The 90252-nt window shown below is 46.6% G+C and carries 96 protein-coding genes, 1 pseudogene, 2 riboswitches and 2 other annotated features (1 of these 101 only partly in view); of the genes and pseudogenes, 29 read left to right on the forward strand and 68 right to left on the reverse strand.

Going from position 1 to position 90252, the window contains the following annotated elements; all coding sequences use genetic code 11:
• From rpoB to L7D49_RS08070, 24 genes are all read right to left on the reverse strand, one after another.
• Positions 1-17 carry the start of a DNA-directed RNA polymerase subunit beta gene (gene rpoB / locus L7D49_RS07955; RefSeq protein WP_238080297.1) on the reverse strand. The gene continues 3526 nt to the left of window position 1, outside the view, so 17 of the gene's 3543 nt are visible here — the first part of the coding sequence; it begins with the start codon at positions 15-17; the stop codon falls past the left edge of the window.
• Between the two features lie 217 nt (positions 18-234).
• On the reverse strand, positions 235-837 hold the full coding sequence (locus tag L7D49_RS07960) for a class I SAM-dependent methyltransferase (RefSeq protein ID WP_238080298.1): 603 nt from the start codon (positions 835-837) through the stop codon (positions 235-237).
• A gap of 108 nt (positions 838-945) precedes the next feature.
• The gene (gene rplL, locus L7D49_RS07965; RefSeq protein WP_207959170.1) at positions 946-1311 is read right to left on the reverse strand and encodes a 50S ribosomal protein L7/L12; all 366 of its coding nucleotides are present in this window, start codon (positions 1309-1311) and stop codon (positions 946-948) included.
• A 77-nt stretch (positions 1312-1388) separates the two neighbouring features.
• Positions 1389-1889, reverse strand: coding sequence for a 50S ribosomal protein L10 (rplJ, locus tag L7D49_RS07970; RefSeq protein WP_238080299.1), 501 nt, complete (start codon positions 1887-1889; stop codon positions 1389-1391).
• Between the two features lie 32 nt (positions 1890-1921).
• Positions 1922-2066 (reverse strand) — a sequence feature (ribosomal protein L10 leader region).
• A 42-nt stretch (positions 2067-2108) separates the two neighbouring features.
• The gene (gene rplA, locus L7D49_RS07975) at positions 2109-2807 is read right to left on the reverse strand and encodes a 50S ribosomal protein L1 (protein ID WP_238080300.1); all 699 of its coding nucleotides are present in this window, start codon (positions 2805-2807) and stop codon (positions 2109-2111) included.
• A 114-nt stretch (positions 2808-2921) separates the two neighbouring features.
• On the reverse strand, positions 2922-3347 hold the full coding sequence (gene rplK, locus L7D49_RS07980) for a 50S ribosomal protein L11 (RefSeq protein ID WP_184209374.1): 426 nt from the start codon (positions 3345-3347) through the stop codon (positions 2922-2924).
• A gap of 169 nt (positions 3348-3516) precedes the next feature.
• Positions 3517-4050, reverse strand: a complete 534-nt coding sequence (gene nusG / locus L7D49_RS07985) for a transcription termination/antitermination protein NusG (RefSeq protein ID WP_238080301.1) — start codon at positions 4048-4050, stop codon at positions 3517-3519.
• A 110-nt stretch (positions 4051-4160) separates the two neighbouring features.
• Positions 4161-4346 carry a preprotein translocase subunit SecE gene (secE, locus tag L7D49_RS07990; RefSeq protein WP_207959178.1) on the reverse strand — a complete coding sequence of 62 codons (186 nt, stop codon included), beginning with the start codon at positions 4344-4346 and terminating at the stop codon, positions 4161-4163.
• Positions 4347-4393: 47 nt separating this feature from the next.
• Positions 4394-4543, reverse strand: coding sequence for a 50S ribosomal protein L33 (gene rpmG, locus L7D49_RS07995; RefSeq protein WP_238080302.1), 150 nt, complete (start codon positions 4541-4543; stop codon positions 4394-4396).
• 106 nt (positions 4544-4649) lie between these two features.
• Positions 4650-5297, reverse strand: coding sequence for an RNA polymerase sporulation sigma factor SigH (gene sigH, locus L7D49_RS08000; protein ID WP_238080303.1), 648 nt, complete (start codon positions 5295-5297; stop codon positions 4650-4652).
• Between the two features lie 73 nt (positions 5298-5370).
• Positions 5371-5886 carry an NYN domain-containing protein gene (locus L7D49_RS08005; protein WP_238080304.1) on the reverse strand — a complete coding sequence of 172 codons (516 nt, stop codon included), beginning with the start codon at positions 5884-5886 and terminating at the stop codon, positions 5371-5373.
• A gap of 11 nt (positions 5887-5897) precedes the next feature.
• Positions 5898-6641: a 23S rRNA (guanosine(2251)-2'-O)-methyltransferase RlmB gene (gene rlmB / locus L7D49_RS08010; protein WP_238080305.1), complete on the reverse strand. Its 744-nt coding sequence runs from the start codon at positions 6639-6641 to the stop codon at positions 5898-5900.
• On the reverse strand, positions 6638-7060 hold the full coding sequence (locus tag L7D49_RS08015) for a Mini-ribonuclease 3 (protein ID WP_238080306.1): 423 nt from the start codon (positions 7058-7060) through the stop codon (positions 6638-6640). Before L7D49_RS08015 ends, rlmB begins: the two co-directional genes overlap by 4 nt.
• A 5-nt stretch (positions 7061-7065) precedes the next feature.
• Positions 7066-8466, reverse strand: coding sequence for a cysteine--tRNA ligase (gene cysS, locus L7D49_RS08020; protein WP_238080307.1), 1401 nt, complete (start codon positions 8464-8466; stop codon positions 7066-7068).
• A complete protein-coding gene (gene cysE, locus L7D49_RS08025; protein ID WP_238080308.1) occupies positions 8447-9115 on the reverse strand; it encodes a serine O-acetyltransferase in 669 nt (222 codons plus the stop codon). The genes cysS and cysE overlap by 20 nt, the downstream gene beginning before the upstream one ends.
• Positions 9116-9310: 195 nt before the next feature.
• Positions 9311-9524 (reverse strand) — a binding site (T-box leader).
• Positions 9525-9597: 73 nt separating this feature from the next.
• Positions 9598-11055 carry a glutamate--tRNA ligase gene (gltX, locus tag L7D49_RS08030; protein ID WP_238080309.1) on the reverse strand — a complete coding sequence of 486 codons (1458 nt, stop codon included), beginning with the start codon at positions 11053-11055 and terminating at the stop codon, positions 9598-9600.
• 74 nt (positions 11056-11129) lie between these two features.
• Positions 11130-11606, reverse strand: a complete 477-nt coding sequence (ispF, locus tag L7D49_RS08035) for a 2-C-methyl-D-erythritol 2,4-cyclodiphosphate synthase (protein WP_238080310.1) — start codon at positions 11604-11606, stop codon at positions 11130-11132.
• A 10-nt stretch (positions 11607-11616) separates the two neighbouring features.
• Entirely contained in the window at positions 11617-12297 is a 681-nt protein-coding gene (ispD, locus tag L7D49_RS08040) for a 2-C-methyl-D-erythritol 4-phosphate cytidylyltransferase (RefSeq protein ID WP_238080311.1), read from the reverse strand.
• Positions 12297-13421, reverse strand: a complete 1125-nt coding sequence (locus tag L7D49_RS08045; protein WP_238080312.1) for a PIN/TRAM domain-containing protein — start codon at positions 13419-13421, stop codon at positions 12297-12299. Before L7D49_RS08045 ends, ispD begins: the two co-directional genes overlap by 1 nt.
• A gap of 186 nt (positions 13422-13607) precedes the next feature.
• Entirely contained in the window at positions 13608-14984 is a 1377-nt protein-coding gene (radA, locus tag L7D49_RS08050; protein WP_238080313.1) for a DNA repair protein RadA, read from the reverse strand.
• Positions 14985-15061: 77 nt separating this feature from the next.
• Entirely contained in the window at positions 15062-17509 is a 2448-nt protein-coding gene (clpC, locus tag L7D49_RS08055; protein ID WP_238080314.1) for an ATP-dependent protease ATP-binding subunit ClpC, read from the reverse strand.
• Between the two features lie 152 nt (positions 17510-17661).
• Positions 17662-18747 (reverse strand): protein arginine kinase, encoded by a 1086-nt coding sequence (locus L7D49_RS08060; RefSeq protein WP_238080315.1) that lies wholly within the window; start codon positions 18745-18747, stop codon positions 17662-17664.
• Positions 18737-19291 carry a UvrB/UvrC motif-containing protein gene (locus L7D49_RS08065; RefSeq protein ID WP_238080316.1) on the reverse strand — a complete coding sequence of 185 codons (555 nt, stop codon included), beginning with the start codon at positions 19289-19291 and terminating at the stop codon, positions 18737-18739. Before L7D49_RS08065 ends, L7D49_RS08060 begins: the two co-directional genes overlap by 11 nt.
• 25 nt (positions 19292-19316) lie before the next feature.
• Positions 19317-19793: a CtsR family transcriptional regulator gene (locus tag L7D49_RS08070; RefSeq protein ID WP_238080317.1), complete on the reverse strand. Its 477-nt coding sequence runs from the start codon at positions 19791-19793 to the stop codon at positions 19317-19319.
• Positions 19794-20072: 279 nt separating this feature from the next.
• Here L7D49_RS08070 and L7D49_RS08075 point away from each other — a divergent pair, with 279 nt between their 5' ends.
• Positions 20073-20651, forward strand: a complete 579-nt coding sequence (locus L7D49_RS08075; RefSeq protein WP_238080318.1) for an N-acetyltransferase — start codon at positions 20073-20075, stop codon at positions 20649-20651.
• A gap of 214 nt (positions 20652-20865) precedes the next feature.
• Positions 20866-21558 (forward strand): hypothetical protein, encoded by a 693-nt coding sequence (locus tag L7D49_RS08080; protein ID WP_238080319.1) that lies wholly within the window; start codon positions 20866-20868, stop codon positions 21556-21558.
• Between the two features lie 65 nt (positions 21559-21623).
• Here L7D49_RS08080 and bioB read toward each other — a convergent pair whose 3' ends face one another.
• The 3 genes from bioB to L7D49_RS08095 form a co-directional block, all read right to left on the reverse strand.
• A complete protein-coding gene (bioB, locus tag L7D49_RS08085) occupies positions 21624-22628 on the reverse strand; it encodes a biotin synthase BioB (RefSeq protein WP_238080320.1) in 1005 nt (334 codons plus the stop codon).
• On the reverse strand, positions 22625-23221 hold the full coding sequence (locus L7D49_RS08090; RefSeq protein WP_238080321.1) for a biotin transporter BioY: 597 nt from the start codon (positions 23219-23221) through the stop codon (positions 22625-22627). The genes bioB and L7D49_RS08090 overlap by 4 nt, the downstream gene beginning before the upstream one ends.
• 611 nt (positions 23222-23832) lie before the next feature.
• Positions 23833-24018 carry a histidine kinase gene (locus tag L7D49_RS08095; protein ID WP_238080322.1) on the reverse strand — a complete coding sequence of 62 codons (186 nt, stop codon included), beginning with the start codon at positions 24016-24018 and terminating at the stop codon, positions 23833-23835.
• Positions 24019-24160: 142 nt separating this feature from the next.
• Positions 24161-24264, forward strand: a riboswitch (SAM riboswitch).
• 101 nt (positions 24265-24365) lie between these two features.
• On the opposite strand from L7D49_RS08095, the gene L7D49_RS08100 reads away from it, so the two are divergent.
• Together L7D49_RS08100 and metH are read left to right on the forward strand one after the other, a co-directional pair.
• Entirely contained in the window at positions 24366-26225 is a 1860-nt protein-coding gene (locus tag L7D49_RS08100) for a bifunctional homocysteine S-methyltransferase/methylenetetrahydrofolate reductase (protein WP_238080323.1), read from the forward strand.
• Positions 26206-29643 (forward strand): methionine synthase, encoded by a 3438-nt coding sequence (metH, locus tag L7D49_RS08105; protein WP_238080324.1) that lies wholly within the window; start codon positions 26206-26208, stop codon positions 29641-29643. The genes L7D49_RS08100 and metH overlap by 20 nt, the downstream gene beginning before the upstream one ends.
• A gap of 48 nt (positions 29644-29691) precedes the next feature.
• Here metH and L7D49_RS08110 read toward each other — a convergent pair whose 3' ends face one another.
• The 6 genes from L7D49_RS08110 to L7D49_RS08135 all read right to left on the reverse strand — a co-directional run bounded on the left by L7D49_RS08110 (position 29692) and on the right by L7D49_RS08135 (position 35186).
• Positions 29692-29973 (reverse strand): hypothetical protein, encoded by a 282-nt coding sequence (locus tag L7D49_RS08110; protein WP_238080325.1) that lies wholly within the window; start codon positions 29971-29973, stop codon positions 29692-29694.
• A 97-nt stretch (positions 29974-30070) separates the two neighbouring features.
• Positions 30071-31513, reverse strand: a complete 1443-nt coding sequence (locus tag L7D49_RS08115) for a cryptochrome/photolyase family protein (protein WP_238080326.1) — start codon at positions 31511-31513, stop codon at positions 30071-30073.
• Between the two features lie 51 nt (positions 31514-31564).
• A complete protein-coding gene (locus L7D49_RS08120) occupies positions 31565-32248 on the reverse strand; it encodes an ABC transporter ATP-binding protein (RefSeq protein WP_238080387.1) in 684 nt (227 codons plus the stop codon).
• A gap of 5 nt (positions 32249-32253) precedes the next feature.
• Positions 32254-33315, reverse strand: a complete 1062-nt coding sequence (locus L7D49_RS08125; RefSeq protein ID WP_238080327.1) for an ABC transporter permease — start codon at positions 33313-33315, stop codon at positions 32254-32256.
• A gap of 13 nt (positions 33316-33328) precedes the next feature.
• On the reverse strand, positions 33329-34639 hold the full coding sequence (locus L7D49_RS08130; protein WP_238080328.1) for a globin-coupled sensor protein: 1311 nt from the start codon (positions 34637-34639) through the stop codon (positions 33329-33331).
• A gap of 91 nt (positions 34640-34730) precedes the next feature.
• Positions 34731-35186 (reverse strand): hypothetical protein, encoded by a 456-nt coding sequence (locus L7D49_RS08135; RefSeq protein ID WP_238080329.1) that lies wholly within the window; start codon positions 35184-35186, stop codon positions 34731-34733.
• Between the two features lie 122 nt (positions 35187-35308).
• On the opposite strand from L7D49_RS08135, the gene L7D49_RS08140 reads away from it, so the two are divergent.
• Positions 35309-36226 (forward strand): MerR family transcriptional regulator, encoded by a 918-nt coding sequence (locus L7D49_RS08140; RefSeq protein WP_238080330.1) that lies wholly within the window; start codon positions 35309-35311, stop codon positions 36224-36226.
• Positions 36227-36253: 27 nt separating this feature from the next.
• Here L7D49_RS08140 and L7D49_RS08145 read toward each other — a convergent pair whose 3' ends face one another.
• Positions 36254-36436, reverse strand: a complete 183-nt coding sequence (locus L7D49_RS08145) for a hypothetical protein (protein ID WP_238080331.1) — start codon at positions 36434-36436, stop codon at positions 36254-36256.
• 239 nt (positions 36437-36675) lie between these two features.
• Here L7D49_RS08145 and L7D49_RS08150 point away from each other — a divergent pair, with 239 nt between their 5' ends.
• Positions 36676-37068, forward strand: a complete 393-nt coding sequence (locus L7D49_RS08150) for a thiol-disulfide oxidoreductase DCC family protein (protein ID WP_238080332.1) — start codon at positions 36676-36678, stop codon at positions 37066-37068.
• A gap of 595 nt (positions 37069-37663) precedes the next feature.
• On the opposite strand, the gene L7D49_RS08155 is transcribed toward L7D49_RS08150, so the two are convergent.
• Positions 37664-38035 carry a DUF779 domain-containing protein gene (locus L7D49_RS08155; RefSeq protein ID WP_238080333.1) on the reverse strand — a complete coding sequence of 124 codons (372 nt, stop codon included), beginning with the start codon at positions 38033-38035 and terminating at the stop codon, positions 37664-37666.
• 18 nt (positions 38036-38053) lie between these two features.
• The gene (gene adh / locus L7D49_RS08160; RefSeq protein ID WP_238080334.1) at positions 38054-39595 is read right to left on the reverse strand and encodes an aldehyde dehydrogenase; all 1542 of its coding nucleotides are present in this window, start codon (positions 39593-39595) and stop codon (positions 38054-38056) included.
• A 363-nt stretch (positions 39596-39958) separates the two neighbouring features.
• Between adh and L7D49_RS08165 the strand changes: the two genes are divergently transcribed.
• The 3 genes from L7D49_RS08165 (at position 39959) to L7D49_RS08175 (ending at position 43340) form a co-directional block, all read left to right on the forward strand.
• Positions 39959-41125 (forward strand): S1C family serine protease, encoded by a 1167-nt coding sequence (locus tag L7D49_RS08165; RefSeq protein WP_238080335.1) that lies wholly within the window; start codon positions 39959-39961, stop codon positions 41123-41125.
• A 107-nt stretch (positions 41126-41232) separates the two neighbouring features.
• Positions 41233-41937, forward strand: a complete 705-nt coding sequence (locus L7D49_RS08170) for a response regulator transcription factor (protein WP_238080336.1) — start codon at positions 41233-41235, stop codon at positions 41935-41937.
• The gene (locus L7D49_RS08175; RefSeq protein ID WP_238080337.1) at positions 41934-43340 is read left to right on the forward strand and encodes a sensor histidine kinase; all 1407 of its coding nucleotides are present in this window, start codon (positions 41934-41936) and stop codon (positions 43338-43340) included. The genes L7D49_RS08170 and L7D49_RS08175 overlap by 4 nt, the downstream gene beginning before the upstream one ends.
• A 31-nt stretch (positions 43341-43371) precedes the next feature.
• Here L7D49_RS08175 and L7D49_RS08180 read toward each other — a convergent pair whose 3' ends face one another.
• From L7D49_RS08180 to L7D49_RS08190, 3 genes are all read right to left on the reverse strand, one after another.
• A complete protein-coding gene (locus L7D49_RS08180; RefSeq protein WP_238080338.1) occupies positions 43372-43842 on the reverse strand; it encodes a hypothetical protein in 471 nt (156 codons plus the stop codon).
• 126 nt (positions 43843-43968) lie between these two features.
• A complete protein-coding gene (locus tag L7D49_RS08185; RefSeq protein ID WP_238080388.1) occupies positions 43969-45411 on the reverse strand; it encodes a vWA domain-containing protein in 1443 nt (480 codons plus the stop codon).
• Between the two features lie 116 nt (positions 45412-45527).
• Complete coding sequence (locus tag L7D49_RS08190) at positions 45528-46118, reverse strand: TetR/AcrR family transcriptional regulator (RefSeq protein WP_238080339.1); 591 nt, start codon at positions 46116-46118, stop codon at positions 45528-45530.
• Positions 46119-46230: 112 nt separating this feature from the next.
• On the opposite strand from L7D49_RS08190, the gene L7D49_RS08195 reads away from it, so the two are divergent.
• Together L7D49_RS08195 and L7D49_RS08200 are read left to right on the forward strand one after the other, a co-directional pair.
• Positions 46231-46773: a hypothetical protein gene (locus L7D49_RS08195; protein WP_238080340.1), complete on the forward strand. Its 543-nt coding sequence runs from the start codon at positions 46231-46233 to the stop codon at positions 46771-46773.
• A gap of 2 nt (positions 46774-46775) precedes the next feature.
• Positions 46776-47069 (forward strand): hypothetical protein, encoded by a 294-nt coding sequence (locus tag L7D49_RS08200; protein ID WP_238080341.1) that lies wholly within the window; start codon positions 46776-46778, stop codon positions 47067-47069.
• 217 nt (positions 47070-47286) lie between these two features.
• Here the strand turns inward: L7D49_RS08200 and wrbA are convergent, their stop codons facing one another.
• From wrbA to L7D49_RS08230, 6 genes are all read right to left on the reverse strand, one after another.
• On the reverse strand, positions 47287-47892 hold the full coding sequence (gene wrbA / locus L7D49_RS08205; protein WP_238080342.1) for an NAD(P)H:quinone oxidoreductase: 606 nt from the start codon (positions 47890-47892) through the stop codon (positions 47287-47289).
• A 12-nt stretch (positions 47893-47904) separates the two neighbouring features.
• Positions 47905-48510 (reverse strand): alpha/beta hydrolase, encoded by a 606-nt coding sequence (locus L7D49_RS08210; protein ID WP_238080343.1) that lies wholly within the window; start codon positions 48508-48510, stop codon positions 47905-47907.
• Entirely contained in the window at positions 48507-49448 is a 942-nt protein-coding gene (locus L7D49_RS08215; RefSeq protein ID WP_238080344.1) for a ring-cleaving dioxygenase, read from the reverse strand. Before L7D49_RS08215 ends, L7D49_RS08210 begins: the two co-directional genes overlap by 4 nt.
• Positions 49449-49550: 102 nt before the next feature.
• The gene (locus tag L7D49_RS08220) at positions 49551-50747 is read right to left on the reverse strand and encodes a DUF3238 domain-containing protein (protein ID WP_238080345.1); all 1197 of its coding nucleotides are present in this window, start codon (positions 50745-50747) and stop codon (positions 49551-49553) included.
• A gap of 195 nt (positions 50748-50942) precedes the next feature.
• Positions 50943-52601 carry a ribosomal protection-like ABC-F family protein gene (gene abc-f, locus L7D49_RS08225; RefSeq protein ID WP_238080346.1) on the reverse strand — a complete coding sequence of 553 codons (1659 nt, stop codon included), beginning with the start codon at positions 52599-52601 and terminating at the stop codon, positions 50943-50945.
• A gap of 683 nt (positions 52602-53284) precedes the next feature.
• Entirely contained in the window at positions 53285-53833 is a 549-nt protein-coding gene (locus L7D49_RS08230; RefSeq protein WP_238080347.1) for a histidine phosphatase family protein, read from the reverse strand.
• A 149-nt stretch (positions 53834-53982) separates the two neighbouring features.
• Here L7D49_RS08230 and L7D49_RS08235 point away from each other — a divergent pair, with 149 nt between their 5' ends.
• Positions 53983-54174, forward strand: a complete 192-nt coding sequence (locus tag L7D49_RS08235) for a gamma-type small acid-soluble spore protein (protein WP_238080348.1) — start codon at positions 53983-53985, stop codon at positions 54172-54174.
• Positions 54175-54211: 37 nt separating this feature from the next.
• Here the strand turns inward: L7D49_RS08235 and L7D49_RS08240 are convergent, their stop codons facing one another.
• Positions 54212-55198, reverse strand: coding sequence for an alpha/beta hydrolase (locus tag L7D49_RS08240; RefSeq protein ID WP_238080349.1), 987 nt, complete (start codon positions 55196-55198; stop codon positions 54212-54214).
• 169 nt (positions 55199-55367) lie between these two features.
• On the opposite strand from L7D49_RS08240, the gene L7D49_RS08245 reads away from it, so the two are divergent.
• The gene (locus L7D49_RS08245; RefSeq protein ID WP_238080350.1) at positions 55368-55952 is read left to right on the forward strand and encodes a DUF421 domain-containing protein; all 585 of its coding nucleotides are present in this window, start codon (positions 55368-55370) and stop codon (positions 55950-55952) included.
• Positions 55953-56040: 88 nt separating this feature from the next.
• Here L7D49_RS08245 and L7D49_RS08250 read toward each other — a convergent pair whose 3' ends face one another.
• Both L7D49_RS08250 and L7D49_RS08255 read right to left on the reverse strand, forming a co-directional pair.
• The gene (locus L7D49_RS08250) at positions 56041-56199 is read right to left on the reverse strand and encodes a hypothetical protein (protein WP_238080351.1); all 159 of its coding nucleotides are present in this window, start codon (positions 56197-56199) and stop codon (positions 56041-56043) included.
• Positions 56200-56522: 323 nt separating this feature from the next.
• A complete protein-coding gene (locus L7D49_RS08255) occupies positions 56523-57926 on the reverse strand; it encodes a vWA domain-containing protein (protein WP_238080352.1) in 1404 nt (467 codons plus the stop codon).
• Between the two features lie 194 nt (positions 57927-58120).
• Here L7D49_RS08255 and L7D49_RS08260 point away from each other — a divergent pair, with 194 nt between their 5' ends.
• Both L7D49_RS08260 and L7D49_RS08265 read left to right on the forward strand, forming a co-directional pair.
• The gene (locus L7D49_RS08260) at positions 58121-58963 is read left to right on the forward strand and encodes an aldo/keto reductase (protein ID WP_238080353.1); all 843 of its coding nucleotides are present in this window, start codon (positions 58121-58123) and stop codon (positions 58961-58963) included.
• Between the two features lie 105 nt (positions 58964-59068).
• Positions 59069-60022, forward strand: coding sequence for an alpha/beta hydrolase (locus L7D49_RS08265; RefSeq protein WP_238080354.1), 954 nt, complete (start codon positions 59069-59071; stop codon positions 60020-60022).
• Positions 60023-60298: 276 nt separating this feature from the next.
• On the opposite strand, the gene L7D49_RS08270 is transcribed toward L7D49_RS08265, so the two are convergent.
• Positions 60299-62485, reverse strand: a complete 2187-nt coding sequence (locus L7D49_RS08270; protein ID WP_238080355.1) for a YhgE/Pip family protein — start codon at positions 62483-62485, stop codon at positions 60299-60301.
• A 109-nt stretch (positions 62486-62594) separates the two neighbouring features.
• A riboswitch (cobalamin riboswitch) is annotated at positions 62595-62778 on the forward strand.
• Between the two features lie 154 nt (positions 62779-62932).
• Between L7D49_RS08270 and L7D49_RS08275 the strand changes: the two genes are divergently transcribed.
• Positions 62933-63478 (forward strand): hypothetical protein, encoded by a 546-nt coding sequence (locus tag L7D49_RS08275; RefSeq protein WP_238080356.1) that lies wholly within the window; start codon positions 62933-62935, stop codon positions 63476-63478.
• 1 nt (position 63479) lies between these two features.
• On the forward strand, positions 63480-64436 hold the full coding sequence (locus L7D49_RS08280; protein WP_238080357.1) for an ABC transporter substrate-binding protein: 957 nt from the start codon (positions 63480-63482) through the stop codon (positions 64434-64436).
• Between the two features lie 49 nt (positions 64437-64485).
• Here L7D49_RS08280 and L7D49_RS08285 read toward each other — a convergent pair whose 3' ends face one another.
• Positions 64486-65271 carry a phosphotransferase family protein gene (locus L7D49_RS08285; RefSeq protein ID WP_238080358.1) on the reverse strand — a complete coding sequence of 262 codons (786 nt, stop codon included), beginning with the start codon at positions 65269-65271 and terminating at the stop codon, positions 64486-64488.
• Between L7D49_RS08285 and L7D49_RS08290 the strand changes: the two genes are divergently transcribed.
• The gene (locus L7D49_RS08290) at positions 65252-65593 is read left to right on the forward strand and encodes a hypothetical protein (protein WP_238080359.1); all 342 of its coding nucleotides are present in this window, start codon (positions 65252-65254) and stop codon (positions 65591-65593) included. The genes L7D49_RS08285 and L7D49_RS08290 overlap by 20 nt on opposite strands.
• A gap of 251 nt (positions 65594-65844) precedes the next feature.
• Positions 65845-66573 carry a ZIP family metal transporter gene (locus L7D49_RS08295; protein WP_238080360.1) on the forward strand — a complete coding sequence of 243 codons (729 nt, stop codon included), beginning with the start codon at positions 65845-65847 and terminating at the stop codon, positions 66571-66573.
• 42 nt (positions 66574-66615) lie between these two features.
• Here the strand turns inward: L7D49_RS08295 and L7D49_RS08300 are convergent, their stop codons facing one another.
• A complete protein-coding gene (locus tag L7D49_RS08300) occupies positions 66616-66786 on the reverse strand; it encodes a hypothetical protein (protein WP_238080361.1) in 171 nt (56 codons plus the stop codon).
• 160 nt (positions 66787-66946) lie between these two features.
• Between L7D49_RS08300 and L7D49_RS08305 the strand changes: the two genes are divergently transcribed.
• Together L7D49_RS08305 and L7D49_RS08310 are read left to right on the forward strand one after the other, a co-directional pair.
• Positions 66947-69295: a bifunctional diguanylate cyclase/phosphodiesterase gene (locus L7D49_RS08305; RefSeq protein WP_238080362.1), complete on the forward strand. Its 2349-nt coding sequence runs from the start codon at positions 66947-66949 to the stop codon at positions 69293-69295.
• Between the two features lie 102 nt (positions 69296-69397).
• Entirely contained in the window at positions 69398-70660 is a 1263-nt protein-coding gene (locus tag L7D49_RS08310; protein ID WP_238080363.1) for a hypothetical protein, read from the forward strand.
• A gap of 124 nt (positions 70661-70784) precedes the next feature.
• Here L7D49_RS08310 and L7D49_RS08315 read toward each other — a convergent pair whose 3' ends face one another.
• The 3 genes from L7D49_RS08315 to L7D49_RS08325 all read right to left on the reverse strand — a co-directional run bounded on the left by L7D49_RS08315 (position 70785) and on the right by L7D49_RS08325 (position 72700).
• Positions 70785-71588, reverse strand: a complete 804-nt coding sequence (locus L7D49_RS08315; protein WP_238080364.1) for an N-acetylmuramoyl-L-alanine amidase — start codon at positions 71586-71588, stop codon at positions 70785-70787.
• Between the two features lie 116 nt (positions 71589-71704).
• Positions 71705-71905: a BhlA/UviB family holin-like peptide gene (locus tag L7D49_RS08320; RefSeq protein WP_238080365.1), complete on the reverse strand. Its 201-nt coding sequence runs from the start codon at positions 71903-71905 to the stop codon at positions 71705-71707.
• 378 nt (positions 71906-72283) lie between these two features.
• A complete protein-coding gene (locus L7D49_RS08325) occupies positions 72284-72700 on the reverse strand; it encodes a helix-turn-helix domain-containing protein (protein ID WP_238080366.1) in 417 nt (138 codons plus the stop codon).
• A gap of 177 nt (positions 72701-72877) precedes the next feature.
• Here L7D49_RS08325 and L7D49_RS08330 point away from each other — a divergent pair, with 177 nt between their 5' ends.
• Both L7D49_RS08330 and L7D49_RS08335 read left to right on the forward strand, forming a co-directional pair.
• Complete coding sequence (locus L7D49_RS08330; RefSeq protein WP_238080367.1) at positions 72878-73210, forward strand: helix-turn-helix domain-containing protein; 333 nt, start codon at positions 72878-72880, stop codon at positions 73208-73210.
• A gap of 9 nt (positions 73211-73219) precedes the next feature.
• Positions 73220-73669: an ImmA/IrrE family metallo-endopeptidase gene (locus L7D49_RS08335; RefSeq protein WP_238080368.1), complete on the forward strand. Its 450-nt coding sequence runs from the start codon at positions 73220-73222 to the stop codon at positions 73667-73669.
• A 142-nt stretch (positions 73670-73811) separates the two neighbouring features.
• On the opposite strand, the gene L7D49_RS08340 is transcribed toward L7D49_RS08335, so the two are convergent.
• Positions 73812-75275 carry a protein adenylyltransferase SelO gene (locus tag L7D49_RS08340; RefSeq protein ID WP_238080369.1) on the reverse strand — a complete coding sequence of 488 codons (1464 nt, stop codon included), beginning with the start codon at positions 75273-75275 and terminating at the stop codon, positions 73812-73814.
• Between the two features lie 134 nt (positions 75276-75409).
• On the opposite strand from L7D49_RS08340, the gene L7D49_RS08345 reads away from it, so the two are divergent.
• Complete coding sequence (locus L7D49_RS08345; RefSeq protein WP_238080370.1) at positions 75410-75646, forward strand: YkuS family protein; 237 nt, start codon at positions 75410-75412, stop codon at positions 75644-75646.
• A 56-nt stretch (positions 75647-75702) separates the two neighbouring features.
• On the opposite strand, the pseudogene L7D49_RS20270 reads toward L7D49_RS08345, so the two are convergent.
• A pseudogene (locus L7D49_RS20270) lies at positions 75703-75882 on the reverse strand (GNAT family N-acetyltransferase); the annotation flags it as partial.
• Positions 75883-75894: 12 nt separating this feature from the next.
• Positions 75895-76164 (reverse strand): hypothetical protein, encoded by a 270-nt coding sequence (locus L7D49_RS20275; protein ID WP_272493173.1) that lies wholly within the window; start codon positions 76162-76164, stop codon positions 75895-75897.
• 282 nt (positions 76165-76446) lie between these two features.
• Between L7D49_RS20275 and L7D49_RS08355 the strand changes: the two genes are divergently transcribed.
• From L7D49_RS08355 to L7D49_RS08370, 4 genes are all read left to right on the forward strand, one after another.
• Positions 76447-77331 carry a hypothetical protein gene (locus tag L7D49_RS08355; protein ID WP_238080371.1) on the forward strand — a complete coding sequence of 295 codons (885 nt, stop codon included), beginning with the start codon at positions 76447-76449 and terminating at the stop codon, positions 77329-77331.
• Between the two features lie 132 nt (positions 77332-77463).
• Complete coding sequence (locus tag L7D49_RS08360; protein WP_238080372.1) at positions 77464-78186, forward strand: toast rack family protein; 723 nt, start codon at positions 77464-77466, stop codon at positions 78184-78186.
• Positions 78187-78329: 143 nt separating this feature from the next.
• Positions 78330-78728, forward strand: a complete 399-nt coding sequence (locus tag L7D49_RS08365; protein ID WP_238080373.1) for a GNAT family N-acetyltransferase — start codon at positions 78330-78332, stop codon at positions 78726-78728.
• Positions 78729-78786: 58 nt separating this feature from the next.
• Complete coding sequence (locus L7D49_RS08370; protein WP_238080374.1) at positions 78787-79695, forward strand: NAD(P)/FAD-dependent oxidoreductase; 909 nt, start codon at positions 78787-78789, stop codon at positions 79693-79695.
• A 51-nt stretch (positions 79696-79746) separates the two neighbouring features.
• On the opposite strand, the gene L7D49_RS08375 is transcribed toward L7D49_RS08370, so the two are convergent.
• The 9 genes from L7D49_RS08375 to L7D49_RS08415 all read right to left on the reverse strand — a co-directional run bounded on the left by L7D49_RS08375 (position 79747) and on the right by L7D49_RS08415 (position 87060).
• Positions 79747-79968, reverse strand: coding sequence for a hypothetical protein (locus L7D49_RS08375; RefSeq protein ID WP_238080375.1), 222 nt, complete (start codon positions 79966-79968; stop codon positions 79747-79749).
• Positions 79969-80457: 489 nt separating this feature from the next.
• The gene (locus L7D49_RS08380; protein ID WP_238080376.1) at positions 80458-80547 is read right to left on the reverse strand and encodes a putative holin-like toxin; all 90 of its coding nucleotides are present in this window, start codon (positions 80545-80547) and stop codon (positions 80458-80460) included.
• Between the two features lie 231 nt (positions 80548-80778).
• The gene (locus L7D49_RS08385) at positions 80779-81693 is read right to left on the reverse strand and encodes a helix-turn-helix domain-containing protein (protein WP_238080377.1); all 915 of its coding nucleotides are present in this window, start codon (positions 81691-81693) and stop codon (positions 80779-80781) included.
• Positions 81694-81834: 141 nt separating this feature from the next.
• On the reverse strand, positions 81835-82605 hold the full coding sequence (locus tag L7D49_RS08390) for a tyrosine-protein phosphatase (RefSeq protein WP_238080378.1): 771 nt from the start codon (positions 82603-82605) through the stop codon (positions 81835-81837).
• Between the two features lie 31 nt (positions 82606-82636).
• Positions 82637-83812, reverse strand: a complete 1176-nt coding sequence (locus tag L7D49_RS08395; RefSeq protein ID WP_238080379.1) for a hypothetical protein — start codon at positions 83810-83812, stop codon at positions 82637-82639.
• A gap of 151 nt (positions 83813-83963) precedes the next feature.
• On the reverse strand, positions 83964-84830 hold the full coding sequence (gene sigJ, locus L7D49_RS08400; protein WP_269135902.1) for an RNA polymerase sigma factor SigJ: 867 nt from the start codon (positions 84828-84830) through the stop codon (positions 83964-83966).
• 17 nt (positions 84831-84847) lie between these two features.
• The gene (locus L7D49_RS08405) at positions 84848-86044 is read right to left on the reverse strand and encodes an NAD(P)/FAD-dependent oxidoreductase (protein ID WP_238080380.1); all 1197 of its coding nucleotides are present in this window, start codon (positions 86042-86044) and stop codon (positions 84848-84850) included.
• A gap of 114 nt (positions 86045-86158) precedes the next feature.
• Positions 86159-86518: a hypothetical protein gene (locus L7D49_RS08410; protein WP_238080381.1), complete on the reverse strand. Its 360-nt coding sequence runs from the start codon at positions 86516-86518 to the stop codon at positions 86159-86161.
• 95 nt (positions 86519-86613) lie between these two features.
• The gene (locus L7D49_RS08415) at positions 86614-87060 is read right to left on the reverse strand and encodes a hypothetical protein (RefSeq protein ID WP_238080382.1); all 447 of its coding nucleotides are present in this window, start codon (positions 87058-87060) and stop codon (positions 86614-86616) included.
• Positions 87061-87184: 124 nt separating this feature from the next.
• Here L7D49_RS08415 and L7D49_RS08420 point away from each other — a divergent pair, with 124 nt between their 5' ends.
• Complete coding sequence (locus tag L7D49_RS08420; protein ID WP_238080383.1) at positions 87185-87337, forward strand: hypothetical protein; 153 nt, start codon at positions 87185-87187, stop codon at positions 87335-87337.
• Positions 87338-87430: 93 nt separating this feature from the next.
• Here L7D49_RS08420 and L7D49_RS08425 read toward each other — a convergent pair whose 3' ends face one another.
• Both L7D49_RS08425 and L7D49_RS08430 read right to left on the reverse strand, forming a co-directional pair.
• Complete coding sequence (locus L7D49_RS08425; RefSeq protein WP_238080384.1) at positions 87431-88285, reverse strand: phosphate/phosphite/phosphonate ABC transporter substrate-binding protein; 855 nt, start codon at positions 88283-88285, stop codon at positions 87431-87433.
• Positions 88286-88842: 557 nt separating this feature from the next.
• Positions 88843-90197 (reverse strand): IS3 family transposase gene (locus L7D49_RS08430; RefSeq protein ID WP_238080140.1). Its coding sequence is split into 2 segments (ribosomal slippage): positions 88843-89744 and positions 89744-90197, totalling 1356 coding nucleotides; the frame shifts between segments, so codons are not numbered across the junction.
• Positions 90198-90252 lie beyond the last annotated feature (55 nt).

A 90252-nucleotide genomic window follows, 5' to 3' on the forward strand; every position in this document is an offset into this window, starting at 1 on the left:
CCTGTCAACTCTTTCACCCCTCAAACAATATTAGTTCTTTGCGAAATCATAAAAATGGTGTATGATATCGAAAAAACAAAAAGAAAACGAGTTCCGTCTAGAGCTCATTTTCGGTTTAACAATCTTTTATCCATTGCCAGTATGCCTAACTTTTCCACTTCTTATGCAAAAGGGCACACGACCGCATTATAATATTTATGCATTTTATAATGCTACCACAACAAGCTTAGTGAGTCAATGTTTTTTTGACTTGAAAATAAAGTACCCCTTGCTCTTTGCCACCGTTTCCACATCGCCGAAAAGCTCTTCCATTTTAGAAGATGTAGAGGGAGCTCCCTGCTTCTTCTGAATAACCACCCATAACTCTCCTCCAGGGATTAACTTAGAATAGGCTCCCTGATAAATGGTGAACACCGTCTCTTTTCCTGCCCGGATAGGAGGATTCGTTATCACAGCGGCAAACCGATCTCCAGATACAGCTGATAGAGCATCGCTCGGATAGATATTTACATTAGCGATTTCGTTCAGCTCCGCGTTACCTTTTGCAAGCGCAAGCGCCCTTTCGTTCACATCGACCATATGAACATTCCGATCCGGAAAAGATGCGGCGATCGACAGTCCGATGGGTCCATATCCACACCCGACATCAAGTAGATCACCTTCCACTTGGGGCAGTTGGAACGATTCGGCCAAAAGGCGTGAACCAAAGTCCAATTCTCCTTTGCTGAATACACCTGCATCCGTTTTAAACCGAAAACCTTTGTCCCGGATGACAGTCTTCCACTCTTTCGGATCACTTTTCACTGACGGCTTTTTCGAGTAATAATGCTCTGACATACAATTCCTCCTGACGTACGCGAATTGCGTTACATGTCAATTGCTCTACAGATAAAAAAACGAAGAAAAGCCCGTCCATTTTCGACGAGCTTTCCTTCCTTATGAAAATTACTTAAGTTCTACGCCAGCGCCAACTTCTTCAAGTTTAGCTTTCATTTCTTCAGCTTCTTCTTTAGAAACGCCTTCTTTAAGTGGTTTTGGAGCGTTGTCAACTAGTTCTTTAGCTTCTTTCAAGCCAAGACCTGTGATTTCACGAACCGCTTTGATAACTTTGATTTTTTCTGCACCAGCAGAAGCAAGGATTACGTCGAATTCAGTTTGCTCAGCAGCAGCTTCACCAGCACCTGCACCGCCAACCATTGCTACAGGAGCAGCAGCAGTTACGCCGAATTCTTCTTCGATTGCTTTTACTAGATCGTTAAGCTCAAGGACTGTCATTTCTTTAATCGCGTCAAGGATTTGTTCTTTAGTCATTTTATGTTCCTCCTAAATTAGGTATTGTTTGGACGGGATTCAACCCGCGATTTTGTTGTCAGGCGACAATAATAAGATTACGCGCCTTGTTCTTCTTTTTGCTCTGCAACAGCTTTTGTTGCAAGCGCAAAGTTGCGCATTGGAGCTTGAAGTACGCTGAGGAGCATGGAAAGTAGACCTTCGCGAGATGGAAGTTCTGCCAATGCTTTCACGTCTTCAACCGTAGCGATAGCGCCTTCGATGACACCCGCTTTGATTTCAAGCTTTTCGTTCTTCTTTGCAAAATCGTTAAGGATTTTAGCAGGAGCTACAACGTCTTCAGTTGAAAACGCGATTGCGTTAGGTCCTGTCAAGTGCTCGTTCAATCCTTCAAGACCTGCAATTTCAGCCGCACGGCGGGACATCGAGTTTTTGTAAACTTTGAAGTCAATGCCTGCTTCACGAAGCTGTTTACGAAGTTCAGTCACTTGGCTGACGTTAAGACCTCGATAGTCTACAACGACAACAGAAACTGCTGATTTCAGTTTACCTGAGATCTCTTCAACTACTGCTTGTTTAGCCTCTAATACTTTGCTCATCTTGACACCTCCTAATGAAATTGGGGGTCATTTATACCATACGAAAAGCCCTCGGTCCATGCGAACATAGACACGAGGGCAGAAAAGTCGTCATCTTTGCAATAAAGAGCGTCTTGTCCTCGGCAGGATAATTAAGCACTGGGCCCCTGCTGTCTACGGTACAAATGATTTATAATCACAAACGACATCTTACAGGAAAATGCGCTTGTTGTCAACAAATTATTTGATTGTTACTGAAGATGGGTCGATTTTAACTGCAGGGCCCATTGTAGTCGTCACGTTTACGGACTTCATGTATGTTCCTTTTGCTGCAGCCGGCTTCGCTTTAAGGATTGTTTCAAAAACAGTCGTGAAGTTCTCTTGAAGTTTTTGATCATCAAAAGAAGCTTTTCCGATTGGCGCGTGAATGATACCTGCTTTGTCAGCACGGTATTCAACTTTACCAGCTTTGATTTCCTCTACAGCTTTCGCCACATCAAATGTTACAGTGCCTGTTTTAGGGTTTGGCATAAGGCCTTTTGGTCCCAATACGCGACCGATCTTACCAACTTCACCCATCATGTCAGGAGTTGCAACGATTACATCAAAATCAAACCAACCTTGTTGGATTTTGTTGATGTATTCTGCATCGCCGACAAAGTCTGCGCCTGCAGCTTCCGCTTCTTTCAATTTTTCGCCTTTCGCGAAAACTAGAACGCGTTGAGTTTTACCAGTACCGTTTGGAAGCACGACAGCCCCACGGATTTGCTGGTCATTTTTACGAGTGTCGATTCCTAGGCGGAAAGCGACTTCAACTGTAGCATCAAAATTGACTGTGCTTGTTTTCTTAGCAAGCTCAATCGCTTCCTTGTAATCGTACGCTTTTGTACGTTCTACAAGTTTCGCAGCTTCAGTGAACTTTTTACCTCTTTTAGCCATTTAGATTTCCTCCTCATTGTGGTTTTAACGGATTGAACCTCCCACGAATAAGGGTTGCGTGTTCATGTGAACAAGCGCAACCCCCACTTACAAAACCTTTGCATCCGGTTGGGATCAGTCTTCGATCGTGATTCCCATACTGCGAGCAGTACCTTCAACCATTGCCATCGCCGCTTCTACAGATGCTGCGTTTAGATCTTGCATCTTCTGTTCTGCGATTTCGCGAACTTGGTCGCGCTTTACAGTTGCAACTTTTTTCTTATTAGGTTCGCCTGAACCCTTTTGAACTTTCGCTGCAACCTTCAGCAAGACTGCTGCTGGCGGAGTTTTTGTAATAAACGTAAATGAACGGTCTTCAAATACAGTTATTTCAACAGGGATGATTAATCCTGCTTGATCTGCTGTACGTGCGTTGAAATCTTTACAGAATCCCATGATGTTGACACCTGCTTGACCTAGTGCTGGTCCAACTGGTGGAGCCGGATTGGCTTTACCTGCAGGGATTTGCAATTTAACAACTTTCGTCACTTTTTTAGCCACGAGACACACCTCCTTAAGTCCGTGATGTGGTAATTGGGTTGCCCCTCCCACTCAATATGTGCCTGCCGGTTTGCACCGGTAGAATTGGTTAATCCGTCCAGACTATCAGATTATAGTCTGACCTTTGAAATGATACCACTTTCACTTGCTTTTTGCAAGTAGCAATGGATCATAATTTTTCAACTTGGTTAAATTCGAGTTCCATAATCGTTTCGCGGCCAAACATATCGACAGAAACTCGCACTTTTCCTTTGTCTGTGTCGATTTCCTCCACTTTCCCTTGGAAATGCGCAAACGGTCCTTCTAAGACTTGGATCATTTCGCCGATCTCGAAGTCGACTTCCATGTTCCGTTCCTTCATGCCCATCTGTTTCAAAATGAAATCCACTTCTTCTGGAAGGAGCGGTGTCGGCTTAGCGCCGCCGCCTGAGGAACCAATAAAGCCGGTAACGCCCGGCGTATTGCGGACGACATACCAAGAATCGTCAGTCATGACAAGTTCGACGAGCACATAGCCCGGGAACGTCTTTTTCATGACTGTCCGTTTCTTGCCATCCTTAAAATCTGTTTCCTGCTCTTCCGGGATGACGACACGAAATATTTTGTCTTGCATACCCATTGTCTCCACACGCTTTTCCAAGTTAGCTTTTACTTTGTTCTCATAACCGGAATACGTATGGACGACATACCATTTTTTCTCCATCTCCATATCGACGAGGACTGTGTCCGTCCCTCCTTTTTCAATTCAAAATGAAAAAACCCGTTCATTTGTTCAGACGGGATATTTTCAAAAAAGATATTCATACTGCCTTATTATAACGCAAGATACCATTCCATTACTTGTGATATGCCCAAATCGACTAAGCCGAAATAGATCGCCATGAAGACGACTGTGGAAATAACGACAATCGTGTAGCGAGTCAATTGCTTACGTTTCGGCCAGCTGACTTTCCGCATTTCCCCGACAACATCTCTTAAAAAACCGGTTATCTTCCCCATTACTCTGTAAACCTCCGAATTTATAGTGCCTTACGCAAAAGAGTGTTTCACGCGGTCTGCTTGTGTATTGTATGTGCATTGCAGTGGCTGCAAAATTTCTTAACTATCAATCGCTCAGCAGTTTTACTGCTAGTTGCAGGAACCGAATAGTTCCTTGAACCGCACTTCTCGCAGCTTACTATTATTTTTTTTGACATTTTATCACCTGTCAATGTTTGTCCATACCTTGGTAAAGAGTATCATTTAAACTTTTCCATGTCAACACACTGGTAAATGTCTTACAGCAACATAAACTTCATTCCATCAGCGGATCGGCTCCAGTTGCATATGGCGCTCCAGCTTACGTTTAATGCGCTGAAGGGCATTGTCAACCGACTTCACTTGCCGATTGAGCTCATCCGAAATTTCCTGATAAGTCTGGCCTTCCAAGTAGAGCGTCAGCACTTGCTTTTCTAAACCGCTTAGGACTTTATTGATCTCATCTTCCATATTCGAAAAATCCTCTTTGTGGATCATCAAATCTTCCGGATCGTCCAGTTCGGATCCGGCAATGACATCAAGCAATGTGCGGTCGGATTCCTCATCAAAAACAGGCTTGTCCAGCGAAACAGACGTATTGAGCGGAATATGCTTCTGCCTTGTCGCAGTCTTAATCGCCGTAATGATCTGCCTCGTTATGCAAAGTTCCGCAAATGCTTTGAACGAGCTAAGCCGATCTCCCTTAAAATCACGGATGGCTTTATACAGTCCGATCATGCCTTCCTGGATGATATCCTCACGGTCTCCGCCCATCATGAAATATGAGCGCGCTTTCATTCTTACAAAAGGTTGGTATTTTGTAATTAAATAATCCAACCCATCTGTTCCCCCATCGTGAATGATCCCCACTAGCTCTTCATCGGTAAGTTCGGTGAAATCCGAGTTCCCCTCTTGCACAAATGTCTTTGCCACCAATACCCCCACCCCCGAATCTTCGTTGCCATTTCACCAAGTATACCGTATGGAAAATTTTTGCGTCAACCGTTCATTTCAAACCGCGTCTCCACTTTTCAAATATTTCAGCAACTTCATCGGACAATTGGATCTTTGAAAACGGCCGTTGGTCCTGGATATCCTTCACTTGTTTTGCAATCCGGTGATCAATATCATCCATCTCAATTTCTAGTTCTCTCGCGGATTTCCGTAGCGCCCCTTGAGCAAAAATAACCCACTGCTCCGTACGGTCTGAGGTGGCGACATGTATTTGCACACGCCGCCCGCTCAATTCCGCCACCAGTTTTTCGATGCGTTCATCCGCTGTTTCATTTTCCCGGGTGAAGATCACTTCGACATGATGTTTCAAATTTTTCTTTTCGATGCCAGGCACAAGATGGGCATCAAACAGGACAATGACCCGCCATCCTGTATGGGCTTTATATTCTGCCATCCGTTCGATAAGACGGTCCCGCGCATCCGCGAGCCTCTCTTGTTTCAACGAACGGAGTTCCTGCCAAGCGCCGATTATATTGTAGCCGTCGACGAGCAATATATCTTTCTTCATAACATTTGCCGTTACGGCCGTCGTTTCCGCAGAACTTCATACATCAAGAGCGAAGCGGCGACCGATGCGTTGAGCGATGTAACATGTCCGACCATCGGCAAGGAATAAAGGAAATCGCATTTCTCCCTTAAAATCCGGGACATGCCTTTACCTTCACTGCCGATAATGATGGCAAGCGGCAGTGTGGCATCCATCGAACGATAATCTTGCGAACCGGAAGCATCAGTGCCTGCAATCCAAACACCGGATTTCTTTAAGTCTTCTACTGTCTGGGATAAATTGTTCACCCGTACGACCGGAATATGTTCAATGGCTCCAGTTGAAGCTTTCGCCACAATTCCCGTTAATCCGACAGATCTTCTTTTAGGAATGATCACTCCATGGACGCCAGTCGCATCGGCAGTCCGGAGGATCGACCCTAAATTATGCGGGTCTTCCAATTCATCCAGAATAAGAAAAAACGGATCTTCCTGACGCGCCTTCGCCCTCTCGAATAGCTCTGGGAGTTCAGCGTACCGGTAAGCGGCGACCGATGCGATGATTCCTTGGTGATTCATTTCCAGCATCGTATCCAGCTTCCGTTTCGGAACCTCCTGAATGACGATACCTGAACGTTTTGCCAGTGAAATGATTTCCCCAATGCTCTTTTTGTTCAAGCCTTCCGCAATCCAAATTTTGTTCAATTCTCTGCCGGATCGCAAAGCTTCCGCCACGGGATTTTTGCCTCCGATCAGTTCAGCTTCATGCGTTGTCAAAATGTGCCCTCCTCCTTTGGCTGCTCCACGAACTCAATCGATTCCCGAATGAATTCCGTGAGTCGCTCTGCTCTTCCAAGCAAGTATAGATATCCGACCACCGCTTCAAACCCCGAACTATAGTTGTACGTAATAACATCTGTATGTTTAGGCACAGAGCCTGATTTTGCATTGCGTCCGCGGCGGAGGACTCCTTCTTCCTCCTCTGTCAGAAAACCGGATTGCTGCAGCATTTTGATTGCCGCAGCCTGCGCCTTTGCAGAAACATACTTGGTCGCCTCTTTATGGAGGGTGTTCGGCTTCACCTTTCCTGAGCGCAGCAGATGCTCTCGGACTGCCTGCTCGTAAACCGCATCCCCCATATAGGCGAGCGCCAGCGCATTCATCTGTTTGACATCGATATCACGCAGACTATACATGGCGGTCACCCTCTTTTCCAACGGGTGCCTTGCGCCGTATCTTCCAACAAAATGCCCTGCCCCTTCAGCTCTTCCCGGATTTCATCAGCTCTGGCAAAATTACGTTCCCGTCTCGCTGTCAGCCGCTCCTCGATCAAGGCTTCAATCTCATCATCGAGCAACTCTCCTTCGCTTTGGAACGGAAGTCCAAGAACGCCCATCAGTCGGTCGAAGGTTTCGATAAAATATGACAAGACTTGCACTTGCGTATTCTCTTCTAGCAAATATACATTGGCCAACTTGACGAGATCAAAGATGGCTGCCATTGCATTTGCCGTATTAAAATCGTCATCCATCGCTGTTTCAAAGGCACGCACGAGTTCATCCACTTTGTGAATCCAAATATCATGTTGATCACCGAGATCCGCAGACGTTTCCAGGCGGTAATTCAAGTTGCTGTAAGCAGTCCGTATACGCTCCAATGCGTTTTTCGCACTCTCCACAAGATCCTGCGAGAAGTTGACAGGATGTCTGTAATGGACAGACAGCATGAAGAAGCGGAGCACCTGAGGATCGATCTGCTTCCGGATATCATTCACAAGAATGAAGTTTCCGAGCGACTTCGACATTTTTTCATTGTCGATATTAATATAGCCATTGTGCATCCAATACCGCGCAAATTCTTTTCCTGTCATCGCTTCCGACTGGGCAATTTCATTCTCATGATGAGGGAATGCCAAGTCCTGTCCTCCAGCATGGATATCAATCGTGTCTCCGAGATGCTCCCTTGCCATGACGGAGCATTCGATATGCCAGCCTGGACGCCCTGGACCCCAAGGGCTATCCCATGCAATTTCTCCTTCTTTTGCCGATTTCCACAGAGCAAAATCAAGAGCATTTTCTTTTATGGCACTTTCTTCAATTCGGGCACCGACTTTCAATTCATCGATTGATTGATGGGACAGTTTGCCGTAATTATCGAATTTCCGTGTTCGGTAATATACATCACCATGAGATTCATAAGCAAATCCTTTGTCGATCAACACTTCGATAAATGCAATGATATCCTCAATATGCTCCGTCACTCGCGGATGAATATCTGCCTTTTCACATCCAAGCGCTCCTACATCCTCGAAATAGGCATTAATAAAGCGGGCGGTCAGTTCCCCTACTTCTTCGCCAAGCTCATTTGCAGTCCGGATGATTTTATCATCGACATCCGTAAAATTTGAGACGTAAGTGACATCATAGCCCCGATATTCAAGATAGCGGCGGACCGTATCAAAGACGATAACCGGCCGGGCATTTCCAATATGGATATAGTTGTATACGGTCGGTCCGCACACATACATCTTGACCTTTCCTTCTTCCATTGGAATGAAAGGTTCCTTTTTCCGCGTCAGCGTATTATAAATTTGTATGCTCATGTCGTTCTCCTCCCATTTTTTCCAGCTCCGCAAGACGGCTTTTTAATTGTGCGATTTCTCGTTTCATTTGATCACACGTCTCTTCGACAGGATCAGGCATTTTATGATGATCTAATTTTTCTTTTACACGCACACCGTTGGTGATGACCACTTTCCCTGGTATCCCGACAACCGTTGAATCAGGCGGTACGTCCTTCAAAACGACAGATCCGGCTCCGACCTTACTGTTCTCACCGATTGTAATGGAACCAAGCACTTTCGCTCCTGAAGCGACAAGCACATTGTTATGCAGTGTCGGATGGCGCTTTCCTTTTTCCTTGCCGGTACCGCCAAGCGTCACCCCTTGATAGAGCGTAACATCGTCGCCAATTTCACAAGTTTCGCCGATCACGATGCCCATCCCATGGTCAATGAACAAGCGTCTGCCAATTACGGCACCCGGGTGAATTTCAATTCCCGTGAAAAATCGGCTGACCTGAGATACGACACGCGCCAAAAACAAAAATTTTCTTTTATACAAGGCATGCGCAAATCGATGCGCCCAAATGGCATGGAGGCCAGAATACGTCAACACGACTTCGATTGTACTGCGCGCTGCCGGGTCCTGTTCAAAGATACACCGGATATCCTCTCTCATCCTCTTGAACAATGTAGATCCCTCCATACTTTCTAACTATTTTTCATACACAATGGCAATCGAACCGAGGCATTGGCAGGGAACAACAGCAAAGAGCCGGCACTTAAAATAGAGCTTTTCCATCCGAAACACTGGAAATGCATCATGTTTAATCCTGCCTCCACCCAGAATCCGCCAAATAAAAAAATGCGCCCCTGTCCGTAATTAGACAGAGACGCATGATCTGCGCGGTTCCACTCTTCTTGGAAGTTCAACCTTCCCGCTTAAAGCCTTTAACGCAGGCATACGTCCGGCCTACTGTAAGTTCGGCGCGGCACTCAAGGGGGCATTTCTACAATACAGCGGCCTGGATCACTTTCAGCCGGTGATGATCCTCTCTGTAAAGCATGTATCGTGTACTTCTCCCTATCAACGCTTTTATCGTTCGGAATACATTGTATGTCAATTGTACACAGACTATCAGGAAAGTCAATTCATTAATCTGCCTGTGAAGTTTAAATAAATTTTGCAACCCGGCTAAGCGTTTTCTCTTTGCCGATCAGCGCAATGGACTCTGGAAGTTCCGGGCCGTGCATTTGGCCTGTCGCCACAACACGAATCGGCATGAAAAGGTTCTTGCCTTTATGTCCTGTTTCTTTTTGCACCGCTTTAATAGCTGCCTTAATCGAATCTGCATCAAATGATTCCAGTTCTGACAGTTGTTTATGGAAAGACGCCATCACTTCCGGCACTTGCTCCCCAGCTAATACTTCTTTGGATTGTTCATCATATTCCACTTCATCCGTGAAGAACTGGGCGGTCAATTCTACAATCTCCGCTCCATAGCTCAGCTGTGTATGGTAAAGCGCGATCAGGTCATGGACCCACGCACGCTGGTCGTCCGTCATGTTTTCAGAAATACGCCCAGCTGCTTGCAAATGCGGCAAGGTTAGCTCAATCACTTCTTCCAAGCTGCGTTTTTTCACATATTGATTGTTCATCCAAGTCAACTTTTGCTTATCGAACATGGATGGAGATTTAGATAAGCGGCTTTCGTCAAACAGCTTCACCAGCTCATCATGAGTAAAGATTTCCTCTTCCCCGCCCGGAGACCAGCCGAGCAGCGCAAAGAAGTTGAACATCGCATCAGGCAAATAGCCAAGGTCTTTATATTGAGAAATGAATTGGATGATCGACTCGTCACGTTTCGACAGCTTTTTCCGATCTTCATTCACAATCAATGTCATATGGCCGAAGCGAGGATATTCCCAGCCGAACACATCATAGATCATCAATTGCTTTGGTGTATTAGTCAAATGCTCTTCTCCGCGGAATACATGGGAGATTTTCATCAGATGATCATCGATGACCACCGCAAAATTGTACGTTGGAATCCCGTTCGCTTTGACGAGCACCCAATCGCCCACATCTTTGGACTCAAATGCCACCTTGCCGCGAACCATATCATCCACTTCGTACGTTACATTTTCAGGAACCCTCATGCGAATTGTATATGGCATGCCGGACGCTTCCTTTTCAGCTACTTCCTCAGCAGTCAAATGGCGGCAAGTGCCCGCATACATAGGAGCTGCAATTCCGGACGCTTTCTGTCTTTCCCGCTCCGCCTCCAGCTCTTCCGTTGTGCAGAAACATTTATAGGCATGACCCTTTTCAAGCATTTCCTTCGCATATTCTGTATAGATATCCAAGCGTTCCATCTGGCGGTACGGACCATATGGCCCACCCACATCAACGGATTCATCATGATGGATGCCCAGCCACTTCAAGTTATCAAGCTGTGACAATTCACCCGCTTCAATATTCCGTCCTGTATCCGTATCCTCGATTCGGATTATGAACTTCCCTCCGTGGTGTCGGGCGAATAAATAGTTGAATAACGCTGTCCGGGCACCGCCGATATGCAAATGGCCTGTCGGGCTCGGCGCGTAACGTACGCGTACTTCTGTTGACATAATGAGTCCATCTCCGTTCATTTATAAGTATTTCCTGTGTCATTTTACCATTGTGGCAATCAATTTGAAAGGTGTCATTCCTTGACAAGAAGAATGGTCGCCATGGAGGCAATCCCTTCTTCCCTTCCAGTGAAGCCCAACTTTTCTGTAGTCGTCGCTTTGACATTCACTTGCGATACATCCGCTTTCAGCAACTCCGCCACACGCTGCTGGATTTCACCGATATACGGTGCCATCTTCGGACGCTGCGCAATAATTGTGCAGTCGATATTTCCAAGCTTATATCCGCGTCCTTCGACGAGCTCCCAGATCTTTTCAAGCAAAACAGCGGAATCCGCATCTTTAAACTCCGCATCCGTATCAGGGAAATGCCGTCCGATATCCCCTTCGCCAATCGCTCCGAGTGCTGCATCAGTAATCGTATGTAATAGTACATCCGCGTCCGAATGCCCTGTTAGCCCTTTTTCATGTGGAATCGTCACGCCTCCAATAATTAGCGGCCGTCCTTCCGCGAACTCATGCACGTCAAAACCTTGTCCAACTCGAATCATCATAATCCTCCTACTGTCTGCGTGATAAAAAGATCTCGCCGAAGACAAGATCCTCTTTCGTCGTCATTTTCACATTATCGTAAGTACTCTCCACTACTCTGATCGGATGTCCGAGCCTTTCCACAAGCATGGATTCATCGGTTCCAAGGAACCCTTCTGCTTCCGCTTTTTCGGATGCCTCCGACAGCACCTCATATCGGAAAGCCTGCGGAGTCTGGATGATCCAAAGACGGTCCCGATCCACCGTTTCCTCTACTATACCATCTGATGCCATTTTCATCGTATCCTTCGCTTGGACGCCGGCAATGGCAGCTCCATGAGTCTCCGCATTTTCAACGAGGCGGTGTATCACATCTCGGTGTATGAATGGCCTAGCAGCATCATGGACCAGAACAATGCCCCCGGTCTGATGCGCTTGGATGCAGGCGGCGACACTCTGCTGCCGCTCGCCGCCTCCATCAACCAGCTGATTTGCTTTGGTAATCCCGAACTGGCTAAGCAATCCTTTAATTTCATTTCTTTCGTCAGGACGGATAGCCAAAATAATCTGCTCACAAGCGGGATCCTGTTCAAACACATCCAAAGTATGAATTAATATTGGCTTATCGCCCAGCTCAAGAAAAAGCTTATTTCGACCTGCACCCATCCGCTTGCCGCTTCCGGCTGCAGGGATCATCACTGTATATTTCACTAACTACCCCATCTTTCCAATTTCCGGCCGTTTGTATCTGATTTTCCGTTTTTCGGCTTGGCAAAAATCATCCGGCCTGCCGATGTTTGCAGCACGCTTGTCACTACAACATCGATTGTATTGCCGATATGCGTTTTTCCCTCTTCGATGACAATCATTGTACCATCATCCAAATAAGCGACCCCTTGATTATGCTCCTTGCCATCTTTAATGACAGCGACATGCATTTCTTCTCCAGGAATGACAACGGGCTTCACCGCATTAGCCAGATCATTAATATTCAATACGGATACACCGTGAAGATCCGCTACTTTATTCAAATTAAAATCATTTGTAACAACAAGTCCATTCATGCTTTTCGCCAGGCGGACAAGCTTGAGATCCACTTCCGCTACGTCCGCGAAGTCTTCATCGGTAATTAGAATTTGAGGCCCTTCTTCCGTCTGCAGACGCTTCAAAACGTCTAGACCCCGTCTTCCTTTCGTACGCTTTAACGTATCGGAGGAATCTGCGATATGCTGTAATTCCGTAAGGACAAACTGAGGTACGACCAAGATCCCCTCCAGGAATCCAGTCGATGCAATATCTGCTACTCGGCCATCAATGATGACACTCGTATCTAAAATTTTATTCAGGCTATCCTTAGGACGGGCAGCTTCACCCCCGTCTTTTTTCTTTGGACCGCTGTTGCGGATGGATACCATGGCATTAATAAACTCTTCCCGCTTTTTAAAACCCACTTGGAAGCCGAGATATCCGAGCAATATAGAAAGCAGGACAGGAAGAATGGATGTAATGACCGGTATTTCAACACTGCTGAGGCCGAAGCTCACGAGGAAAGCGACACTCAACCCAACCATTAGCCCGACGGTTCCAAATAACAGATCAAAAATCGGTGCCTTCAATAGTAGATCTTCCATCCACTTGATGAAATTCACAATGGGTTCAGTTAGAAAGATGCTTAGTAAATATAAAACAATAGCGCCAAGTACAGCTGCCACATAAGGGTTATCGATCATCGGTCTAGACGTGAAGGAAAAAAGGGAAAATAAATGCGGTAAAAACAAGACGCCGAGCGTGCCGCCGATCAGTAAAAAACCGACTTGGACAACTCTTTTTAACATAGGAACACCTCCTTTTATTAGTAAATACTATACACGTATTCAGTTAATTACGCTTTGATGAACACCCCATCTCCTCAAAAATAAACCTTTCCTATTAGACTTCATGACGCTTCAACAGGTTTCGACCTGAAACAGAATCAGTACATCTGTATCATTTCGGGCGTATGCCCCGGGCAGCCCTGCAAATCAGGACTGTCCGAATGCGAGCTTCATCGCGTCACCTATCGTTTCGACACCGACGACTTGAATCCCTGCCGGATAATCCCAGCCGCCCAAATTGGAGCTAGGAACGAAGGCACGCTCAAAGCCTAATTTCGCCGCCTCTGTCACTCGCTGTTCAATGCGGGAAACCCTGCGGACTTCTCCGGTCAATCCCACTTCGCCGATAAAGCAATCCGTAACGCCGACCGAAAGATCCCGATAGCTGGATACAATGCTCATCAGTACCGCCAGGTCGATCGCTGGCTCATCCAGCTTGACGCCTCCTGCGACTTTAATATACGCATCTTGCGCTTGTAATAGCATTCCCATTCTCTTTTCCAAAACAGCCATGAGAAGGGAGACCCGATTTTGATCGAGTCCTGTCGCCATCCGTTTCGGATAATTAAAACTCGACGGCGTAACAAGTGCTTGAATTTCCACCAGGATGGGCCTTGTCCCTTCCATGGAAGCGACAACAGTGGAACCAGCTCCACCTTGAGAACGTTCCCGCAAAAATAGTTCAGATGGATTCAGCACTTCTTTCAAACCGGATTGAAGCATTTCAAAAATGGCAATTTCGTTCGTTGAACCGAAACGGTTTTTTACACTGCGCAAAATCCGGTACGTATGATGACGCTCACCTTCAAAATAGAGAACGGTGTCCACCATATGCTCCAGCAGTCGCGGCCCTGCAATCTGCCCATCCTTCGTCACGTGCCCGACGATGAAAATGGCGATATTCTGCGTCTTGGCAATCCGCATCAATTCCGCGGTACATTCTCTCACCTGGGAGACACTTCCCGGCGCAGACGTCACTTCCGGATGGTGGATCGTCTGAATGGAATCCGCAATGACGAGCTGAGGCTTCACTTCAGCAATCGTCTCATGTATTTTACCCAAATCCGTCTCTGCGTAAATATAAAGTTCGTCTGATATGACACCTAATCGTTCAGCACGGAGCTTCGTCTGCCGGATCGATTCCTCACCCGAAATATAGAGGACTCGCTGGCCTTTATTCGCCAAGAGCGAGGAGACTTGTAGGAGCAATGTCGATTTACCGATCCCCGGGTCCCCGCCGATCAAAATGAGGGAGCCTGGCACAATGCCTCCTCCAAGCACACGATTCAACTCATCAAGGTCCGTATCGACCCTCGGCTCCTGAATCGTTTCAATTGAATTGATCGGCACCGCTTTACTAAGAATGCTAGTTGAATGCTGAAATGCGCCACGTGGCCCTTTTTGAACAATCTCAACTTCCTCATCCATCGTATTCCATTCCCCGCAGCCCGGGCATCGTCCCATCCATTTAGGGGACTCATAGCCACAAGACCTGCACATGAACTTCGTTTTCTTTTTAGCCATTCGTTCCTCCATATATACGAAAAAGACAGCCCTTTCCGCCGATTTATAGCTAGACGGAAGGGCTATCCTTTCTACTGTTATTTTTCTGCAACAGCTTCTTTTTCAGTTTTCACAACAAAATTGCCATCTTCCACATCGACGAGCACTTTTCCGCCTGTAAGCACCGTACCTTTAAGAAGTTCTTCAGACAACTTATCTTCTACATGTTTTTGAAGCGCACGGCGCAATGGACGAGCCCCGTAATCAGGGTCATATCCTTCTTCCGCGATTTTCAGTTTCGCTTCGTCCGACAAGACAAGTTCAATGTCCTGCTCAGCAAGGCGTTTTGTCAATTCATTCGACATCAGTGTAATAATCTCTTTTAGATGCTCTTTTTCAAGTGAATGGAAGACAATCATCTCATCCACACGGTTCAAGAATTCAGGACGGAATGCTTTTTTCAACTCTTCTAGCATTTTCCCTTTCATATCTTCGTAATCCCGTTCGCCGTCTTGAAGATTGAATCCGACATAACGGTTCTTCTTCAATGCTTCCGCTCCGACGTTCGATGTCATAATGACAACCGTATTGCGGAAGTCGACTGTACGGCCCTTTGAATCCGTAAGCCTTCCATCCTCCAAAACTTGCAGGAGAATATTAAAGACATCAGGATGCGCCTTCTCGATTTCATCAAGCAGGACAACGGAGTATGGTTTGCGGCGCACTTTCTCTGTCAATTGTCCGCCTTCATCATAGCCGACATAGCCAGGAGGTGAACCGACGAGTCGGGATGTCGCATGCTTTTCCATGTACTCGGACATGTCAATCCGGATCATCGCATCTTCGTCACCAAACATCGCTTCCGCCAGCGCACGGGCCAGTTCTGTCTTCCCGACCCCTGTAGGGCCAAGGAAAATGAATGAACCGATCGGGCGCTTCGGATCTTTCAATCCGGCACGCGCACGTCGAATTGCCCGGGAAATGGCGGTTACCGCTTCTTTCTGGCCAATGACGCGCTCATGAAGCAATTCTTCCATGTTCAATAATTTCGCTGTCTCTGTTTCTGCGATTTTAGCTACCGGCACGCCAGTCCACATCGCAACGACTTCCGCTATATCATTAACCGTTACTTCTGATTCTTTTTGGCCTTGTTTTTCTTTCCAAGCCGCCTTCGTTTTTTCGAGCTCTTCCTTCATCTTCTGTTCCTTGTCTCGGAAGGATGCGGCCTTTTCGAATTCCTGGCTTTGAACTGCCGCGTTCTTCTCATGGCGGATTGCTTCCAGCTTCGCTTCCAACTCTTTTAAGTTAGGAGGCGTTGTATAAGAACGAAGGCGAACCTTTGAACCCGCTTCGTCGATTAAATCAATCGCTTTGTCAGGAAGGAAACGGTCCGAAATATAGCGATCTGACATTTTCGCTGCCGCTTCGATCGCCTCATCCGTAATCTTTACCCGGTGATGCGCTTCATACCGGTCTCTAAGCCCACGAATAATCTGAATGGACTCTTCGACTGTCGGCTCATCGACTTGAATCGGTTGGAAACGGCGCTCAAGCGCAGCATCTTTCTCAATATATTTACGGTATTCATCAAGTGTCGTTGCACCGATGCATTGAAGCTCCCCGCGGGCCAAAGATGGCTTCAGAATGTTAGAGGCATCGATCGCCCCTTCTGCTCCACCGGCTCCGATCAACGTATGCAATTCATCGATGAATAAAATGATATTTCCGGCTTGACGGATTTCCTCCATCACTTTTTTCATGCGGTCTTCAAATTCACCACGGTATTTTGTACCCGCGACGACTGTTCCCATATCGAGTGTCATAACCCGTTTATCACGAAGGATTTCAGGTACTTCATTGTTGACGATCTGCTGGGCAAGACCTTCAGCAATCGCCGTCTTCCCGACACCCGGCTCCCCAATCAGTACCGGATTGTTTTTCGTACGGCGTGCAAGCACTTCAATGACACGTGTAATTTCCTTGCTCCGTCCGATGACAGGGTCCAAAGATCCTTCACGGGCGATTTCAGTCAAATCACGGGCCAGACTATCCAATGTCGGCGTAGAGGCCGAAGAGGACGGCCCTTGAGTTCCTACTGAGCTGTCATTGTTTCCTAGCAATTGAAGCACCTGCTGCCGTGCACGGTTCAGGCTGACGCCTGCGTTGTTCAGCACGCGGGCTGCGACGCCTTCACCTTCCCGAATAAGCGCAAGCAGAATATGCTCAGTTCCAATGTAAGAATGGCCGAGTTTCCGAGATTCATCTACAGAAAGCTCGATCACTTTTTTCGCTCTTGGTGTGTAATGCACGATCGGGCCGACATCCTTATTGCCTGTTCCAACGAGGCTTTCAACGCCTTTTTCGATCGTTTCGAAGCTGACATCGATGGCTTCAAGCGCTTTAGCCGCAATGCCTCCGCCTTCACGGATCAAACCTAATAAGATGTGTTCTGTGCCGATGGATTCATGTTTCATCCGAATTGCTTCTTCTTGAGCCAGTTGCAATACTTTTTGGGCCCTCTGCGTAAGACGATTATTAAACATCATATCCATTCCACTCCTTCTATACGAATATCAACTTTTCCCCGCTTTACTAGCGCAGAAGAGGGATTTCAATTCATCAAAAATCTAGCCTGTTTGACTTTGACTATCTTTGACTTAATTATACAAGATGGAAAGCATGTGTGCAAAACAGATGCTCATTCTCCAGATTCTTCTTCCGTTAACCTTTTATTGCCCACTTCAAGCCTTTCCCGGAACAATTTCGCCCGAAAAATATCCCGTTCTTCAGCCGTTAATTCTGTTCCCGCATATTGCTGGAGGAACCCCGGCTGCATAAAAATCATCAGCTCATTCAAGATTGTCATATCGATATCCTGAATGATGTCCATATCAATCCCCAGACGGACATCCGACAAGCAGCGTGCTGCTTCTTCTGACGGCAGAAGGCGGGCAAAGGTGATGGTGCCAAGAGAGCGGAACAATCTGTTTTCAAGAGCAATTCGGGATTTGGACATGAGAAGCTCACGAGACCTGCGTTCATGTGCAATTAGACGTAATGTAATATTCTTCAACTCGGATAAAATCTCCTTCTCGGTTTTGCCGAGGGTCGTCTGGTTGGAGACTTGATAAATATTTCCGAGCGCCTCACTGCCTTCTCCATAACTTCCACGGACTACAAATCCAAGTCGCGAGATTGCCGGGATGATGCGATTAATTTGCTTAGTCATCGTCAATGTCGGCAAGTGCATCATGACAGACGCACGCATTCCCGTCCCCGTATTGGATGGGCAGCTAGTCAAATAGCCAAATTGTTCATCAAAAGCATAAGGAAGTTTCTTCTCTAAAAAATCATCCACCAGATCCGCCTTTTCATAAGCGTTTTCCAGTTGGAATCCGGGATAAATGCATTGGATCCTAATATGATCTTCTTCGTTCACCATAATGCTGAGCGTCTCGTCCTTAGATAGAACGACCGCCCCATGTCTTTCCGGATCGGTCAATTGTGGACTGATTAAATGCTTTTCCACTAACACTTGCCTTTCAAGAAGTGGCAATTCAGAGACCTTCATATAGGAATACCCATTTTCTTCTGAGTTAAGCAGCGACTCTGTAATTAGATGATCCACATCTTTCGCTTCCTCGGCTGAAAATGCGATCGGGAACCTTCTGCCTCTTAAATTTCGTGCGAGGCGTATTCGGGTCGACATGACAATATCGGAATGTTCACCATGGGAAGACATCCAGCCCGTCACTGAATTTTTCATGAAGTTATCAATTGACATGGGCGTCACCTCCTCCGTCCGTCATCAGCCGTTTCAATTCGTTCGCTTCATCACGCAAAGAAGCAGCCTCTTCAAACCGTTCTTCTTCGATGGCCTCTTGCATTTTCAGCCGGATTTCCTCAATCCGTTTTTTCACAGCGAATAATTCATTAAAAGAGACAGGGATTTTACCAGTGTGACTGGAGTGCCCATTATGCAGCTTGCCAAATAAGCGAGGCAGGCGTTCTCTGAACGTGTCGTAGCAAGTGGAGCAGCCGAATTTCCCAATGTCCAGAAACTTTCTGAACGTCAAGCCGCAATCCGGACACTCGGGACCTTCCGCCAACGGCTCTTTCGCCTGCTGTTGAGACTGGAATGGCTCTGAACTGCCAAGCCAATTGGAAAGGAATTGCTGGATGGAAAGGGGCTCTTGGTTTGGATCGAAATGAAACATTTTGGATTGGAAAGCACATCTTTCACACATATGACGCTCAGAAGATCCTTGCATCGTTTCCTGTGTGAAGATGACAGAAGCCGGCCTTTCGTTGCAAATTTCACATAACATCGTTTGCCACCTCTTCTTCTATAGTTCACTGGTTTTTATTATGTTCGTAAATTAGTGTCACAAGCATCGCCTGCAATATCCTCCCTCGGATAATATCTCGTTCCGGAAGCGGATAATGGAGTGTCGTCCGGTCTACTGCAGCCAAAATGATTCTCGCTTCGCGCTCAGAAATAACTTTTTCTTGCAACAGACGATAGATGACATCTTCAGCCATTGTGTAGGTAGCCCCATCTTGAAGTCCTCTTAAAATATGCTCAATCAATTCTTTATGCGAATTGGTTTTCACACGGTAGATGCGTATATAGCCGCCTCCGCCCCTCTTTGATTCGACTGCATATCCCCGTTCCACTGTAAATCGTGTATTGATCACATAATTGATTTGGGAAGGAACGCATTGAAATTTTTCTGCAATTTCACTCCGTTTAATTTCAATGACACCGTTCTCTCCCTTTTCAATAATCTTTTTTAAATATCCTTCAATTACATCTGAAATATTCCGCATGTGTTTTCACTCCTTCCGTTGCGAAGTGATAAGCCATTGACTTTGACTATCTTTGACTTAATTATACACGATGAGACGTTGATTTCACAATTGATTTGCAGTCAAAAAAGAAGGTTTAGATTTGGTTGAAACGGGTAATTAAGAGGTTGAGGATTTTTTTCTGACCTCTTTTTTCCTCTACCTTATGGGCTTCAGCTGTTATATATGCTATACACAACCTGAACCCATCCCCAAACAAAAAGCTCCTGGTACGACAACTACTATGGAGGAGATCTACAAGTGAATTGGTACGAAAAGCTAAGTGAATATTTCCCGATTGAAGAGATGAAGTCAAAGGAACATATGGAGGCACTGTTAAACGATAAGAAGAATATCTATCGTAAAGAAGAAGGGCCGCATCATGTATTGATGTTCGTGGAGACAGAATCATTCATCTTCATCGATTACCTATTCGTCTCGGCGCAGTCAAGAGGCGCGGGAATCGGCCGGAAACTGCTGGATTCTTTGAAACAGAAAGGAAAACCGATCATTCTGGAAGTGGAGCCCGTGGATTACGAAGATACCGATACGGAAAAACGGCTAAAGTTTTACGCCCGGGAAAACTTTCATCACGCACGCCGGATCGGCTACAGCAGACGTTCGTTAGCTACAGGGGAGCAAAATGATATGGAAATCTTATTTTGGTCTCCAGACGACGCAGATGAGGAAAGTGTCTACGAAGCGATGAAAATGACTTACGAAGATATCCATACGTACAAGGATGAAACATTTTATGGAGAACCATACGACCCGGCTGAAAAAGTGCTTGTTTTTTCAACAGAAAAGAAGAAGTGCATTTTAGAACCGTATTTAGCTTGATTGCAGGATGCATGATTTCTAACAGGTTCATCATGCACAGTACATTTGCAATAAAAACTCAAGTTTTATAAAACATGAGGCCTTGCCGCCTCTTTCCAATAAGGAGAACAGCCCGCAAGAATAGGGTTGTTCTCCTATTTTAGTACGATTGCTCACCTATCTTGCATGAAACTATAATGGGGATATGACGTACATAGGGAAAGGAGATGATAATTTGGAGAACAAGGGGGTTCCTAAGCGCGGCCAGCAACATGCATTGCCTGCTTGGAAAATACTGTATTACTACGCAGTCATCGCCGGAATGTCCATCTTTGCCATTTTTATCTTCACTGTCTTTTGGGATGTCTTTCTCACGCAGGATTGGTTTCTAGCAATACTTTTCGGGGGCCTCTTCCTTTTCCTTTGCTGGATCATTATTATAATTCTCCGGGCTCCACGAACTGGCGGCGTAACAAAACTTGAACAAATCGACACGCCTACCGGCTATATAATTCATGCGGAAAATGAGTGGACAGGGGAAAAGGAAACCATTACATTCTACTGGCACCAAATTGAAGCGTCGCTAATCGGCATTTGGACCAACCCCGGCTTCAAGGGACGGAAATATGATTATGTCGGGGCACGGCTCGTCTATCGTTACGACGAAGAGGGCGTAAAAAAATACGCGGACCACATCATTGTGTGTGAGAAGAAATTGGACGAATGGGTTAATAGGATTAGAAGACATGCCATCCCCTCCCGCGTGACCAACGCTAATATTTCAGCGGTCAAAAAAGAAGAGTTTGATGAAATGCTCAAGGAAGTCACTGCAGTTCCGATCAGCGAAATTCCATCCATTATCGATTGGTTTATGGAGCAGGAGGATTTTACACTTTGGTATCCATCTACAAGATTGCAGAAAAAGTAACCTCGCATCCACTAAAACAAAAAGGCAATCCACTTACCAGCTTTGCAGTAAGGATTGCCTTTTTTTCATACGGTTGCAGGTGTTTTTTTCAATGGTTCCAAATCGACCTCAAACCCTAAATCTTCTAGCATTTGCCTGTCGCGGTCACTCTCCTGGCCCGCTGTAGTCAAGTAGTCGCCGATAAAGATCGAATTGGCCGGATACAGGCCAAAAGGCTGCAGTGAACGTAAATTAACTTCCCGGCCGCCTGAAATTCGGATTTCCTTTGTCGGGTTGATAAAACGGAACAGACTGAGCACTTTCAAGCAGTACCGCGGCGTCAATTCATTCGTTCCTTCAAGCGGAGTACCATCGACTGCATGCAGGAAATTGACAGGAATCGAATCAGCGTCCAATGCATGCAAACTGCGCGCCATGTCGATAATATCCTCTTTCATCTCACGCATTCCGACGATGACTCCGGAGCATGGCGAAATGCCGGCTTCCTTTGCAGATTCAACAGTATTCACCCGATCGTCGTATGTATGAGAGGTCGTGATGCTGCTGTGATGAGCCGCCGACGTATTAATGTTGTGATTGTACCGATCCACGCCCGCCTCTTTCAGGCGCTTCGCTTGCTCCGGCTTCAAAATACCGAGACAAGCGCAAACCGTCATGTCCGCATGCTTGCTTTTAATCTCCTTGACGGAATCAATTACGATTTCGAGTTCCCGATTCACAGGTCCCCGGCCGCTCGCCACGATGCAATAGGTCCCAGCATTGACGGAAGCTGCCCGCTCCGCCCCTGCCACTATCTCCTCTTGTTTCATCATCGCATACTTTTCAATTGGCGCCTTCGAGACGATCGACTGGGCACAATAACCGCAATTCTCTGGACACAAACCTGATTTGGTATTAATAATCATGTTCAGCTTTACTTTATTTCCATAGTAATGTTTACGGACTTTATAAGCCGCATGGAGCAACGGCAGTAAATCATCGTCTGGACTTTCCAGGATGGCCATCGCTTCAGCATCCGTCAAGGTCTCCCCTTGCAACACCCGATCAGCCAATGCTTCGTAATTCATCATCGCCCTCTCCTCACTTTCAATACTTTATACATCCTGTGGCCAAAGATCCCTGCTAGCACAGACAGAATAATATCTTTTGGCAGCGGCGGAATCATCCAGATCCATGCCACTTTGTAAGTAAAAGCATCAGGCGCTGACGCCCAAAGTTTGTAAGCGAAATACATCCAATTGGTCCCAAGCAGATAATTAACGGTCATCGCGACTAGGCCGGCTATAATATAGCTGCGCAGGCTGCCGTTCTTTTCAACAATCTTCCCTGCGATATAGGCCACTAATATAAATGAAATAACAAAACCAAACAACGGGCTTAGAATTTGCCCAAAGCCTCCCGAGAATTTTGAGAATACAGGGGCTCCTGCCAATCCGACAGCCATATATACAGCCATAGCCGTAGCGCCAAGCCGGCTTCCAAGAATCAATCCTGCCAAAATAGAAAAGAACGTCTGCAAGGTAATCGGTACCCCGCCGATCATAAGAAACGGAACAAATGTAGTGATATTAGCCCCGATCATCATCAGAGCCGCAAACATGGCGCAATACACCAGACTCAAGGCACTCATTCCACTATTCTGTTTTGCTGATACCGTCGCCATCCAACACACCTCATTTAACTAATTATCTGTAGTAATAGAATATAAGTTCATAAAATATGTGTCAACTACATTTTCATTTATGGTTAACTCATTATATATTATTTACACATTGCCATGGTTCTAGAAGCAGACGATAGATAGCTATGCCCTTTTCTTTCTGTCCTGAGGGGACGGGGTTTGTTATATGATTGAATTTACTATTTTGGATGGGCAGATGGGATGGAATGGAATGGGTTTACCTGTGTAGGTGGGTATGCGCGGGTATGCGCGGGTAGCACCGGTATGCGCGGATGCGGCATCGGTATGCGCGGGTACGGCAGCGGTATGCGCGGGTACGACATCGGTATGCGTGGGTATGGCATCGGTATGCGCGGGTGCGGCACCGGTATGCGCGGGTACGGCATCGGTATGCGCGGGTACGACATCGGTATGCGTGGGTATGGCATCGGTATGCGCGGGTGCGGCACCGGTATGCGCGGGTACGGCATCGGTATGCGCGGGTACGGCACGGGTATGCGCGCGTGCAGCATCTCGAGGCGAGATCAACAGATCTAGTGGAAATCCTTCTGCAAAATAAAAAAACCGACAGCCCTCTGCTGCCGATTTTCCATTTATCTATGTTTGTCTTCACTCTTCGGGAATAGGAAATATGCAATGATCCCACTGAAGACAGCGGCTCCGATTGTAATCCACACACGGGATGTTTCGGGCACTTCTTGAAAGTTCTTCGTTAACATATACCAAGCGATCCAGCCGACAATGAGCCCGATCGGAACGGAATATTTAAAAATTCTCAAGTGATTCACCTTCTGCCATTTATGTACTATGAATAGTGTAGCACAGTCGCCTGTTCATGCCCAACCCATGAAGAGGGCTTGACGGTTTCGAGAATAAGCGTTATGATGTTTGAAATTATTCAAAAAACTATATATGAATCTATTCTTATCAAGAGAAGCTGAGGGACTGGCCCGTCGAAGCTTCAGCAACCAGCCATTTTTGGTCAGGTGCTAATTCCAGCAGGCAACTAGCCTGAAAGATGAGAAGGAGTGAATTGCGATATATTCAAAGCCTTCTTTTCGAGAAGGCTTTTTTATTTTTCTGATTACATCAAACGTACATACACGACGAGAAGGGACGAGATGAGATGACATTTTTAAATGATTTAAAACACAAGGTACTGCTAGCCGATGGGGCGATGGGTACTTTGCTTTATTCTTACGGCATCGACTTTTGTTATGAAGAGTTGAATGTGGAGAAACCAGAAGTCATTGAAAAGATTCACTTAGATTATATTGCAGCAGGTTCCGATATCATTCAAACAAACACATATAGTGCCAATGCGCATAAACTTGCACGCTACGGCATGGAAGGCCGAGTGAAGGAGTTCAATGAGGCCGCAATCAAAATCGCGAAACAAGCCGCGTCATCTGGAGGCCAATATGTACTGGGAACAATCGGCGGACTGCGGGGCATCCGGAAGAGCGAACTGTCGATCCAGGAAGTGCTCACGATCGTGCGGGAACAGGCAGACGCCTTGCTGACCGGAGATCCTGATGGACTGCTACTGGAGACGTATTATGATTTCGACGAACTCTCTGCCGTTGTAAAGGAACTGCGTCTTATAACAGATCTTCCGATTGTCGCCCAAGTATCGATGGATGAACCAGGGGTATTGCAAAACGGCCTTGTGCTGAATGATGCGCTCCATCAGTTGGAGGCTATCGGGGCGGACGTCGTCGGCGTAAACTGCCGTCTCGGCCCCTACCATACCATTCAAGCCTTTGAAAAAGTAACGTTGCCGGAGAAAGCCTTCCTGTCCGCCTCCCCTAATGCCAGCCTTCTCGATGTCGAAGATGGCCGGATCGTTTATGTGTCGGAAGCGGATTATTTCGGGAAAGCCGCTGTCCTTCTTCGCGACGAAGGCGTGCGGCTCATCGGAGGCTGCTGCGGAACAACGCCGAAACATATCGAAGCGGCTAAAAAACATTTGACTGGTCTAGCTCCGGTGACAACGAAAATCGTTACACCGCAAAAACCGATTTTGATCCGCGAGGCGGAACCGGCTGTTCATGAGCCGCTTCACGAGAAAGCCAAAAAAGAGCGGACGATCATCGTTGAACTAGATACGCCGCGACATTTAGAGACGGAACAGTATATTGAAGGAGCAAAACTTCTATATGATGCAGGCGTGGCAGCCGTTACCATGGCCGACAATTCCCTCGCATCCCCGCGCATTAGCAATATGGCGATGGGCTCGATTTTGAAGTTGCAGAACAATATCCGCCCGCTCGTCCATATCACATGCCGCGACCGAAATCTGATCGGTCTGCAATCACATTTAATGGGGCTGGATGCATTAGGAATCCATGATATTCTAGCTGTTACCGGCGATCCTACAAAAGTCGGCGATTTCCCGGGCGCGACAAGCGTCTACGATGTATCGAGCATGGAATTGCTCCAGTTGATCAAACAATTAAACGAAGGAATTTCATTCACAGGAAAGCCGCTGCGGAAGAAAGCGAAATTCTCGGTAGCCGGCGCCTTTAATCCGAACGTCCGCGTCCTGGACCGGGCTGTAAAGAGACTTGAAAAGAAGATTGAATGCGGAGCTGATTACTTCATTACGCAGCCTGTTTATACAAAAGAAAAGATTATTGAAATCCATGAAGCGACGAAACATTTGGAAACCCCCATTTTCCTTGGGATCATGCCATTAACAAACAGCCGCAATGCCGAATTCCTTCACCATGAAGTACCTGGCATCAAATTGTCCGAGGAGGTCCTTGAAAGGATGCACGCCTGCGGGGAGGACCGGGAGAAATCTACAGCAGAAGGCATCGCCATCGCAAAGGAACTGATTGATACGGCTGCGGAGCTGTTCAACGGAATCTATGTCATTACCCCGTTCCTCCGGTACGACATGTCGCTTGAGTTAGTCCATTACATCCATGAGCTGGATGCACAGAAGGAGAGAGAATTCGCCCATGCCGAAACATCTTATTGAGCAACAACTTCAAAACAGAATATTGATCCTTGACGGGGCCATGGGTACGATGCTGCAAGCTGAAGACCTATCCGCGGACGACTTTGGCGGAGAAGAATACGAGGGCTGTAATGAGTACTTGAACATCCTTCGACCTGATATTCTTCAAAAAATCCATCGCGCTTATTTAGAAGCAGGTGCGGATATTATCAGTACGAATACTTTCGGCGGCACTCCCCTTGTGCTGAATGAATTTGATCTTGGCCACCGTGCAGAGGAAATCAACCGGCGAGCAGTCGAAATTGCCAAGCAATGCGCTGCTGAGTTCTCAACACCTGAGTGGCCGCGTTTTGTGGCCGGCGCCATTGGACCGACGACAAAAACTTTGTCTGTGACAGGCGGAATCACATTCGACGCCCTTTCAGAGGACTTCTATGTGCAAGCGAAAGCATTGATTGAAGGCGGAGCCGATCTTTTATTAATGGAAACGAGCCAGGATATGCTAAACGTCAAAGCCGGAACGATCGGCATCAAACGGGCATTTGAGGAAACTGGTATAGAGCTTCCTGTCATGATTTCCGGAACAATCGAGCCGATGGGCACGACACTCGCCGGCCAGAGCATCGAAGCCTTTTATATTTCCATAGAGCATATCAGGCCGCTTTCCGTTGGGCTGAACTGCGCGACAGGCCCTGAATTTATGACGGATCATTTACGGTCGTTATCAGACCTTGCGACCAGCTACGTCACATGCTATCCAAACGCAGGCTTGCCTGACGAGGAAGGGCATTATCATGAATCACCGGAATCCTTGTCGTTGAAGTTGCAAGGTTTCGCGGAAAAAGGCTGGCTGAACATGGTGGGCGGATGCTGCGGCACGACACCTGCTCATATTAAGGCGATCCGGGAAGCTGTTGACGGGTTGCCGCCCCGTTCAAAACCGGACTCCGACCACGCGCATACCGTGTCAGGCATCGAACCGCTCGTCTATGACCCGTCCATGCGTCCTTTATTAATTGGAGAACGGACGAACGTTATCGGATCCCGGAAATTCAAGCGTCTGATCGTGGATGAGAAATTCGAAGAGGCTTCCGAGATTGCACGGGCCCAAGTGCGCGGCGGAGCGCATGTTCTTGATATTTGCCTCGCCAATCCTGATCGCGATGAACTGGAAGATATGAAGAGATTTATGGAAGAAGTCGTTAAAAAGGTTAAGGTTCCTCTCGTCATTGATTCAACAGATGAAAAAGTGATCGAGGAAGCTTTGAAATATTCCCAGGGGAAAGCCATTATCAACTCCATTAACCTGGAGGATGGCGAAGAGCGTTTCGACGCCGTTTTGCCGCTTGTAAAGAAGTTTGGAGCAGCTGTTGTTGTCGGCACAATTGACGAAATAGGAATGGCAGTGACACGCGAGCGAAAGCTGGAAATCGCGGAGCGTTCCTATGACTTGCTTGTAAACAAATGGGGCCTGGCTCCGGAGGATATCATTTTCGACCCGCTCGTCTTCCCTGTCGGCACGGGCGATGAACAATATATTGGATCAGCCGTTGAAACAATCGAAGGTATTCGGTTAATCAAAGAAAAGATGCCTCGCACGTTGACGACGCTTGGCGTAAGTAACGTTTCCTTCGGATTGCCGCCTGTCGGACGGGAAGTGTTGAACGCGGTCTATCTCTACCACTGTACGCAAGCAGGGCTCGACTATGCGATTGTCAACACAGAAAAATTAGAGCGTTACGCATCCATTCCGGAAAAAGAAGTGAAGCTCGCTAATGATCTGTTATTTAACACGACAGATGCAACACTGGCCGAATTCACCGATTTTTACAGAGATAAAAAGAAGGAAAAGACAGAAGACGATATACCGAAGACTGTTCCTGAGCGGCTCGCTTATTACGTCGTGGAAGGTACGAAAGAGGGACTTATACCGGATCTGGAAGCCGCACTCGAAATGTACGACACGCCGCTCGATATAATAAATGGCCCGTTAATGGAGGGCATGGCGGAAGTCGGAAGATTATTCAATGACAACCAGCTGATTGTAGCGGAGGTGCTCCAAAGCGCAGAAGTCATGAAGGCTTCCGTTTCGTTCCTGGAAACGTTCATGGAGAAGAAAGAGGATGATTCAGGGAAAGGGAAAATCATTCTGGCTACCGTAAAAGGAGACGTCCACGATATTGGGAAAAACCTGGTGGATATCATTTTGAGCAATAATGGCTTTAAAGTGATCGACATTGGCATTAAGGTCACCCCGGCGACGCTGATTGACGTCATCCGTAAGGAAAAGCCCGACATAATCGGCCTCTCCGGCCTGCTTGTTAAATCCGCCCAACAGATGGTGCTGACAGCCCAAGACTTTAAAGCGGCCGGCATTGATACACCAGTCATGGTAGGTGGCGCTGCGCTGACCCGCCGGTTTACTGAAACGAAAATCGCACCGGAATATGACGGGCCGGTTCTGTATGCAAAGGATGCCATGCAAGGCTTAGATCTCGCAAACCGGCTGCAAAGTGGAGAGAAGGAAGCCTTGTTAGTGGAACTTGCAGAGAAACAGGAAAAGCGCGCGGAGACAGAAGCCTATCGAGCAACGAGAGATACCGCGGTCGCTGTTCTGCCGCGTCCCGTCAAAACAGTGAGCGAGGATGTGCCGGTGTTCGTCCCGAAAGACTTGCGTCGTCGCGTCATGAGAGACTATTCAGTAGCCCATCTATATCCTTATGTAAATATGCGGACATTGATCGGCCACCACCTTGGCATGCGAGGCAACGTCGATAAAATGCTTCAAAACAGAGAAGAACGCGCCGTCCAATTACATGAGCTTGTCACCGGTTTCTTGGAATCAGGCAACTTGTCCGCTTCCGGCATGTATCAGTTCTTCCCTGCCCAAGCGGACGGCGATGATGTGGTCATCTATGATCCTGAGGATGCGACAAGGGAAATCGAACGCTTTACATTCCCTCGTCAAAGCCGTGAACCATTCCTTTGTCTCGCTGATTATTTGAAACCGGTGAGCAGCGGTATTATGGACTATGTCTGTTTTATGCAGGTGACTGCCGGGCATGGAGTTCGTAGCTACGCCAACGAATTGAAGGCGAAAGGAAAATTTTTAGAAAGCCACGCCTTCCAAGCAACCGCTTTGGAACTGGCAGAGGGATTTGCTGAACGTGTTCATCAGGAAATACGGGATCAATGGGGCTTCCCGGATCCGACTGACTTCACGATGCGCGAACGATTTGCAGCCAAGTACCAAGGCCAGCGTTTCTCGTTCGGGTATCCAGCCTGTCCACGCCTGGAAGATCAAGCCAAATTGTTCGGCCTTCTCAAACCGGAGGACATTGGCGTCCATTTAACCGAAGAGTTCATGATGGAACCTGAAGCATCCGTTTCAGCCATTGTGTTTGCTCACCCAGACGCACGATATTTCAGTATTGATTAACAAAAAAGCTGTTCCCGTTAAGGGAGCAGCTTTTTGTTGTTCATCATATTAAAAGAAACGTCGTCTCCGTCCAAAACCAGGTCCAGGGCCAGGGCCAAATCCAGGTCCGTATCCTCCAACCGGAAAAGCAGTTGTCGGCGCTCCCATTACCGTCTCATTCGTTACTGCCACGTAGTGACGAGGTATTTCTACCATGTGTTGACGATTGACGTTAACAATCGGGTGAATGTAAGGCACTTCTTGTGGAATGAACGTATCGTGATAACGGTATTGTGTTGGGCAAACGACTGGCTGGACTTGGGAATTCGGGCAACATCCATGTTGCATCATGCTTCTCACCTCCTCCCTCTATTACATGCCACAATGGAGGAGAGAAACGGGCGAGCGACTATGGGTTCCATGATTAAAAGTTCTACTCCCTGATCGATTACCCTTGTTTTCGCAATTCATTATACGCTTGCAAAGCACGCTTTCTCGCCAATGAATGGTCGACAATAGGTCTCGGATACGTCAAATCGAGCTGAACATTCGCTTCTCTCAGGAGAGCCGGAGGGGCATCCCATGGTTTATGGATATGCGGCGCCGGCAAATCGGCCAATTCAGGAACCCACTTGCGGATATAGTCACCATTCGCATCGAATTTTTCACTTTGGGCAACCGGATTAAAAATCCTAAAATACGGAGCCGCATCGATTCCCGTCCCCGCTACCCATTGCCAGCCCATCGCATTGTTCGCCACATCATAATCAACCAACGATTTCCGGAACCAGTCAGCCCCTTCTGTCCACGGGATAAGCAAGTGTTTTACTAGAAACGACGCAGCTACCATGCGAACCCGATTATGAATGACACCCGTTTTCTGTAATTCACGCATGCCCGCATCAACGAGAGGATATCCTGTTTGCCCCTGCTTCCACTGATCCAGCTGCTCCTTTGTACCGCTCCAAGGGAATTGCGAGAAATAAGCAATTAGCGGCTCATTCACCATTTGCGGAAACCAGATGAGCTGATAATAGGCAAAATCTCTCCAAGCCAACTGGCGCAGAAACGACATGACCGATTGATGGACAGCCGGCAGCACCGAGGCGTCGCTAATTCGTTTGGCTGAATGCCAGATGGACCTTACACTGATATCCCCTGCGGCTATAGCGGGAGAAAGCATGGAGACAGCAGCTATTTCCCCGGCAAATAAATCACGTTCCGTTCCGTAATAAAGCAAAGGCTCATCCATAAATTCTTCCCATTTTTCAATTGCACCTTGTTCACCAGGCTCCCACATACTTTCAAAGCATTCAGCCCAATCTCGATGAACCAGGAAGCCTAACTCTTCGATCGTCAAGGAGGGCCATTTCTCCTCCATCCTTTGTAAAACCGGAACTTGTAAAGGCCGCGGAACGAGTTCCTCTAAATTTTTCTTCCAAAATGCTGTGAAAACCTTAAAAGGCTCTCCCTTTGAATTTTTAATCGCATACGGATCAAATAACAGATTTCCTCTGAATATCTGCACGTCGAGATCGAGCAGACGAAGCAGGTCCACAGCCTCTTCGTCTTTTGCCCGGTGCGCCGGTTCAAATCGTTCATTGAAAAAGATGCCGTCCGCGTGCGTTTCTTTTGCCAATTCGGCTAAAACGTTTGCGCTTTCTCCCTTACGGATTACTAATTGAACCCCTAAACCGTTCAATCGATTTTCAAATGCCTGCAATGAACGATGCAGCCACCATAACGACGGGCCGCTTTCGCTAAATGCCTTTTCATCTTCAGGTGTCCAAATAAAGACAGGAATCACCTTTCCGAGGGATGCCGCTTCAAACAAAGCTGGGTGATCATGCAGCCTCAGATCTTTGCGGAACCATACAATTGTTGTTTTCATCTCGTTCATCCTCTTAGTATGAATTTCCCCGCAGCAACGGGCTTTTTTACACTATCGCTTTCCGTTTTCCTCCAATGTCAATACACCATCCGTCATCTTATAGACTTTGTCGCAGTACTCGGTTAATCGAATATCATGTGTCACGACAATGGTCGTCGTTCCTTTGCTTTTCGTTTCATGTTTTAGCAGCTCCATGACCTCGTACGCTCTGTCAGAATCCAGGGATGCAGTCGGTTCATCTGCCAATATAATGGATGGATTCGTGTATAACGCTTTGGCAATGGCAACCCGCTGGCGTTCCCCGCCGGACAAATCGGCAGGATACTTTTTCCGAAGCTCCCCAATTCCTAAATCCTCATATAGCTGCTCCAGCTCTGCTTTATCCATATTTCCTTTTTTTACCTGATCGAGCAGTTTCATCTGCTTATCCACTGTCAGGAAGGGAACGAGGTTGGAAGCCTGCAAGACAAATCCAATTTCTTTTAAGCGGATTTGGGAACGCTCTCGTTCATTCACATTGGAAATCGGCTGCCCATTTAAGATGACCTCTCCGGACGAGGGTGACAATAACCCGCCGACAATTGTTAAAAACGTACTTTTCCCAGAACCAGAAGGACCAATAATGGCAATCAATTCTTTTTCATTCGCCTGAAAATCAGTCTCCTTCAAAGCATCTACTTGCGTCCTTCCGCTTCCGAACGTCTTCTTCACTCGCTGTAATTCAAGAACTGTCATCATCCTCACCCTCCTATCGCTTTCAATGGATCAATCCGTACAATCGTCATCACAGAGAACACCGCTCCCGCAATCGCAACGACTACTAATACAGCGCCGTACACGAGCATTGTAGGGATATCAAAAGAAACTGGCACGGCAGCCGGCAAAAAGGCTCCGGTTACCAAAGTGAGCACCAAGCCGATGGCAACCCCAACAAACGCGAGTAAAAATGTTTGGGCGATGACCGATCTAGATAGATAAAAGCTGGAAATCCCTTGCGCTTTCATGACACCAAACATGCTAATTTTCTGCACCGTCAAGACGTATAAGAAGATGGCAACGATCACAGAAGAGATGATAAATAGAAAGTAGATCATAAAAGTCAGTGTCAAATTCTGCTCGGTATAGCCAGGCAGATTTTTAATAAACGTTTCGGTTTCAATCACTTCGAGAGAATCGTCTGCAATCTCCTGCATTTCACCTCGGATTACGACCGCATTAATCCGATCCTTGTTCGCTTCCACCGCTTCTCCATACTTCACACGATTCAATGTGTCCAAGTCCATGTAAAGCACAGGGGAGGCATTGAACCGGGATGCTTCCATAAATCCAGTTATTTTAAGCTTAATATCTGTCGATGAGATGCTTAATTCATCTCCTACTGTAAAACCCTCTTCTTTCAAGGAGGCATCTGCAACGACTTCATTTTCCGCACTGAAAGGATTTCCTTCTGAGATAGCCGGCATTAAAAACTCCTCCGGCCGAATGCCGAACAATGAGACATTCGTCTTCTTTTTCCCATTGTTCGCAATGGCACTCATTTGACCAAGGACAGCCGTTTCATTCGCTTTGACATCCTTGGCCTGATCGAGCGTCAAAGAAGACTGATACAGGCTCTTGTCTGATTCATCCGTCAATACGACCGCATCGGCTTTCCAATTATCGACCGCTTCCCGGTTTAAATTCTTCAACCCAGTCGCCAATCCAGATAAAAAGAAAACCAAGTAGGCAACAAGCAGCAATACGCTGGTAATGAGCGTAAACCTCAGTTTATTCTTGACGATTTCATTCCACGCTAAAAACATTCTTTTCACTCCTTTATATGTGAATTGCCGTCTGATGAAGGCTGTCCGCAGTGGCGGACACTTTCTTCGTCTCTTTCCCGATCTCATGGAACACTTCTAATAGAGCGGCAATATCCGATTCCATTTGGTGAATGTCCTGCGCGTTGGAAACGATAGCATTGTGGATCTTTTCAAATTTCAATCTGGATTCACCCGATTTTTCCAGTCCAGCGTGAACTCCCTGCCGTACCGTTCCAATTACTTCAACTGTTTGTCTCGTCAGCTCGGTCGATTGTCGAATATGTTCTGTAATCTGCTCCACCGAGTGCTTGGACTGCTCTGCAAGCGCGCGCACTTCTTTCGCCACAACCGCAAAGCCCCTTCCCGCTTCGCCAGCCCTTGCGGCTTCAATGGAAGCATTCAGCGACAGCAAATTCGTCTGTTCAGCTATCCCTTTTACGAGACCTGCGATAGAAATGATTTCTTTGGAAGAGCGTGTCAGCTCACCAACAAGTTCCCCCATATGTTCCGTCTCTTCCATCACGGCTGTCATATGTACATCCAATTCCCTAATCTTTTCGTGACCTTTCTCCGCGTAGGTTCGAATGGCTCCGACATCCTCCACTCTTTTATGAATAAGCGCCCTCATCCCCGACACATTTCGATTTGCCTCTTCCACTGAAGCATGCGTTTCATCTGTCAAACCTGCCAAATCTTCACTGATCGAAGATATTTTCCCTTTTAACTCATTCTTCACACGTTCATTTTGCTCTTTTCTTATCATTTCATTATTTCTTTCGTATGCTTCAAGGACAATCTGCATTTCCAGATTCAAAAGCTTCCCAACAGTTTTGATTGCCCGCTCCTTTTCAGCACTTGATTCCATCGGCTCTGTAATTAACCGTACCAGCACTTGCTCAATCTGATAAAACATCCCGACATACCATTTCGGCTCTACTCCCATACGGAAATGGATAGCCGCCAATTTTTCTTTCCTCCGGATCGAATCATCATCAAAGATGCCGTCAAACATGCTCGTAATGTAATCAGCCAGCACTTTTTTCAAATGGTCCATATTCGAACGTTCCTCAATTAATTCACGTAGCGTCGGCACCTCTAACACTTTTTCATAGAAGATAGAAACGATTTCGCCGGCACCTTTTCGGACAAACGGTTCATAACTTTGGAGAAGGGCTAGATCATCCAGTGTAAAATGAATCAGTTCCATCTGTTTCTGCAATGTGGGGTAAGTGTTGAGCTGGATAACAGGTTTCGGAACTTCTCTCTCATGCGGTTGGTGAACAACCACAGGACGGTTGCTTCTTGTAAAGAATTTGATGACCATTTGTAACTTCCCCTTCCACTAGCTGATTCCTATATTATGAATGCTAGTTCCTCACTATGTCAAACGTTTGTACATAGTTTGCTAACATCTCTTACACTTCTCTCTGTACAGCCGTCTTCCTCCACCGGGTACGGGTAAGGAGAATCCCTAGAACCAATCCGTATACAATATGCCCAATCAGCCAATAAACGATAGCAGCCACACTATCAATAGGTGGTGTACGCATCGATAGACCCGTTGTCGGATAAATAAGAGCCCCGATTAAAAAATTGACTAATGTACAGAAGCCAATGATCTGTTTGATGTTTCTCTTTTCTATTACGAATTGGAGGACAAATACGAGAACAATGGAGACAATTAGATGAAACAACACTTCTACAGGTTCGGAATACGTATAATTACGGAAAACGGGTATATAATCCACATTCAATAACAAGGTATAGACCTTATGGCCAGTTGCCTGTTCAATCCATTTAAAAAATAGGGACAGCACTAAGCCCGCAACAATGCCGATACCAAGCAGTTGATACGCCTTCTTCATATCCATTCACGCCCTTTTCATTTCAATTCATAATAAACCCTGTACAATCATTGTACATCAAACGTTGTACGAGTGTAAAAAATCAGATATACTAATTACAGCGTCTTGTGAAGGAAGTGAGCACTCGAATGTCTGTCTCAGAAAATGGAGTATATACAATCAAACAAGTAGCAGAGGCCACGGGGCTTTCGACACAAGTCATCCGTAAATGGGAAGAGAGGTATTCCCTGATCGTCCCAGATCGTCTGCCAAACGGATACCGAGTATATAGCGAGCAGGACATCCAGCTGTTAGCAAAAGTTAAAACACTGGCCGACCAAGGCTTCCCGATTCGCCAAGCAGCTGATATGGCGAAAGAAGAAATGGAGGCAGGGACTTTTATTTCTGAAGCCCCTACCCTCGAAATGCCTTCGGCTAATGACAATGAAACTGTCCGAAAGCTGTTAGATAGCGGTGCCGTTTGTGACGAAATCGAATTGAATGTTTTATTGCAAAACGCTTATCTCGAGCTCGGCTTAGCACCATTTCTCGATACCATCGTCATCCCCTTCCTGAAAGAAGTCGGATTGCGTTGGGAACTTGGTGAATGGGATGAGTATCAAGAGTCCGTCTCCAGTCTCGTTGTACGTGATTTCCTTGTGCAGATCCGCAGAACCCATCAATATCGGAATGATGCACCCATTCTCGTAACGGCATGCCTGCCAGACGAACGGCATGAAATTCCGATCCATATTTTAGCGCTGAAGAGCATGATGAAGGGGTACAAAACGATTGTTGTGGCCTCCTCACCTGCCCCAGGCGCCATTCAATCTCTTGTCAAAAGGTTGAAGCCGGCAAAAGTGTTGTTATCTGCCTCAACCTCAGTGCCTTTCAAGAAAAATCCTGGCTTATTGGATGAATTGGATGAATTTGCGGCAGCACAAAAAAACACCGATTTTTATATCGGTGGCCATGGAGCTATCCATTACGCTGCCCATAGACCAATCAATACATTGAAGGTCACGAACAGTTTGGATGACGTATTTGAAGATTCTTCAGGAAAATAAATATACCCCACATAGTGGGGCACGTTATTATTGATAGGCGGGCGGCAGTTCAGATTCATCGTAACCTGCCGCCTCTGTTCTTCTTTTATTACCTGTCTCATCATTTGCGTAGTGAACTGGAGCTCCTTCTCCGATCATATCCAAAGAGGCTATATAGTCCAGATCTCGTCTGCGTTCCATCTCAGTTGGATCAACCGGTTTTTGTCCCATCCACATCATCCTCCTTCAAAGTAATCCGTGACCACTTGCACCATCACCAATGACCGACAGGACTCCGCTACTATTAGTTACCCCCTATTCTATTAGAACGAGTAAACTATTATATTATGATTCAGGCTTTGGTATACTAAATATTCAGTCACCGATAAAACAATTCTTCCGTTTCACCATAACGCAGAAAGGATATAGTAGTAATAGTAATAAAAGCCCCCAGAAGGAGGTAAAGAAACATGAAACGAATTGTCCTCTTCGATGGTGAATGCAACTTCTGCAACTCCAGTGTCCAATTCATCATTAAACGAGATCCAGCTAATCATTTTCTTTTTTCCTCACTGCAAAGTGAAACCGGAAAAAAATATGTGAAGCAATTTCACATTCCAGATGATGTAGACAGTCTAGTCTTGATTGATAATGGGAGAGCTTACACGAAGTCTGCTGCCGCGCTTCATATTGCAAAGAAACTGGATGGTCTCTGGCATCTGCTCTTTCTATTTATACTGGTTCCACGAAAAATCCGTGACAAAGTCTATGATTATGTGGCCAAGAATCGTTATAAATGGTTTGGCAAACAGGAAGAAGCTTGCATGTTGCCGACACCCGAAGAACGTAAACGATTCATCTGAAGAAACGCGCTTCCTTACAGGAAGCGTCAGACTGTAGACAAAGTCACTTTTAGATGAATGGAAATGCATAAACCAACCGGCAGGGAGCGCAACTTCGCTTTCCATGGGCTTGGCTTCAGCCTCCTCGTCACTCCGTTCCTGCGGGGTCTTCAGCTCAAGCTATTCCCATAGGAGTCTTCGTTGCGTTCCCTGCCTTTAATACAATTTCTTAATTGTTGAGTAAATACATGAAGACTCTCTAAACTTCTTGTATACGAGGTCTATCATATTAATTATTAATAACAACATACCTTGTTAGCAGAACATCCGTTGATTGGAGCGGAAGGCGGCGACTCCTGGGGGATGAGCGGGACAGGTGAGACCCCACAGGAAGCGAAGCGGACGAGGAGGCTCACCGCCCGCCCCCCGGAAAGCGACCGCCAGAAGCGTAAATCAACTTTACTAGGAATCTAAATGTAAGTAGCGGTTGTATATTATTTCTATACGCCACAACAAATTAATATGCTTTTGTCTACGCTCTGACGCTTCCTTACAGGAAGCGTTTTTTTGCGCGTGCAAAAAGGAGATAAACAGAATGTCTATCTCCTCCATGAATTTATGATGTTTCTGCAGCTTGCCGTATCTTTTCATTTTCTTCCGCCGTGAAAGCGCGAGACCTGGTGAGGAACCGCTTGCCCTCAACGCCTTCCAGCGAAAACATGCCACCCCTCCCGTCTACAACATCAATGATCAGCTGCGTATGTCTCCAATACTCATACTGATTTTTATGCATATAAAACGGCACACCGCCGATATGGCCGAGAAGCACGTCCTGGTCGCCGATGATCAAATCGCCTTCCGGATAACACATCGGGGAGGATCCGTCACAGCAGCCGCCCGATTGATGGAACATGAGCGGGCCGTGCTTCGCCTTCAGCTTTTCGATCAATCCCAAAGCAGCGTCTGTCGCTAAAACGCGTTCAGGCATGGACCCGTCTCCTTTCCATTAAAAGAATCCTAGCTTGTCTTCGCTATAGCTGATGAGCATGTTTTTCGTCTGTTGGTAATGCGCCAGCATTTGAAGGTGGTTTTCCCGCCCGATGCCGGATGCCTTATAGCCGCCGAATGCCGCGTGGGCCGGATAGGCGTGATAGCAGTTCGTCCATACTCGCCCTGCTTCGATGCCGCGTCCGAAGCGATAAGCTGTATTCATATCACGCGTCCAGACACCTGCACCTAATCCGTATAACGTATCATTGGCGATTTCAAGTGCCTCTTCCTTTGTTTTAAAAGTCGTTACGGATACGACAGGTCCGAAAATCTCCTCCTGGAAAATCCGCATCTTGTTATTTCCTTTAAATACAGTCGGCTGGATATAATAACCGTCCGCCAAGTCCCCTTCCATCTTGTTGCGGTCGCCTCCAGTCAGGCATTCTGCCCCTTCCTGCTTACCGATATCGAGATAAGAAAGGATTTTTTCCATTTGTTCTGTCGATGCCTGCGCACCCATCATAACGGTTGGGTCAAGCGGATTTCCAGTTTTGATCGCCTTTACCCGCTCAATCGCACGTTCCATGAACTTGTCATAGATGGACTCCTGGATGAGCGCACGCGATGGACATGTACACACTTCGCCTTGATTCAACGCGAATAGGACAAATCCTTCGACTGCTTTATCCAAGAACGAATCATCTTCAGCCATTACATCTTCAAAGAAAATGTTCGGTGATTTACCGCCAAGCTCCAGTGTGACAGGAATCAAATTTTGAGATGCATACTGCATAATCAGTCGGCCTGTTGTCGTTTCACCTGTAAACGCAATCTTGCCGATACGCGGATTGGACGCAAGTGGTTTTCCTGCTTCGAGGCCAAACCCGTTTACGATATTCACAACACCAGCCGGAAGCAGATCTTCAATTAATTCCATTAGTACCATAATGGACGAAGGCGTCTGTTCCGCCGGCTTCAAGACAACGCAGTTTCCTGCGGCAAGCGCCGGAGCCAGCTTCCATACTGCCATAAGCAGCGGGAAGTTCCATGGAATGATCTGCCCAACAACCCCGATCGGTTCGTGGAAATGATAAGCCACTGTATGATTGTCGATTTGGCTGACGCCGCCTTCCTGCGAACGAATCGCAGAGGCAAAGTAGCGGAAGTGGTCGATCGCTAACGGCAGGTCGGCATTCAGTGTCTCCCTCACGGCTTTCCCATTCTCCCATGTTTCTGCAACTGCAAGCATTTCCAAATTCTCTTCCATTCGATCAGCAATCTTCAAAAGGATATTCGCGCGTTCCGTAACGGATGTCTTCCCCCAAGCATCCTTTGCGGCATGCGCTGCGTCGAGAGCAAGCTCAATGTCCTCGGCCGTGGAACGGGCCACTTGTGTAAACACTTTGCCGGTTACAGGCGTGACATTGTCAAAGTACTCCCCTTTCACAGGGGCTGTCCATTTACCGCCGATATAATTATCGTACCGCTCCTTGAAGTTCACCTTTGCCCCTTCTGTGTTCGGAAACGCATAAACGTGTTTTTCTACAGCTTGTACCATGTTCCATTCCTCCCTATTCTCTTAAAAATTGCTATTGTAAAGTGCTCGATTGCACACAAAGCCAGCTTATGAAGGGATAAGACAGGTTATTCATTTTGAATGCGCTTACATTTCATTCAACGATGTCCCCCACTTATCTTCCATTTCTCTCTTATTCTATCTGACTATATTTACTATTTCAAGTTATAAGACTATAGTTGGCAGGGTATTCCTTGCCAGTATTTAATACTTCTATAAATTACACCAACAAATTATCAAGCTAATAAAACCTTTTATTTAACATCTCCTCATACTTCCGTAATAATTTGTTAACATCTTCCCTTTACAATCAACTTAACTACTCATAGTAAAGGGGTTTTATTCATGGAAAACTCATTCGGAAAACGGTTGCTGTCTACTATTGGTGCAGGTGTCATCGGCTCTGCCTTGACTCTCGGTGTTGTGGCGAATACGGATCTGCTGAATGCCCAGTCCAAAACGGAAACACCTTCGTCAGTTCTTTCATCACAGGACAAAACGAGCAACACGAATGTGGTTAATACGGCAGTGACGAAAAACACTTCCTTGTCGGACATGGTGGAAAACACATCGAAGGCGATTGTCGGGATTACTAATTATCAGGAGCAAGGAAACCGGTTTGCGGGGGGCTCCTCTATTTCTGAATATGGGACTGGCTCTGGGGTCGTCTTTAAAATCGACGATAAGACGGCTTACATCGTGACAAACAATCATGTCATCGAGGGTGCTGCCAAAATAGAAGTTACGACTTCGAAAGGGGAAAAAGCCGAGGGAGAATTAGTCGGCAGCGATGCATTGACAGACTTGGCAGTCGTTAAAATCGATAAGAAATACGTGGATACGTATTTGGAATTCGGAAATTCCGATCAAGTTCGTGCAGGCGATTCCGTCATCGCGATCGGAAACCCGCTCAGCCTTGATTTCTCAGGAACGGTGACACGTGGCATCATCAGCGCACCCGCCCGCTCCATCGACGTCAACACTTCAGCTGGTGCTTGGAAAATGGATGTCATCCAGACAGACGCAGCCATTAACCCCGGTAACAGCGGCGGCGCGCTAATCAATGAAGACGGAAAAGTCATTGGCATTAACAGCTTGAAAATTGCTGAAAGCGGCGTAGAAGGCATCGGCTTTGCCATACCGAGCAATGATGTCGTTCCGCTCGTCGAGCAAATCATGAAATCAGGTAAAATTGAACGTCCATACATGGGTGTCGGCCTTGCTGACCTTGCCAACGTCCCTTATATGTATGTCCAACACTTGCCTAAGGAAATAGAAGGCGGCGTCATGGTCACTTCGGTCGATCCGAATTCCTCCGCTGCAAAGGCCGGCTTGAAGGAGCAGGATGTTATTACATCTATTAACGGCACAAACATCAAAAACGCGATGGATCTTCGAAAAGTCCTTTATTCCGATCTCAAAATCGGAGACAAAGCGAAATTGACCATTTATCGGGACAACCAAAAGCAGACTGTGGAATTGACGTTGACTAGCAATGCGGATTTGAAATAAATGCGAAATGCACAGCCAACACCTTTGCCGAACAAGCGGCAGAGGTGTTTTGCCATGCCATCTTCCGATATAATTTCAGTAACGCATTTTAAAGGGAGGACAAGCCATTGAAAATCCTAGTAATTGAAGACAATGAAAGTGTCGCTTCCATGATCGGGCTCTTTTTTGAGAAAGAAAAAATACAAGGTGAATTTGTAGCGGATGGCTTGGTCGGCTATGAACGGGCACAGGCGGAAAAGTGGGATTGCTTAATTATCGATTGGATGTTACCCAGCATGGATGGCGTTACGATTTGCCGGAAGTTGCGCCAGCAGGAAGTGGAAGTTCCCATTATTATGCTGACAGCGAAAAACACCGAATCCGAGCAAGTACTGGGGCTTGAAATGGGGGCGGATGACTACGTGACGAAGCCCTTCAGCCCGCTCGCTTTACTCGCCCGCATTAAGGCGGTCACCCGCCGATACGCCGGCCGCAAGGATTCTCAAGTGGAAGATCCCGATTGGCTTGTGACTGCTCATTTCCGGTTAAATTCGAGCACGCGGGAAGTGCTCCTGGACGGGAAGCCCGTTCCAAATCTGACGCCTAAGGAATTTGACCTGCTTCATTTTTTCATCCAGCATCCTAAACAAGTTTTCTCACGCGAACAATTGCTGGACCGAGTGTGGGGCTATGATTTCTACGGGGACGATCGGACGGTCGATGTCCATATTAAAAGACTGCGGACGAAGGTTTCCACAGGAGAAAGACCTTTTTTCCATACGGTATGGGGCGTTGGGTACCGATTTGATGAGTCGGAAGGAAGCGGCCGATGAAAATTAAATATTTCTATCAGCAGCTGGCGAGCCATCTAGGTGTTATCATTATCGCTTTTGTGATTCTGAGCTTGCTGTTTTCAAGTTTTGCCCGCAATTTCGTTTACGAAAATAAAACCGAGGAACTGTTGTCATACGGCTCCTCCATTTTGAATGAACTTGAGACCAATGGAAATTCACGGATGGTGTTGCAATCGTACGGGCATGTGCTCGGCGGACGTGATATCCAGTACAGCCTGTTTGATGAAAATTCCCGGATCATTTATTCCACTGGATTGAAGACGGCGTTGATCGAGCTAAACGAAGAAGAGTGGAATGAATTACAAAACGGCAAAGCCATTACAGTAAAGCAGGAATATAAGCGGTTTAACCAAGCGGTGACCTTCGCTTTGCTGCCGTATTTCCATAATGGGCATTTCGGGGGCGGCATCCTGCTCACGTCGCCCATAAAAGGGTCGCGCGAACTCATCTCCGAGTTGAACAGCTATGTCCTCTATGCAATGGGTCTTGCCCTCCTGGCAGCCCTTTTGCTGAGCAGTCTGCTGTCCCGATTCCACGGCAGACGCATCAAACGGCTGCGCGCTGCGACGGCAAACGTTTCACAAGGCGATTACTCCGTCCGGATTCCCTCTTCTGAAGTCGATGAAATCGGGGAATTGGCAGGAGACTTCAATGGCATGGTGGAAAAGCTCGGTGCATCCATGGAAGAGATTGAAAGCCTAGAGAACCGGCGCCGGCAATTCATGGCGGACGTGTCACATGAACTCCGCACCCCGCTTACGACCATCCGGGGCATCATCGAAGGGCTGCGAAACGATATGATATCGGAGTCAGAAAAGGAGCGTGGGCTCGAACTGGCAAGCCGGGAAACGATGCGGCTCATCCGGCTTGTGAATGAAAACCTGGATTACGAAAAAATCCGCTCCAATCAAGTCACACTGATGAAACAAGAAATCGATCTGACCGAGCTGCTTGAAATCATTGGCGAACAACTGGAAGATGCTGCAGAAGAAAAGGGCGACCGGATCATTGTTTCTGTGGATGGCCAGATATCTGTGTGGGCCGACTATGACCGGCTGACCCAGGTATTAATTAACATCACGAAAAATAGTATTCAGTTCACCGAAAAAGGGACGATCTGGCTTCGGGGCCGCTCGGCAGATGAAGGAACGGTTATTGAGATTGAGGATACTGGGATCGGCATGCAGGCCGAGGAAGTCGAAAAGATATGGAACCGTTTTTACAAAGCGATTGATTCACGCACGACGAATCCATATGGCGAGTTCGGGCTTGGCCTGTCCATCGTCAAACAGCTCGTCCAATTGCATGGCGGCACCATTACAGTGGAAAGCGAACAAGACAAAGGGACGCTCTTCCGAATTGTGCTGCCACACGAAAAATAGGAAGCTGTCATGCTGATCGCATGGCGGCTTCCTATTTTTCTGTTTGATACAGTAAGATTGCGTCTTTCATTTGTTTGGGCGTCAATATAATATGATCACTAGAATTGATGCTTACAAACGGCTCTCCCTCATTCTGGCCTTTCACATACAAACCAAAACCATTATTGGCAGGATATCCATATATATGGCATACGACTTTCCCATCGTGCATGAAAACAATCTGATTCATGCCTTCACTCACCGTTTCTTGGATGTTGTCCCACCGGTATCCAACCGTCTCATACACTGCTTCCTTTGAAGCATATGGCACAAATGAATATAGGACGTCCCATTCAAACGGAGTGATGTCCGATAATGCAACTTGTTGTTGAGGATCCATCTTACGAATCTGCCCCTTCATTAATTCAAGATTATAATCCCAAACGTCCGGCTTAAAAGCTGGAATGAGCAGGCATATGGCACACACAAGCGACCCGATCGTTAGAACTTTCCACTTCTTCATCGTAGCGCCTCCTTTCTTATAGAGACGCACCCTTTCGCTAAATGTTCAAATTCGTCTGCATCTCCCTATATGACTAGCGATGAAACAGAATGGGCCAGTCTCCCGTTATCGACTGGCCCTCTCCCTTTATTTCCCCTGCGTTTTCCGCAATTCGAACATTCGGTCCGTCCAGTCGTTAACTCGGTTAATGATTTCTTGCCGTTCATTTTCGACCCGGATCCGTGCCCGTTCGTTCAGTTCCTTTTTCACTTCAATCGCAGCGGCTTCTTTCGCGTTGATCATTTCTTTGATCTGATCATACACTTCGGCCGTAATCATCTTTTCACTTCTCATCACCTGCAGCGCCTCGAACATGCGGCTCGATTCATTCAGCGAGGCATACCAGAATTGAGATGCAATAGCAGAGCGATTGACCATCTCATCATATCCTTGGCCCCAATGCTTCAATAGCGAGTTGGATTTGCCCATAATATCTTGCAATGAAGGAAGCCACTGCTTTGTAATCGACTGATCGAGTTCATCGATTGTTTTAGCCGAAATATATTCCCCTTTTCCGGCTTCTGCTACCGCTTTTAATTGCTGCTCGCCTTGCTGGTCCACATCAAAACCAATTATATTCACTTTACGCCCATCATTAGCCTCAGCAAACGCCTTCGCCTCCGCCACTGGATCCCCGCCGCATGTTTCAGCGCCATCACTCACGATATAGACGGTCAGATTTTCAGTTGATCCCTCTGACTGTTCCCGAGCGAATTTTATCGCTTCGGCAATCGGCGTCCAACCTTTCGCTTCCACACCGTCCACAGCGTCCTTGAATTTTGCCGCATCAAACGCGCTCATCGGATATACTTCTTCGATCGTCGTACAGGATAATTCTTTATCGGACTGATTTTGCGTCCCGGCATGACCATACACGACAAGCGACACATCATCCCTCATTCCGATCGTACTTGCAAAACGCGATGTTGCCCGCTTGGCGATCGCCATTTTCTGTTTTCCCTCAACGGACAGCAGCATACTGGAACTGGCGTCCAGCAAAATGATTGCTTTTCCAGGCTGTTGCTCGGCTTCCTGCGCACCTTCCACTTCGCCTGGTTCCGGCAAGTAAGGCTCAAACCAATCTACATTAAATTCTTCCAGATCGGTTGCTACCTTATCATAGGCATTGCTGCCGACATAATAATGAAGCGCCTTGAATAACAATTCCGGATCCTGAGTTTCCGCTGTCACCTCACTGAGCTTCTCCGTCAACTCCTCTTTATAGTCGCCGAGCCCGAAGCGTCCCCATTTCTGCTTCGTTTCCTCTTCATGCGGAATATCCGCGGTAAAAATCCCAGGCTTCTGGGCACGGAAGGTTTCCTCTGAAACCGGTATTTGGATTTCTTTTATTTCATCTAATACACTAGGAGCCGGTGTTTCCTCTTCAGCCTCTTTCGACTGTTCGGTGTCAAGTTTCACCTCATCTGAAGCCTCAGTCACATCAGGCTCTGGTTTCCCTTTCTCTGAACAACCACTCAACAAAATGGCAATTGCAGAAAAAGCCAATAATCGGATGATCCACTCTCGCATCAACCTTATACCTCCCCTTCGTAGTACCGACATTTTAGCAAGTTTCAGATTAATTGGCGATACTTGGAGAAGAAGAGGAATAGTTAGTCCCGGTTCTGGTTATGGAACCAAAGACCTTATGCTTCCATGCAAATCGAGTCAATATGATAGCGTATCGTTTTTTTGACCCGTTCCGCATCCAACCGGTCCGGATCCAGCAATGCATGAATCGCAATGCCGTCAATCAAAGAATAGAGCCGCTCAGACTCCAAATCCAAATCGAGCCCCTCCTTCAATAACGATGTTGCTTGTAAGTAATGCATTACCTTTTGTACGCCTGTCCAAATGCCATCATCCGGGATCGGCAGCTCCTCTTTCCGGTGATTGACATACGCAACGAAAGCGAACCAGACTTCCATTTCCGCTCGAGTTTCTTCGCTGATCGGCACAATTTCATAAAGTACGGCCAGCACCATTTCCTTTGGAGGCAGCTCATTTTTTACGACTGCCTCAATCCGGGCCGTTGCCCTTTCTTGCACGAGCGTCATCGCATAGACTAGCAAGTCATCTTGTGTTGAAAAATAATGACGGAGCGCTCCAAGTGAGAGCCCCGCCTCTGCCGCAATATTCCGCACTGTCGCCCCTTCCATTCCTTTATCCAAAATGACACGCCACATCGCCTGTGCAATCTGTTGTTTCCGCTCTTCATGATTAATTATTTTTGGCATACTATCAGTGTAGAATAAAAAAGAATTTTTAACAATACACTTGTATTAATTAAACATAATATGGTACGATGCACATAACCAATACAACTGTATTAAATAAAGAGGTGAATCCATGAATTTTATTGCTTGGACGATCATTGCCTGTGAAATCGGCTTTTGGGTCGTTATCTTAGCCGGCCTCATCACACGATATGTTTTCAACAAGAAACGCCTTGGCCTGTTTTTCCTCGCCCTCACACCAGTCATCGATTTACTGTTGCTCTTCGTCACCGCCTCCGATTTGTATAACGGAGCAGTCGCCACACAAATACACGCCTTAGCTGCCATCTATCTGGGCGTTTCCATCGCTTTCGGAAAAAGCATGATACGCTGGGCGGATGAACGGTTTTTATACTATGTAAAAAAACAAGGCACAAAGCCGGTGAAGAAAACGGGATACGCCCATGCACGCCATTCCATGAAAGGCTCCTTGCAACATGTGCTCGCCTTCATCATTGGAGGCACCTTCCTCATCGCTATGATCTACCTCATCGGGGATGCCGAAAAAACCGAAGCGCTGTTTGACATGCTACGGTTATGGGCAATCATTTTAGCAGTCGATGTAGTCATCTCCCTTTCCTACTTCATCTGGCCTCGGCCGGAAAAAGCGAAGTAGTCATGGTAAGCAGCCGGTCCAGCAGTGGGCCGGTTTTTTGTGGTGATGAATGGGCAGTCGAGAATGCCAATCGAGGATTCTTCCAACGGATACGAGCAGCCTCTAAAATAAGCGAGCACCCCCTTGAACAATCGAGCGGTTCATCGGAAGATACGAGAGGTCTCGCGGGAGATACGAGCGGTTATCGAGATATTCGAGAGGTTACTGAAATATACGAGCGGTTTGGAAACACAATTGAGCTGTTACTGCGATATACGAGTGGTTCGTACGAATATACGAGCGGTCACGGATCCTAAATTTGTAGTGAAAATAAAACAAGCGATTCATGTAAATAAAAACACCATTCTAGTAACCGCTCGGTTCCAGACTGCTATGCCATCTTGCCAGTTCACATGCATGATTCCGCGTTATCCCTGGTTCCTATGAAGTGCCTGTCATTCCAAAGGCTTTATTCACAAGCAGGTAGCCTCTAACGGCAAAAATAAAAAACCGGCACATCGCCGGTTTTCGATTTTATGCTTCTAAGTGTGCCAAGGCTTTCGCTACTTGTACCGTTCGTTTGGCTTGATGTTTGACTGCCGCCTGAACATCTTCGATCATTTTGCCGTCTTGGCCGACAGTGACGCTTGTTCCGTAAGGATTGCCGCCCGCGCCGAAAGTGACTGGATCCGTATAACCCGGTGCTACTACAATGGCACCCCAGTGATACATAGTAGTATAAAGAGAAAGGATGGTCGCTTCCTGGCCGCCATGTGGATTTTGAGCAGATGACATGGCACTGACCGCTTTGTTGGCCAGTTTTCCTTTTGCCCAGAGGCCGCCTGTCGTATCCAAGAAATTCTTCATCTGGCCCGGCATATTGCCGAAACGTGTGGGAACGCTGAAAATGATGGCATCTGCCCATTCGAGATCCTCTGGCTTTACTTCCGGTACATCCTTCGTCGCTTCCACATTCGCTTTCCACGCCGGATTTGATTCAATGGCTGCTTGTGGAGCTGTTTCGGCCGCCTTTAGAATTCGAACTTCGGAACCGGCTTCCTTCGCTGCTTCTGCCGCCCATTTTGCCAGTTGATAATTCGTACCGCCTGAACTGTAATATACGATTGCTGTTTTCACCATACTTCAACACCTCTATTTTATATTTTCTTTATACCATTTTGCCGCTGCCGCTACTTCCGTCTGCGTCAGCGAATGTCCGTTCATTTCCCAGTGAACCGCTGTTTGAGCACCTGCCTCAAGGAGCAAGCTGTCCAAGTCCATCGTTTCTTGCGCAGGACAGATGGGGTCATTTTTTCCAGCTGTAATGAATACCGGAACACCCGTTAAATCAGGCAATCCGATACCACGCCGGGGGACCATAGGATGATGCAGAATCGCACCTTTCAATGATTTGGCATAATGAAACAACAAGCTTGCCGCGATGTTCGCACCATTCGAATAGCCGACCGCCACGATGTTCGATCTGTCGAAGCCATACTCCATCGCCGCGTCATCTAAAAAAGCATCAAGTTCCTTTGTCCGGAAAATCAAATCTTCTTCATCAAACACACCTTCCGCAAGCCGTTTGAAAAAGCGTGGCATGCCGTTTTCCAACACGTTTCCTCTGACACTTAAAACTGAGGCTTCCTCGTCAATCATTCGCCCAAGCGGCAACAAGTCCTGTTCCGTTCCGCCAGTACCATGCAGCAGCAAGAGCGTCGGACGCTGCGGATTCCCTGCTTGAAAAATATGCTTCATTCATTTCCCCGCCTTTCGCGTACTGTAAAGGGGATTAAAGCTGAATTCAGCCGATCCCGAAATTGCTCATATTGTGGAGGCAGCATTAATGAAGATCCCATAGTTTTAAGTGACTCATCGACAGCAAAGCCAGGGGGATCGGTTGCAATTTCAAATAAAATCTCACCCGGCTCCTGAAAGTAGATGGAATTAAAATAGTTCCGATCTTGAACAGGTGTCACATGAAAGCCTTTCTGCCGCAATAGCTTGCTCCATTCTTGCTGATCATAGTCATCGATGGCACGAAAAGCGATATGATGAACAACACCCACGCCCATACTGCCGCGTCCTGTCGGGGTGAATTTCAAATCGATTTGATTACCGATAGACGCTTCGGATTGGAAACGGATCATGTCATCTTCCTTGCCAATTTGCTTAAATCCCATTTCCATAAGAAGCCCGGCTGTCTCCTCCGGGTTGGATGAAAGAAGAGTTGCGACCGCAAATCCATTGATCGCCTCTTTTGGGGTTATGCCAGAGAACGACCATGAATTCGCCGGGACATTTTCCCTTTCCACGAGCTCCAGCTGCAAGCCGTGGGGATCGGAAAATGATAAGTATCGTTCGTTAAAGCGCTTCTTGATGGTAAACGGGATATGAAAACTTTGTAATCTATCTTCCCAAAATGAAAAGGAGCCCTTTGGTATGGCAAATGCGGTTACTCCGACCTGGCCGTCTCCGATTTTCCCTGGATATGCGCCCGCCCAATTGAAGAACGTCATTATCGTACCGGGATCACCGGCTTCATTGCCAAAATATAAATGATACGTACCCGGATCATCAAAGTTCACCGTCTTTTTCACAAGTCGCAGGCCTAACACGCCTGCATAAAAATCAGCGTTTTCCTGAGGATGGCCGACGATTGCCGTTATATGATGAATCCCTGCTGTTTTCTTCATGCTTCACACCTCGGATTTATCTCGAAATAAAATATCTCGAATTCGAGATAATAGTACCAAATTGAAAACTTCCTGTCAAAAAAGAAGTTTTCAATCATCCGCTCACTCAAAGTTCGAACAGCGCCAATAATGATAGGCGATAATATCGGACATGAAGGCAAGCCCTTTGCTTTCCACTTGCAAGACCGGTTCCCATTCTCCATCGTGTCCACGGGATAAGTAAATCTCATGATCTGGCGCAGGATCAAAATAGCCGGATATGTCAAACGTGCCATGACGCCGCAGGACAGCCTTCACTTCATAATCAATGTTCGGAGCAGTCGTTAAAGGATTGCCGACCGAGTGTTCCAAAAGGAAACCCGACTCCTCCTTCCGATGATCTAACCGTTTTAATGTAATGCCATCTGGTGAGGCGGTCTTCTTTTCTTTGAATTGTTTCAAGTAATCGTACGCAATAGAAGGGCCGACTTCCTTTGTAAACGTCATTGGATGTTTTTCCAAATCATAAGCCAGCTCGATATCAACCCGTGTACGGAACGATTCTCCATTTGGATCAAATCCACGTCCGTCTCCATGGAAATAATGATTGGGCGACAGCACATTCGGATTTTTTATCCATGCCTCCCGCAAGAAAGTAGTATAACGGAATTTCCAATGGTTAACCGGCCTTAGCTCCCGTTCTCTTTGATTGATGGGAAGAAGCAACTCGTTCGGCTTTCCGATCCATTTGATCATCGTAAACGTTTCGGATGCTGTCTCCTTCTCGCTTGTCGACGGATTCAATGCCCCATAAATCGTGGAAAACACGGACTTCAGTGTAGTCAGTTTTTCTTCAGACTCTACCAAAGGCCGTTTTGCCCGAATAGCATAGGCATAAGGCTGATCGAGCGAAATATCCCGGTCGATATATCGGTTGGACTTGACCGTATCCACCAGCTCACCGTTTCGGAATACCTCATATTCTTCTATATCCTTGATTCGTTCCCAAGCAAGAGCGATTTGCGTTTTCGCGACGATGGTTGTCATGACTAGCGATTGCAACGGATTTTCAATATTTTTTTCCTCCGCAAACGCAGACGTTTGCATCGCAATGACATCGACAACCCCATTATGATCGACCCGCTCGATCGTATAGTGATACAGCTTGCCGTGTTTGAAGTCGCCGTCCTGAAATTCCGGCACGTTTCCTTCATATAAATGTTCGCCATCTTTGTATACATTGTAGAAACCCCCGACATCATTCCATGTGAAGGAAATCAAATCATGTTCATGTTTTACATGCTTAATCTCAAAATTCATGGCTCATCCCTCCTTCTTACCATTGTGTTGTACTTTTCATGCCATTAAACATGAGAGCCGATCTAGTACGTCAATCCCCTTCTTCCCACCCTGCCAAACGTCATAATAGAGCCGCGCAATGGGTATACGGGCCAGTTTTTCATATCCGAATGGACAAAATACAGGCGCATGACAAAATAATCACGCGCCGCAAAATCATCTATCCAATTCTCTTAATTTCCTGCTCACTTCATGAAAAGCCGCATCCAATTCCTTATAGCGATCACTTCCCGGCATCTCCATGCTTAATTGGCCTAAAACGGCTTGCAGCTCGGTTTCCAGACGCAGACGATCCTCAGGAGTCTTCCTTTCCAGGGGCGCAGCTTTTCTCTCCGTCCATTCTTGGAAGGTGACGGGCCGTTTCTGAATCGTACCCTTTTCAAATAGTAGCAGGCCCTTCGCCAATTTTTCGACGAAATACCGGTCATGGGAGGCAATGAGCAACGTGCCGGGAAAGGCTTCCAATGTCTTCTCCAGCTGCTCTCGTGACGGCAAATCGAGATGGTTCGTCGGCTCATCTAGCAGCAGTACATCGATCCCTTCCAAGATGAACTGCATCAGTTTCACTTTGACCCGTTCGCCTTGGCTTAATTCACCTAACTTCAATCCCCAATGGGCCTCCGTCAAACCAAGATTCGCCAGCTGTGTCCGCAGCTTCCCCTGTTCAGCAAATGAATTACGATGAAAATGCTCCGCCATTGTAATGTCCTGCGGCAAATCAAGAACGGCCTGACTCATATAGCCAATTGATAATCCGTTAGACAGCCAGACCTCTCCCTCACATGTTGTATTTCCGGTCAAGATGGAAAAAAGCGTGGATTTCCCGCTTCCATTTGGGCCAATCAGTGCCAGTCTCTCGCCTGCTTGCACGGTGAAGGAGACATTCGAAAAGAGCTGTTGACTGCCGTATGATTTTTGTACATTCTGCAGCTCCATGACGCGGTGCCCTTTTTTACGCTCCCCTTTGACATCAAACCATACGGTCGTCTCTTCAGCCGGTTTCTCTACCCGCTCCTTGGCCAGTTTTGCTTCAAGCCGTTTTTGCATCGAACGAATTTGGACATCTTTCTTTTTCGCTTTCACACGATAATATTCTTTCGCTCCACCCTTTTTGGTCGATTCGGCATGCGCCTTGGCTGACCATTCTTTCAACTGGGCGATTTGTTCCTGTACTTGTTTGATTTCCCGTTGCTGTTTTTCATAGTGATGTGCCTGAATGGCACGCGCCTGCTCTTTTTTTTCGCGGTAACTCGTATAGTTTCCTGTATACACGGTCATCTTCCCGTCTTCCAGCTCCAGCACATATTCCGCTGTCTGGTCAATGAAGTGGCGGTCATGGGACACGATGAGATAGGTCGCCTGCTTTTGATTAATCACACGAACTAACTCCTCCAAACTTTCTGCATCCATATGATTTGTCGGTTCATCGAGCAATACGAGCTGGCTGTTTCGCGATAGAGCGGCTGACAGGCGAAGTTTCATCCGTTCGCCTCCACTCGCCGTCGCATAGCGGACATGGTCTGGAAGATGCCACTTGGAACGGTAAGCATACATGTCTCCTGTATCCTCCCGGTCCCCCTCCTCCCGCTGTTCCTGTTTAAAATAGGTCAGGCTTGGGTGCGGGCCAGCCCAATAGATGGATCCGGAAGTGGGAGCCAGTTCCCCGGCCAAAATAGACAGCAGGGTAGATTTCCCCGCTCCATTCGCTCCGACAATCGCAATGCATGCGTCTTGCGGAAGCTCGGCTGAAACGGCATCCAATATAGTTGTTTCGCCAATCTTATAGCTTATTTCATTAATTTTACCCAGTAGCATAAAAATTCCTCCTATGTGGAGGGACAAAAAAATCCCTCCGTTTTGGAACGGAAGGATTAGTCAGAAAAAAACACAAAGAAACCCCGTACAATAGGGCTGCTTTACGTATGATGAGTAAAAATGGACAGACTAATCCCGTTTTCCGTTCGGATCAAAATGAAATTTCGTCGGAAATTGAGATTAGTTAATCACTGTCCACCCTCAGCCCTTTCAATAAATAGTCTTCATAGTTTACCACACTCGACCTACAAAGTCATTATAATTTTCAGATATTGAAATCAAATTAGCCTACTTGTACGCTGTACGGAAAAGTACCAGAGGACATCCAATTTTCTGGAATAGCATCCGTTCGATAGGCTTATATTGCATCTACCTGCCAGCTTCTCCTTGTATTAGCCACAAAAAGTTGATAGGATAGCTTGCATCGGTGACCATACGAATAGGTAACCTATATCAGCCCATAGAAGCTCGCGTGTCGGAATGCCATCGATGCATTCCTCTCAGCAAAGGGTTCTTCCGGCTGAATCAAGTTAAGCCTTCGGTCGGTGTTGCAACTCGAATACACCGACGCGATACACTAAAAAACCACGTTATTTCTAATGACGCCTCCCCTGTGACATAGAAATGGAACGGACTTTTCGTATTCTCACCGATGCAGAGCCTCTTTTTCAAAGGAGGCTCTTTTAATTGGAATCCTCTGTCCAAATTCGCTTCATCTCTACTTGGCCATCTTTTTGCGTGACCTGGTAGACATCCGGATTCGTTAACGCCTGCCATTCTTTAAATCCGATCCGCTCATCAAAGCAGCGAAGCAATAATGTCATCAAGTTTCCATGTGTCACGATTACGCTATGGGAACCTTCCGGTAGTTCGTCGACAACATCACATACCCGGCTCATCGCTTCGTTGGAAGATTCCCCTCCTTCATACGTGAGATTCAAATCAAGGAACGTGTCCTCCAATTTAATAAGCCAGTCTTCAAAATCATGTTCACTCAAGGTTCTTTCCGCCAAACGGCTATCTTCTTCGTAATAAATCCCTTTTTGATCAGACAATGGCTGGGCAGTCATTCTGGCACGAAGAAAGGGACTCGTAATAATCCGATCCACTAGCTTATCCTCAAAAAAATCAGCCAGTTTGCTAGCTTGCATTACGCCATTTGCTGTCAGGTCAGCATGCGCAGACTGACCTTCCGCCTCACAATGCCGTACAATATATATCGTTTTCTCCATGAGAAACGCCTCCTTTTTCATTATTTTCCCTTCTCTATTTCAGTAGAAACCTGTCAGGCTAATCTCGCGTTAATCAAACAGAGACAAAATTCATTGCATAGACCTTTCTGTTCCAACCATCCTACGGGAAAAGGAGGTTGACTGAATCCATGAACAACGAACCGAATCAAACGGTTGCCGGCACAGATATTAACGAGGTCAAACGGCAAAACGCCAATTCCGGACTAACCTATAACGAAGTGAAAGCTTTGATTGCCAAAACCGGAGGAAAAGGGACGGGCGTCTACAGTGACACCAGCCCGGAAATGGTCAAAAAGCAAATCGAGCGGGACCAGTCATGAAAAAAGGGTTTCCAATATGACTTGGAAACCCTACATATTATTTAGAAACCCTATCCTGATCCGTCACATACCGGTTGAGGAACTGGTTCATCTTTTGCTTGTAAGCATCCCCCGCAAGAGCAAACGACTCGCCATGATTCGCTTTCGCCACTAGGAAAATATCCTTTTCACTTGCCGTATTGCGATAAAGATCCTCTGCCATTTCAGTTGGCACGAACGTATCGCTTTTACCGTGGATATATAGGATCGGAATGCGCGTCCGTTTCACTTCCTTCAAGGCACTCGCCTCTCGGAATGAATAGCCGGCTCTGAATTTCGTTACCATGCTCGTTCCATCCAGCAACGGAAATGCAGGAAGATGGAACATCCTGTTCATTTGGTAAGTAAATAACGAATAGACCGACTCATACGGGCTATCCGCGATGATTGCCTTTACTTGGCGGGGAAGCTCTTCCTCTCCACTAGCCATCAATACCGTCGCGGCTCCCATCGAAAGCCCATGATAGGCAACTTCCGTGTCGGGCCCTAATTTCTTGACCAACTGATCCGTCCAATCTATTAAATCCAACCGGTCCGGCCAGCCAAATCCATAGTAATCCCCTTCACTCTTGCCATGCCCTCTCGCATCCGGCATGAAGATGTTATAGCCTAATTCATTATGATAATACTGTCCGAACAGCCCCATCTGTTTTGCATTGCCAAGATACCCATGTGTCAAAATGACCAACTTTTTGGTAGGCTTGGCAGCCGGCAAATAGTATCCGGACAGTTGTAATCCATCACGCGACGTCAGGCTCATGCGTTCAAATTTTTGATCGGCGACCCACTGTCTCCAGTCACCTTTCAAATAAAGCTCAAGTGTTTGATCCGCTACTTCCAAGTCCGCATTTTTCTCTAAATACTCTTTCGGACCTCGCTTGATTGCCAGATCATAGAAGAAAAAACTACCAGCCACTTGAACTGCAAGAAACCCGATTGCCAATAGAATCAATATCTTTCTCCAATTGATTCGGATCGTACTCATTCCCCTTCACTCTGTCTTGTGACATTCTCGATGTCTAGCATTAATATACAATAAAAGTCAGCAGGAATAAATAAGATATTTGAAAATACACAAATTTGCCATGTCCATAGAACAGGTATAGGATTCGCAACCGCACGAACACTAAGGTAAGTAAAGGAGGTACATGAGGATGGAGTATATATGGAAAACACTGCTCATCTTTATTGTGGCCACAGTATTGCTGCGGATTAGCGGCAGAAAATCCATTTCAGAAATGACAGTACCCCAAGTCGTCGTCTTGTTTTCATTAGGCACCTTAATCATCCAACCTGTCACAGGCCACGGCCTCTGGACAACATTCGGCCTAGCTGCCATCCTGATCATCTGCCTGATTGTGACAGAATGGCTGGAATTAGTGATCGATACATCCGAAACCATCATCACCAACAGAGGCAAACCCATCATCATTGATGGCCAATTACACATAAAAAACATGAGAAAAATGAGATTGACGGTCGATCAGCTAGAAGCCAGGCTCCGTCAAGTCGGCATCTCCTCCATTCAAGATGTCAAACATGCAACGCTGGAATCAAACGGACAACTGGGATATGAATTGCAGGACGCCAAGCAACCCGCCACAAAAGAAGATATTCAAACGCTCATTCATTTAATACAGACCGGCGAACTCAAGTTACCGAGCGAAACACCATCAAACAATATCTTTGTTGAAACGATAACTAAACAATCGAACAGCAAGAATAATTCCCTAAAATGAACGTGGAGCTTGTGGTATATAACCCGCCCCAGCTCGGACGCCAGGCAACGGCGTTCGGACTTGGATGTTGGGTGACTGAATATCAGGTTCAATGCCAAATTATCACGGCGAACGCCAATAAATCAGGATGAACGCCATTAACTTCAGTCGAACGCCAATAAATCAGGATATTCGCCATTAACTCGGGATCAACACCATTAACTTCAGCTGAACGCCAATAAATCGGGATGAACGCCATTAACTTCAACTGAACGCCAATAAATTAGGATGAACGCCATTAACTTCAGCTGAACGCCAATATATTGATCCGAACAGAGATACCTAGGAGAAACGCCGTTGTTAGTTCCCTTGAAGCTACAGTATGGTTTGAGACGCCATATGATTACTGTCTCAAACCAATTAATAGCTACGAGAGCGACATTGGCAGAGGCTTAACCAACTGTTTCGCCGGCGCAGGATCCACCGTCTCTTGCGCCAACTATTTCCCCTCACTACCAGATCCGCTGCTGCCCGCGGCAACCGCCACACTGCCAATGCGGCGTGCAAAATGCACGCCATTCCAACCACTCATCACTCATTCTCCAGTTCTTTCTTCCATTTTTCTTGCCATGCTTCCACGGCATCGTCGATTTCTTTCATTGCTTTTTCGGCTTCTTCGCCTTTTTGGTCTTTCAAGCTTACAAAATGTTCATCGCGCATTTCACCCATCTGTTTTGCCAGCTCAATCACTTTGCTTCCTTCTTCTTCATCTATTAACTTTTGATTCTTCAAGTAGTAAGCAGCATCGACAATTCGAATTCTTTCGCGGGTTGATAAATTAGAGAGTGGATCGTAGATGGCGTATAGATCTTCCCATTGGTGAACCATTTCATGCAGTTTCACGCCTTGTTGGCTCAGAACTTGCATCATGCTTGGTTTCCATTTTTTGATTAACACGCCTTCGAATTCTGATTGGTTCCGGACAGTTGCATATTGCCCGCCGCCTGCTTCCGCGACTTGCTTCAATTGGGCTTGCCCTTCGTCGTCTACATCGAATCCGATAATATTCACTTTTGCTTCAATATCACTTGCGTTCAATTGCGTTGCGGCTTCGACGGGATCACCGCCGCACGTTTCTATTCCATCGCTAACGATGTAAACAATATTTCGGTATTCCTCCCTGTCGTAGGATGCCAGGTAGGCTGCCGCTTTTTCAATTGCACCGGCCAGCGGCGTCCAGCCGCTCGCGCCGAACGATTCCATTGCATCATGAAACGAGTTCTTGTTATACGAGGAAAGTGGGTACACTTCATCGATAGCTCCGCACGATAACGCCTTGTCTGCTTGCGTGCCCGCTCCTTTATGTCCATACGCAAAGAGCGCCACATTCACTTCATTATCGAGTTGGCTCGTGAAGTTCTCGATAGCCTCTTTAGCGAGATCCATTTTTATCCGGCCATCGACCTCTCCCTTCATGCTGCCGCTCGCATCCATAAGGATAACAATATTCGTCTTTTGCCTCTTGGCAATTTCGATTTCATCTTCGCCATCCGGCAGCTCCGGCATGACGTATCCGTGCTCATAAGAAGCCAGCTGTTCATAAAGTCCTTTATATTGCCCTGATCCGAGTTGAAAAACGAGGTAGTCATAGATTTCATCCGCCTTTGCGTCTGGATGCTCTTTGAAGTAAGACGACAATTGCTCTTTCATCATGTCGCTGAACTCGTCCTCGTAAAACCGGAAGTATCTCACATAATCTACCGTCCGGGCCGCCTCGATTTTCGGATCCATATATTCCTCAATCAGCTTCCCAGCAGGTTGCTCGATCATCTCTTCCACTGTTCGAGCTGCTGTCGGAATCACTTCCTTCGCCTCTTCCACCGCAGTGGATTCTGGCGCCGCTTCCGCCTTTTCCGTTTCCTTTTGGTCCGAACAAGCAATCAATCCTAAACAGCAAATAACAAGCCATCTTACATGCCATTTCTTTGATTTCATGTAAACTCCTCCCCTATGAACATCTACACTTCACTACGGTTCATTGAAGAGATAAGTTCCTATGAGCAAGGACCTGAATTTAATAGTGGGCATTTCAGCCTTCTCACGAAACCAAGTCTTCCATCTAACATTTCTACGAAGAGATGTGAGAAAATAAGCCTGTTACCACATCACCAAACTGGGAGGGTATGTATATGATCAATCATTTGCAAGATACTACGAAATTGCATAATGGAGTGGAAATGCCTTGGCTGGGGCTTGGCGTGTTCAAAGTGCAAGAAGGACCAGAAGTAATTGAAGCAGTAAAAACGGCTATTCGCCATGGATACCGGAGCATCGATACGGCAGCCGTTTATAAGAATGAAGAAGGGGTGGGCCAGGCAATCCGCGAGGCCATTGAAGAAAACGGCTTGAAACGCGAGGATTTGTTCATCACCTCTAAGGTCTGGAATTCTGATCAAGGGTACGACTCGACCATTGAGGCTTATGAGATCAGTTTACGGAAACTCGGTTTGGATTATTTGGATTTGTATCTTGTTCATTGGCCTGTTAAAGGAAAATATAAAGAAACGTGGCGCGCGTTAGAAACACTCTACAAAGAAGAGAAAGTTCGCGCGATTGGCGTCAGCAATTTCAAAGTTCATCACCTCGAAGATTTGCTTGAAGATGCGACAGTCACCCCGATGGTCAATCAAGTGGAATATCATCCACAATTGACGCAAACGGAAGTGAAAGCATTCTGTGAACAGCACAACATTCGACTGGAGGCGTGGTCACCTCTAGCCCAAGGTCAATTGCTCGATAATCCGGTTCTATCAGAAATTGCCGGCACCCACGGCAAATCGGTTGCACAAGTCATTATCCGCTGGGATTTGCAGAACGGCGTGGTCACCATCCCTAAATCGATCAACGAAAACCGTATTGCTGAAAATGCTGATGTCTTTGACTTTCAATTGACTGATGAAGAAATGGAACGGATTAACCAGTTGAACGAGGACAAGCGCGTTGGTCCCGATCCAGATCATATCGACTTTTAAGTATGGAAGACACCTTTGACGAGGTGTCTTTTTTCTTTTCACATTGAAATCCTTGTCATATGGCACGTCCTAAAATGATACGATGATAGGCAAGGGGGAATGGCAATGAAACGCAAAATTGGCGTCGCGATCGGGAGCCTGGCCACTATCCTAGTGGTTGTCCTGGTCATTGCGGGCAATTATTTTTACAATCAAGGCGTGAAGCGCGGTACGGAAGTGGAGCTGCATACTGAGTCGGAGGCTGTGAATGCAGTGGCAAGCGATGCCGATCAACAGCTGCTGCGTGAAGCAAAAGAATGGTTTGATTCGCAGGAACGCCTGTCGATCGAGATGAAATCATTCGATGAGCTGCGGTTGCATGCGCAGTACATTAAACATGCGGAACACTCGGATAAAACGGTCATCCTGGCCCATGGTTTTCGTAACTCAGGGGATAATATGGGGAAATTGGCGAAGATGTATTACGACCTCGGTTTTGACGTGTTACTGCCCGATGCACGGGGTCACGGGAAAAGTGAAGGCGAATATATCGGCTATGGCTGGCATGACCGGCTTGATTATAAAGACTGGATCGATTACCTGATTAAAGAGCATGGAGCGAAACAGATCCTTTTGCATGGCAATTCCATGGGAGCCGCCACAGTTCTAATGACGAGCGGAGAAAAGCTCCCTCCAGAAGTGAAGGGGATTATCGCGGACAGTGCGTATAGCACAGTGAAAGGGGAACTGGCCCATCAGCTAAAATCCATTTACAATCTACCATCGTTTCCGTTGCTACAAGTGACAAGCGTTGTTACGAAAATACGCGCCGGCTACACGTTTGAAGAGGCGTCTGCCCTTTACCAGGTGAAGAAGAATCAAGTTCCACTCCTGCTCATTCATGGCGACTCAGACGATTTGGTGCCGACGGAAATGGCTTATGAGCTGTACGATGCAGCCGGTGGTGAGAAGGAATTATGGATTGTGCCGAACGCCGGCCATACGAAGGCATTCGATAATGGCACAGCGGAATATTCTGAACGGATCCAAAGGTTTGCCGAGCATGTGTTAGCCCAATAAAAGCATAGACCTCTTCTGTACATTACATAAAAAGGAAAGCCACAATTCGACCGATCCTGGTCCATTTGTGGCTTTTCCAACTCACTTCTTCTCGTTTTTCTTCAGCGCATTATCCGCGCGTTTAAAATTCTTGGCATACAACACTTCCTATGTGTCATTCAATCCATTGTTCTTTTCGGTCAATCGATCGTGGAGCTGCTTTTTTTTATTCATGGCAAATTACTGCCACCTTCTTTATCGTTTTTTCCGTATGGATATACACGCACAGCTGGCCTTTTAGTGGAACAGCCCGGATTCTCTCGATTTCCGCAGCAATTGATGCGTCTTCCGATTCACCATCTCCTTCAAGAAGTAGCCGACGATAAAGATAGCCACGCCTGTTATAAGCAAGAAGGTAAAATCGGTCATCACCCGTCTCCATACAATCCCGCCGACCGCTTCCCGCATTAGGTCGATGGCATATGTGAAGGGCAGTCCCGGATTGATCCATTGAAAGAATTCCGGCAGCAGCATGACGGGATACGTGCCGCCCGAGCCGGCAATTTGAAGGACGAGCAAAATGATGGCAAGCGCCTTCCCGACATCGCCGAATAACGTGACGAGCGTGTATACGAGCGTCATGAAAATGACACTGATAAAGAGGCCGAAGACAATGAACCATGCCGGGTTATTCGCTTTTACACCTAACAGCGTCAGGTCCCCAACGGTGACAATTATCGTTTGAAGAAACCCGATCGTCAGGAAGGTCATCAACTTGCCGACATAGACTTGGCGTGCACTCATTTCCTCATGATTTTCCGCATCCGTCGATAAGAGGGAAATCAATAATAGGCAGCCGACCCAGATGGACAGCACCGTATAAAACGGCGTCATCCCGGTGCCGTAGTTTTTGATTGGGAACAATTTATTCTCATTCAACACGATGGGCTCTTCGAAAAAGCTCCGTTCTGCCTGTGGGTCATTTTGCAGCAGCTGAATGATTTCATTAATATCCGTTTCGCCTTTTACTTCCCTGATCCTGTTCGCTAAGCTTTTCACCTTTTCCGAGACATAAGGATATTCCGCCATCACTTGATCGAGCATGCCCTGTCCGTCCTCCAGATGAGTAGATGTGCTGGCTAGGACGCGTTCCACTTCCGGAATCGTTGTTTGGATTTCAATGAGCATGGACCGTCCTTGCTGCAATGTGGCTTTCGCCCGTTTCACTTCGCTTCGAACGGTCGGTTCGATCGTCTGCTCATATTCGGCAATGAACTGATCGAGACGAACGGAAACACGGCCTGAGATGTCTTGCAGGTCAGCAAGCGTTTGTTTCAACTGCTGCTCCTTGCCTTCCACGAGCCCATTCAATGCGCGTGCATTCGTTTGCGCTTCTGTCATGAGGGCTATGATTTCCCCCGTCCGGTCAATGGCATCCTGCAATCGTTTATCGCGTTCGGGATTTGCCGGGACGGCATCCCCTTCCTCTGCAGCCGCCCTATCACGGAGCCATACAAGATCCGCCTGAATGGCTTCCACTTTCCCAATGGCATTTGTCATCCGGGTGTCCACTCGTTCTTTTACTTGGTCCAATTCCGTAAAATCGATTTGGACATCCCCTACTTTCGTCAAAAAATCATTTGTTTCTTTCGATATTCGAGATGCTGTATTTAAATCTCGTTGAATAGTCGGGGCCATTTCGTTAAGTCTGGCTTCTGCTTGATTTAAAAAGCCGAGCGTCCGGTCGATGGTGCCTAGCCCTTCTGAAACTGTCTGCTTCGCGGCCGGCATTTTGTTTTGCGCCTGGCGAATCAACTGCCGAGCCGACTTGGCATCATTCCGCGTGCCGACCAGCGTTTCATGAATTTCCGGCAGCTTTTGCTCGACATCAAAAATATATTGTTCAAATCGCTCAATGTCCGGCAAGTCTTTCTGAATTTCGACTCCCAGTTGATTGAACAAGTCGAAGATGACTTCGTCTACAGTGGCAATAAACTGGCTGCTCACCTTCTCCACAATAACGCTGGCCCCTTTTTCTGTAATCTTCGGGGCAATGGAGTTCAATTTCTCGTTCACGTAATAATCAATTTGGGATTTCTCCGGCTCACCGGAAATAACCGTTCCGAGACGCTCCGAAAAATTTTCTGGTATGATCAAAACTGCAAAATAATCGCCGTATTCAATACCGTCCATTGCCTGCTCACGGGTTGTGAAGTTCCAGTCCATATCCCGATTATGCTTCAAATTGTCGACAAGCTGTCCGCCCACATCAATCGGTTCATCCCGTATGGTCGCCCCTTTGTCTTCATTGACAACCGCTACCGGCAACTGGTCCGTATTCGCATACGGATCCCACGAAGCATAAATATTCAGCCAGGCATATAAAGAAGGGAGAATGATCAATCCCCCAATAATGACTGCAGCCACCCAGTTGCGGCTCAAATTTTTCAAATCAGCCATATAAATGGACCAGCTTTTCCGCACATTGCCGCCCTCCCCGTTTCCACATTTCGCCCAAAGTATACCCTTCCCCTCGGCTGCCGAATCATGGCACAGTTCCATGACTTCAATTTGTATGGTACAATCGTCTAGTTGAATAAATAATTGAAAGAGTCATAGAAACCTATGTGAATGGGGAATCCGGTTAAAATCCGGAACTGTTTCCGCAACTGTAAGTGTGGACGAAGTGAGAATATGCCACTGTTCGTAAAGAATGGGAAGGCTCTCACCGAGAATGAAGCACAAGTCAGGATACCCGCTTTTTCAATGTGTATTTTGCTCCTTCGGAAAAAAGGGAAGATACGACATATTGGATTAGTAGGCATTTGTTGCTATAGATCTGTTTGTCGCCACCCATCTCCTTGGGTGGTTTTTTTCATTGGCGCCAGAAGCGGAATACATCATTTATTCGAAAGAAAAGGAGGAGATATTTTGAAACAGGACAAACGGTACATCTGTTACCCGTTCATGCGGGAATCGGCTTCGACTGTCGATTTTGAAATCCGCACCGATTCATTGACGACGAGGATCGGCGAAGCGCTGGCACTGACGGAAGATGTGGAGAAAGTCCATGCAGATCTTCGGTATCTACAGCCGCTCGCCTACCATTTGAATGGATCCGTGCGCGGAAAACTGGCGGTTACGGATGAGGATGTAAAGCGTCTGAGCGATCTGTATGATTCCTATGTGGAAGAAGTCGGGGAGTTGATCGAGCAGTTCGTTTTGCCGCAAGGGTCGCATGCCGCTTGTGTGCTGCATGTCTGCCGAAGTGAAGCGAAGAAATCGGTCCGTGCATTACACAAGGTTTCATTGGAACGCGAAGTGCCGGACATTTTATTCGACTATGCGAATTTGCTGGCAAACGTCTTATTTGTAATGGCCGTCTATACGAACAAAGTGAGCGGCGTGGAAGAAATTCCTTTCATCAGCAAGTCGTATCCCGTTCGGAAGATGAAAAAACAAGTGGAGGTCAATTGAGATGAATAAACGGATTTGGTTGAATGGGCTTCTTGCCCTTCTTATTGTTTTCATGCTTGGTGCATGTGGAAGCGACAAGAAGAAAGAGGGAGCAGAAGCTGCAAAGACGGAAACACCGCAAGAGGAAGTCACTTCCTACACAGTAACAGATGATCGAGGAAAAGAAATCACGTTTGAAAAAACACCGGAGAGCATCGTTTCCCTGCAGCCAAGCAACACAGAAATTCTTTTCGCATTAGGCGTTGGCGACCAAATTATTGGGGCTACGGATTATGATACATATCCGAAGGAAGCTTTGGACATCGAACGGGTTTCCGATTCAGTCAAATTTAATGGCGAACGGATCATTGAAATGAATCCCGATGTTGTCATCGCTTATTCGACAGGCGGAGAAGTAGAAGGACTCGGCACATTGGAAGAAGCCGGCATTCCGGTATTTGTCATTCAATCTGCAAGCTCTTTTGATGACGTGTACGGCGATATATCACAAATTGCGGATGTGTTGAACCTTCAAGAAAAGGGAGATTCCGTTATCGCGGACATCAAATCTAAGATCAACTCGGTTACAGAGCAGCTGGGCGATTTAGACGATCCGAAACAGATGTATTTTGAAATCAGCCCCGCTCCGGATATTTACACAACCGGCAAAGGCACATTCCAGCAAGAAATCTTTAATCATGCAAACGTGACAAATGTTTTCGGCGAACAAGAAGGATGGATCAAAGTATCCGAAGAAGATATCCTTACCAAACAGCCCGATGTCATTGTCACGACCGTGTCGTATATTCCGGACCCTGTCAACGAAATCAAAAGCCGTGAAGGATGGGATACATTACAAGCGGTAAAAGAAGACCGCGTCATCCAATTGGACAGCGATATGATGTCAAGACCAGGACCACGCATCGGAGAAGCAGTTGAGCTGCTAGCAAAAGCAATCTATCCTGAGAAATTCAAATAAAACGGACAAGCCAGGCGCGAGTGAGGGCCTGGCTTTCTTATGGGCTTAATTAGAAAAAATCGTACAACCCATCCGCGAAGTAAACATACTCTTCCTTGCTGATGCGAGACCCATACCCCTCAAAGAAAAACTCCCGATCCTCTGCTTTTTCAAACATCCCTGGTTTCGGCCGGATCGCAAGCGCCACATCATACCGGGGATCGCCAAATCCTCCTCCACTCCAATCGATCAATCCGGTCACTTTACCGTTTGCAACAAGTACATTGTCGACGGTGCAGTCGCCATGAATTAATGTCTGTTCCACCTCTTGTGGCCTGGATGTCATTAACCGTTCCAGCAACTCAGCCGTGCCATCGACTTGATAATGCTGCACGTTAAACTGAGCTGTTTCAAGCTGCCGGTCCAACCAGTCCCCTTCTTCTTTAAGCCCCCGCGGACATGGAGCTGAATGCAAACGCGCGAGCAGCTGGCCGAACTGAAACAACAAGGAACGGCGCTGCATGTCATCCGTTTCCCGCGAGAGCGCTGAGCGGATCGGTTCTCCCTCCAACACTTCTAGTACGAGCCATTGCCCGCCGGGTGTCGTCGTGCTTCCAAAGACTATAGGCACAGGCAGCCCCGAACCCATTAAGTTTCGCAGCACATACTCCTCCCGCACGAGCCACGACTGAAACAGCTCCTCTTTTGCCCGCTTTATAATATATGGACCTTTCTCTCCATCGACAATCCCTACATCGGAAGTATGTCCTTGTTTCGGAAACCGAATGTCGTGAATGGCACCTGTTATGTAAATCAATTCTTGTGGTATCTCCTCTATGGTTAACGGCGTTGTCATGCAAGTCCTCCCACTGGCTGTTTTGACATTGTTTTTTGGGTATTTGTTTTGGTTTACTGGCGTTCGGAGCCGAGGGTTCTGGCGTTCATTTCATTTTTCTGGCGTTCGGACCACGATTCTGGCGTTCATTTTGTTTTTCTTGCGTTCGAACCACGATTCTGGCGTTCATTTCGTTTTTCTGGCGTTCAAACCACGATTCTGGCGTTCATTTCGTTTTTCTGGCGTTCAAACCACGATTCTGGCGTTCATTTCGTTTTTCTGGCGTTCAAACCACGATTCTGGCGTTCATTTCATTTTTCTGGCGTTCGGACCGGGATTCTGACGTTCATTTTGTTTTTCTGGCGTTCGAACCGGGGTTTCGAGCGTTCAACCCGACATACCGATTCCTTTCAAGCCGCCCGCTATCCCTTGGTTTATGTGAAGCAAGTCCTTTTATGGGCCTCTCTCTTCTTCTCTATGCACCTTTCTTTTTCCTTCTAGGTGCTACAACCAGCTGACAAGGGACCGTTAAATTCAGTACTGCCGAAATTCACTTGGACATACACTTGCCATAGGAATAGGAGGAGGTGCTGTATGGCATCATTGCCGATCGTCAGTATTTTCATCTCGTCATTTTGTACATTGCTCGGAGCCCTGCCGACCTTATTTATTGCCAACCTATCGCACGGAAAAAAAGACAACCTGCTTGCGTTTACGGCTGGTGTCATGGTCGCCGCCTCTACTTATAGCCTCATTCCTTCTGCTCTCAAGCTTTCCAATATGACGGTGCTTTGTGTAGGCATTCTATTAGGGGCACTCGTTTTGACTTTGCTTGAACAAACCCTTCCGCACAGCGACTTGGAGCATTCCGACACGATGCCGGCGGGGGCGTTTCTGCTGTTCATCACGATGGCGCTGCATAATGTACCGGAAGGGCTGTCTGTCGGTGTCAGCTTTGCCAGTCAGGTGGACGACTTGGGACCATTGGTGGCTTTGGCGATTGGCTTGCAGAATATTCCTGAGGGCTTCTTGCTCGCGCTCTTTCTCATTACACAAGGGACTGGCCGGTGGAAGGCTTTCGGCTATACGTTTTTAGCAGGGTTTACCGAATTCGCTTCCGCATGGGCCGGCCTGCTTTTCGGGGGACAGCTTTTTGTGATTGTGCCGTATGGACTGGCTTTTGCTGCTGGTGCCATGCTGTTCATTGTCTATAAAGAATTGATTCCCGAGAGCCACGGGCATGGCCATGAACGTTCTGCGACCTTCTCCTTCATTCTCGGTTTGCTGATGATGGTTATTTTGACGGGTTATCTTGGTGAATAAAAGAAAAAGGACCTTCTCCTATCCACGGGAAGGTCCTTGCATTTACTGGTCATTTGAATATTGTTGATGGCGTTTTACTTCGTCCTGTGCTTCTTTACGGATCTCGTCAACGCGCTGCTCCGCCTTTCTAGCCGCATTATTCGCAACGGAGGAAGAATCTCCTTGATTGACAGTCGGATTGTGATCTTTATCTCCTGCATAGCTTTTTGACAATCCAATCACTCCTTGTCTCGTTTCCCACTAGCATTCCCGATTGGGCTGATTTGAAACATAAGACCGGGAATTTTAAAATTAAAATATAGGTGCTTCTCCTCTTATAAAAGTCTGCAGTTTACCGATATATTCGGTATCATCCTAATCTAGAGGTGTTATTGTGGATCATTCAATCACTTCCATGTCGGACCATCATCATATTCCTTACCTTGTTGCGCTGTCTTATTTAATAGCGACGATGTCCGCATACGCCTCAATTGTCTTGGCCCGGCGTGTAACGTTCACCCGCCAATCAGCTAAGCGCATTTGGCTTATACTCGGAGCAGGAACGCTCGGAATTGGCATCTGGTCGATGCATTTCATCGCCATGCTCTCCTATCAATTCCCGGTCCCCGTCTATTACAACACTCTGCTTGTCGCTATCTCAGTGGTGATTGCGATTGTCGGGTGTTATTTCGGCTATTTCATTATATCCGTAAATCATAAAAGCAAAATCCGTTTTTTTCTATCCGGGATTATTATGGGGTCTGGCATTGCATCCATGCATTACGTCGGCATGGCGGCACTTGAAGCAGTCGCCATCGTCTACAATCCGGTTCTATTTGCGATTTCCATATTGATCGCCATTGCGGCTTCTTGGGTCGCCATCTGGATCGGCTTCCTCTCTCCTTATGCCCGCCGAGACATGTCATGGAAATTAAAGATCGTCTTTTCCCTCATTATGGCTGTCGCGATTACCGGCATGCATTATACCGGCATGGTAGCGGCGACATTTTCCAGCATGACAAATTCCGGTCCGTTTCCAGATGGTTTGGATACGACACGTCTTGCCTGGTTCGTGGCTGGCGTGACCCTGTTCATCTTTGCCCTATTTTTCGGTTCCATCATTTTGGATCGTCTCTGGCAGAAACGGGAACTCGTCCAAAATACGTTATTGGATTCCATCGCGGACGGCATTGTTATTACGGATCAAACAGGGACTATTTTGCACGCCAACCCTTCATTCCGTCAATTAATGGGAGAGGTGGATTCTGGACAACGGTTCGAAAAACTGCAGCATTACCATCCCGAATTAACAGAACAGATTATGAGTAATCAAAACTTTCACGTGGCGATCCATTCATTGATTCTAGAAGTGAAGCGACGACCGATTCAGGAAGAAGCCCTTCACCATTCCCTCTGGTTCCTGCGGGATATTACTGAACAGATCGAAAATGAAAAACAAATTAGTTATATGGCGTATCATGATTCGCTCACTAGGCTTCCTAACCGCTATAAGCTGGATGCAACGCTTGCCAGTTGGTTCGACACTAAGAAAACCATCGGCTGTATTTTTTTAAATGTCGACCGGATGAAATTCGCTAACGACACACTTGGCCACCAAGCGGGAGATCAGCTTCTCCGCCAGATTGCCGGCCGGCTGGAAACGATCATTGCTGACAAAGGCTTTCTCGCCCGGGTCGGCGGAGATGAATTTGTCGTCCTGTTAGCGGATGGCCATGCGGCAGATTGTTACCACCTGGCAGAGGCTTGTGTATCTGCGATGAATGAACCCCTTTCCATTCATGGTTCCCAGCTGGCCGTCTCCATCAGTGCTGGCACCTGCGTCTTTCCGGAAGACGCCGCCAATCCGAATGAATTGCTTCAATTTGCAGATTTGGCTATGTCCGAGTCTAAACGGAATGGGAAAAACCAAGTGACTGCCTTCACTTTGGAGCTAAACGACCAATATCGTAGAACGCTTCAGATCGAAGAGGCCTTATCCATAGCGATCGACCAAGATGAACTTCATCTCGTATACCAGCCAAAAGTGGCAGTGGGGACAGGTAAAGTGAAAGGTGTCGAAGCGTTGTTACGATGGATTCATCCGCAGCATGGCTTTATCTCGCCTGCCGAGTTCATTCCCATCGCGGAGGAGAAAGGGTTAATTCATAAAATCGGAGACTGGGTCTTGCGGGAAGCCTGCCTGCAATGGGGCAAGTGGCAGCGAGAATTGGAGGAGCCGCCGATGATGGCGGTAAACATTTCACCTCTCCAACTCGCAAGGGAGGACTTTCTGCCAGGTTTGCTAAGTATTTTAGAGGAAACGAAGATGGATCCGAGCTTTTTAGAATTGGAGTTGACGGAATCCGCCTCGCTTGGCCTGGCTGAAAAGACGAATGGCCGCCTTAGTCACTTGCATGATTTGGGCATCCAAATCTCACTTGACGACTTCGGCACCGGCTATTCCTCTTTTAGCAATTTAAAAGAACTGCCGATTGATGTGCTGAAAATCGACCGCTCCTTTTTGCATAATCTAATCGGCAATCCAGGACAGGAAGCCATCGTCCGTTCCATCATCCAGCTCGGCCATAACTTGAACTTGCAAGTGCTTATGGAAGGCGTGGAGGAGAAGGAACAAGCGGAATGGCTTGAAAAAGAGGGATGCAATCTTATTCAAGGCTATTATTTCGCCAAGCCGCAATCGGCTGCGGACCTCGGGAAGATGCTGCAAGGAAACGCCATATAAACCCGGAATGCGTCATGCGCATTCGGGTTTTTTCTATTATTTTTTGAATCTGCGGTGAGCAGCATGCTACAGTGTGAATAGTAAAAGAACATGGGAGGATTTATGGATAACAGAATACAAGCAATCGCAGATCAAGCTCAAGCTGAATTTGGCCTTGAAACCTATCGGCTGGGTCGCCATGCGATTTTTCAAAAACAAGACGTCTTAGGAGAACCGTATTATCAGCTTTCTATGGAGTGGTTTCCGCTTTCCGCAGGCGAAGTAGAAGAAGACGAGAATCCTGAAGGTGCCGCTATCCTTGATTATCATCTTCAGGAGAAACGTTTTGAAAGTGTTATTTTTGTGATGGAGCAAACTGATTCGACACATCATCCATTCGAGAAAAGAACGGTGGAGGAAATGGCCTCCTTCGTGGAACGAATGACAGGATTCCAATTCGGCCGTGACTTCTTTGTACAGGATTTCTATGGAACAGGAGCGTTATTTCATTCAGAAGCAAATGGCGTCCGTCTATCACCTTCCTTTCAGGCCGAGGTGAACTGCGATGGCCAAGGGAGACTGCTGTCCTTTACGACATATGGAAAAGCGCCGGATCAGAATGCAATCGCTCAACAAGAGTTCGAGACGACGCTCGAGGAAATAGAACCGCTTGTTCAACAGCACGTCAAACTGTTTGAATTCCCTTCCGAAATGAAAGGGAAATTCGTTTCGGCGTATACGGTGGACGAAGTGTATATTACAGCTGATGGCTCGACCTGTCTTCCCTTTTTCACGGATGAGCGAATGGCGGTGCAGGTGGGAGACTTATTGGAGTGGACGGAACCTTTGAATGGATCCATTAACAGAAGCCCCTTGCGGTCATCAGAGGCGGTGGATGTGAATAAAGCCTTCCAAGAAAGTTCGGGAATAACCTTCTGCCTCTCTGACGAACAGGTAGAACAGTGCAAATCAGCGGTGCTGAATGCGTTACGAATGGAATATCCCGAAGAGAGCGGGAAATGGCGCTTGAAGATGCTGCAGCCCGAGCAGCGATACATCCATGCATTCTGTTATGCTGCCGAAAGCACAGCAAGCGATGTTTTACGTCCGAAGCTGGTTCTCTTTATCGATAAGGAAACGATGAATGTCGTCAATCTAATGGACAACCGGCCGATGCTGCAGGACATGTTTAACACGTTTAAGCCAGCAGAGCCAGCTAAAATTGATCACGAGACAGCCTACGAGTCGCTCGTGCCTTATATCACCATGGAACCTGTCTATGTATATGATTTTCGTTCCAAAACATATATATTATGCGGATTGATTGATTCAGACGTAGCTGTAGATGCTGTCAGCGGGGAAATTGTTGCGCTAGAGGATTTATAAGAATGAGGCCGCTTCTTAATTGAAGCGGCCTCTTTAGACTAAAATGAAAGAGGCCGTCCACCCGTGCGGAAAAACGGCCCCCATTAGCACTTGGCACCCATCAAGGTTGCCCATGTCGAATTTCTTATTGCTCCACAGCAATGATAAACGCTTCAAAACCAGCCCGTTGCAGGTCTGCCACTTGCTTGTCCGCATTGGCTTTATCCGCAAAAGAACCCGTGATGACTCGATAATACGTAACCCCGCTTTGCGTAAAGATATCGATGAAGCTGTCGAATCCTTTCGCTTTGAGCTCCGCAACACGCTGATCGGCGTTCGCGCGGGATGTGAATGAACCTGTGACAACACGATATACTACACTGCCGGATGGCGGCGGCGTGCTTGACTTAATAAGACCAAGCGCTTTCGCCAGTCCATTGGCATGGCCGCGCGCCGCTTTGTCCAGCCATGCGGACGTTTTCATTTTTGCTGCATCCGTGGCATTATCAATAAAGCCATTCTCCGTCAACATCGCATGCATGTTGGATTCCCGCAGGACGTGGAAGTTTGCCTTCTTCTTGCCTCGGTTCGTCATATCGATCAACTTTACGATTTCTGCATGGATCGTGTTACGCAATTGAGCAGTAGTAGAGGAATCGGACAGATTGCTGTGAATAAAATCCTCATACCCCGTGCCACCTCCTGCATTAATGTGGATGCTCAAATAGAAGTCCGCTCCCCATGCGTTGGCGTCATTCGTCCGTTGCGTCAAACTGACTGTCTGATCTCCTGTACGGCTCATCCGAACGGAAGCATTCGTATATTCATTCACCAAAATATTTCGTACGCGAGTCGCGATTGCGAGCGTCACATCTTTCTCCTTTAACCCATTTGCTGAAGCGCCACCGTCAGTTCCACCATGTCCTGGATCTAGATAAATTTTAACCATTTTACTTCCTCCTCTAATTTTCATTTTTTATTGGATTCCCATGACCTTTGCAACGAACGACTCATCTCCTTCTACATCCGCACCACCCCCCTTTCAGGTAATAAAAAAAGCGATGCCTATTTGGGTGGCAATCGCTCCTTTACTTCACGTATTTCATTAGAGATGTCGTCATATTTATCCGCCAACGCTTTCAACAGCTCCTGATACCGACGCTCCCTTGATTCACTGCTTTTCACTTGATACCAAAACAGCCAAACGAACAACACAGCAAATGGCCCCTGCGTCAAAAAATAACCAATCAGTTCCTTGGCATCCATCCCATCCCTCCCTTTTTGGAATAAAAAAAGAACGCCCTTTTGGACGCTCCCTCCACACTGTATTCCGCCGATCCCTCTTACTCTTTTTTGGCTTGCCCCCATTGTAACCGAAAAAAATCCTCCCCGTCATATTCCCGACCTATGCGGCGCTTGCGACATTTGCGACCTGATATATAGATGGACAGTTCCTCGTTGCGAATTAACTCTTCCTCCTGCTGAAACGCCGTAGGAAATTCGGGTATCTCCGTACATCGCCACGTTTTCCACCCATCTGAACTAGTTTGCTGCCGCTAACATAAAATGATCCACTACTGTAAACCAGCTTCACATGCACCCTATGCTAATGACAACTTCAAACTCAATCAGCCTACCTTCCATTCATTTCACGACAACCGGCGCTTCCTGAATGAGCTGCTGGATGACAGCGTCTTTGATTCGACCGACATGACGATCGGATAGCTGCATATGGCGGCCGATCCAGCGAAGGCTTTTCCCCTCCAGCATCCAATGAAGGACTTCCAATTCCCTGTCGTCCTCAATGAGCGCCATCCGTTCTTGAACAAGTTCAATTTTCCTTTCATACTCGTACACTTTTTTCAAACGGCGTTCCCTCCTTGTTGCTTCCCGATAAATCGGATCGCTATGCCCCCCTTTTCGTTTTGGCATAGCTGCCTCTACGCCATATTGCGCTGTCAATCCGCCCATATCGCCCATTCCTTCCCGAATGACCTTAACGCTGTTGATCATCCAGTGATAATCCCTCACCATTTGTTCCATTTCCATAAATGTCATCATACTCACCCCTTCTTGTTTCATTAATGAAACAAAATCCTTCAATTGTTTCAAAAGTGAAACTATATTATTACATAAGGTAACATATGTTCCGTTTCACTTTCAATAACTTTTTAATAAAAAAGTTGTCATTATTGAAACCACAGACTATACTGGAAGTAATAAGTAGGAGGGAAAGATATGCAATCTTTGGGCCACGCATTGAAAAACATCCGGTTGGATAACAAATTATCGCAAGAGGAATTTGCGGAACGCATTAATAAGCATCAAGGACTCTCCATAACGAAGGGAATGGTTTCGAAGTGGGAATCGGGGACGATCGAGCCGAAAACGAGGATGATGAAGGCGATTGCGGAAACTTTTCATGTCTCCATTGATGGCCTTCTCGGATTACAAGTTTCGGAGAAGCAGTCTATTGAAACAATTGCCACACATATTGACGATGATTTGACGCAAGAAGAGATGGAGGAAATAAAAAAGTATATCCAATTTATTAAATCCCAACGAAAGTGAGGTGGTTGCATGACCTATGAATCCCTCATCGCCCAATATCCCCATCTCGTGATCAAAGAGGTAAAAACCATGCCAACTGGGCTGGCTGGCCTCTATATGGATAATATGATATTGATTGACCAGCGGCGCAGCAACTACGAGAAGCATTGCATCTTGGCCGAAGAACTGGGCCATTACGAAACAACATATGGGGATATTACCAACCTTCAATCTCTGCGGAATTGGAAATTGGAATTGCTAGCGAGAAGATGGGGCTATGAGAAAATTGTATCGCTCGATAAATTAATCGAATGCCATGAGTTGAATTATCGTTCCATTGAAGAAGTTTGTGCCCATCTCGAAGTGACAGCGGAGTACTTGGAGCTGTCCATTGCCCATTACCACGCACGATTCGGTTTGTCCGTCCACCATAACGGCTACGAAATTTATTTTGATCCCCTGTCGGTACGAAAGCAATGAATGCTTGCCCTTTACAACGGGCTGGCATGAATGGGGCAGGTATAATAGATGCTTCGTTTACAGGAGATGAATTTATTGATCCGTCCTTATGGAGCTACCCTATTGAAAACGACCGCCACACTAATGTGACGGTCGCTCTTCGTTATGTTCCACAATAGGTTCGATACGGAACATTGGAGACAGATGGAGTTGTATATTCCGCCTGTTCCTCCGTGTACGAATACGGCTTTGCAAGTACGTTCATGAGCCGGTCCATGACCGTGAAATCACCGCGCTCGACGGCCGCTTCCAATGCTTCTTCCACACGATGATTCCGCGGGATGATGGAAGGATTGCTTACCCGCATTAATTCAGCGGACTCCTCCTTTGTCTCGGTTTGCCGCGCACGCCGGGCTTCCCATTTTGCAAGCCATTCCTTGAACACATTCGTCTCACGAATAGGCATACCCGACCAGTCATCCAGCGTCAGTGCTCGGAACGTATTCGTATAATCCGCTCCTTGGTTTTTCATGACGGCCAGCAACTCCTCAACAAGCTCCGCATCCTGCGGTTCTTCAGCAAACAGACCGAGCTTGCGCCTCATTCCCTGCAGCCAATGTTCGTGATAAAGCTCCCTGAAGGAGGACAGCTTCCCTTCTGCTATTTGAATAGCAGTCTCGATTTCGTCATCAAATAACGGCAGCATTGCTTCGGCTAATCTTGCCAAATTCCACTCCCCGATGCCCGGCTGGTTTCCGTAGGCATAGCGCCCTTGCCGATCAATCGAACTAAACACCGTTGCAGGATCGTAACTATCCATAAACGCACACGGCCCATAATCGATTGTTTCGCCGCTGATCGTCATATTATCGGTATTCATGACCCCATGGATAAACCCGACAAGCTGCCACTGGGCAATTAATTCGGCCTGCCGCTCGACCACTTTTTCAAATAAAGCCACATACGGATGCTGCGCTTCTTTGACTTCCGGATAATGCCGCTTGATCGCATAATCAGCAAGCGCCTGAAGGTCTTCCACCACATTTCGGGCAGCTGCATATTGGAACGTGCCGACACGCAAATGGCTTGCAGCTATACGGGTAAGAACTGCTCCTTCCAGCGTCTCTTCCCGGTAGACCGGCTCGCCTGTCGCAACAACCGCTAAACTGCGCGTGGTCGGAATGCCGAGAGCGTGAATCGCTTCACTGATGATAAATTCACGCAGCATTGGCCCAAGCGCCGCACGGCCATCACCCCCGCGGGAAAACGGCGTCCGGCCGGAACCTTTCAGCTGGATATCCACGCGCTTTCCACCCGGCATGATGTGTTCTCCCAAGAGCACGGCACGTCCGTCGCCAAGCATCGTAAAATGTCCGAATTGGTGGCCCGCATATGCCTGGGAAATCGGCTCCGCTCCTTCCGGCAAACTGTTCCCTGCCAGCTCATCGATGCCCTGTTTTTTCTCCAATTCACTTGCATTCAAACCGAGAGCAGCCGCCAAAGGATAATTCAAAACGATCAATTCCGGAGAGGGAGACGGCTCCGGTTCCGTTTTTGCATAAAACACTTCAGGCAGTGCAACATAACTGTTTTGCATCCGCCAACCGATTGTATGGTTTTCTTCCATCGTCTTCCCTTCTTTCTCCTTTTACTATACCCGTTCCACATGAAAACATCAGGTATGCTGTTTCCTCGTTTCATTCATAAAACAGGCGATATGGGGAATTGTATAGATGTGTGAAGAAAGGAGGGTGCAAATAGATGCGAATTGCAGTGGAGCAACCGTATGAAGACGTAATGAACGCGCTTCAGTCAAAAGGGTATGAAGCGAAAATGTTTAACACGGACGAAGATGTAACCGGTTATGATATCGGCATTGTCCGTGCATTAAACGAAGGAAATACGCATGAATTCAACTTCCCTGTCATCACAATGAAAGGCAGGTCCATCGACGAAGTCATCCAAGCCGTCGAAGAAAAGGCGAATCTTCTTCAATAATAAACAACAGACAGAATCTTAGGCAGCTGCCCGGATTCTGTCTGTTTGTCTTTCTGCTAGCTGTCCATTTCCAGCTTCATAATATGCTCACCATTTACATCGAGCTCATCGATAAATTGAAATCCCAGCTTTTCATATAAATGAACGGCACCTGTATTCTCCTGATAGACACTTAAATAGATAGGCTGCTTACCATATTCCCCTGCAAGCTTTCCGATCAGCGCCCGCATAAATAACGTCCCGAGCCCTTATCCTTGATGGGATTCATCAATCAACACCCGATCGATCCATAATCGCCCCGTTACCGCTTCGCCCGGAAAAAATCCATACATCGCAAACCCGACAAGCAGCCCGTCCGCATATAATCCGACCGGCCGGTACTCCTTCCAAATTTCCGCATCACGGAGACATTGCTGGGGCGTCTCGATGAAATGGAGCTGAGCAGGCGCCACATGCAAACAAAGCATATCCCGGTAATTTTGAACTGTCACGTCATGAATGCCAATATCCACGACCATTCCATCCCTTTCCTTTCGTTATGTATTTAGTCTATTCGTGCACGGCTGAACGGCTTTCATCTAGAAATTCCGTCTACTCTCAAGGAAAAGTATGGCTCATTTCAATTGTCATCATACCCATTCCCTCATGACTTCAAGCAGATGGATTCATCTATGCCGAAGCGACCAAAGAACTGACAATGCTGTTCAACGCTACAGCTAAAGTATCAATTGACCATTTATATGAATCTATCTCTCATTGTCATCCGTACTATCGGTATCAATGAAACTGGAGGCAGAAGAATGAAAAAGATCTTGATGTTACTTTTGTCAATTTGCATAGTAAGCGCATGTTCTTCGGATAAGGAAAAGGAAAAAGAAGGCGCGGCAGACCAGGCAGTAGCTACAGAGACAGAACAAAAACGTGTGGAAGAGGAAAAACTAGAAGATGAGTCCGGCAGTGAAGAAGCAGAGCCCGAAGAAACAATGGAAACCGTTGACGAAACGGACTTTTCCATTCCTACAGTTGCCATTCCATCTCCCTATAACGAAGAAGGAAATATGGTAAAGGAGCATACCATACAAGAGTACATGGAGATGGTCGAAAAGAATGGCGGCCTCGTTCGTTTTGAGTTGGATGACTATCCAGTGCGCGCAATCGAATCTGACAACATAAGCAATATTACCAATCTCGGAGATGCCTACATTGATATATCCGAATTTGCTGCATACGAAGTTCCGCCAGAAGAGATCCCTTTTATCTATGATTGGTTCCTGTCCGTTCAACCGGATGACTTAAAGGGAACGCCCGCTTCTGAATACCGTACATGGGAGCAGGCGACAAACTTAGAGCGCGGAATTATGAAAATGGTCTATTTAACTGCTCCTTCCTTAAACGACCTAGGCTATATCATCGAAAATGATGAATTTGATCACCCGGCATTTAACGTCATTTGCCAAGATTTCTTTCAGCTGGGCTCGCCATCTGTTTTAATTCCAGCACCACAAACTGGGACAGACATGACCATGTACGACATCATGATCAATATGAAGTACAAATGGGAGAAAATCGGGAAATTTGAAAATCCCGCCGAAAACAAAGAAGAATTTGAAAAAGTATATAAAGAACTGCGCAGCGAAACGAACAATCTCCTTGTGCGGATCAATTTTGTCCTCACCCAAAAATAAGTGATCACCCATTCCCTTCATCTATCAGACTCGAGACCGATATAAAATCAAACCGGCGTCTAGTAGGAATTGCTAAGATTTCAACGTATGATGAATACAAAGAAGTTCACGAGCGAAAAGGAGAATGGGACAATGAAAAAAGTATTGTGGTTCGGACTGATCGGGGGGTTTTTGCTCATACTGGGTATGTATGGATACAATCGTATCTTCGCAAGTTCACTGAGCAAAGAGCAGACCATCGAAAAGGACAATGTCAGCGCATTGAATGTCGATATTAACTTCGGTGTTGGGGATCTGTATGTTTCAGGCGGTGCTGACGACTGGATGGAGGGTACATTTGATTATACAGAGAAACGGTATGCCCCTGATATCTCGTATAAAAAGAAAAACAATACCGGGATACTGAAAATAAAACAGCAGCCTCGTATGACAATCGGGTTCTTCAAGAATAAAATGAAGAGCGATTGGGATATACAATTGTCCGACGATGTGCCGATCGACTTAAATGTCGACATGGGAGTCTCCAGTACTTCACTGGACTTAAAAGGATTACAGTTGAACAATCTCAAAATTGACAGCGGCGTGAGTGACTCGACGATCGATTTAAGCGGCGACTGGTCGAAAAGCTTTCAAACGCGCATCGCCATGGGCGTCGGTGATGTCACCCTGCTATTGCCAAAACAAACCGGCGTGAAATTATCCGTCAGCAAGGGCATCGGCACAGTGAGCATGGATGGTTTCATTTCCCAAGGCAACAGGATCTATGTCAATGAGGCATATGACCAATCGGATGTCTTCCTCGATATTTCATTGGATATCGGTGTCGGGGATGTAAAGATCAAACTGATAGACTAATCTATCCCTCTTTCTATTTAGGAAAGAGGGTTTTTTATTGCAAAGCAACTCAAATGGAAGTTTAACGGTTATCTCTGAGGAAAGTAGGTTATAGAAAGAGAGGGAGCAACTACTGCTCTCATTAGAAAGGAGGAATAGGAGAATTGATTACATACACATTCGAGAAAGCGGGCTTGACGAAAGAGGGCATTGAACGGCTTTTTCATTCCGTTGAGTGGGAATCTGCTTCCTATCCAGAAGATCTACACCAGGCCATTATGAACTCTCATTCGGTGGCGACCGCATGGGACGGCGATAAACTTGTCGGCCTGGCGAACGCGCTATCTGATGATTCCATGGCAGTCTATTTTCACTATGTGTTGACAGACCCAGCCTATCAGGGAAGCGGGATCGGTAAAACGATTATGAATATGATGCTTGACCGGTATGAGGAGATGCATACGAAAGTGCTCGTCTCTTATCCGAAAGCTGTCGGTTTTTACGAAAGCCTCGGATTTGAACCCGAACAAACGAGCACGCCGATGTATGTATTTTCACGATGACTGCGCTAAATTCATGAACGTCAGGGTAAACTGCAAATAAAAAGGGTGTTCCAATACGATGAAATACGATTGCGCCATTATCGGCGGCGGGCCTGCCGGCTTGAATGCCGCTCTCGTCCTCGGCCGGGCCAGGCGACGCGTCCTGCTGGTTGACGATGACAAAGCGAGAAATCGGGTGACCCGGGAAGCCCATGGATTTATTACACGAGATGGCATCAAGCCAGCAGAGTTCAGGAAGCTGGCCCATGCCGAAATAGCACAGTATCCAACTGTGGAAATAAAAAAAGAAACAGTCATCTCCATAATCCGCTTATCTAAAAACGAGTTCTCGATCACAACCTCAGAAGGCTATACAATTTCCAGCACTAAAATCCTGCTGGCAACCGGATTAAAAGATGAACAGCCAAACATTCCTGACATCGAGCAATTTTACGGCACGAGCCTGTTCAGCTGCCCCTATTGCGATGGATGGGAATTACGTGACAAACCGCTCGCTGTCATCGCGGACAAAAATGTCTATAAACTAGCAAAAGAAGCATACATCTGGAGTGAAGATCTGGCAGTCTTTACGAACGGAGAAGGCCGGCTGGAATGGGAGGAGCGCAACCGGCTGCTCGCCAAAGGAATAAAGGTCTATGAGGATATGATTTCAGGATTAGAAGGAAAAAACGGACAGCTTCGAAGTGTCCGGCTGGAGGATGGAACTCTAATCGACCGGTCAGGTGGATTTGTCACACCCGTTTGGAGCCTTCCTCATTCGTTTGCAGACGAGCTCGGCTGTGAGCTGAATGAGTTTGGCGGCATCCAGACGGATCGATACGGCAGAACAAACGTCTGGAATGTCTATGCCGCGGGAGATACCACCCACATCGTTCCCGCACAGCTCGTCATCGCGGCAGGAACCGGAAGTGCAGCGGCCATTGGCATCAATGGCGATCTAACCAATGCACTATTTGATGGAGAATAAGCCCACCCAAAGCAGGTCCACTCCCATTCACCAGTGGACCTGCTTTTCCTATTACTCGGGTCTCTGCAATAGACGCTTCATCCGAGCATCCCTCTCTTTGCGCTCTTGTTCTACCGCCAGCCAATGCTTTCGCAACTGGCCATTCATGCGAGGGTCCTGCGCTGTCATTTCACGCATTCCCGAAGGACCTACCTTCTTTCTCACCTTTTGAATCTCATCTTCAAAAAACAACATGTCCGACTCACCTCCCGCCAGTTGAACCTTACCGAACATCTCGATTTCCCCTCACTTTACCATACGCAGCCAACAGGCGAGGACAAGGGGTATGTGCACAGATTAAGAAGAAAAAATAGCGGGAGGGTCACCGGAGGAAGAAACGAAAAAGGAGCCGCCTCTTGCCAGGCAGCTCCACACTCTAAAAACCATTTTCCATAAAAACTGTCACGACAATCCCCAAAATCGTCCCAATGACAATTGTTGCACCAAACAAAAACGCTCGTTTCATTCTCCTCATCCCCCCAGTTTCTCTTATTTGAATATACGAGAGGAAGAGGCGGAATATTCTATCGCCTTAGGCGTGAAGGCATAAAACCAACTTGAACAATCCAGCTGAAATCGTTATACTATATATAGATAACGGATACATTGAAAAGAGACCGTCCAATGGCTGCACATTGAACGGCCCGTGTAATAGCTGGTTCCCTCAAGGGGATCGGCAAAGATAGGACTGTAACCCATCCGAGCGCTCAACTCAAGGATGGGTTATTTGTTGTTATGAAACGACAGCATTGCAATGAGTAACGTCGCGAACGTGAAGACAAGCATTAGCGCTTCAAATACTGTCAAACGCACCACCCCCTTTCCACGAGGGAATAGAGATGGCCAACCACCCTTGAGTCACCTTGCCATTACTCTTCTATTTTACCACACATACGTTCGCATCTAAAGTGCCATCCGGTCTATTTCTCCTGTTTTTTCAAAAACCCTACAGAAAATCAAGCGTATTCTTTCTTTATGAATAAATAAAAAAGCGGGACCTCCATAATTAGGAAACCCCGCCCTTCTATTATCCTACGAACCATTTTATTGACGAGCCATCAAACCGGCAATCCATTCGCTTAACGTTTTTTTATCAATAAACGGAGCAAGACGAGCAATCGTATCAGGATCCAAGAAGGCAAGCCCTTTTTCATTCACAAGCCGCGTCAAGTTTTCCCGCCCTAAGAAAGGTGCAAGCTGCATAATATCCCGATCGCTAAACTTGCCAGATCCCACTTCATCCACCAAGCGACCCAGCATGTCCTTGCTAATGAATGGAGCCAAGCGCACGACAACTTTCCACTCCAATTCCCCTTCCAGTGCCTGCTCCACTAGCCGGTCCATCCGTTCTTTGGATAAAAACGGAGCGAGGCGGGATAGCTGCTCGCCATCCAGTCGATCAAAAGAAGTCTGCTCTACGATTTGATCCAACACCTGCCGACTGACAAATGGGGCAAGCGAAGAAACTAATTTCCAATCAAACGACTGCTCCCCTGCCTGCAACACGAGCTTATCCAAAAGTTCCGTTTCCACAAAAGGCGCAAGCCTCTTGATCATCTCCATATCAAACAGTTTCGGATCGACACGCTCCGCCACATCCGCAAGCTCGCTCGCCTTCAACAACGGCGCCACCTCAATTAATCCGTTCACGTCTACTTCTGCAGCATTGATCATCTCAGCCACCTCTTCCCGGCGGTTTTGGGAAAAGCCAGTCACCATCCGTCCCATGTTGCTTCCATAACGATTCATATCCCCTGCATTCATCAAATCGTCGACGGATGTATCAAACACATCTGCCAGTTGAGGCAGCATCGTAATGTCAGGTAACGAATCCCCCCGTTCCCATTTGGACACTGCCTGATGACTCACATGCAGTCGATCCGCCAGCTCCACCTGCGTCCAATCCCGCGCTTTCCGCAGCTTTGAAATATAACTTCCAATCTGAATTGCATCTAACATGCCAACCATCTCCTCGATTTCTTTTCAGCGCGCACTGTTGTATTGAGCGTATCATATCCCTTGTAAGGAGCCTATCAACGGCTGGTTGAAAGATGATTCTACTGTTGGTTGAACAAAGATAAAACCGTAAATTATCTTCCTTCACTCGAGTAATTGCATTTTCAGTTTTTCTACAACCTGCTTATCGATTTGGCATGCTTTACGCAAGTATTCCTCAATGGAATGGTATTCCTTTGAGATGCCTTCGTAGACTTCATTCAGGTGCTCCGGCTTTGCTTCCATAATATATTTCACTCTTTCCGGCGAAACGCGGAAGAGGCTCAACCATCCCATGATACGACTCATTTTTTCAAGCCTATGTGCATAGAACTGATTCGTAAGAAGATAATTCTCTTCCACTTTTTCATACGGAACACCGACCAACAACTGAATGATCGCAGAGATGATACCCGTTCGATCTTTTCCCGCTGTACAATGAATGACGGCTGGCAAGTTCTTTTCTTCCGCAATCAACTGAAGTATTTCATTTACTTGCGAAGTCCGTTCAAAGGCAATCCTGTAATAATACTCTCTAATAAATTCATCAAATTCTGCTTCCCCCTGCTTTCCAAAGAGAAAACGCAAAAGCTTCATTCGATTCCCGTCTTGGGTTTCGTATTGGTGAAGCGGAACGTTTACAATATTTACCGTGTTGTTTTCCGATAGTTTCGCTGGCTTAGCCTTGTATTCATCTTGTGTGCGTAAATCACAAACCAGCTTAATATCTAGTTGCTCGAACTGTTTTATATCATTCTTTGTTAATTTTGATAGTGCTCCAGAGCGAAATAAAACCCCTGTTTTCATTCTAGAGCCATCCATCGTTTGATACCCTCCAATGTCTCTAAAGTTTGCTGCTTTCTCAAATTGATTCAACATATTCCCCCGACCTTTGTTTTGTTAGTCATTAAATTGACAGAGTAAAAGACATCTCATCAAACCGCCCTCGGAATTCTCCCACACCTTTAATAAGTACTCCATGCTCTACAATTTCCGGCGGCTCGTCCAACATAATCTTCAGTTGATGGCAATAAAATAAATGATTTGTATACTTTGCGATGACCGGATGTTGAATCAAGTATTCCTGTTCACTAATCAACACACGTAAAAAATTCCGATGCAATGCTATTTGTTCACCTGCGGTAATATTCATCGGATCAATGCCTGTTACCCGGATGGCTCCGTTAATAGTCACAACAACGGGCGCCTCCTGTTCTACTGTTGCAAATGCCGCAGCCCTTTCTTTTTGAACTCGTTTGAGAATGTTCACAGTTTCCTCCGTAACTGGGACGGCATCCAAGTTGCTTCCCTCCACATCGACAAACTGCAGGAAAAACGAATAAAGCGATTGATCTGTTTCCTGGAATTGTTTTTCCCAATCCGCACAAAGCCGATCCAGCAATAGACAAATGAACAATCCCGAACTATAGCAGCTGCGCCGGAGATGACGGACAGACTCCTCTCGATCAAGCAAAGCTTCCCCGTACCGATGAACCGCATCTTCTAGCGTCACACCGCTTTGATCGGCAAACGCCTTTAACTCCACATACCACGCCGGACCTTCCACGGTTTCTGTCAACAACTCGTATGCAATGAAATCTTCAATGTTGGCAGCACGAGCCTCCCGGTGCAGAATGAATTGGCGAAGATGCTCATCCCTCGCCTTTTGGTCCGTCTCCATGACAGCATGATATAAATGCCGCCGCTCACAATTACGCCTCGCTGCATTACCGGCGAGGAGCGGATAGGTGACCCCTTTAATTTCATCGGGAAAACGAGACTCGCCCAGGAGATATTGATGGCCATGGAACAATTCATGAATCAACACGGCAAATAAACTCGCCTCATCCGGGCAGCTGTCCTTTTTAACAATGGCCGTAGGATGGCCTTGAAACAGAATAATTGTATTCCCGATAAACGCCTCGCTCCAAGGAAGACAAATAGAGGTGGCCTCGGGATACGCTGGATGGTTGAATAAACACACCGATTCACTATCATAGATGGCATACGCAACCAGTTTAAAATCCGGCCAATAACGGGATAAATCACGAGTGGCGATTGAACGTAACATTGCTGAAACCATAAAACGACCCCCAATGGATAGGTAATGATACAATCTATACGGTTTAGCAGTTAAAGAGTTTCCATAAAACAAAAAAATGCCAGTTCCTTTGCACAGGAACCAGCCATCACCTTATTTATTGCAATCAAATTGTCGATATGTTTTGCCAGATTTATATATATCTCAATTTTTCTGGGTTTCTAATGAAATATAAGTTACGAACGACGCCCTCGTGAATATGCAACAATGCTACAGTGTCTACTTGATTGCCCGAACGATAAATAAGTCCGATTTGGCCATTTATATTTGTCACCTCCATCACATCATCCCCTCGTGTCACATTTTTTCTAATCCCTAAAAGGAAGCGGGCGACAAGATTCCTTGAATGAATCGGATGAATAGCTGCAAATGCCTTTCCTCCCCCATCAGATATTAATGTGACATCTTCCGCCAAAATAGAAATAACTCGATTCAGGTCACCTTGTTCAAGCGCCAATAGAAACCCTTCAATCCATTTACCTTCCATCTCTGCTTCAGAGATTGGGGCTCCAGTACTTACGCCTATCTTTCCTCTCGCCCGACTGACCAGCTTACGGCAATTCGCTTCACTTTTTCCGATAACATTGGCGATTACGGAATATTTAAAGGATAGAGCTTCATAAAGCACAAATGCAGCCCGTTCCGCAGGAGTTAGTTTCTCCAGCAACACGAGCATTGCATAGGATAATAGTTCCTTTTGTATAACGGATTCAACCAATTCATTATCGAAAGTTAGAATAGGTTCAGGCAGCCATTGACCAACATACTGCTCCCGCTTTCTACGAGCTGTTTTTAAGAGATCCAGACACCGGTTCGTTGCCATTTTACAAAGGTAGGCCTTCGGTTCATCAATTCGATTCAGTTCCATGTCATGTAATTTCATGAAAACATCTTGCACAACATCCTCCGCATCGGCAGCAGAGCCGGTTAGTTGGTAAGCTAACGTAAAGAGGAGCCTTTTATACTGAACATAATATTCTTCAATTTTTTCTCGCTCCATTCATGCTCACTACCTGTCTATTGTTTAATTAAACTTGCTATATCCCATGTCCACTTTCTAATGAACCAGCCTAATTTCCCTGATATCATCATGTTCATCCCCCATCTTCGAAGCCACACAATACCTTGGTCCGGACCAAGGGCAATACAGAAGAACTCCATATGACTTTTGTGTGAAGGTGCCCGCCCACCTTTTTTATCTGCCAATATAATTCGCCCGAGTCTAGCTGCTTGAGCTGAAGCTTCCTTACATGTCTTCCCATCCGGCTTCCCGCTAGTTGGATCAATTACAAGGGCACAGTCTCCAATACAATATACGTCTTGAAGTCCCTTCACCCGATAGTATGCATCGACAATCACGCCTCCTTCATTCGTGAAAGGCATTCCTAAATTTTTAATAAATGGATTAGGCAATAGGCCCAATGTCCAGATACATAGACCAACCGAAAGCCTTTCACCGGTTGAAAGCGTGACTCTTCCCCCTTCTTCCTTTAACACCTTGCTCCCGTGCTTAACTGTAACGCCTCTTTGTACAAGCGCTTGTTCCAATGCCCTTCCCACTTTAGCTGGACCTTCTTGAAAAAGTCTAGGATGGGAATTCAAAAGTACGATCTTCACATCACTTGGATCGATTCCTATTGTTTTTGCATCTCTACGAATGTGATGTGCCAATTCAGCAGATGTTTCCATGCCACTAATACCGGCACCAGCCACTGCAATTGTCAAAAGTTCAGTCCGTAACGCTATGTCTTGTTCCCTCTTCGCCTTATTGAGATTGGCACGCCACTTCTTTTGGATCTCTCTGGCGGACTCTATATCGCTTAACGTCATACCCCCTTGCGCTGGATCCGGTTTGCGAATACTGCTTCCTACAGCAAGGACGAGGATATCATAATCCAGACAATGCTCTTTACTCAAATTATCTTGAAAATGAATTCTTTTATTTTCCGCCTGAATGTTTGTTACTGTGGCTTGAATAATTTCAACCCCTTCAGGAAACAATTTTTTCAGTGGAATCGTGATTTCCTCTTCGCCAATCACCGGCTTAAATAGTAAAACCTTTCGTAAATGATACGGATTCTTTTCAATTAAAATAAGCCGAAGCGTTTGTTTAGTCAATTTAGTACCGACATACTTTTGTATGGATGTAACGGCATGGATACCTGCATATCCGCCGCCTACCACTACACAAGTCATTATCTTCACGTTGATCACTCCTTATCTCGTTTACCATAAAACGAGATAGGGAGCTGCTTTGTGACACCTATAAAAGAAAAATGCCAGCTCCTTCGCATAGGAACCAGCCATCCTTACTTTATTTTATTACAATCAAATCGCCGACATGCCTTCCAGCAACACCTTCGCATCGGCATTTAAATAATGATGGATATCCTCCCGCAAGAGCACCTCCGGATTTTCTGCCACCGATAATTTCAGGCCGCGGACATTAAACGTAGACGCATACATATTAATATGGTGAATTTGATTCATCTCCTGCCGGTTTAACGGCCGGAATCCCATTTCCATCATAGACGTCAGCACATCCATCAGCTCTCGCACATTCCGGTTCAAGATATGCCGGTTCTCCTGCAGCTCCCCCATATTTTCTTCAATCAACCGCCTCGCCGAAACCAAATCCGAATGCTCCAAACATCCTTGAATCATTTGCAACATTTTTTCAAGATGCACGCCGACCCCTCCTCCACTTCCCCTATATGGAATGACCATACTTTACACCATAAATATACCAATAATTCAGGTGATTGGGAAGGGGCTCAGACATTCTAACAAGGATCTTTATGGATGAAAAGTTCGGTCTTCCTCTTATGATCGTTCAATCGCTGTTTGACCCATTGAAGGACAAAGAGAAACAGTGTGAACAGGATGACCAGTCCTACATGCAAAACAGGCGCCATTTGAATCTGCAGGAGAGCCGGGTCATAACTGTCGTGCAGCATACGGCGATCAAAGACCTGAATGTTAAACAAGAAAACTGCGGTAAAAAGCAAGAGGGCCACTCCGTATCCCACTCGGCTTGGAATCAAAAGTACACCACCCATTAGTAAGAGCGTCGATACAAAGTACAGAACTTGGATAACGAGCGCTTCTGTTGCCGTGAATGAAACGGGAATGTCAGAAAGCATAACTGTCTGAAGCACGAATGTGACGAACCCAACGAAACTGCCGAGAATGAATGCGATTCCTACGGACAATTGCCTTGTAATACCCATGCGGTCCACTCCTCTACTTGGTTTTATTATAGACGCATCATTCCATATATTGGTTTCCTTTCCTATTGAATAACATGGCCCAGACCGTCCATGCTATTACTACTTTAGAAAGGGTGTGCTACGGATGAAAGAGAATTGGATGCCGGAGGAGACGCCGCTTGCGGAGCTGACAGACGTCCAGCTCAAAGCGCTTGATGCGATGGAGAAGGAACTCGGAGTGACGCTCGTTGCATATGAAAATGCGGATGACGGAAAGACAAATATGTTTAAAGGCTAAGGGCTGCGAGGGCGGTCCTTTTTTACATGGGTTGCCATTCAAATAAAGTGGCTCCGAATGTGTCCATCCGAAACCACATGAGTGGATCAGTACTTATCTTTCCACGAGTTCTTGCGACTGCCGGATAATGTCAAAATCACTCTCCTCGGCTGGCACGTAGCCTACATGGCCAAATAGCGTTAAGATAAGCTGGCGGCCTTCTTTTGATTCATCCAACGAAAGAAATGTCTGCCTAATGGACTCCTGCCATTCATCCGTCATATCAGGACGAACAGCGATCGCATCATTTGGAATTCGATTCTCGGTTTCCAATTGGCGGAGACCCTTCGCAGATGTGGTCTCCAAAGTAATTAAGGCATCCGCCTTCCTTTTTTTCACCGCCTCAATGCCTTCCGTATCACTGGTAACATAGACAAAAGTAAGGTCTTTCTGAACATCAATTCCCGCCTTGGCTAAATCTCCTAGCTGGACAACAGCCTTGCCCTCCTGCACAGCAATTGTTTTTCCAGCAAGATCTTTAAGCGATGTAAAACCGCTTGTTTTATCGAATAATATCCGTCCCTTTACGGAGGTCACCTTCTCTTTCGGATCACCAGTGGACAGCTGGGGCTGCAACAGAACGATCGCCTCTCTCGACTGATTTGCTTCGACATAATCAGCTGGCTGCATCATCACTAGATCCGATTTTTTCGAACGAATGTCTTTACCCGCCTTTTCATAATCAGATGTAAGCTTCAGCTCCACAGGAATGCCCAACTCTTTGGCCAGCAGATCCGCAAACGCATTCACCTGCTCCCCATCCTCCTCGGCCGACACAAATTGAATGTGCAGCGTTTCCGGCTCATACGGCGGAGTACTCGACTGATCATGAACCGTTTTTATAAACCCGCATGCTGATAGAAAAAGCATCATCACGGCCGCCAGACAACTGATTGTAATTTGTCTCATGGTCATCCTCCATCCACTATGTAGTCCACCTAGTATGTGCACATTGCCATAGAACGACACGGAGCGTTATGAATTATGTGTGTGAATCAATGGAGTTTTATTGGTTTTGCAGCAAAGACAGTTCGGAGAATTGGAGGAATTTCCACAAGCTTGAGGTAGTTTACTACCGATTTGAAGGTGGTTACCACCGGTTCTCGAGGCGTTACCACCGACTTTCGAAGCGTTACCACCGTTTCTCGGACCTTTACCACCGACTTAAAGGGGATTACCACCGACTCTCGGCTTTACCACCGACTCTCGAGGTGTTACCACCGGTTCTCGGACCTTTACCACCGACTTGAAGGGGATTACCACCGTCTCGCTGCTTTACCACCGAATCTCGGACCTTTACCACCATCTTTACATAAGTATTAAAGGGGAATTCCTCCTATCACCGCTTAGCCCGTACTCTATAGCTTGATGCCGTTCCACTTAACCGAGTGAGGCTAACGAAAAATACTCAATTAAAAAAACCTCACACATTGAAGTGACCCCTAAAAGTTAGACACGGTATTACTTCAGGCAGCTTGGGTAAAATGAGTTCGGTATTGCACCGGACTCATTTTTAATTTTGCCTTCAACCGTTTTGTATTATAGTAATTGATGTATCTTTCCAGTTCTATTTTGAAATGTTCTACACTTTCAAATTCCTTTAAATAGAGGAACTCGGATTTCATAATGCCAAAGAAATTTTCCATCACAGAATTGTCGTAACAGTTTCCCTTGCGGGACATACTTTGCACAATCCCCCTAGACTCAAGTGCGTGACGATATTGCTTCATTTGATAATGCCAACCTTGATCCGAATGCATTAGTAGCTGGTGGTCCTCCGGCAAGCGTTCCAAAGCCTTCTCCAACATATCGGAAACAAGTGAATACGTTGGTCTTGAACCAATGGTATAGGTAATGATCTCACCGTTAAACAAATCCAATACAGGTGATAAATAAAGTTTTTCCCCAAACAGCTTAAATTCCGTAATGTCGGTGACCCATTTTTCGTTTGGGGCATCTGCAGTAAAGTTGCGTTCTAAATTATTAGGCGCGATTTTACCAACCGTCCCTTTATAAGATTTATATTTTTTCATACGGACCAAGCACTTTAAACCTAACTCTCTCATGATGCGCTGAACCTTCTTATGATTCACCTTTCGTCCACGATTGGCAAGCTCATCACGGATACGACGATAGCCATAACGTCCTTCGTGTTCTTCATAAATCGACTTAATTTCTGCCTTTATATCTGCGTCTGGATCTGGCTGATTCAGACGTGCCACCAAATGATAATACGTACTCCGTGGAATACCAGCGAGCTTCACGAGTAACTTTACCGGATATGCATGCCTTAGTTCAAAGACTACTTGCGCTTTGTCTTTTTTGGTGATTTTTCCTTGTTTTGAACTAAGGCATTCAACTTTTTTAAATACGTGTTTTCCATTTCTAGTTGTTTAATACGAGCTTCAAGCGCCTCAGTAGACCCTTTAACCGGTGCAGGTTTATGTTGTTGATTGGATTCCTTTTTCACGGATGGACGCCCCTTTTTCTTTGATTGAAGGGCATCCACTCCTTGTGTCTCCAACTGTTTCCTCCAAACTAAAATTGTAGAAGGGGAAGGGATCTTAAAAATAGCCGCAGTTTCATTTAAGGATGTGCCCTGTTCAATCATGTAATTGAGTACGTCCAGTTTAAACTGTTGTGTGTAAGTTGTACAAGACTTAATAAAAGCTTCGGCACCATGATATTCGTATTGTTTGACCCACTTAAGGATTGCTTTATTATCTGTCTGCAAAGACTTGGCTATTTCATGTGAACTTTCCCTGCCATTTAAATAACGATTAACTGCATGTAACTTATCTTCTACAGTAAATTTAGCCATAGAAAAACTGCACCTCCAATTATTAGATGGTGTCTAACAATTGGGGTGCAGTTCA

The organism is Sporosarcina cyprini (assembly GCF_022048975.1).
Lineage (GTDB): Bacteria > Bacillota > Bacilli > Bacillales_A > Planococcaceae > Sporosarcina > Sporosarcina cyprini.

Excerpts from the sequence above, each read along its gene's own strand:
- L7D49_RS07960 (WP_238080298.1), bottom strand. The coding sequence starts at position 837 with ATGTCAGAGCATTATTACTCGAAAAAGCCGTCAGTGAAAAGTGATCCG.
- rplL (WP_207959170.1), bottom strand. The coding sequence starts at position 1,311 with ATGACTAAAGAACAAATCCTTGACGCGATTAAAGAAATGACAGTCCTT.
- rplJ (WP_238080299.1), bottom strand. The coding sequence starts at position 1,889 with ATGAGCAAAGTATTAGAGGCTAAACAAGCAGTAGTTGAAGAGATCTCA.
- rplA (WP_238080300.1), bottom strand. The coding sequence starts at position 2,807 with ATGGCTAAAAGAGGTAAAAAGTTCACTGAAGCTGCGAAACTTGTAGAA.
- nusG (WP_238080301.1), bottom strand. The coding sequence starts at position 4,050 with ATGGAGAAAAAATGGTATGTCGTCCATACGTATTCCGGTTATGAGAAC.
- secE (WP_207959178.1), bottom strand. The coding sequence starts at position 4,346 with ATGGGGAAGATAACCGGTTTTTTAAGAGATGTTGTCGGGGAAATGCGG.
- rpmG (WP_238080302.1), bottom strand. The coding sequence starts at position 4,543 with ATGTCAAAAAAAATAATAGTAAGCTGCGAGAAGTGCGGTTCAAGGAAC.
- L7D49_RS08005 (WP_238080304.1), bottom strand. The coding sequence starts at position 5,886 with ATGAAGAAAGATATATTGCTCGTCGACGGCTACAATATAATCGGCGCT.
- L7D49_RS08015 (WP_238080306.1), bottom strand. The coding sequence starts at position 7,060 with ATGTATAGTCTGCGTGATATCGATGTCAAACAGATGAATGCGCTGGCG.
- cysS (WP_238080307.1), bottom strand. The coding sequence starts at position 8,466 with ATGAGCATACAAATTTATAATACGCTGACGCGGAAAAAGGAACCTTTC.
- gltX (WP_238080309.1), bottom strand. The coding sequence starts at position 11,055 with ATGTCAACAGAAGTACGCGTACGTTACGCGCCGAGCCCGACAGGCCAT.
- ispF (WP_238080310.1), bottom strand. The coding sequence starts at position 11,606 with ATGATTCGAGTTGGACAAGGTTTTGACGTGCATGAGTTCGCGGAAGGA.
- L7D49_RS08045 (WP_238080312.1), bottom strand. The coding sequence starts at position 13,421 with ATGTTAAAAAGAGTTGTCCAAGTCGGTTTTTTACTGATCGGCGGCACG.
- radA (WP_238080313.1), bottom strand. The coding sequence starts at position 14,984 with ATGGCTAAAAAGAAAACGAAGTTCATGTGCAGGTCTTGTGGCTATGAG.
- clpC (WP_238080314.1), bottom strand. The coding sequence starts at position 17,509 with ATGATGTTTAATAATCGTCTTACGCAGAGGGCCCAAAAAGTATTGCAA.
- L7D49_RS08060 (WP_238080315.1), bottom strand. The coding sequence starts at position 18,747 with ATGTCAATTGATAACTTCATGAAAAATTCAGTGACGGGCTGGATGTCT.
- L7D49_RS08065 (WP_238080316.1), bottom strand. The coding sequence starts at position 19,291 with ATGTTATGTGAAATTTGCAACGAAAGGCCGGCTTCTGTCATCTTCACA.
- L7D49_RS08070 (WP_238080317.1), bottom strand. The coding sequence starts at position 19,793 with ATGCGGAATATTTCAGATGTAATTGAAGGATATTTAAAAAAGATTATT.
- bioB (WP_238080320.1), bottom strand. The coding sequence starts at position 22,628 with ATGATGAATTACGAAGCATTGGCTGATCGGGTGTTGCAAGGGGAGACC.
- L7D49_RS08090 (WP_238080321.1), bottom strand. The coding sequence starts at position 23,221 with ATGGCGACGGTATCAGCAAAACAGAATAGTGGAATGAGTGCCTTGAGT.
- L7D49_RS08100 (WP_238080323.1), top strand. The coding sequence starts at position 24,366 with ATGACATTTTTAAATGATTTAAAACACAAGGTACTGCTAGCCGATGGG.
- metH (WP_238080324.1), top strand. The coding sequence starts at position 26,206 with ATGCCGAAACATCTTATTGAGCAACAACTTCAAAACAGAATATTGATC.
- L7D49_RS08110 (WP_238080325.1), bottom strand. The coding sequence starts at position 29,973 with ATGATGCAACATGGATGTTGCCCGAATTCCCAAGTCCAGCCAGTCGTT.
- L7D49_RS08115 (WP_238080326.1), bottom strand. The coding sequence starts at position 31,513 with ATGAAAACAACAATTGTATGGTTCCGCAAAGATCTGAGGCTGCATGAT.
- L7D49_RS08120 (WP_238080387.1), bottom strand. The coding sequence starts at position 32,248 with ATGACAGTTCTTGAATTACAGCGAGTGAAGAAGACGTTCGGAAGCGGA.
- L7D49_RS08125 (WP_238080327.1), bottom strand. The coding sequence starts at position 33,315 with ATGTTTTTAGCGTGGAATGAAATCGTCAAGAATAAACTGAGGTTTACG.
- L7D49_RS08130 (WP_238080328.1), bottom strand. The coding sequence starts at position 34,639 with ATGGTCATCAAATTCTTTACAAGAAGCAACCGTCCTGTGGTTGTTCAC.
- L7D49_RS08135 (WP_238080329.1), bottom strand. The coding sequence starts at position 35,186 with ATGGATATGAAGAAGGCGTATCAACTGCTTGGTATCGGCATTGTTGCG.
- L7D49_RS08140 (WP_238080330.1), top strand. The coding sequence starts at position 35,309 with ATGTCTGTCTCAGAAAATGGAGTATATACAATCAAACAAGTAGCAGAG.
- L7D49_RS08145 (WP_238080331.1), bottom strand. The coding sequence starts at position 36,436 with ATGGGACAAAAACCGGTTGATCCAACTGAGATGGAACGCAGACGAGAT.
- L7D49_RS08150 (WP_238080332.1), top strand. The coding sequence starts at position 36,676 with ATGAAACGAATTGTCCTCTTCGATGGTGAATGCAACTTCTGCAACTCC.
- L7D49_RS08155 (WP_238080333.1), bottom strand. The coding sequence starts at position 38,035 with ATGCCTGAACGCGTTTTAGCGACAGACGCTGCTTTGGGATTGATCGAA.
- adh (WP_238080334.1), bottom strand. The coding sequence starts at position 39,595 with ATGGTACAAGCTGTAGAAAAACACGTTTATGCGTTTCCGAACACAGAA.
- L7D49_RS08165 (WP_238080335.1), top strand. The coding sequence starts at position 39,959 with ATGGAAAACTCATTCGGAAAACGGTTGCTGTCTACTATTGGTGCAGGT.
- L7D49_RS08175 (WP_238080337.1), top strand. The coding sequence starts at position 41,934 with ATGAAAATTAAATATTTCTATCAGCAGCTGGCGAGCCATCTAGGTGTT.
- L7D49_RS08180 (WP_238080338.1), bottom strand. The coding sequence starts at position 43,842 with ATGAAGAAGTGGAAAGTTCTAACGATCGGGTCGCTTGTGTGTGCCATA.
- L7D49_RS08185 (WP_238080388.1), bottom strand. The coding sequence starts at position 45,411 with ATGCGAGAGTGGATCATCCGATTATTGGCTTTTTCTGCAATTGCCATT.
- L7D49_RS08190 (WP_238080339.1), bottom strand. The coding sequence starts at position 46,118 with ATGCCAAAAATAATTAATCATGAAGAGCGGAAACAACAGATTGCACAG.
- L7D49_RS08195 (WP_238080340.1), top strand. The coding sequence starts at position 46,231 with ATGAATTTTATTGCTTGGACGATCATTGCCTGTGAAATCGGCTTTTGG.
- L7D49_RS08200 (WP_238080341.1), top strand. The coding sequence starts at position 46,776 with ATGGTAAGCAGCCGGTCCAGCAGTGGGCCGGTTTTTTGTGGTGATGAA.
- wrbA (WP_238080342.1), bottom strand. The coding sequence starts at position 47,892 with ATGGTGAAAACAGCAATCGTATATTACAGTTCAGGCGGTACGAATTAT.
- L7D49_RS08210 (WP_238080343.1), bottom strand. The coding sequence starts at position 48,510 with ATGAAGCATATTTTTCAAGCAGGGAATCCGCAGCGTCCGACGCTCTTG.
- L7D49_RS08215 (WP_238080344.1), bottom strand. The coding sequence starts at position 49,448 with ATGAAGAAAACAGCAGGGATTCATCATATAACGGCAATCGTCGGCCAT.
- L7D49_RS08220 (WP_238080345.1), bottom strand. The coding sequence starts at position 50,747 with ATGAATTTTGAGATTAAGCATGTAAAACATGAACATGATTTGATTTCC.
- abc-f (WP_238080346.1), bottom strand. The coding sequence starts at position 52,601 with ATGCTACTGGGTAAAATTAATGAAATAAGCTATAAGATTGGCGAAACA.
- L7D49_RS08230 (WP_238080347.1), bottom strand. The coding sequence starts at position 53,833 with ATGGAGAAAACGATATATATTGTACGGCATTGTGAGGCGGAAGGTCAG.
- L7D49_RS08235 (WP_238080348.1), top strand. The coding sequence starts at position 53,983 with ATGAACAACGAACCGAATCAAACGGTTGCCGGCACAGATATTAACGAG.
- L7D49_RS08240 (WP_238080349.1), bottom strand. The coding sequence starts at position 55,198 with ATGAGTACGATCCGAATCAATTGGAGAAAGATATTGATTCTATTGGCA.
- L7D49_RS08245 (WP_238080350.1), top strand. The coding sequence starts at position 55,368 with ATGGAGTATATATGGAAAACACTGCTCATCTTTATTGTGGCCACAGTA.
- L7D49_RS08255 (WP_238080352.1), bottom strand. The coding sequence starts at position 57,926 with ATGAAATCAAAGAAATGGCATGTAAGATGGCTTGTTATTTGCTGTTTA.
- L7D49_RS08260 (WP_238080353.1), top strand. The coding sequence starts at position 58,121 with ATGATCAATCATTTGCAAGATACTACGAAATTGCATAATGGAGTGGAA.
- L7D49_RS08265 (WP_238080354.1), top strand. The coding sequence starts at position 59,069 with ATGAAACGCAAAATTGGCGTCGCGATCGGGAGCCTGGCCACTATCCTA.
- L7D49_RS08280 (WP_238080357.1), top strand. The coding sequence starts at position 63,480 with ATGAATAAACGGATTTGGTTGAATGGGCTTCTTGCCCTTCTTATTGTT.
- L7D49_RS08290 (WP_238080359.1), top strand. The coding sequence starts at position 65,252 with ATGGTTAACGGCGTTGTCATGCAAGTCCTCCCACTGGCTGTTTTGACA.
- L7D49_RS08285 (WP_238080358.1), bottom strand. The coding sequence starts at position 65,271 with ATGACAACGCCGTTAACCATAGAGGAGATACCACAAGAATTGATTTAC.
- L7D49_RS08295 (WP_238080360.1), top strand. The coding sequence starts at position 65,845 with ATGGCATCATTGCCGATCGTCAGTATTTTCATCTCGTCATTTTGTACA.
- L7D49_RS08310 (WP_238080363.1), top strand. The coding sequence starts at position 69,398 with ATGGATAACAGAATACAAGCAATCGCAGATCAAGCTCAAGCTGAATTT.
- L7D49_RS08315 (WP_238080364.1), bottom strand. The coding sequence starts at position 71,588 with ATGGTTAAAATTTATCTAGATCCAGGACATGGTGGAACTGACGGTGGC.
- L7D49_RS08320 (WP_238080365.1), bottom strand. The coding sequence starts at position 71,905 with ATGGATGCCAAGGAACTGATTGGTTATTTTTTGACGCAGGGGCCATTT.
- L7D49_RS08325 (WP_238080366.1), bottom strand. The coding sequence starts at position 72,700 with ATGATGACATTTATGGAAATGGAACAAATGGTGAGGGATTATCACTGG.
- L7D49_RS08330 (WP_238080367.1), top strand. The coding sequence starts at position 72,878 with ATGCAATCTTTGGGCCACGCATTGAAAAACATCCGGTTGGATAACAAA.
- L7D49_RS08335 (WP_238080368.1), top strand. The coding sequence starts at position 73,220 with ATGACCTATGAATCCCTCATCGCCCAATATCCCCATCTCGTGATCAAA.
- L7D49_RS08340 (WP_238080369.1), bottom strand. The coding sequence starts at position 75,275 with ATGGAAGAAAACCATACAATCGGTTGGCGGATGCAAAACAGTTATGTT.
- L7D49_RS08345 (WP_238080370.1), top strand. The coding sequence starts at position 75,410 with ATGCGAATTGCAGTGGAGCAACCGTATGAAGACGTAATGAACGCGCTT.
- L7D49_RS20275 (WP_272493173.1), bottom strand. The coding sequence starts at position 76,164 with ATGGTCGTGGATATTGGCATTCATGACGTGACAGTTCAAAATTACCGG.
- L7D49_RS08355 (WP_238080371.1), top strand. The coding sequence starts at position 76,447 with ATGAAAAAGATCTTGATGTTACTTTTGTCAATTTGCATAGTAAGCGCA.
- L7D49_RS08360 (WP_238080372.1), top strand. The coding sequence starts at position 77,464 with ATGAAAAAAGTATTGTGGTTCGGACTGATCGGGGGGTTTTTGCTCATA.
- L7D49_RS08370 (WP_238080374.1), top strand. The coding sequence starts at position 78,787 with ATGAAATACGATTGCGCCATTATCGGCGGCGGGCCTGCCGGCTTGAAT.
- L7D49_RS08375 (WP_238080375.1), bottom strand. The coding sequence starts at position 79,968 with ATGTTCGGTAAGGTTCAACTGGCGGGAGGTGAGTCGGACATGTTGTTT.
- L7D49_RS08385 (WP_238080377.1), bottom strand. The coding sequence starts at position 81,693 with ATGTTAGATGCAATTCAGATTGGAAGTTATATTTCAAAGCTGCGGAAA.
- L7D49_RS08395 (WP_238080379.1), bottom strand. The coding sequence starts at position 83,812 with ATGGTTTCAGCAATGTTACGTTCAATCGCCACTCGTGATTTATCCCGT.
- sigJ (WP_269135902.1), bottom strand. The coding sequence starts at position 84,830 with ATGGAGCGAGAAAAAATTGAAGAATATTATGTTCAGTATAAAAGGCTC.
- L7D49_RS08415 (WP_238080382.1), bottom strand. The coding sequence starts at position 87,060 with ATGGGTATTACAAGGCAATTGTCCGTAGGAATCGCATTCATTCTCGGC.
- L7D49_RS08420 (WP_238080383.1), top strand. The coding sequence starts at position 87,185 with ATGAAAGAGAATTGGATGCCGGAGGAGACGCCGCTTGCGGAGCTGACA.
- L7D49_RS08425 (WP_238080384.1), bottom strand. The coding sequence starts at position 88,285 with ATGAGACAAATTACAATCAGTTGTCTGGCGGCCGTGATGATGCTTTTT.